104 protein-coding genes and 2 tRNA genes (1 of these 106 running past the window's edge) are annotated in these 114,170 nt (G+C 67.0%); 31 read left to right on the top strand and 75 right to left on the bottom strand.

Annotated features, from left to right (window positions below; all coding sequences use genetic code 11):
* The 3 genes from LRP66_RS08755 to LRP66_RS08765 form a co-directional block, all read left to right on the top strand.
* A partial coding sequence (locus LRP66_RS08755) for a hypothetical protein (RefSeq protein WP_230482116.1) occupies positions 1-337 on the top strand: 337 nt, incomplete at its 5' end.
* A 559-nt stretch (positions 338-896) separates the two neighbouring features.
* Positions 897-2,576 carry a GH39 family glycosyl hydrolase gene (locus LRP66_RS08760; protein WP_230482117.1) on the top strand — a complete coding sequence of 560 codons (1,680 nt, stop codon included), beginning with the start codon at positions 897-899 and terminating at the stop codon, positions 2,574-2,576.
* 139 nt (positions 2,577-2,715) lie between these two features.
* A complete protein-coding gene (locus LRP66_RS08765; RefSeq protein ID WP_230482118.1) occupies positions 2,716-3,900 on the top strand; it encodes an alpha/beta hydrolase in 1,185 nt (394 codons plus the stop codon).
* 42 nt (positions 3,901-3,942) lie between these two features.
* Here LRP66_RS08765 and LRP66_RS08770 read toward each other — a convergent pair whose 3' ends face one another.
* Positions 3,943-4,914, bottom strand: coding sequence for an SMP-30/gluconolactonase/LRE family protein (locus LRP66_RS08770; protein ID WP_230482119.1), 972 nt, complete (start codon positions 4,912-4,914; stop codon positions 3,943-3,945).
* Between the two features lie 213 nt (positions 4,915-5,127).
* Between LRP66_RS08770 and LRP66_RS08775 the strand changes: the two genes are divergently transcribed.
* Positions 5,128-6,498 carry a glycoside hydrolase family 27 protein gene (locus LRP66_RS08775; protein WP_230482120.1) on the top strand — a complete coding sequence of 457 codons (1,371 nt, stop codon included), beginning with the start codon at positions 5,128-5,130 and terminating at the stop codon, positions 6,496-6,498.
* 23 nt (positions 6,499-6,521) lie between these two features.
* Here the strand turns inward: LRP66_RS08775 and LRP66_RS08780 are convergent, their stop codons facing one another.
* The gene (locus LRP66_RS08780; RefSeq protein ID WP_230482121.1) at positions 6,522-7,655 is read right to left on the bottom strand and encodes a cellulase family glycosylhydrolase; all 1,134 of its coding nucleotides are present in this window, start codon (positions 7,653-7,655) and stop codon (positions 6,522-6,524) included.
* 148 nt (positions 7,656-7,803) lie between these two features.
* On the opposite strand from LRP66_RS08780, the gene LRP66_RS08785 reads away from it, so the two are divergent.
* From LRP66_RS08785 to LRP66_RS08810, 6 genes are all read left to right on the top strand, one after another.
* Positions 7,804-8,766, top strand: coding sequence for a family 43 glycosylhydrolase (locus LRP66_RS08785; RefSeq protein ID WP_230482122.1), 963 nt, complete (start codon positions 7,804-7,806; stop codon positions 8,764-8,766).
* 188 nt (positions 8,767-8,954) lie between these two features.
* Positions 8,955-17,888 (top strand): BapA/Bap/LapF family large adhesin, encoded by an 8,934-nt coding sequence (locus LRP66_RS08790; protein WP_230482123.1) that lies wholly within the window; start codon positions 8,955-8,957, stop codon positions 17,886-17,888.
* A 177-nt stretch (positions 17,889-18,065) separates the two neighbouring features.
* On the top strand, positions 18,066-19,331 hold the full coding sequence (locus LRP66_RS08795; protein WP_230482124.1) for a TolC family protein: 1,266 nt from the start codon (positions 18,066-18,068) through the stop codon (positions 19,329-19,331).
* Positions 19,328-21,466 (top strand): type I secretion system permease/ATPase, encoded by a 2,139-nt coding sequence (locus LRP66_RS08800; protein WP_230482125.1) that lies wholly within the window; start codon positions 19,328-19,330, stop codon positions 21,464-21,466. The genes LRP66_RS08795 and LRP66_RS08800 overlap by 4 nt, the downstream gene beginning before the upstream one ends.
* A complete protein-coding gene (locus LRP66_RS08805) occupies positions 21,463-22,650 on the top strand; it encodes an HlyD family efflux transporter periplasmic adaptor subunit (RefSeq protein WP_230482126.1) in 1,188 nt (395 codons plus the stop codon). Before LRP66_RS08800 ends, LRP66_RS08805 begins: the two co-directional genes overlap by 4 nt.
* A 79-nt stretch (positions 22,651-22,729) precedes the next feature.
* Complete coding sequence (locus LRP66_RS08810) at positions 22,730-23,167, top strand: winged helix DNA-binding protein (RefSeq protein WP_230482127.1); 438 nt, start codon at positions 22,730-22,732, stop codon at positions 23,165-23,167.
* Between the two features lie 7 nt (positions 23,168-23,174).
* On the opposite strand, the gene LRP66_RS08815 is transcribed toward LRP66_RS08810, so the two are convergent.
* Positions 23,175-25,373: a TonB-dependent receptor gene (locus tag LRP66_RS08815; RefSeq protein ID WP_230482232.1), complete on the bottom strand. Its 2,199-nt coding sequence runs from the start codon at positions 25,371-25,373 to the stop codon at positions 23,175-23,177.
* A 102-nt stretch (positions 25,374-25,475) separates the two neighbouring features.
* Between LRP66_RS08815 and LRP66_RS08820 the strand changes: the two genes are divergently transcribed.
* Complete coding sequence (locus tag LRP66_RS08820; protein ID WP_230482128.1) at positions 25,476-27,968, top strand: sulfite reductase flavoprotein subunit alpha; 2,493 nt, start codon at positions 25,476-25,478, stop codon at positions 27,966-27,968.
* On the opposite strand, the gene LRP66_RS08825 is transcribed toward LRP66_RS08820, so the two are convergent.
* Together LRP66_RS08825 and LRP66_RS08830 are read right to left on the bottom strand one after the other, a co-directional pair.
* Positions 27,962-28,786 carry an IclR family transcriptional regulator gene (locus LRP66_RS08825; protein WP_230482129.1) on the bottom strand — a complete coding sequence of 275 codons (825 nt, stop codon included), beginning with the start codon at positions 28,784-28,786 and terminating at the stop codon, positions 27,962-27,964. The two genes, LRP66_RS08820 and LRP66_RS08825, sit on opposite strands and share 7 nt — an antisense overlap.
* Before the next feature lie 73 nt (positions 28,787-28,859).
* On the bottom strand, positions 28,860-29,876 hold the full coding sequence (locus LRP66_RS08830) for a zinc-binding alcohol dehydrogenase family protein (protein ID WP_230482130.1): 1,017 nt from the start codon (positions 29,874-29,876) through the stop codon (positions 28,860-28,862).
* A gap of 151 nt (positions 29,877-30,027) precedes the next feature.
* Between LRP66_RS08830 and LRP66_RS08835 the strand changes: the two genes are divergently transcribed.
* Together LRP66_RS08835 and LRP66_RS08840 are read left to right on the top strand one after the other, a co-directional pair.
* On the top strand, positions 30,028-30,366 hold the full coding sequence (locus LRP66_RS08835; RefSeq protein ID WP_230482131.1) for an L-rhamnose mutarotase: 339 nt from the start codon (positions 30,028-30,030) through the stop codon (positions 30,364-30,366).
* Positions 30,363-31,499, top strand: a complete 1,137-nt coding sequence (locus LRP66_RS08840) for a mannitol dehydrogenase family protein (protein ID WP_230482132.1) — start codon at positions 30,363-30,365, stop codon at positions 31,497-31,499. Before LRP66_RS08835 ends, LRP66_RS08840 begins: the two co-directional genes overlap by 4 nt.
* 143 nt (positions 31,500-31,642) lie before the next feature.
* Here the strand turns inward: LRP66_RS08840 and LRP66_RS08845 are convergent, their stop codons facing one another.
* The 11 genes from LRP66_RS08845 to epsC form a co-directional block, all read right to left on the bottom strand.
* A complete protein-coding gene (locus LRP66_RS08845; RefSeq protein ID WP_230482133.1) occupies positions 31,643-32,854 on the bottom strand; it encodes a UxaA family hydrolase in 1,212 nt (403 codons plus the stop codon).
* Between the two features lie 8 nt (positions 32,855-32,862).
* On the bottom strand, positions 32,863-33,162 hold the full coding sequence (locus LRP66_RS08850; RefSeq protein WP_230482134.1) for a UxaA family hydrolase: 300 nt from the start codon (positions 33,160-33,162) through the stop codon (positions 32,863-32,865).
* Positions 33,159-34,229, bottom strand: coding sequence for an aldo/keto reductase (locus LRP66_RS08855; RefSeq protein ID WP_230482135.1), 1,071 nt, complete (start codon positions 34,227-34,229; stop codon positions 33,159-33,161). The genes LRP66_RS08850 and LRP66_RS08855 overlap by 4 nt, the downstream gene beginning before the upstream one ends.
* Complete coding sequence (locus LRP66_RS08860; RefSeq protein ID WP_230482136.1) at positions 34,226-35,113, bottom strand: amidohydrolase family protein; 888 nt, start codon at positions 35,111-35,113, stop codon at positions 34,226-34,228. The genes LRP66_RS08855 and LRP66_RS08860 overlap by 4 nt, the downstream gene beginning before the upstream one ends.
* On the bottom strand, positions 35,110-35,841 hold the full coding sequence (locus LRP66_RS08865) for an SDR family oxidoreductase (protein ID WP_230482137.1): 732 nt from the start codon (positions 35,839-35,841) through the stop codon (positions 35,110-35,112). The genes LRP66_RS08860 and LRP66_RS08865 overlap by 4 nt, the downstream gene beginning before the upstream one ends.
* On the bottom strand, positions 35,841-37,148 hold the full coding sequence (gene fucP, locus LRP66_RS08870; RefSeq protein ID WP_230482138.1) for an L-fucose:H+ symporter permease: 1,308 nt from the start codon (positions 37,146-37,148) through the stop codon (positions 35,841-35,843). The genes LRP66_RS08865 and fucP overlap by 1 nt, the downstream gene beginning before the upstream one ends.
* 131 nt (positions 37,149-37,279) lie before the next feature.
* Positions 37,280-38,062 (bottom strand): kinase, encoded by a 783-nt coding sequence (locus LRP66_RS08875; protein WP_230482139.1) that lies wholly within the window; start codon positions 38,060-38,062, stop codon positions 37,280-37,282.
* Positions 38,052-39,023: a 2-hydroxyacid dehydrogenase gene (locus tag LRP66_RS08880; protein WP_230482140.1), complete on the bottom strand. Its 972-nt coding sequence runs from the start codon at positions 39,021-39,023 to the stop codon at positions 38,052-38,054. The genes LRP66_RS08875 and LRP66_RS08880 overlap by 11 nt, the downstream gene beginning before the upstream one ends.
* 16 nt (positions 39,024-39,039) lie before the next feature.
* Positions 39,040-39,885 carry a fumarylacetoacetate hydrolase family protein gene (locus LRP66_RS08885; protein ID WP_230482141.1) on the bottom strand — a complete coding sequence of 282 codons (846 nt, stop codon included), beginning with the start codon at positions 39,883-39,885 and terminating at the stop codon, positions 39,040-39,042.
* Positions 39,886-40,014: 129 nt separating this feature from the next.
* Positions 40,015-40,755 carry a gamma-glutamyl-gamma-aminobutyrate hydrolase family protein gene (locus LRP66_RS08890; RefSeq protein ID WP_230482142.1) on the bottom strand — a complete coding sequence of 247 codons (741 nt, stop codon included), beginning with the start codon at positions 40,753-40,755 and terminating at the stop codon, positions 40,015-40,017.
* Positions 40,752-41,735, bottom strand: a complete 984-nt coding sequence (gene epsC / locus LRP66_RS08895) for a serine O-acetyltransferase EpsC (RefSeq protein WP_230482143.1) — start codon at positions 41,733-41,735, stop codon at positions 40,752-40,754. Before epsC ends, LRP66_RS08890 begins: the two co-directional genes overlap by 4 nt.
* Positions 41,736-41,944: 209 nt before the next feature.
* Between epsC and LRP66_RS08900 the strand changes: the two genes are divergently transcribed.
* Positions 41,945-42,964 (top strand): class 1 fructose-bisphosphatase, encoded by a 1,020-nt coding sequence (locus LRP66_RS08900; protein ID WP_230482144.1) that lies wholly within the window; start codon positions 41,945-41,947, stop codon positions 42,962-42,964.
* 24 nt (positions 42,965-42,988) lie between these two features.
* Here the strand turns inward: LRP66_RS08900 and LRP66_RS08905 are convergent, their stop codons facing one another.
* The 9 genes from LRP66_RS08905 to LRP66_RS08945 all read right to left on the bottom strand — a co-directional run bounded on the left by LRP66_RS08905 (position 42,989) and on the right by LRP66_RS08945 (position 51,759).
* Complete coding sequence (locus LRP66_RS08905; protein ID WP_230482145.1) at positions 42,989-44,008, bottom strand: LacI family DNA-binding transcriptional regulator; 1,020 nt, start codon at positions 44,006-44,008, stop codon at positions 42,989-42,991.
* Positions 44,009-44,069: 61 nt separating this feature from the next.
* Entirely contained in the window at positions 44,070-45,752 is a 1,683-nt protein-coding gene (locus tag LRP66_RS08910) for a GMC family oxidoreductase (RefSeq protein ID WP_230482146.1), read from the bottom strand.
* Positions 45,753-45,781: 29 nt separating this feature from the next.
* Positions 45,782-46,615 (bottom strand): sugar phosphate isomerase/epimerase family protein, encoded by an 834-nt coding sequence (locus tag LRP66_RS08915; RefSeq protein WP_230482147.1) that lies wholly within the window; start codon positions 46,613-46,615, stop codon positions 45,782-45,784.
* Positions 46,612-47,187 (bottom strand): gluconate 2-dehydrogenase subunit 3 family protein, encoded by a 576-nt coding sequence (locus LRP66_RS08920; protein ID WP_230482148.1) that lies wholly within the window; start codon positions 47,185-47,187, stop codon positions 46,612-46,614. The genes LRP66_RS08915 and LRP66_RS08920 overlap by 4 nt, the downstream gene beginning before the upstream one ends.
* A complete protein-coding gene (locus tag LRP66_RS08925) occupies positions 47,184-47,999 on the bottom strand; it encodes a 3-keto-disaccharide hydrolase (RefSeq protein WP_230482149.1) in 816 nt (271 codons plus the stop codon). Before LRP66_RS08925 ends, LRP66_RS08920 begins: the two co-directional genes overlap by 4 nt.
* 11 nt (positions 48,000-48,010) lie before the next feature.
* On the bottom strand, positions 48,011-48,937 hold the full coding sequence (locus LRP66_RS08930) for a hydroxypyruvate isomerase family protein (RefSeq protein ID WP_230482150.1): 927 nt from the start codon (positions 48,935-48,937) through the stop codon (positions 48,011-48,013).
* On the bottom strand, positions 48,934-50,238 hold the full coding sequence (locus LRP66_RS08935) for an MFS transporter (protein WP_230482151.1): 1,305 nt from the start codon (positions 50,236-50,238) through the stop codon (positions 48,934-48,936). The genes LRP66_RS08930 and LRP66_RS08935 overlap by 4 nt, the downstream gene beginning before the upstream one ends.
* A gap of 73 nt (positions 50,239-50,311) precedes the next feature.
* On the bottom strand, positions 50,312-51,352 hold the full coding sequence (locus LRP66_RS08940; protein WP_230482233.1) for a sugar phosphate isomerase/epimerase family protein: 1,041 nt from the start codon (positions 51,350-51,352) through the stop codon (positions 50,312-50,314).
* 20 nt (positions 51,353-51,372) lie between these two features.
* Positions 51,373-51,759: a c-type cytochrome gene (locus LRP66_RS08945; protein ID WP_230482152.1), complete on the bottom strand. Its 387-nt coding sequence runs from the start codon at positions 51,757-51,759 to the stop codon at positions 51,373-51,375.
* A gap of 120 nt (positions 51,760-51,879) precedes the next feature.
* Between LRP66_RS08945 and LRP66_RS08950 the strand changes: the two genes are divergently transcribed.
* Positions 51,880-53,058 carry a Gfo/Idh/MocA family protein gene (locus LRP66_RS08950; RefSeq protein WP_443026673.1) on the top strand — a complete coding sequence of 393 codons (1,179 nt, stop codon included), beginning with the start codon at positions 51,880-51,882 and terminating at the stop codon, positions 53,056-53,058.
* Positions 53,059-53,317: 259 nt separating this feature from the next.
* Here the strand turns inward: LRP66_RS08950 and LRP66_RS08955 are convergent, their stop codons facing one another.
* Complete coding sequence (locus LRP66_RS08955) at positions 53,318-53,770, bottom strand: DUF4126 family protein (protein WP_230482154.1); 453 nt, start codon at positions 53,768-53,770, stop codon at positions 53,318-53,320.
* A gap of 122 nt (positions 53,771-53,892) precedes the next feature.
* On the opposite strand from LRP66_RS08955, the gene LRP66_RS08960 reads away from it, so the two are divergent.
* From LRP66_RS08960 to LRP66_RS08980, 5 genes are all read left to right on the top strand, one after another.
* Positions 53,893-54,090, top strand: coding sequence for a hypothetical protein (locus LRP66_RS08960; protein ID WP_230482155.1), 198 nt, complete (start codon positions 53,893-53,895; stop codon positions 54,088-54,090).
* A 6-nt stretch (positions 54,091-54,096) separates the two neighbouring features.
* The gene (locus tag LRP66_RS08965) at positions 54,097-55,053 is read left to right on the top strand and encodes an aldo/keto reductase (protein ID WP_230482156.1); all 957 of its coding nucleotides are present in this window, start codon (positions 54,097-54,099) and stop codon (positions 55,051-55,053) included.
* 70 nt (positions 55,054-55,123) lie between these two features.
* On the top strand, positions 55,124-55,534 hold the full coding sequence (locus LRP66_RS08970; protein WP_230482157.1) for a response regulator: 411 nt from the start codon (positions 55,124-55,126) through the stop codon (positions 55,532-55,534).
* Between the two features lie 298 nt (positions 55,535-55,832).
* Positions 55,833-56,792 (top strand): cation diffusion facilitator family transporter, encoded by a 960-nt coding sequence (locus tag LRP66_RS08975; protein ID WP_230482158.1) that lies wholly within the window; start codon positions 55,833-55,835, stop codon positions 56,790-56,792.
* A gap of 7 nt (positions 56,793-56,799) precedes the next feature.
* A complete protein-coding gene (locus LRP66_RS08980; protein WP_230482159.1) occupies positions 56,800-57,459 on the top strand; it encodes a hypothetical protein in 660 nt (219 codons plus the stop codon).
* On the opposite strand, the gene LRP66_RS08985 is transcribed toward LRP66_RS08980, so the two are convergent.
* Positions 57,411-58,025 (bottom strand): DUF4893 domain-containing protein, encoded by a 615-nt coding sequence (locus tag LRP66_RS08985; RefSeq protein WP_230482160.1) that lies wholly within the window; start codon positions 58,023-58,025, stop codon positions 57,411-57,413. The genes LRP66_RS08980 and LRP66_RS08985 overlap by 49 nt on opposite strands.
* On the bottom strand, positions 58,022-58,807 hold the full coding sequence (locus LRP66_RS08990) for a 3-hydroxybutyrate dehydrogenase (protein WP_230482161.1): 786 nt from the start codon (positions 58,805-58,807) through the stop codon (positions 58,022-58,024). The genes LRP66_RS08985 and LRP66_RS08990 overlap by 4 nt, the downstream gene beginning before the upstream one ends.
* A gap of 128 nt (positions 58,808-58,935) precedes the next feature.
* Between LRP66_RS08990 and ypfJ the strand changes: the two genes are divergently transcribed.
* Positions 58,936-59,853: a KPN_02809 family neutral zinc metallopeptidase gene (gene ypfJ / locus LRP66_RS08995; RefSeq protein ID WP_230482162.1), complete on the top strand. Its 918-nt coding sequence runs from the start codon at positions 58,936-58,938 to the stop codon at positions 59,851-59,853.
* Positions 59,854-60,260: 407 nt separating this feature from the next.
* On the opposite strand, the gene LRP66_RS09000 is transcribed toward ypfJ, so the two are convergent.
* A complete protein-coding gene (locus LRP66_RS09000) occupies positions 60,261-61,250 on the bottom strand; it encodes an NADP-dependent oxidoreductase (protein WP_230482163.1) in 990 nt (329 codons plus the stop codon).
* 97 nt (positions 61,251-61,347) lie between these two features.
* Positions 61,348-62,631: a DUF2171 domain-containing protein gene (locus LRP66_RS09005; RefSeq protein WP_230482164.1), complete on the bottom strand. Its 1,284-nt coding sequence runs from the start codon at positions 62,629-62,631 to the stop codon at positions 61,348-61,350.
* 249 nt (positions 62,632-62,880) lie between these two features.
* Between LRP66_RS09005 and LRP66_RS09010 the strand changes: the two genes are divergently transcribed.
* A tRNA-Ala gene (locus tag LRP66_RS09010) sits at positions 62,881-62,956 on the top strand.
* A gap of 90 nt (positions 62,957-63,046) precedes the next feature.
* Complete coding sequence (locus LRP66_RS09015; protein WP_329959258.1) at positions 63,047-64,597, top strand: DUF6538 domain-containing protein; 1,551 nt, start codon at positions 63,047-63,049, stop codon at positions 64,595-64,597.
* A 498-nt stretch (positions 64,598-65,095) separates the two neighbouring features.
* Here LRP66_RS09015 and LRP66_RS09020 read toward each other — a convergent pair whose 3' ends face one another.
* From LRP66_RS09020 to LRP66_RS09040, 5 genes are all read right to left on the bottom strand, one after another.
* Complete coding sequence (locus LRP66_RS09020; protein WP_230482166.1) at positions 65,096-65,923, bottom strand: hypothetical protein; 828 nt, start codon at positions 65,921-65,923, stop codon at positions 65,096-65,098.
* On the bottom strand, positions 65,920-66,375 hold the full coding sequence (locus LRP66_RS09025; RefSeq protein WP_230482167.1) for a hypothetical protein: 456 nt from the start codon (positions 66,373-66,375) through the stop codon (positions 65,920-65,922). Before LRP66_RS09025 ends, LRP66_RS09020 begins: the two co-directional genes overlap by 4 nt.
* A 101-nt stretch (positions 66,376-66,476) precedes the next feature.
* Positions 66,477-66,989 (bottom strand): hypothetical protein, encoded by a 513-nt coding sequence (locus LRP66_RS09030; RefSeq protein ID WP_230482168.1) that lies wholly within the window; start codon positions 66,987-66,989, stop codon positions 66,477-66,479.
* A 27-nt stretch (positions 66,990-67,016) separates the two neighbouring features.
* On the bottom strand, positions 67,017-67,280 hold the full coding sequence (locus LRP66_RS09035; protein ID WP_230482169.1) for a hypothetical protein: 264 nt from the start codon (positions 67,278-67,280) through the stop codon (positions 67,017-67,019).
* Between the two features lie 1,128 nt (positions 67,281-68,408).
* Entirely contained in the window at positions 68,409-68,999 is a 591-nt protein-coding gene (locus LRP66_RS09040) for a recombinase family protein (protein ID WP_230482170.1), read from the bottom strand.
* 350 nt (positions 69,000-69,349) lie between these two features.
* Between LRP66_RS09040 and LRP66_RS09045 the strand changes: the two genes are divergently transcribed.
* The 3 genes from LRP66_RS09045 (at position 69,350) to LRP66_RS09055 (ending at position 72,085) form a co-directional block, all read left to right on the top strand.
* Positions 69,350-70,387, top strand: a complete 1,038-nt coding sequence (locus LRP66_RS09045; RefSeq protein ID WP_230482171.1) for a DUF2971 domain-containing protein — start codon at positions 69,350-69,352, stop codon at positions 70,385-70,387.
* A gap of 208 nt (positions 70,388-70,595) precedes the next feature.
* The gene (locus LRP66_RS09050) at positions 70,596-71,354 is read left to right on the top strand and encodes an NUDIX hydrolase (protein WP_230482172.1); all 759 of its coding nucleotides are present in this window, start codon (positions 70,596-70,598) and stop codon (positions 71,352-71,354) included.
* A complete protein-coding gene (locus tag LRP66_RS09055) occupies positions 71,354-72,085 on the top strand; it encodes an extensin-like domain-containing protein (RefSeq protein ID WP_230482173.1) in 732 nt (243 codons plus the stop codon). The genes LRP66_RS09050 and LRP66_RS09055 overlap by 1 nt, the downstream gene beginning before the upstream one ends.
* Positions 72,086-72,104: 19 nt before the next feature.
* Here the strand turns inward: LRP66_RS09055 and LRP66_RS09060 are convergent, their stop codons facing one another.
* The 4 genes from LRP66_RS09060 to LRP66_RS09075 form a co-directional block, all read right to left on the bottom strand.
* Positions 72,105-72,662: a hypothetical protein gene (locus LRP66_RS09060; protein WP_230482174.1), complete on the bottom strand. Its 558-nt coding sequence runs from the start codon at positions 72,660-72,662 to the stop codon at positions 72,105-72,107.
* Positions 72,663-72,929: 267 nt separating this feature from the next.
* Positions 72,930-73,205 carry a hypothetical protein gene (locus tag LRP66_RS09065; RefSeq protein WP_230482175.1) on the bottom strand — a complete coding sequence of 92 codons (276 nt, stop codon included), beginning with the start codon at positions 73,203-73,205 and terminating at the stop codon, positions 72,930-72,932.
* 65 nt (positions 73,206-73,270) lie between these two features.
* Positions 73,271-74,050, bottom strand: a complete 780-nt coding sequence (locus tag LRP66_RS09070; RefSeq protein WP_230482176.1) for a transglutaminase-like domain-containing protein — start codon at positions 74,048-74,050, stop codon at positions 73,271-73,273.
* Positions 74,051-74,129: 79 nt separating this feature from the next.
* Positions 74,130-74,876: a Bax inhibitor-1/YccA family protein gene (locus LRP66_RS09075; RefSeq protein ID WP_230482177.1), complete on the bottom strand. Its 747-nt coding sequence runs from the start codon at positions 74,874-74,876 to the stop codon at positions 74,130-74,132.
* Positions 74,877-74,999: 123 nt separating this feature from the next.
* Here LRP66_RS09075 and thpR point away from each other — a divergent pair, with 123 nt between their 5' ends.
* The 3 genes from thpR to LRP66_RS09090 are packed head-to-tail and all read left to right on the top strand — an operon-like array spanning position 75,000 to position 76,847.
* Positions 75,000-75,551 carry an RNA 2',3'-cyclic phosphodiesterase gene (gene thpR / locus LRP66_RS09080; RefSeq protein WP_230482178.1) on the top strand — a complete coding sequence of 184 codons (552 nt, stop codon included), beginning with the start codon at positions 75,000-75,002 and terminating at the stop codon, positions 75,549-75,551.
* A gap of 43 nt (positions 75,552-75,594) precedes the next feature.
* Positions 75,595-76,131, top strand: a complete 537-nt coding sequence (locus LRP66_RS09085; RefSeq protein ID WP_230482179.1) for a superoxide dismutase family protein — start codon at positions 75,595-75,597, stop codon at positions 76,129-76,131.
* Positions 76,132-76,184: 53 nt separating this feature from the next.
* Positions 76,185-76,847: an HAD-IA family hydrolase gene (locus LRP66_RS09090; RefSeq protein ID WP_230482180.1), complete on the top strand. Its 663-nt coding sequence runs from the start codon at positions 76,185-76,187 to the stop codon at positions 76,845-76,847.
* A gap of 278 nt (positions 76,848-77,125) precedes the next feature.
* Here the strand turns inward: LRP66_RS09090 and LRP66_RS09095 are convergent, their stop codons facing one another.
* From LRP66_RS09095 to LRP66_RS09200, 22 genes are all read right to left on the bottom strand, one after another.
* Positions 77,126-77,479, bottom strand: coding sequence for a HesB/IscA family protein (locus LRP66_RS09095; RefSeq protein WP_230482181.1), 354 nt, complete (start codon positions 77,477-77,479; stop codon positions 77,126-77,128).
* A 2-nt stretch (positions 77,480-77,481) separates the two neighbouring features.
* On the bottom strand, positions 77,482-77,940 hold the full coding sequence (locus tag LRP66_RS09100) for an SUF system Fe-S cluster assembly protein (RefSeq protein ID WP_230482182.1): 459 nt from the start codon (positions 77,938-77,940) through the stop codon (positions 77,482-77,484).
* Positions 77,937-79,142, bottom strand: coding sequence for an aminotransferase class V-fold PLP-dependent enzyme (locus tag LRP66_RS09105; protein ID WP_230482183.1), 1,206 nt, complete (start codon positions 79,140-79,142; stop codon positions 77,937-77,939). The genes LRP66_RS09100 and LRP66_RS09105 overlap by 4 nt, the downstream gene beginning before the upstream one ends.
* Before the next feature lie 139 nt (positions 79,143-79,281).
* The gene (locus tag LRP66_RS09110; RefSeq protein WP_230482184.1) at positions 79,282-80,361 is read right to left on the bottom strand and encodes a SufB/SufD family protein; all 1,080 of its coding nucleotides are present in this window, start codon (positions 80,359-80,361) and stop codon (positions 79,282-79,284) included.
* A 139-nt stretch (positions 80,362-80,500) separates the two neighbouring features.
* A complete protein-coding gene (gene sufC, locus LRP66_RS09115; protein ID WP_230482185.1) occupies positions 80,501-81,244 on the bottom strand; it encodes a Fe-S cluster assembly ATPase SufC in 744 nt (247 codons plus the stop codon).
* Complete coding sequence (locus tag LRP66_RS09120; protein ID WP_230482186.1) at positions 81,231-81,560, bottom strand: hypothetical protein; 330 nt, start codon at positions 81,558-81,560, stop codon at positions 81,231-81,233. Before LRP66_RS09120 ends, sufC begins: the two co-directional genes overlap by 14 nt.
* Positions 81,557-83,020 carry a Fe-S cluster assembly protein SufB gene (gene sufB / locus LRP66_RS09125; RefSeq protein ID WP_230482187.1) on the bottom strand — a complete coding sequence of 488 codons (1,464 nt, stop codon included), beginning with the start codon at positions 83,018-83,020 and terminating at the stop codon, positions 81,557-81,559. The genes LRP66_RS09120 and sufB overlap by 4 nt, the downstream gene beginning before the upstream one ends.
* Positions 83,020-83,475: an SUF system Fe-S cluster assembly regulator gene (locus LRP66_RS09130; protein ID WP_230482188.1), complete on the bottom strand. Its 456-nt coding sequence runs from the start codon at positions 83,473-83,475 to the stop codon at positions 83,020-83,022. The genes sufB and LRP66_RS09130 overlap by 1 nt, the downstream gene beginning before the upstream one ends.
* A gap of 251 nt (positions 83,476-83,726) precedes the next feature.
* Positions 83,727-84,773: a Glu/Leu/Phe/Val dehydrogenase family protein gene (locus LRP66_RS09135; protein WP_230482189.1), complete on the bottom strand. Its 1,047-nt coding sequence runs from the start codon at positions 84,771-84,773 to the stop codon at positions 83,727-83,729.
* Between the two features lie 131 nt (positions 84,774-84,904).
* Positions 84,905-84,981, bottom strand: a tRNA-His gene (locus LRP66_RS09140).
* A gap of 48 nt (positions 84,982-85,029) precedes the next feature.
* The gene (locus tag LRP66_RS09145) at positions 85,030-85,740 is read right to left on the bottom strand and encodes a type II secretion system protein N (protein ID WP_230482190.1); all 711 of its coding nucleotides are present in this window, start codon (positions 85,738-85,740) and stop codon (positions 85,030-85,032) included.
* An 11-nt stretch (positions 85,741-85,751) separates the two neighbouring features.
* Positions 85,752-86,225, bottom strand: coding sequence for a type II secretion system protein GspM (gspM, locus tag LRP66_RS09150; RefSeq protein ID WP_230482191.1), 474 nt, complete (start codon positions 86,223-86,225; stop codon positions 85,752-85,754).
* A complete protein-coding gene (gspL, locus tag LRP66_RS09155) occupies positions 86,222-87,304 on the bottom strand; it encodes a type II secretion system protein GspL (RefSeq protein WP_230482192.1) in 1,083 nt (360 codons plus the stop codon). The genes gspM and gspL overlap by 4 nt, the downstream gene beginning before the upstream one ends.
* Entirely contained in the window at positions 87,304-88,293 is a 990-nt protein-coding gene (gspK, locus tag LRP66_RS09160) for a type II secretion system minor pseudopilin GspK (RefSeq protein ID WP_230482193.1), read from the bottom strand. Before gspK ends, gspL begins: the two co-directional genes overlap by 1 nt.
* Complete coding sequence (gene gspJ, locus LRP66_RS09165; RefSeq protein ID WP_268992445.1) at positions 88,286-88,963, bottom strand: type II secretion system minor pseudopilin GspJ; 678 nt, start codon at positions 88,961-88,963, stop codon at positions 88,286-88,288. The genes gspK and gspJ overlap by 8 nt, the downstream gene beginning before the upstream one ends.
* Positions 88,964-89,061: 98 nt before the next feature.
* Positions 89,062-89,472 carry a type II secretion system minor pseudopilin GspI gene (gspI, locus tag LRP66_RS09170; RefSeq protein WP_230482195.1) on the bottom strand — a complete coding sequence of 137 codons (411 nt, stop codon included), beginning with the start codon at positions 89,470-89,472 and terminating at the stop codon, positions 89,062-89,064.
* The gene (locus tag LRP66_RS09175) at positions 89,465-90,085 is read right to left on the bottom strand and encodes a GspH/FimT family pseudopilin (protein ID WP_230482196.1); all 621 of its coding nucleotides are present in this window, start codon (positions 90,083-90,085) and stop codon (positions 89,465-89,467) included. The genes gspI and LRP66_RS09175 overlap by 8 nt, the downstream gene beginning before the upstream one ends.
* Positions 90,082-90,537 (bottom strand): type II secretion system major pseudopilin GspG, encoded by a 456-nt coding sequence (gene gspG / locus LRP66_RS09180; protein ID WP_230482234.1) that lies wholly within the window; start codon positions 90,535-90,537, stop codon positions 90,082-90,084. Before gspG ends, LRP66_RS09175 begins: the two co-directional genes overlap by 4 nt.
* A 12-nt stretch (positions 90,538-90,549) precedes the next feature.
* Positions 90,550-91,773, bottom strand: coding sequence for a type II secretion system inner membrane protein GspF (gspF, locus tag LRP66_RS09185; RefSeq protein ID WP_230482197.1), 1,224 nt, complete (start codon positions 91,771-91,773; stop codon positions 90,550-90,552).
* A gap of 381 nt (positions 91,774-92,154) precedes the next feature.
* Positions 92,155-93,630, bottom strand: coding sequence for a type II secretion system ATPase GspE (gene gspE / locus LRP66_RS09190; protein ID WP_443026675.1), 1,476 nt, complete (start codon positions 93,628-93,630; stop codon positions 92,155-92,157).
* A 121-nt stretch (positions 93,631-93,751) separates the two neighbouring features.
* Positions 93,752-95,986 (bottom strand): type II secretion system secretin GspD, encoded by a 2,235-nt coding sequence (gene gspD / locus LRP66_RS09195; RefSeq protein ID WP_230482198.1) that lies wholly within the window; start codon positions 95,984-95,986, stop codon positions 93,752-93,754.
* Positions 95,983-96,837: a type II secretion system protein N gene (locus tag LRP66_RS09200; protein WP_230482199.1), complete on the bottom strand. Its 855-nt coding sequence runs from the start codon at positions 96,835-96,837 to the stop codon at positions 95,983-95,985. The genes gspD and LRP66_RS09200 overlap by 4 nt, the downstream gene beginning before the upstream one ends.
* A 94-nt stretch (positions 96,838-96,931) precedes the next feature.
* Here LRP66_RS09200 and LRP66_RS09205 point away from each other — a divergent pair, with 94 nt between their 5' ends.
* Positions 96,932-97,615 carry a prolyl hydroxylase family protein gene (locus LRP66_RS09205; protein WP_230482200.1) on the top strand — a complete coding sequence of 228 codons (684 nt, stop codon included), beginning with the start codon at positions 96,932-96,934 and terminating at the stop codon, positions 97,613-97,615.
* Positions 97,616-97,756: 141 nt separating this feature from the next.
* On the opposite strand, the gene LRP66_RS09210 is transcribed toward LRP66_RS09205, so the two are convergent.
* From LRP66_RS09210 to LRP66_RS09250, 9 genes are all read right to left on the bottom strand, one after another.
* Complete coding sequence (locus tag LRP66_RS09210) at positions 97,757-100,585, bottom strand: TonB-dependent receptor domain-containing protein (RefSeq protein WP_230482201.1); 2,829 nt, start codon at positions 100,583-100,585, stop codon at positions 97,757-97,759.
* Between the two features lie 111 nt (positions 100,586-100,696).
* Positions 100,697-102,328, bottom strand: a complete 1,632-nt coding sequence (locus LRP66_RS09215; RefSeq protein ID WP_230482202.1) for a hypothetical protein — start codon at positions 102,326-102,328, stop codon at positions 100,697-100,699.
* Positions 102,329-102,703: 375 nt separating this feature from the next.
* Positions 102,704-102,865: a hypothetical protein gene (locus LRP66_RS09220; protein WP_230482203.1), complete on the bottom strand. Its 162-nt coding sequence runs from the start codon at positions 102,863-102,865 to the stop codon at positions 102,704-102,706.
* Positions 102,866-102,968: 103 nt separating this feature from the next.
* Entirely contained in the window at positions 102,969-103,337 is a 369-nt protein-coding gene (locus LRP66_RS09225) for a DUF4440 domain-containing protein (protein WP_230482204.1), read from the bottom strand.
* Between the two features lie 34 nt (positions 103,338-103,371).
* Positions 103,372-103,536, bottom strand: a complete 165-nt coding sequence (locus LRP66_RS09230; protein ID WP_230482205.1) for a hypothetical protein — start codon at positions 103,534-103,536, stop codon at positions 103,372-103,374.
* A gap of 100 nt (positions 103,537-103,636) precedes the next feature.
* Positions 103,637-103,885 carry a hypothetical protein gene (locus LRP66_RS09235; protein ID WP_230482206.1) on the bottom strand — a complete coding sequence of 83 codons (249 nt, stop codon included), beginning with the start codon at positions 103,883-103,885 and terminating at the stop codon, positions 103,637-103,639.
* Positions 103,886-103,927: 42 nt separating this feature from the next.
* Complete coding sequence (locus LRP66_RS09240; RefSeq protein ID WP_230482207.1) at positions 103,928-104,125, bottom strand: hypothetical protein; 198 nt, start codon at positions 104,123-104,125, stop codon at positions 103,928-103,930.
* An 8-nt stretch (positions 104,126-104,133) separates the two neighbouring features.
* On the bottom strand, positions 104,134-104,634 hold the full coding sequence (locus LRP66_RS09245) for a metallophosphoesterase family protein (RefSeq protein WP_230482208.1): 501 nt from the start codon (positions 104,632-104,634) through the stop codon (positions 104,134-104,136).
* Positions 104,631-105,698 (bottom strand): SPL family radical SAM protein, encoded by a 1,068-nt coding sequence (locus LRP66_RS09250; RefSeq protein WP_230482209.1) that lies wholly within the window; start codon positions 105,696-105,698, stop codon positions 104,631-104,633. Before LRP66_RS09250 ends, LRP66_RS09245 begins: the two co-directional genes overlap by 4 nt.
* 151 nt (positions 105,699-105,849) lie before the next feature.
* Between LRP66_RS09250 and LRP66_RS09255 the strand changes: the two genes are divergently transcribed.
* Positions 105,850-106,692, top strand: coding sequence for a type 1 glutamine amidotransferase (locus LRP66_RS09255; protein WP_230482210.1), 843 nt, complete (start codon positions 105,850-105,852; stop codon positions 106,690-106,692).
* Between the two features lie 9 nt (positions 106,693-106,701).
* Here the strand turns inward: LRP66_RS09255 and LRP66_RS09260 are convergent, their stop codons facing one another.
* The 5 genes from LRP66_RS09260 to LRP66_RS09280 all read right to left on the bottom strand — a co-directional run.
* Positions 106,702-108,594, bottom strand: a complete 1,893-nt coding sequence (locus tag LRP66_RS09260; RefSeq protein ID WP_230482211.1) for a BCCT family transporter — start codon at positions 108,592-108,594, stop codon at positions 106,702-106,704.
* 237 nt (positions 108,595-108,831) lie between these two features.
* Positions 108,832-111,126 (bottom strand): GH92 family glycosyl hydrolase, encoded by a 2,295-nt coding sequence (locus tag LRP66_RS09265; RefSeq protein WP_230482236.1) that lies wholly within the window; start codon positions 111,124-111,126, stop codon positions 108,832-108,834.
* Between the two features lie 78 nt (positions 111,127-111,204).
* Positions 111,205-111,981, bottom strand: a complete 777-nt coding sequence (locus LRP66_RS09270; RefSeq protein ID WP_329959252.1) for a TadE/TadG family type IV pilus assembly protein — start codon at positions 111,979-111,981, stop codon at positions 111,205-111,207.
* Complete coding sequence (locus LRP66_RS09275; RefSeq protein WP_230482212.1) at positions 111,978-112,574, bottom strand: TadE/TadG family type IV pilus assembly protein; 597 nt, start codon at positions 112,572-112,574, stop codon at positions 111,978-111,980. The genes LRP66_RS09270 and LRP66_RS09275 overlap by 4 nt, the downstream gene beginning before the upstream one ends.
* Positions 112,571-114,170: the 3' portion of a pilus assembly protein gene (locus LRP66_RS09280; protein WP_329959255.1), read on the bottom strand. 104 nt of this gene lie beyond the right edge of the window; 1,600 of the gene's 1,704 nt are visible here — the last part of the coding sequence; its start codon lies off the right edge, out of view; the stop codon is at positions 112,571-112,573. The genes LRP66_RS09275 and LRP66_RS09280 overlap by 4 nt, the downstream gene beginning before the upstream one ends.

The raw sequence follows: 114,170 nt of genomic DNA on the forward strand, positions 1-114,170 counted from the left end.
AAATTGGGTTTCCCCATCGTCGCCTCCTGTCCTCAAAATTAGGACCCGAGGCGTCCAGAAATCTAGGGGCTACTCAGTCCATCGCCTGTTCCAAGAGGGCGCTTGGCCCGGCGAGATGGACGAGCATGAGTGCCAGTTGATGCGCCGGCGGCTCATCGCAATTCAACTCTGGCTGGAACGAGGCGAACGCAACATCTGGGTCATCTTCAAGAGAGCGGGTTTCGTTGAGCTCGATTTGCTCAGCGACGGCGGCTTGCTCGCGATGAATATGGGCATCTACGACATGATCCAAGACGACGTGGCCAGAATTAACGTCGATGATGGCGATAACATATGAATGAAGCTTTGGAGGAGATACCGCAGCAGATCCTAAATCTGGCGTTGGGCGCGTTGGCTCAGGCTAACACGCATGTGGTGTATCTAGATCCAGGGAACGAGCATTGGGAACATATTTGCGTCCTCAACACCGCGCACGCTGGCGAGCTTTCTCTGAGGGCAATCACTGCCCCAAACCAAGCCGTTTCCATCGGCGCTCCCGCGATATGAACGAGCGGTCGAAGTTGTGAAGCCGAAATTACCCGCGAACGACCGGGGTTGGGTCGTAGCTGTCCAAGCAAAGCGCTCTCTAAATGGGGCGGCTTCTGATGGTATCGAACGCCTCCAAAAGGTGCTACAAGTCCGAGATGAAACCAACCAATGGCAATTGCTAAGCCGTTGATATCACGCGCCGCTCGAACAAGTTGACGCCTCTCGTAGGGGTCACCAGCGGCGTCGATCGGATGCCCTGCCCGCGAACATTCCCCGAAAATCCACTGTCCGCGCACGGATCTGGCGCAGGTTGACCTATCGAACGGTGACGGTCAGCATCTCCCGCAAAACACAGGGAGACATGCCAGATGACCACCCGCGCCGCCATTGCCGCGATGCTTTGCGCCGTCATGGCTCTCCCGTCCCCCGGCGCCGCGCAGACGGCGCGGCCGGTGGCGATCACCGTCGATGCCGGGCGCCCGGCCGGTACGCTGCCGCCGGTGTGGCGCTTCTTCGGCGCCGACGAGCCCAATTATGCGACGATGAAGGACGGTCGCAAATTGCTGCTCGAACTCGGCAAGCTGCGCGAGGGTGCGGTGTATTTCCGGGCGCACAATCTGCTCAACACCGGCGACGGCACGCCCGCGTTCAAATGGGGCAGCACCAACGTCTATACCGAGACCAGTGACGGCAAGTCGGTCTATGACTGGACCGTCGTCGACCGGATCATCGATACGTATCTGGCGAGCGGGGTGCGTCCCTATCTTCAGATCGGTTTCATGCCGGAGGCGATGTCGACCGCCCCGGCCGGTACGCCCTATCAGCATAGCTGGCGCCCCGGCTTCGACTACCGATACATCATCTCGGGCTGGGCCTATCCGCCCAAGAGCTACGACAAATGGCGCGAGCTGGTCTATCGATGGACGCGGCACAATATCGAACGCTATGGCCGCGCCGAAGTCGAACGCTGGTATTTCGAGGTCTGGAACGAGGCGAACGGCGCTTATTGGGAAGCGCGGCCCGAGGAATTCTACAAGCTTCACGACTATGCGGTCGACGGCGTGCGCCGCGCGCTGCCGAGCGCGCGGGTCGGGGGCCCGGATTCCGCCGGTGCGGGCGGCGCGTTCATGGACGGGTTCCTGCACCACGTCACCAGCGGCACCAACTACGCCACCGGCAAGACCGGGACGCCGACCGACTTCCTCGCCTTTCATGCCAAGGGGCAGCCCAGCTTCGTCGATGGCCATGTTCGCATGGGGATCGCCACGCATCTCAGGGAGGTTGATCGCGGCTTCGTGAAGGTGACGTCGGTCGCTGCACTGGCCGCCAAACCGGTCGTGATCGGTGAGAGCGATCCGGAAGGCTGCGCCGCCTGCCCCGGCCCGGAAAACGCCTATCGCAACGGCACGATGTATTCGAGCTACACCGCCGCGAGCTTCGCACGGATATGGGAGCTGGCGGAGCGGCGTCGCGTCAATCTGGAGGGCGTGCTGTCCTGGTCGTTCGAGTTCGAGAATCAGCCCTGGTTCGCGGGCTATCGCCAGTTGGCGACGAACGGCGTGCCGCTGCCCGTGCTCAACGTCTTTCGCCTGTTCGCCAAACTCGGCACCGATCGGCTGACCGCGACCAGCGACGCGCAGGTGCCGCTCGATACCGCGATGAGCCAGGGCGTGCGCGGGGCGGCCGATATCGGGACGATCGCGACCCGGACGGCGGACGGGCGGATCGCGGTGCTGGTCTGGCATTATCATGACGACGACGTGCCCGGCCCCGCCGCCGCGATCACCCTGTCGCTTCGCGGCCTGAAATGGGCCACGCCCCGGACAGCGACGCTGTGGCGGGTCGATGGCGAGCACGCCAACGCCTATGCCGCCTGGAAGGCGATGGGCGCGCCGCAGTCGCCCGACGAGACGCAATATGGCACGCTGGAAAAGGCCGCCGAGATGCGGTCCGAACCCCTGCCCCTGACCGCCACGAACGGCATCGCCACCGCCAAGTTGGCGCTACCACGGCAGGGCGTGGCGCTGATCGTGATGGACGATCGCTGACGATCCTTCCAACCGGCCGCGCCTCCGTTCTTTGAGCCTATGTACGGCAGGGCTTGTGTCATGTCGCCGATCGGCTCACCATGTTATTGATAAGGCAGGACCGACAGGGTCGGCCGATCGCCAAGAGGGAGGATAGTCGATGAGGTTGATGTTCGCCGCGCTCCTGTCAACGATGGTAGCGGTCCCACCCGTGGTCGCGCAGACCAGCGCGCCCGCCACGGGCACACCAGTCGTGGAGGATTTCAAACCCTCCTCGCTAAACCAGCCGGGCCAGCAATATCCCCAGGTCAATTCGCAGGGCTATGCGCGCTTCCGGATCGTCGCGCCCGACGCCAAGGCGGTGAAGGTCAGCCTTGGCCTGGGCGGGCGCGGCGGGACCGTCCTGACCAGGGCGCCGGACGGTGCATGGACCGGCACCTCGGAGGGCCCGCTGGACGAGGGCTTCCATTATTATCATCTCACCGTCGACGGGGGCACGTTCAACGATCCGGGGACGCTCAATTTCTATGGCTCGACGCGCTGGGAAAGCGGGATCGAGATCCCCGCGCAGGACGCCGACTTCTACGCAATGAAGGACGTGCCGCACGGCCGGGTCGAGCAGATCCTGTTCCCGTCCCCCAGCACCGCGACACAGCGCCGCGCCTTCGTCTACACCCCGCCCGGCTACGACCGGAATGCGCGCGAACGCTATCCGGTGCTGTATCTCCAGCATGGCTGGGGCGAGGATGAGACCGCCTGGTCGAACCAGGGCCATGCCAATCTGATCATGGACAATCTGATCGCGGCCGGAAAGACGCGGCCGTTCATCATCGTCATGACCTATGGCATGACCAACGACGTGCGCCCCGGCCAGCCCGGCGGCCTCGCCAGCTTCAACATCGCGCCGTTCCAGACGGTGCTGGTGAACGAACTGATCCCCTATGTCGACGGCCATTTCCGCACCCTGTCCGACCAGCGTCACCGGGCGATGGCGGGATTGTCGATGGGCGGGTTCGAGACGAAGCTGATCGCGCCGAAGAATCTCGACCGCTTCGCCTATATCGGATTGCTCAGCGGCGGCACCGTGTCGCCGGACGATGTCAAGGGCTGGCCGGGCTATCGCGACAAGGTGAAGCTGACCTTCGTGAGCTTTGGCAGCCGGGAGCTGGAGGGCGGTCGCTCGGGTCCGCCGGGGGGTCCGCGAAGCGATCCGCGCGCCAATGCTCAGGCGCTGAAGGACGCGGGGCTGAACAGCGTCTTCTTCGTCTCGCCCGATACCGGGCATGAGTTCCAGACCTGGCGGCGAAGTCTTCAGGCGATGGCGCCGCTGTTGTTCCGCGACTGACGCGGGCGGTGCGGGCACGGCACGATCGCCGCGCCCGCACCGTCAGACGACTCCGGGTGTCTTCAGGGTGATCGCATGGACGCTGTCGGTCGCGCAGAGATACAGCGTCCGTCCGTCGCGACCGCCAAATGCGATATTGGCGCAGGGCTTGGGCGTCGGGATCGTGCCCAGCCTTTCGCCCTGCGGGGACCAGACCCCCGCCCCCTCCGCCACCCCGGCATAGACTCGCCCCGCCCGGTCGACGGCAAGGCCATCGGGAATACCCTTGTCGAGCGAGGCGAAGACGCGCCGCCGGGACAGACGGCGCCCGCCCTGCACGTCGAAGGCCAGGATGGCACGGCCACCATCGGGCTTCAGCGCGCCGCCGGTCTCGCTGACATACAGGATATGGCCATCGGGTGAGAATAGGATGCCATTGGGCTGGTCCATGTCGCCGATGACCATTTCGACCTCGCCCGAGGGGTCGATGCGATAGCCGAAGCGGCCGGGCTGTTCCGGTTCGGCGGGAATGCCTTCGTCGGGAACGGTGATGCCGTAGATCGGGTCGGTGAACCAGACCGCGCCGTCCGGTGCGACGGCCAGGTCATTGGGCGAATTGAGCCGCTTCCCCCGATAGCGGTCGGCGAGGACGGTGATCCGGCCATCGACCTCCTGCCGGACGACGCGGCGGGTCCGTTGCTCGCAGGTCAGCAATCTGCCTTTCGCATCGAAGCAATTGCCATTGGCGTTATTGGACGGCGATCGGAAGACGGCGGCGCCCCTGGCATCGACGCGCAGCATGACGTTCTTCCTGACGTCGCTGCAAATCAGCATGTTGCGCCGCCGATCCCAGGCCGGTCCCTCCATCCAGCGACCACCGCTGTAGAGCGTTGTCAGTCGCGCGGCGGGATCGACGATGGCCGTCATGCCGGGCGTCGCCGATGACGGGCTGGCAAATGCCAGCAGCGACAGGCCGCCCCCCGCCATCATCGCCCGGCGATTGAGGGTGAGGCGATCTTCGATAGGGTCGGACATCGGCATCCCATGAGCAGTTGGCCAACCGGATGATCGACATATTTCCGACAAACACAAGCACGCCTCCCTCCCTTCCGACGCCGCAAACGAATGTCAGACTTATCGTCAGGCAACCCCTGTGCGTGTTTTGCCCCTGTCACCTCGACAGAACGGCTTGCCGCTGCCGCCATCGGCTCTACACTTGTTCGACTATAGACAATCGGGGAGTGGAGCATGGCGGACAAGGTTGCGGGTATCAGCCGCAGGCAGGCTTTGGCCGGGGCGGCCCTGACGGGAACCGCGATGCTGGCCAGCGGCGGCAAGGCGAAGGCGGTGGCCCCTGCGGCCAATATGCTCGCCCCGCGTCCGCCGATGGGGTGGAACAGCTGGAACAGCTTCGCCACCACCATCACCGAGGCGCAGGCGCGCGAGACGGCGGCGATCATGCGCGAAAAGCTGCTGCCCTTCGGCTATGACGTCTTCACCGTCGACATCCAATGGTATGAGCCCAACGCCTCAAGCTATGAATATAGCGCCGCGCCGGTGCCCGCCATGGACGGCTATGGTCGGCTGATCCCCGCACCCAACCGCTTTCCTTCCAGCGCCGACGGATCGGGCTTCACGAAGCTGGCGGCGGACGTGCACGCCATGGGCATGAAGTTCGGTATCCACCTGATGCGCGGCATTCCCCGGCTGGCGGTGAAGAAGAACCTGCCGGTCCTGGGGACGAAGTACCGCGCCGCCGACATCGCCGACACCGGCAGCATCTGTCCCTGGAACCCGGACATGTACGGCGTCGACATGACCAAGTCCGGTGCACAGGCCTATTATGACAGCGTGTTCGCGCTCTATGCGTCGTGGGGCGTCGATTTCGTCAAGATGGACGATATGAGCCGCCCCTATGACGCGCACGCGCCCGAGATTGAGGCGGCACACAAGGCGATCCTCGCCACCGGCCGCCCGATCGTGCTGAGCCTGTCGCCCGGCGAAACCCCGGTCATCCGTGGCCCCCATGTCCGCCGCCATGCGCAGATGTGGCGCATCTCGGACGATTTCTGGGACGAATGGGCGATGCTGGAGGCGCAGTTCACCCGGCTGGAGAACTGGACACCGCATCGTGGTCCCGGCGGCTGGCCCGATGCCGACATGCTTCCGCTCGGCCGCCTTGCGCTCGGCAAGCGCGATACCAAGTTCACGCCCGACGAGCAGCGCACGCTGATGACGCTCTGGTCGATCGCCCGCTCGCCGCTCATCATGGGCGGCGACCTGCGCTATCTCGACGCGCCGACGCTGGCGCTGCTGACCAACCGCGCGGTGATCGCGGTCAACCAGGCCTCGACCGACAACCAGCCGCATTTCGTCGAGGACGGCAGCCGGATCTGGTCCGCCAAACCCGAGGGCGCACCCGGCGACCGCTATCTCGCTCTGTTCAACACCACCGACAAGCCCAAGGAGGTGGCGATCCCGCTACGCCAACTGGGCCTGACGGGCGCGGTCACCGCGACCGATCTGTGGAAGGGCGAAAGCCTGGGACGGATCCAGGATCGCATGGCCCGGACGCTGCCCGCGCACGGTTCGGGAATGTATAGGTTGCGGATGGGCTGATGCCCCCCCCGGCGGGTCTTCCCTCACCGCGTCCCGGGCACCACCCCCTTCGGCGCCGCCGACAGCCTTCGGATCAGATCCGTCTCCGCCTGACGATAGGGGGTGCCGTCACCGCGAAACACCTCGTGGAACCAGATGGTCGGCTCCTCGAGCACATAGGGCTTCTTCCAGCTGTCCCAGGGCAGCCGCGTCTGCGTCTTGCCGTCGACGAAGCCCCAGTTCATCATCGCGACATTGTACCGCTTGGCGATCGGCAGCGATCCGTCGAAGGTCGATCCGTTCCCCCGCGCCATATATTCGGTGCACAGGACCGGCCGCTTATAGGGCAGTAGCTGCCTTACCCGCCGCTCGAAGGTTTCGGGCCAGCTATAGTCGTGGAAGGTGATGACGTCGGACTGCGCCAATTGCAGCTTCTCCATCGCCGAGCCCCGCCCGCCCGGCGTCCAGTCGTCGCCCAGCCACACGCCCGAGGTCAGCGGCTGCGACGGTTCGGCCGCGCGCGCCCAGTCGAACACCTGAGCCAGCATCGCGCGGACCAGCGGTTCCTTGCCCTCCTGCCCCTTATATTGATCGGCGCCGTTGTCGGGCTCGTTCCACAGATCCCAGCCCAGCACGCGCGGATCGTCCTTGAACGCGCCGATCACGCCCTGAACATATGTCCGATATTTCGGCCAGTTGGCGCGGTCCCGCAGCCCAGCCATGCCGGGGCCCTGGACCCAGCCCGAATTGTGCACGCCGGGGATCGGCGGATGCTGCGGCCCCAGCTTCGGATTGGGATCCCAGCAACTGTCGAACAGCACGAACAGCGGGCGAATGCCATGTTTCTGCGCGATCGTCAGGAATTCGTCGATCCGCCGCCTGAAGCCCTCGGGGTCCTGCGCCCAGAGCTGGTCGTGCAGGAACACGCGCATCGTGTTCATCCCTATGCCCTGCGCCAGACCGAGTTCGTAATCGATCCGCTTGGGATCCCAGGTCTCGGCCTGCCACATTTCGAGCTGGTTGATCGCGCTGGCCGGGGTGTAGTTCGCACCGACCAGCCAGGGCTGGCGATCATACCACGTCTTGGCCTGCGCCTCGCTCCAGCGGCCCCGCGCTTCGGCCTGCCCGGCGGCGCATAGCGCGACCAGCGCGGCGGCCAGATACAGATGGCTCCTCATGCTATCCCCTTCCTGTCGACACCCCTGATCCGCGTCCGGGGCTGTTACGGCGGAATGTCCTTGAAAAAGTCGGACTTATCAAGCCATGTCCTGACCGGGACGAGCGGCCGACCGGATACAGAGCACGCCCCCATAGGAGAGGATGAGGATGAAGCTGCTTGCCTGTATCGCCGCCGGTCTGGTGCTGGCCGTCACGGCATCCGTCTCGGCGAAGAACCCGCAGTTCGAGGGTGCCGACCCTCATGCGATGATGATCGGAAACGAGTTGTGGATCTTCCCCACCGGTGGGCCGGGTGGAAGCTGGGCCGCCGACCGGTTCGGGGCCTTCTCCAGCCGCGACCTCAAGACCTGGCGCCCGCGCGGCGAACTGATTCGCCGCGACCAGATACGCTGGATCAAGGATGACGGCGCGCCCGAGCATTTCCTCTGGGCGCCCGGCGTCGCGACGCGCGGCGGCAAATGGTATCTCTATTATTCGGTCGGTCCGCAGAACCCGACACCCAGCCGGATCGGCGTCGCGGTCGCCGACCGTCCGGGCGGCCCCTATCGCGACAGCGGCCGTCCGCTGGTCACCGGTGACAAGGGCTTCGAGGCGATCGATCCCATGGTCTTCCAGGACCCCAAATCGGGTGGCATCTATCTCTATGCGGGGGGCAGCGCGGGCTCGAAGCTGCGCGTCTGGCAGTTGAAGCCCGACATGATCTCCATCGCGCGCGAGGTGCCGGTGGCCAACCCGCCCCAATTCACCGAGGGCGCCTTCATGCATGAGCGCAACGGCACCTATTACCTCTCCTACAGCCATGGCCGGTTCAACGGCCCGGACTATTCGGTCCACTATGCCACCGCCCCCTCGCCCACCGGCCCCTGGCGCTATCGCGGCGCGATCCTGACCAGCGACGATCGTCATCAGGGTCCGGGGCATCACAGCTTCGTCAGGACGCCGGACGGACATTGGCTGATCGTCTATCACCGCTGGGACCGGGCGCCGGGGCCGGGTCCGTTCCAGGGCGAACGCGTCGTCGCGATCGACCGGCTCGACTATGCGCCGGATGGCAGCATCCGCCCGGTCCGGATGACCGACGCCGATGCCCCGACCCTCCAAAGCCGATAAGCCAACGCTTAAACTCTTGTTAACCAATTGAATTAATTCCGAAACCGGAATTTCGGCATCGCGTTAACATTCGTCGTGGTTCGATCCTCGCATACGGGGAGGCCATGAGCCCAAGTGCGCAGACACGTGCGTGGCCCTCCCCGCCCGCCCCCCGACCGGGGGCGGGAAACCTATCGGGAGGAATGAACATGCAGACCGAGATCATTGCCAAGGCGAACCGCGCGACCACGACCAGCAACGCCGACGTCATCAACCTCGACAGCCCCAGCATCGTTCGGTTGAACCTCGACCGCGCGCAGGTGGCATCGATGGAACGGCAGGGCGATGACCTCATCCTTCGGCTGACCGATGGCACCAGCTTGCGCATCGACCATTTCTATCGCCAGCAAGACGGCGTGGTCAGCGACCTCGTCCTGCGTGACGATCAGGGCGGGCAGTGGCTGGCCCATCCGGCCGCGACCGGGGCGGGACGCTTCACCGCGCTCAGCGACCTCGACGAACTGCTTGCGGCGGGTGCGGGCGCCGAGGGTGGCGGTTCCTCCTTCGTGCTGCCCGCCGTGCTGGGCGTGGCGGGTGTCGGCGGTCTGGTCGCGGCGGTTTCGGGCGGCGGCGGCGGTGGCGGCGGCAGCACGCCGACCGCACCGGCCGACACCGTGGCACCCGGCCGCCCGACCGCGAGCTTCTCGCCCACCGGAAACAGCGTCACCGGCACCGGCGAGGCTGGCGCGACGGTCCGCGTGACCGACGCCGCGGGCAATGTCCTGGGCACCGGCACGGTCGGCGCGGACGGCAACTTCACCATCCCCGTCAACCCGCCGCAGACCAACGGCCAGGCCGTCACCGTCACCCAGGCGGACCCGGCCGGCAATGTCTCGCCCGGTCTCGGCGTCAGTGCGCCCGATACCACGCCCCCAGCCGCGCCGACCGCGACCCTGGGCGGACAGGGCACCACCGTCACCGGCACCGGCGAGGCTGGCGCGACGGTGACGGTGCGCAACGGCGCGGGCCAGGTGCTGGGCACCGCCGTTGTCGGTGCGCAGGGCGGCTATACGCTGACCCTGACGACGCCGCAGACCAATGGCGGCACGCTGACCGTGACGCAGGCGGATGCGGCAGGCAATGTCTCGCCCGCCACCACCCTGGCGGTCCCGGACACCAGCGCGCCGCCCGCCCCGACCGCGACGATCGACGAGCTGGGCCAGACGATCACCGGCAGCGGCGAACCGGGCGCGACGGTGATCGTGCGAGGCCCCGATGGCGAGGTACTGGGCACCGCCACGGTCGATCCGCAGGGCGGCTATACGATCACGCTCGACGAGCCGCGAGTGGATGGCGGCACCCTGACCGTCAGCCAGAGCGATCCGACCGGCAACCTGTCGCCCTCGACGCCGCTGCCCATCGTCGATACCACTCCGCCCGCCGCCCCGACCGCGACGATCGATGGCCAGGGCACCGTCGTGACCGGCACCGGCGAAGCGGGCGCGACCGTCACCGTGCGTGACGGCGCGGGCCAACCGATCGGCCAGGCGACCGTGGACGCGCAGGGCAACTACACCATTTCGCTGACCACGCCGCAGGCCAATGGCGGCACCCTGACGGTCACGCAAAGCGATCCGAGCGGCAACGTATCGCCCGCCGCTAGCGTGAACGCGCCCGACATCACCGCGCCCGACCTGCCCACCGGAACCGTCAGCGCCGATGGCACGACGCTGACCGGCAGCGGCGAGCCCGGCGCGACCGTCGCCGTCACCAACGCCGCCGGCCAGCCCATCGGCACCGCGATCGTCGCCGCCGATGGCAGCTTCACCGTCGCGCTTCCCGCCGGTACGGCCGATGGTCAGCCGGTATCGGTGGTGCAGACCGATGCGGCGGGCAACGCCTCGGGCGCTGCCGCGATCGCCACGCCCGACCTCGTCGCCCCCGCCATTCCGACCGGAACCGTCAGCGGCGACGGCACCAGCATCAGCGGCACCGGTGAGCCCGGCGCCACGCTGCAGGTGCGCGACGCCGCCGGAACGGTGATCGCCAGCGTGCTGGTCGCGCCCGACGGGAGCTATCAGGTCACGCTCGCCACGCCGCAGGCCAATGGCGAAACGCTGTCCATCGACCAGACCGACGCTGCCGGAAACATATCGCAGCCCGCGACGGTCAACGCGCCCGATATCACGCCACCCGCACCGCCGGTTGCGATCCTGTCGGCGGACGGCACTGCGGTCTATGGCAATGGCGAGCCGGGGGCGACGGTGCGGGTCACCGACGCGAACGGCACCGTGCTGGGGACCGCCGTCGTAGCCGCCGATACCAGCTTCACCCTGACGCTGACCCCGCCGCAGACCAACGGCCAGACGCTGGGCGCGGTGCAGACCGACGCGGCGGGCAACGCTTCGCTGCCCAGCACGGTGGGCGCACCCGACGTGACCGCGCCGGATGCGCCGGTCGCGACCATCTCGCCCGACGGAACGACGGTTAGCGGCACCGGCGAACCCTTTGCCACGGTGACCGTCCGAGAGGCCGATGGCACGATCCTGGGCCAGGCGGTCGTCGATGCAGCGGGTAATTTCAGCACGACGCTGTCGCCTGCCCAGGCCAATGGCGAAACGCTGTCGGTGGGTCAGAGCGACCGGGGTGGCAATGCATCGCCCTCCGCTACGCTGACCGCGCCCGACATCACCGCCCCCACCGGGCTGACCGCCGCGATCAGCGGTGACGGCGTGTTCGTGACGGGCACCGGCGAGGCGGGGGCCGGCGTCACCATCCGTGACGCGAACGGCGCGGTAATCGGCATCGCCACCGTCGGTGCGAACGGCATCTACACCGCGACGCTGACCACGCCGCAAACCAATGGCGAGACGCTGTCGGCGACGCAGGCCGACGCGGCGGGCAACGTCTCCGCCCCCACGCCGGTATTCGCCCCCGACATCACCGCGCCGTTGGCGCCGACCGGATCGGTCGTCGATAACGGCGCGACTTTGTCGGGAACGGGTGAGGCCGGTGCGACCGTCACCGTGCGCGCCGCCGACGGCACCGTCATCGGCAACGGGATCGTGGGTGCCGATGGCAGCTTCGCCGTGCCGCTGACCCCCGCCCAGGCCAATGGCCAGTTGCTGCAACTCGTGCAGAGTGACGCAGCGGGCAATATCTCGCCCGTCGTCCCGGTGACCGCCCCCGACACGACGGCACCGATCGGCCTGACCGCCGCGATCAGCGCGGATGGCGGCATCGTCACCGGCCAGGGCGAGGCGGGCGCGACCGTTACCGTCCGCGATCCGGCGGGCGCGACGATCGGCACCACCACGGTCGGCACCGACGGCACCTACGCCGTGGCGCTCACCCCGGCGCAGCGCAATGGCGAGACCCTGGCCGTGACCCAGGCCGATGCGACGGGCAACACGTCGCCCCCCGCGACGACCATCGCGCCCGACCTGACCGCGCCACCCGCACCGCTGGGCAGCCTGGCGGCGGACGGCGCCTCGGTCACCGGCACCGGCGAGGCGGGCGCGACCGTCACGGTCCGTGCCGCCGATGGCACCCTGCTGGGCAGCGCCATCGTGGCGACCGATGGCAGCTTCACCGTGCCGCTCTCGGCACCGCAGGTGAACGGTCAGACCCTGTCGGTGGTACAGGCCGATGCCGCGAACAACGTCTCGCCCTCGCTGACGCTGACCGCGCTCGACACGACAGCGCCGGTCGGGCTGACCGCGACGCTGGATGCAGGCGGTTCGATCGTCAGCGGCCAGGCGGAGGCGGGCGCCACCGTCACCGTCCGCGATCCCGCCGGACAGGTGATCGGCACCGGCACCGCCTCGGCCACCGGCGCCTATGCCCTCGCGCTGACCGCGCCGCAGCTCAACGGCCAGGTGCTTCAGGTGACGCAGGCCGATGCGACCGGCAACGTCTCCGCGCCCGTTCCCGTCACCGCACCGGACACCACCGCACCCGATGCGCCGGTCCTGACGCTCGACGCGACGGGCGCCGATGCAAGCGGCACCGGTGAGGTCGGAGCGACCGTGATCGTGCGGGACGCGAACGGCGGCGTGATCGGCACGACGGTCGTCGCGGCGGACGGCAACTACACCGTTCCGCTCAACCCGGCACAGGCCAATGGCGGCACGGTGAGCGCGACGCTGACCGACACGTCGGGCAATGTCTCGCTCCCCACCGGCGTGACCGCGCCCGACGTCACAGCGCCGACGGCGCCCGTGGCGGCGCTCGACGCGACCGGCACGATCGTCACCGGCAGCGGCGAGGCGGGGGCACTCGTCACCGTCCGCAATGCGGACGGCACCATCCTGGGCACCGCCACCGTCGGCCCGCAGGGCAATTATGCCGTCACCCTGTCGGCGGCACAGATCAACAGCCAGGTCCTGAGCGTCGTCCAGACGGACCCGGCCGGGAACCCTTCGCCCACGACGGTGCTGACCGCACTCGACCAGACGCCACCCGCCCCGCCGGTCGCGACCGTGTCGGGCGACGGTACGACGGTGTCGGGCACCGGCGAGATCGGCGCGATAGTGACCGTGACCGATCCGGTCGGCCTCGTCCTGGCGACGATACCGGTCGGCGCGGACGGCAGCTTCAGCGTGACGCTCGCGACGGCGCTGACCAACGGCCAGGTTCTGACGGTGACCCAGGCCGACGCGGCGGGCAACGTCTCCGCACCAGCGACGGCGACCGCGCCCGACCTCGTTCCCAACGACACGCCCGACGCCCCCACCGCGATCGTCGCGGGTGACGGCGCGAGCGTTTCGGGCACGGCGCAGGCCGGAACCACGATCACGGTCCGCGACGTCAACGGCAACGTGATCGGCACGGCCACGACGCAAGGGGACGGCAGCTATTCCGCCGGGCTGGCGACGCCGCTTCTCAACGGAGAGACGGTGCGCGTGACCCAGACGGATGCGGAGGGCGATGTCTCGCCGCCCGCGACCGCCTTCGCACCCGACGTGACGCCCCCCGCCCTGCCGGTCGCGGTCATCGATGCCACCGGCACGATCGTGAGCGGCACCGGAGAGATCGGCGCGACGGTGCAGGTCACCAATGCGGGCGGGACGGTGCTGGGCACCGCGACGGTCGGAGCGAACGGCAGCTACGCCGTCGCGCTCAGTCCGCCGCAGGTCAATGGCGAGGCGTTGAGCGTCGTCCAGACCGATGCCGCCAGCAACCCCTCCCCCGCCGCCCCCGTCGTCGCACCCGATCTGACGCCCCCCGCGGCGCCGGTCGGCACGGTCGCGGGCGATGGCGCCAGCGTCACCGGCACGGGCGAGGTCGGCGCCACCGTCACCGTCCGCGATGCGGGCGGCGCGGTGCTGGGCAGCGCGCTCGTCGCGGCGGATGGCAGCTTCACCGTCCCCCTCTCCGTCGCGCAGGCCAATGGCCAGGCGCTGACGCTCACCCAGGCGGACGCGGCGGGCAACGTCTCACCGGTCGCGCAGGCGATCGCACCCGACATCACCGCGCCCACCGGCCTGACCGCCGCGATCAACGGGGCGGGCACGCTCGTCACCGGCGCGGGCGAGGCCGGGGCGATCGTCACCATCCGCGATACGGGCGGCGCGGTACTCGGCACCGCGACCGTGGCCGCCAATGGCAGCTATGCCGCGATCCTGAACCCGCCACAGGTCAACGGGCAACTCCTCCAGGCGACGCAGGCCGATGCGGCGGGCAACGCCTCCGCCCCCGCACCCGTGACCGCGCCGGACCTGACGCCGCCTGCCGCGCCGGTTGGTCTGGTGTCGGGCGACGGCACGACGCTGACCGGCACGGGCGAGGCGGGCGCGACCGTCACCATTCGCGGGGTCGGCGGTGCGGTGATCGGCTCCGCCGTCGTCGCGGGCGATGGCAGCTTCACCGCACCGCTCAGTCCGGCCCAGGCCAATGGCCAGGTCGTGACGCTGACCCAGGCGGACGCGGCGGGCAACATTTCGCCCATCGCACAGGCGACCGCGCCCGACATCACCGCTCCCATCGGCCTGACCGCCGCGATCAACGGCGCGGGCACGGTGATCTCGGGCCAGGGCGAAGCGGGCGCCACCGTCACCATCCGCGACGCGGGCGGCGCGGTACTCGGCACCGCGACCGTGGCCGCCAATGGCAGCTACTCCGCGCTACTCACCACGCCCCAGATCAACGGACAGGCGCTGGCGGTGACGCAGGCGGATGCGGCGGGCAATGCCTCCACCCCCGCCGCCGTCATCGCGCCCGACCGGACGCCGCCACTGGCGCCCATCGGCACGATCGCGGGCGACGGCACGACGCTGACCGGCACCGGCGAGCCCGGTGCGACGGTGACCATCCGGGGTGCTGGCGGCGTGACGCTGGGCACCGCCCTGGTCGCCTCGGACGGCAGCTTCACCGCGACGCTGACCCCGGCCCAGGCCAATGGCCAGGTCGTGACGCTGACCCAGGCCGATCCGGCGGGCAATATCTCGCCGACCGGGCAGGCGACCGCTCCCGACATCACCGCGCCGATCGGCCTGACCGCCGCGATCAACGCGACCGGCGCGATCGTCACCGGACGCGGCGAAGTGGGCGCGACCGTCACGGTCCGCGATGCGGGCGGCGCGGTGATCGGCACCGCCGTCGTCGCGGCGAACGGCGCCTATAGCGTCACGCTGACCACCCCGCAGGCGAACGGCCAGGCACTGACCGTCAGCCAGGCCGACGTGGCGGGCAATGCCTCGCCACCCAGCCCGCTGTTGGCGCCAGACATCACGCCTCCGGCCGCGCCGACGGCGCTGGTCAACGGCACCGGCACCACCGTCACCGGCACGGGCGAGGCGGGCGCGACCGTCCGCATCCTCGATCCGCAGGGCGTGCTGGTCGGCACCGCGCTGGTCGCGGCGGACGGCAGCTACAGCGCGACGCTGACCACCCCGCAGGCGAACGGCCAGACCCTGTCCGTGACCCAGGTCGATCCGGCGGGCAACAATTCGCTCCAGACCCCGGCACTGGCACCCGACATCACGCCCCCGGCACCCCCGGCGGCGGCGATCAACGGCGCGGGCACCATCGTCACCGGCACGGGTGAGGCGGGCGCCATCGTCGAGGTCCGCAACAGCGCAGGCACCGTGCTGGGCAGCGGCACCGTCGGCGCGGGTGGCACCTTCACCGTGCCCCTGTCCACCCCGCAAGTGGCGGGCGAGACGCTGTCCGTCGGTCTGCGCGACGCGGCGGGCAACGCCTCGGGCACCGTCTCGGTCATCGCGCCGTTCGACATCTCCGCCTTCGACAATGTCGCGACGGCGGTGGTCGATCTGGTGCCCGTCCAGACCGACCGGGCGCTGGGCAACGCCAACTACACGGCACTGGTCGCGTTGCCGCTGATCAACCTCAACGCGCAGGTGCTGGCGATCCCCAATGTGCAGTTCACCGTCGCCCCCGGCCATACACTCGACGCGACCTTCACCTATGACGCGACGCTCAACCTCGGTGTCGCAAGCGGCTATTCGGTGGTCGTCCAGCGGTTCGACGGCACCAACTGGGTGGCGGTGAATGGCGGCACCAGCTCGACGCTGCTGGAGGTCGGCCTGCTCAACGGCGACCTCGTCGCCAGCGCCGATCTGGGGCCGGGCCAGTATCGCGCGTTCGTGTCGTTCGACAACGTGCTGGGCATCGGTGTGCTCGGCGGGTTGCGGGTTGCGGGCATCGATTCCGATTTCACCGATATCGGGCAGATCATCCCGGCACTGACCAGCGGCAATGTCATCACCGATCCGGGCCCCGGTGGACAGGTCGACGTGGTCAGCCCGCAGACCCGCGTGGAAAGCGTCACGCTCAACGGCGTGACCACCGCCGTCACGGCCGACGATACGGTCGTTACCGGGCAATGGGGCACGCTGACCATCGATCGCGACGGCAGCTACAGCTACACCCCCAATGCGAACGCGCAGGTCATCGGCAAAACGGACAGCTTCACCTACACGCTGTTCGACGCCAGCGATGGCGAACGCGAGAGCGCGACGCTGTCGATCACGATCGGCAGCCCCGATGTCACGGGATCGCCGATCGCGGTCAACGACACCGCCGTCGCCGGGGCGAGCTTCGTCAATGTCGTGGAGACCCGCGCGCCGGTCGTCGACACCACCTTCGCCACCCCGACGGCGATCGCGCTGACCGGCGCGCGTACCGGGCAGGTCAGCGACAGCTTCACCGTCGCCCCCAACAGCAGTTCCACCGTCACCCTCACCGCCGCGATCGCGCCGGGACTGTCGGTGCTTCCCAGCTATACCATCACCGTCACCAACCAGGCGGGACAGCAGGTCGGCACCGCGACCGGAACCGCGTTGGCGGGGGTCGGCGGGCTGCTCGGCTCGGGGATCAGCGTGACCATGCCCAACCTGCCCTCGGGCACGTACAACTATACCGTATCCAGCACCAACCTTCTGGGCGCGGGCTACACGACCAGCGTCTATGTCGCCGAGACGATCACCCATCTCGACCAGTTCACCCTGACCGGGCTGACGCCGGTCAGCGGCGACCTGCTCGCCAACGACACGCTGGGCAGCCCCTTCCTGGGGATCAAGGTGCTGAGCGGAGGGAGCTTCGTCGAGGTAGGCGACACGCCGCTGACGCTGACCGGCGCGCATGGCCAGCTCACCATCGACGAGATCGGGCGCTATACCTACCAGCCCTCGGCGCTCGGCTATAGCGCGACCGATCCGGTGGATCGCTTCACCTATCAGATCGTGCAGCCGGACGGCCAGGTGGCGACCGCGCAGCTCGATATCGCGATCGACATCACCAACGGCGTCGCGCCGGTCTTCCCGACCGCGACGATCACCACCATGTCGTTCGCGGGCCCCGCAATGCTCGACGCCGATGTCGTACCGATGACGCTCGGCCATGACGCGGCGCCGCATGTCGCAGCCATCGACACCACCACCGACGCCCAGATCACCCTGTCGCTGATGGAGGGTCAGGGCAGCCTGGAAGACGTGCTCTCACGCTACCTCGATGCGCAGGGTACGTCGGCCGAATCGACTGGCTCCGACTCCGGCCTTCATGCCGCGGCGAGCGTCGCCGACGTGCCGGTCATCGCGCCGGAGCCGGTCGATCCGTTCGCCTACCTGACCGTTTCGGTCGATCCCGAGCATGACAGGACGGCACAAATGCACGTCATCTGACCATCATGCGCAGGAGTCCGAAAACGGAGTTGATTTCCGGGCCGAAGGGGTTTCCCTTCGGCCCGATTTTGCTTCCTGTTAAGTATGTTAGCCAGACCGTCTGCCACAGGCGATAAAATGAGGCGGTCGATGAAACGAGTGTGGCGAGAACGCTACCAGAGGCGATCGAGGAGATTGATGACGGCAGTGCTGGCCTGGCTGGGAACGACGGCGGCGGGTGCCGAACCGGCGGTGACCATGGAGAGCGCGATGCATGAGGTGCTGCAATGGCATCCGGCCGTCACCCAGGCCGCAGCGACTGTCGGTGCGCGTGGTGAGGATGTCGACGTCGCCCGCGCGGGCTATCTCCCCCGGATCAGCGCCGGGGTCGGCAGCGGCTATGACAGCCGGTTGGGCAGCATCTGGCGCCCTCGCCCCCAGGTCTCGGCATCGCAGATGCTCTATGATTTCGGCAAGGTCGCGGGCGCGGTCGAGTCCGCACGCGCGGGCACCCGGATCGGGCGTGCCGATATGCTGCTCGCGGTCGACGGGCTGATCCGCGACACCGGTTTCGCGATGATCGAGGTGCAGCGCAACGCCGCGCTGCGCGACATCGCGATCGAACAACTGGCGCGCATCCGCGAGATCAGCGAACTGGTCGAGAAGCGCTTCGGCAAGGGCGCGACGACCCGCTCCGATGCGCTCCAGGCCCAGTCGCGCGTCGCCGCCGCCGAGGCGAGCCTTACCCGGATCGAGGCGGAGCAGCGGCGCTGGACGACCGGCCTGTCCTTCCTGCTGGGCCGCGACACGCCCCCGGCGGTCGATCCGGGTGTGCCAGACTGGCTGATGACGAGCTGCACGCGCGCCACGGCGGTCGAATGGGCCGACGTTCCCGCGATCATGCGCGCGCGCGCCCAGTTCGAACAGGCGACGGCGGACAGCCGCCGCGTCCATGCCGCGCGCCTGCCCACCATCGCCCTGGCGGGCGATGCGGCGGCGGACGTCAGTTCGCCCTTCTCCGACCGGAGCCTCTACAATTTCGGGCTGAACGTCAGCAGCGACGTGTTCGGCGGCAATGCCGTGCGCGCCCGCGTGCGCAGCGCCGAATATGGCGTCCGCGCCGCCGAGGCCGCCGAGCGGCAGGCGCGCAACGAAGTCGCCTCGCAACTGGCCGAGGCGCAGCAGCAGATCGCCGGGCTGTCCCGCCTGCTCGACACGCTGGCCGCGCGACAGGACAACATGGTCGAGACGGGCAAGCTCTATCGCCTGCAATATCTCGACATGGGGACGCGCACCCTGGTCGATCTGCTCAACGCCGAGCAGGAGTTGCAGCAGGCGCGGTTCGACGCGGTCAACACCGTCCACGACCTGCGGCGGCTGGCGATCGAGTGCCTCTATGTCTCGGGCAAGGCGCGCGACGATTTCGGGCTGACCGGCACGGCGATCCGGGGCGTGACGCTGTGATCGCCACGCTGCCCCCGACCGACTCGCTCGCCTGGATCGACATGCTGGGACAGGTCGCGCGGCATTACCGGATGCCCTTCCCCGAACAGCGCGCGCGGCTGACCGCCTTGTGGCAGGGCGGCACCGACGAGGAGACCCGGGTCCGCGCGATCGCGCGCGCCTCGGGCCTGTCGGTGCGCTTCGTGGCACCGGGCGCAATCAAGCTGACGAGCTGGCGGTTGCCCGTCATCGCCTGCCTGACGGATGGCGAGCTGGCGCTGGTCACCGGCATCGATGCCGAGGGACAGGTGCAGTGTACCGTCGCGGGCGAGGATGGCCTGACCGTCGAGCGCCCCGTCGCGATGCTGGTCGAACAGACCCGGCTCTTCGTCGTTCCCCGCCCCGCGCGATCGGCATCCGACGTCCGGGTCGACAGCTATATCCGCCCGTTCGAGGAGCATTGGCTGCGCGGCCTGCTTCTCCAGGACGCGCGCAGCTATGGCCATGTCGCGGTCGCCTCGGTCGTGACCAACTGCCTGGGGCTGGCGGGCGTTCTCTTCTCGATGCAGGTCTATGACCGCGTCGTTCCCGCCCAGTCGATGCCGACGCTCTATATCCTGTTCCTCGGCGTGCTGCTCGCGACGGGGTTCGACTTCGTGCTGCGTCGGCTTCGCGTCGGGATCACCGACATTCTCGGCAAGCGCGCCGATCTGCGGCTGTCGGACCGGGTGTTCGGCCATGCACTCCGCGTCCGCAACCGCTCGCGCCCGACCTCGACCGGGACGTTCATCGCGCAGCTGCGCGACCTCGACCAGGTCCGCGACATGCTGACCTCGACCACTGTCGCGGCGGTGGCGGACCTGCCCTTCTTCTTCCTCTTCCTCGTCATCCTCGCCTTTATCGGCGGCGTGCTGGCGCTGGTGCCCGTCGTTGCGCTCGTCGCGCTGCTGCTGCCCAGCCTGCTCGCCCAGCGTCGCCTTCGCGCCCATGCGACCGAGTCCATGCGCGAAACCTCGCTGCGGAACGCGCTGCTGGTCGAGGCGGTGCAGGGAATAGAGGACATCAAGACGCTCCAGGCCGAGGAGCGCTTCCAGCGCCAGTGGAACCATTGCAACGCGGTGGCGGGGGAGGCGCAGCTACGCCTGCGCGGGCTGACCGCCAGCCTGTCGACCTGGGCGCAGAGCGTTCAGAACGCGGTCTATGCGACCGTCATCTTCGTCGGCGCGCCGATGGTGATCGCGGGGGACATCACGACCGGCGCGCTGGTCGCCACCTCGATGCTCGCCAGCCGGATGATGGCGCCGATGGGACAGGTCTCGCACCTGCTCGGCCGCTATCAGCATGCCAAGGTCGCGGCAAACAGCCTGGACCAGATCATGGCGCTGCCGGTCGACAATCCGGACGCCGAACATCGCATCCCCCTGCCCTCCGCGCGCGGCAGCTTCACGCTGCGCACCGCGGTCTTCTCCTACGCCGATCCGCAATCGCCCCCCGCGCTGACTGTCCCCCGGCTGGAGATCGCGGGCGGCGAGAAGATCGCGGTGCTCGGCCGCAACGGCGCGGGCAAGTCGACGCTGCTCCAGGGCCTGTCGGGTATGCTGCAACCGGTATCGGGCGAAGTGCTGCTCGACGACCTGGCGCTTCACCAGATCGATCCCGCCGATGTCCGGAGAGAGGTCGCGCTGCTCACCCAGAACAGCCGGTTGTTCCACGGCAGCCTGCGCGAGAACCTGACCATGGGCGCGCCGATGGCGGGGAATGACGCGATCCTCGCCGCGCTGGAGATGGTCGGCGCGATCGACTTCGTTCGGCGCCTCCGCGACGGGCTGGAGCATGTCGTGCTCGAAGGCGGAATGGGTCTTTCAGGTGGTCAGCAACAGGCGCTGCTGCTCGCCCGCCTGCTGATCCGCCAGCCGCAGGTGATGCTGCTCGACGAACCGACCGCCGCGATGGACGAAGCCTCCGAACGGCAGTTCATCGCCCGCTTCAAGGACTGGAGCCGCGACCGCACCGTGGTCGTCGCGACGCACAGGATGCGGGTGCTCGACTGGGTCGACCGGGTGATCGTGATCGACAATGGCGTGATCCTGCTCGACCAGCCCAAGGCGCAGGCGCTCGCCACGCTGCAGGGCGCGTCGCGGAGCCACGCGGCATGAGCGCGTCTGCGACCTTCGACGACCGGCCCTTCGCGGACGAGGGCGGTGCGCAGTTGCTGGCGGCGCGACGAATGCTGTGGGTGCTGACCGCATTGTTCGTCGTCGCGCTGGTATGGGCGTGGTTCGCTGATCTGGACGAGGTGGCGACCGGCACGGGCCGCGTCGTGCCGACCAGTCGCGAACAGGTCATGCAGTCGCTCGAGGGCGGTATCCTCGCCAGGATGCTGGTGCGGCAGGACGACATCGTGAAGCCGGGCCAGATCCTCGCACAGCTCGACCCCACACAGGCCGGATCGACGGTCGAGGAAAGCGCGGCCAAGTATCGCGCCGCGCTCGCCGCCCAGGCACGGCTCCAGGCGGAGGTCAACGGCACGCCGCTGTCCTTCCCCGCCGAACTGGACGCCTTCCCCACGCTCAAGGCCGAACAGCAGCGCCTCTATGATGCGCGCCGCCGCAGCCTCGCCAGCTCGCTGGGCCTGATCGACGAATCGCTCGCCCTGATCGGTCGCGAGGTCGGGATCGGGGAATCGCTGATCGAGGTCGGCGCGGCGAGCAATGTCGAGGTGCTCCGGCTGAAGCGCCAGCGTGCCGATCTCGATCTGAAGAAGGCCGATCTACGCTCGCAATATATCGTCGAGGCGCGGCAGGATCTGAGCAAGGTCAGCGAAGAGGTCGAGGCGCTCGCCCCGGTCGTGCGCGGACGCTCCGACACGCTCAGCCGCCTGACCCTTCGTTCGCCGGTGCGCGGCGTGGTCAAGGCCATCGAGGTGTCGACCATCGGCGGCGTCATCCCGCCGGGCGGCAAGATCATGGAGATCGTGCCGCTCGACGAACGGCTGCTGGTCGAGGCGCGGATCTCGCCACGCGACATCGCCTTCATCCGCCCCGGCCAGCGCGCCAGCGTCAAGATCACGGCCTATGACTATGCGATCTTCGGCGGGCTGGAGGGGCGCGTCAGCAGCATTTCGCCCGACACCATCCGCGACGAGGTCAATCCGGACGTCTATTACTACCGCGTCTTCGTGCGGACGACGGCGGACTCGCTGGTCAACAAGGCGGGCAAGCGTTTTCCGATCGTCCCCGGCATGATCGCGACCGCCGATATCCACACCGGCAGCAAGACCGTTCTGCAATATCTGCTCAAGCCGCTCAACCGCGCGCGCGAAGCGATGCGCGAACGATGAGTGCCCCCCTCTCCCATCCGCCCATCCCCTGCCCTCCCATGGGTGCGTGCCGCCCATGGCTTCAGTCGAGGATCTGACCATGACGAAACCTATCGCTGCCCGCGAGTTCGCCATTCATGGACTTGTGCCCATCAACCCGATGCGGACCGCCAGACAGGGCCGAGCGACGCTGGTCGACCTGGCGCGACAAACCCAGGCGATGCGCGCCAATGTCGCGCAGTTCTTTCCGCGCGACATCTTTCGCGACTCCGCCTGGGACATGATGCTCGAACTGTTCATCGCCGAACAGGAAGGCCGTCCGATCTGCGTCAAGGAGCTGATCCTGGTGTCGGGCGAAAGCTCCACCAGCGCGCTACGCCGGATCGACCGGCTGGAGACCGCGGCGCTGTTGCGGCGGCGGACCGATCCGGCCGATCACCGGCGACTGGCCGTCACCCTGACCCCGCGTGGCACCGACGCGATGACCGCGATGCTCCGCCACCTCTATCTGACGATGGGCGAGGCCGACAGCCACTGACCGCGCATCACCAGCGGGCGTCCCAGCCCAGGGTGAAGGTCCGCCCGCGCCCGGCGAAGAAGGCGAGATTGTCGTTCGGCAGCCGGGTGTCGCTGTTATAGTCGATATAGAAGCGGTCGAAGATATTCTGCGCGCTGAGCGACAGTCCGCCGAACGACGTCTGGTAGCGCAGATAGGCGTCCGTCACCGTATAGCCGCCGAAATTATTGCGTGGATCGGGGTTCGCCTTGCCGTGGAAGCTGCGCGACAGATACATCTGGGTCTGGACGCGCGCGGTCAGCGGGCCCGCGGCATAATCGGCGGCCAGGTTCATCCGGTCGGGCGAGATATTGGTGCCGTCCAGATCGGTATCGACGATCCCGTCCGGGTTGCGGGTGTCGCTGTCATATTTCCCGATCAGATGCGCATAGCCGGTCGAGACGCGAAGGCCCCGCACCGGCGTGCGCAGGCCCAGGTTGACCTCCAGCCCCTGTATCTCGACACGCTGGCGCTGCACCTGGAAGATGCCGTTGCCCAGCGCCAGCAGCACCTGGCCGTTGTTGCTGGTCGACCAGAAATAGGTCGTACTCGCATCCAGCGGCCCGCGCTTCACCTCCACCCCGATCTCGCGATTGTTGGAGATGACGGGATCGATCGCCCGGAAGTTGCCGAGGTCGGTGCCGGGCGTATCGACCGCGCGGGTGATCCGCCCGATATCGGCCATCGTGAAACCCTCGGCATAGCTGGCATAGGCGCGGATGCCGGTCAGCGGCTCGACGATCACGCCGCCATTGGTCATGATCCGGTCGAAGCCGGGCTCCCCGCCCCTGACGCTGACCCCGCCGAACGTGGCCGGGTTGCTGCCGTCATAGGTGGTGGAGACGAGCGTGTGATAGTCGGCGATGCGGACCTTCACATTCTCCCACCGCGCGCCACCCGCCAGCCGGACCACGCCGTCGAACAGCTTCAGATTGGCCTGGACGAACGGCGCCAGGCTGCGGAAGTCGGCGGGCGGCACCCAGACGCGGTTGGTCGCGATCAGCCGCTGCTCCGAGCGATCCTCGAGCGCGTCGAAGCCGATCGTCGCCACCAGCGCCTCGAACCCCGGCACCGCGCGTTCGTAGCTGGCCCGCAGCCCAAGCTTGCGCGAGCGGTTCTCCGACTGGTCGAGCAGCGTGCCGACCGGCGCGATCGCCGGATCCTGGAAGGTCGCGATCGGGGTCAACTCGCCGCCGAACGTGTCGTAGGTTCGGTTCAGGAAAAGCTGCGCGACCAGATTGCCGCCCGCCACGTCATGATCGGTATAGGATAGCGACACCGCTTCCGCCTTGTTCGCGGCGGGCTTGCCCGGCGGCGTGCCGCGCACCGCGCTGGTCGGGACGCCAGTCCGGCGATTGCCCGCCAGCGCGACGAAGCGCCCCTCCCCGTTGAGTTCGTAGCGGTTGACGATCAGATCGAACCGCCCGCTGTCGCGAACCTGCGCGCCCAGTCGCGCGAAGAAATCCGTGGCGTGCGAATCCTGCGTCTCGCCCTGGGTCAGGTTGATGCCGATCCGGCGCCCCTGCGCATCGTAGAAGACGCCGCGCCGCTCGTAGGATGCGCCCAAGGTCGCGTCGAAGATTCCCGCCTTGTACTGGACCAGCCCGGCGACCTTGCCGCCCGGCGAGTCGGCCTCCAATCCGTTCGCCACCGTTCCCTGCACCAGCGTGCGTCCCGACAATCCCTCGGTCGTCGGCGGCCCAACCGTCACCTGGTTGACGATCCCGCCGGTGCCACCGATCCCCTGAAGCGCGTTGGAGCCATAGATCACTTCGACCCGGTCGATGAAGAAGCCATCGATCGTGAAGCCGTCGCGGCTGCCGTCGCGCAGCGGCGTCGTCTGCGGGATGCCGTTGATCGCGTAGAGCGGCGAGCGACCGCGCAGCGTCTCCCCCGCGCCCGACAGCTTGCCGCGCGTCGGCGAAAAGCTGGGCGTCAACGCGGCGACCGCGTCGGTGACGCTGCCCGAAATGGCGATCTGCTGGTCGAGTGCCGCCTTGTCGATGATATCGATGGTCAGCGGCAGCGCGTTGGGCGGCAGGATCGTCCGCGCGGCGGTGATGACCACCTCCGCCGCGTCGCCACGCGGGTCGGCGGTGCCGTCATCCTGCGCCAGGGCTGCCGACGATCCCCCGATCATCGCCGCGATCGAAACGCCCAGCGAAAGCACCCGGCGTCCCGCCGCCATCCCCGATTTCCCCGAACGCTTCATTCTACCCCCGAAACCATTGACGTTGTTGCGGCGGTCGCCTAACGCAAGTCATTATCAATAACAAGGGCTGTCGGGCCGGTGATATCGACGCGTAGCGTGCTGTTCCAGATTCACTGGTTCCTCGGGATCACCGCCGGGCTGGTACTGGCCGTCATGGCTGTGACGGGCGCCCTGATCAGCTTCGAGCCCGAGATACTGGCGGCGACCAATCCCGGCATCGTGACGGTCGCGCCGGGACGCGGCGCGCCGCTGGCCGCCCCCGCCCTGATCGCGCGGATCAGCGCCCAGCACCCCGATACGCGCATTTCGCGCCTGGTGGTCGAGAGCGACCCGACAAGGGCGGCGTTCGTCACCTATGCGCTCGGCGACGCGAAGAAGCGGCTGCGGGGCTATGTCGATCCGACCTCCGGCCGGATACTGGGCGAGCCACGCGGGTCAGGTTTTTTCGAGACGGTGGAGAACCTCCATCGCTGGCTTGCGCTCCCTGGCAAGGGCAACGGTTTCGGTCGGCAGATCACCGGCTTCGCCGCGCTGTCGCTGATCTATTTCGCGCTGTCCGGCCTCTATCTGCGCTGGCCGCGCAAGCCGCTCGACTGGCGCAACTGGTTCGTGCTTGACCTACGGATGACCGGACGGAACCTGTACCGCGCGCTGCATGCCGTCATCGGCGGCTGGGTCCTGATCTTCTATCTCATCAGCGCGGGGACGGGGCTTTGGTGGTCCTATGACTGGTATCGCACCGGCGTCCGGCATCTCCTGTCGAGCGAGCAGGCGTCGCACGGGCCGCGCGAAGGCGGCAAGCGCCGTCGCGGGGCAGACGACGACGCGCCCGTCGACCTCGCCGCGACATGGCGTTCCTTCGAACGGGCGACCGCAAACCGCGCCTATGAGCGCGTCACCGCGACCGTCCGCGACGGCAGCGTCCAGTTCCGCGCCAAGCTGCCAGATGGCCGCCATGACCGGGTATCCGACGAACTCAGCATCGACGCCGCCACGGCGCGCGTCACCGCCGACCAGCCCTATGCGCAGCGACCGCTGGGCGACGATATCGTGACGAGCGTCTATGAGATCCATCGTGGCGCCTATTTCGGGCTGGCCGGGCGGATCGTCATGACGCTGACCAGCCTCACCATGCCGCTGTTCACCATCACCGGCTTTCTGCTGTATTTCGCACGGCGGCGACGAAAGGCCGCACTCGGCGCGGTGCCGACCGATATCGCCCCGGTTCCCGCCGGAACGGCGACAACCCTCGTCGCCTATGCCAGCCAGACCGGATCCGCCGAGCGGATCGCGCGATTGACCGCGCAGGCGATGCCCGGTGCCGCCGCGCTGCCCATCGCCGCGCTGACGCCCATGCAACTGGCGCGGGTCGACAGGCTGTTCGTCGTCGCCAGCACTTATGGCGAGGGCGAGCCGCCCGATGCCGCGCGCGGCTTTGCCCGGATCATGGCGCGGGCGCCCGACGATTTCTCGCACCTCTCATACGCCGTGCTGGCCCTGGGCGACCGCGAATATCCCGATTTCTGCGCCTTCGGCCACCGGATCGACCAGTGGCTGCACAGCGGTGGCGCCCAGCGGCTGTTCGACGTGATCGAGCAGGACGGCGAGGATGCCGACGCACAGCGTCTCTGGCAGCAGCAGCTCGCCAGCCTCGGCGCGCGGACCGACCAGCCCGACTGGGCCCCAGCGCCGATGGCCGAGTGGCGGCTGGTCGAGCGACGCCTGCTCAATCCGGGCAGCAGCGGCGGCGAAACCTGGCATATCGCGCTGGAGCCGGTGGAGCCCCCGGCGGACTGGGCGGCGGGCGACATACTGGAAATCCTGCCGCGACAGGATGTTCGCCGGGTCGAGGCGTTCCTGGCGGCCACCGGCTTGACCGATACGCCCGACCTGCGTGGGCGGCTGATGGACAGCATCCTTCCCGTCGGGGCCGGTCCCGGCTTCGACGCCGCAACGCTGCGCCCGCTCGCCCACCGCGAATATTCGATCGCCTCGATCCCCGTCACAGGGCGCGCCGAGTTGATCGTCCGGCTGGCCATGGCGGAGGACGGCCTGCCGGGTCTGGGCTCGGGCTGGCTATGCCAGGGCGCGGCGATCGGCTCGGTCGTGCGGGCGCGTGTCCACCGCAACGCCGCGTTCCACGCGCCCGCCGATCCCGCCACGCCGATGCTGCTGATCGGCAACGGGACCGGGCTGGCGGGTCTGCTCGCGCATCTGCGCGCGCGGGCGGCGAGCGGCGGCGGCCCGGTCTGGCTGTTCTGGGGCGAGCGGCACCCCGATCATGACGATTATCACCGTGCGGAGCGCCAGGCGCTCCTCGACAGCGGAACCCTGTCGGGCATGGCCACCGCCTGGTCGCGGCTCGGCCATGGTCCGCGCTACGTCCAGCATGTGCTGGCGGATTCGGCGGAGACGATCCGCGATGCCGTCGCGGCGGGCGCAGCGATCCATGTCTGTGGCAGCCTGAAGGGCATGGCGGGCGACGTGCATCGCCTGTTGACCGATATCCTGGGCGACGAGGTGCTGGAGGATCTGGCGGCGAGCGGCCGCTACGCGCGCGACATCTACTGAGCCGCCGCGCGATCCTCCGCCCGGTGGCCGAGCTGTTGCGAGATGCGCGCCGTGGTCGCGGCGAGGATGCGGCGCGCCTCCTCGATCGTCACCGATTGCGATCCGTCGATCGTCTCCAGGAACGGGATGGTGAGCGCCGCCATACACTCCCCGCCAAAGCCGAACACGGGGTAGCTGATGTCGGTGACACCGCGCGTGATCGGGCTTTCGCGCAACTCATAGCCCTGCGCGCGAACCCTCTCCAGATCCTCGGCGAGCCGCGTCCGGCCGATCGGCCGCCCCTGCGCCAGCTCGACCCGGTCGATGATCCGGCCGAGCTGGGCCTTGGGCGCGAAGGCGAGCAGCACCTTGCCGGAGCAGCTCGTCACGATATCGATCGACGCCCCCATGCGCAGCGCGAAGCCGCGCGTGCCCGGATTTTCCTCGCGCGCGATGACCAGCCCGGCACCACCCTCGATCACCACCAGATGGCAGGACTGCCCCACCGTCAGCGCCAGCGATTGCATCTCGGGAAGCGCAGCGGCGGTCAGCTGCCGCGCGGGCGTCGCGCGATAGGCGATGTCCAGGAACTTGTACGTCACCCGATACCGATCATCGATCGGCGACTTCTCGAGATAACGCGCCTCTTCCATCACCACGACGATGCGGAACAACTCGCCCAGCGAGCGGCCAAGCGCGGTCGCCATCTCGCTGACCAGCATACCCTGCGGGTGGCTGGCCAGCAACTCGATGATCAGGAACGCCTTGTCCAGCGCCGGCGCGGCATAGCTGCCCTTGCGGATACGTCCCTCGCCGGTCTTGCCGCCCTCAGCCGTCATGCCATTCCCCTCCATCGTCATGGGATTAGGGCGGCATGACGCGCCGGGCAAGCGGCGTCGCGCAGGCGCCGTGTCACGCGATGGTGACGATCGCCTTCAGCACAGAATCCGCCTCCGCGATCAGCTCGGGCAGACGGTTCGGTGCCTCGTCGAGCGTCAGCGTGTGGGTGCGGATCGCGTCGGTCGGGATCGCGCCGTTGCGGATGCTGGCGATGACATGATCGAAATCCACCGACAGCGCGTTGCGGCTGCCGATCAACGTCGTCTCGCGCTTGTGGAATTCGGGATCGGGGAACACCAGATCGTCCTTGCACACGCCGACCAGCGTAAAGCTGCCGCCATGCGCCAGCCAGTTGAGCCCGGCGCGCATCGCATGGATGTTGCCGGTGGCGTCGAAGACATGGTCGAACATCTCGCCATGCGTCATGGCCGACAGCGCCTCGGCCATCGCGTCATCGGCGACGACACCCTCGGCAAAGCCCAGCTTCTCGCGGGCATAGGCCAGGCGCGGCGCCCGCGTGTCGACCAGGACGATCCGCCCCGCGCCCGCGATCCGCGCGAACAAGGCGACGGCGATCCCGATCGGCCCCGCGCCCAGCACGATCACCTCCTCGCCCGCCGCCAGCATGGAGCGTCGCACCGCATGCGCGCCGATCGCGAGGAACTCGATCATCGCCGCCTGATCGAGCGACAGGCCCTCCGCGTCGATCACCGCGCCCTCGGGCACCGACAGCATCTCGCACATCCCGCCATCCGAATGGACGCCCAGCACGCTGATCCGCGCACAGCAATTGGGCTTGCCCCGACGGCAGGCGCGGCACGTACCGCAGGCGATATAGGGATTGATCGTCACCACCTGCCCGATCGCGAAGCGTGAACCCGACGGCGCCTCGACCACCTCGCCCGCCAGCTCGTGTCCGATCAGGCGGGGATATTCGAGGAACGGGTGCTTGCCGCCATAGATATGATAGTCGGTGCCGCAGATTCCGGCCCTGCGCATCCGCAACAGCACCTCGCCCTCGCCTCGCACCGGCGCGGGGCGATCCTCCACCCGGATCTCATTCGGCTGCACGCAGACCAGTGCCTTCATTCCACCCTCTTCCACATTCCTATATGCGACCATGCTCTCACATATGCCATTGTAGCGCTAGCCCGCTACGGCTAGTCTGCTCGAATAATTGCTCCGGACGCATGCTTCGTGCGCTTTGGGCAGCCGAGATGACGAAGAGAGGAAGCCGGATATGGCCCGACGCCTGTGTTTTGCGCTCGATCTGGTCGCGGATGCCGCGCTGATCGCCGAATATGAACATGCCCATGCGGCCGGGCAGGCCTGGCCCGAAGTGACGGCGGCGATCCGGGCCAAGGGGTTCCTGTCGATGGAGATCTGGCGCACCGGCGATCGGCTGTTCATGATCGCGGAGGTGGCGGACGACTGGCCACGCGCGATCCCCGCCGAGCTGGCGGCCACCGACGCGCGGTGGGAGGCGGCGATGGACCGGTTCCAAAAACCGCTGCCCCACGCCGCGCCGGGCGAGAAATGGGTCGCGATGGACCGCATCTATTCGCTGGATGCGCAATGACCGAGGCCACCCCGCCCCGATCCTGCATCCTGCAATTCGGGACCAGCCGCTTCCTCCAGGCGCATGTCGACCTGTTCGCGGCGGAAGCGCGAGCGGCGGGCCAGACGGTTCCGCCGATCGTCATCGTTCAGACCACCCGCGACCCCGAGCGCGCGCGAAGGCTGGCGGGCTTTGCCGATCCCGCCGGGTTTCCGGTCATCATCCGGGGATTGCGCGACGGAGCCCCCTATGAGCGGACCGTCACGGTCGACAGCGTTCGCGAAGGCCTGAGCGCCGCCAGTGATTGGGATCGACTGGTCGGGCTGGCGGAGGCGGAGATGACCCATATCGTCTCCAACACCGGCGACAGCGGATATAGCGTCGCCGACACCGACCGCGTCGCGCCGAAGGATGGAGTGGCGCCGGTGAGTTTCGCGGGCATGATGACCGAGCTGCTGCATCGACGTTGGCGAGCGGGCGGCACGGGCGTCACCATGCTGCCCTGCGAGCTGGTCGCGCGGAACGGCGATACGCTGAAGCGTCTCGTCACCGGCCTGGCGCGCGAGCAGGGGCGCGACGCCGCTTTTCTCGACTGGCTGGAGCGCGCGTGCCTCTGGGCGAATACGCTGGTCGACCGGATCGTCAGCGAGCCGCTCCACCCCGCCGGTGCGGTTGCCGAGCCCTATGCGCTCTGGGCGATCGAGCGGCAGCCGGGGCTGGTCCTGCCCTTCACCCATCCGGATATCGTCGAGACCGACGATCTGGAGCGCTATGAGCGATTGAAGCTCCACATCCTCAATCTCGGCCATAGCTGGCTTGCCGCGCGTTGGCACGGGCGCGGCGGCGCGGACGACCAGACCGTCCGTGCGGCGCTTGCCGATGCGGATACGCGCGCGGCGCTCGACCGGGTGATGGCGGAGGAGGTCATTCCCGGCTTCGCGGCACACGGGCTGGCGGAGGACGCGAGGGGCTATGCCGCGACCACGCTGGAACGCTTCGCCAATCCGTTTCTCGATCACCGGCTGTCGGACATCTTCTCCGGCCATGTGGCGAAGATCGACAAGCGGGTGGGCGCGTTCCTGCGCTGGGTCGACGCGACGGGGCAATCGGTCGCGATGCCGGAATTGCGGGCGCTGGCGAAGGGCGGGGCCTGACGTACCGCCCGCCGCGCGTAGCAATGAAATCGCTTCGCCGTCGACGTCGCACGCGCCGAACGGAGGTCGGGGAGAGCGGTGGAGGCCATTCCACCTGAGCCCTCCCCCCTACCACCCCCGCTCGGGCCGAGCGACGTCGAACCTCACGCCGCGTGCGGCAGACAGGCGGGCCCCTTGGCACCCGCCGCCTTGTAGGTCAGCACGAATTCCTGATGCCCCAGCGCTTCGGACTTGGTCTCCGCGCCCGCCGACACCGCGACGATCAGGTCGACGATTTCCGCCCCCACCTCGTCCAGCGTCGCGTCGCCGTAAAGGATGCGACCGGCATTGACGTCCATGTCGCCTTCCATCCGCGCATACATCTCGGGATTGGCGGCGACCTTGATGACCGGCGAGATGGCCGAGCCGACCACCGAGCCGCGCCCCGTCACGAACAGGTTGATATGCGCGCCGCACGCGATCAACTCGCCGATCTCGGCATTGTCGACGATATTGGGGAAGCCGAACTTCGGATCGCCCGCGGGCACCACGTCGAGCAGATACAGCCCCGGCCCCGGCGCCTGTTCGGCGGGCAGGATCACGCCGGTGATCGGGCGACAGCCCGACTTGGCATAGGCGCCCGCCGACTTTTCCTCCTGGCTCGACAGGCCGCCTTCGGCATTGCCCGGCGCGAAGCTGCCATAGCCCATCGCACGGTAATAGCGTTCGGCCTGCGCGACCGAGGCGATCAGGTCCTGCGCAACCTCCGGCGTCGCGGCGCGCTCGGCCATATGGCCCTCGCAACCGATCATCTCGCCGGTCTCCTCGAAGATGCAGATCGCGCCCGCATCGTACAGCGCGTCGAAGGCGCGGCCGACCGCCGGGTTGCCGGTGATGCCGCTGGTCCCGTCCGACCCGCCGCAGATTGTGCCGATCACCAGCTCGGACATGGTCATCGGCACGCGGACGGCTTGCGCATCCGCCGCCGCACGGACGCGTTCGACGGCGGCGATCCCCGCCTCCATGGCCCCGCGCGTGCCACCCGACTGCTGGATCACCACGGTTTCGACCGGGCGCCCCTGCTCGCGCGCATTGGCGGCCAGCGCCTCGCGGTTGAAGCTCTCGCAGCCCAGCGACAGCAGCACGACGCCGCCGACATTGGGATGCGTCGTCAGTGCCTTCATCATCGCCAGCGCATAGTCATTGGGGTAGCAGCCGGGAAAGCCGATCAACTGCACGCGCGGGTCGTCCATCCGGTCGACGATCCGCCGCGCGACGTGATGCGCACATTCGACGAGATAGACGACGACGATCGCGTCGCGAATGCCCTTGCGGCCATCGGGACGTGCCCAGGCCTGCCAAGTCCGTCCAGTCATGCCCTCGGTCATGCATGATCTCCGTGCGCGTCGCGCAGATGCGCGGGAATATAGTCGCTTTGCATATTGTGCATGTGAACCCAGCCTCCGGCGGGCGCGTCATGCGTCATCGAGCCGATGGGCATGCCGTATTTGATGACCTTGTCGCCGGTCGCCAGCGCGGTGACCGCCAGCTTGTGCCCCAGCGCCACGCGCTCGGTGATCAGCAGGTCATGGCCGTCGACGACGATATGTTCGCCCGGCTCGACGGTGCGGCAGCAGACCGCGACATTGTCGGTCGGGGTCAGACGGATCGCCGCGACGTTCATGCCGCGTCCCCCGGAACGGGAGCATCGGGGCGGACGAGCGCCTCCGCGCGCAGCTCCGCCCAGAAGGCGGACGGGATGGGTTCGGCATAAAGACGCATGGTATCGGCCACTTGTTGCGGATCGGCGATGCCCGGAATGACGCTCGCGACCTGGGGATGCGCGAGGACGAAGGCGAGCGCGGCGGCGGGAAGCGGGACATGGTGACGCGCCGCGACCTTTTCCAGCGCGCGGACCTTGTCCAGCACGGCGGCGGGCGCGGGCGCGTAGTTGTAGCGGGCGGCGGCATCGCTGCCCGTCGCCAGGATGCCGCTGTTATAGGGCCCCCCGACGACGATGGCGGTATCCGCCTTCGCGCAAGCGGGGAACAGTGCGTCGAGGGCCCCCTGCTCCAGCAAGGTATAGCGCCCGGCGAGGAGGATGACGTCGAACCGCGCCACCCCCATCAGCTCCAGGCAGACATCGACCTCGTTCACGCCGAGCCCGAAGCCGGAAATCGCGCCCTCGTCGCGCAGCCGCTCGAGCGCCTTCAGCCCGCCGCCCGCGATCAGTTGCTCGCGATATCTCGCATCCGCCTCGCCATGCGTGACGCGACCGATGTCGTGGATGAACGCCAGATCGACCTTGGCCAGCCCCAGCCGCTGAAGGCTATGCTCATGGCTGCGCAGTATGCCGTCATGCGTGTAGTCGTAGCGCATGTGGAAGGGCATGGCGGTGTGGAAGCCGTCGCGCTCGCGATCGTCGGTGATGCTCGCATCCGGGTCCATCAACCGCCCGACCTTGGTCGAGACGATGACGTCCCCCCGCCCGCGCAGCGCATCGCCCAGCCCGCGCAGCGCATCGCCCAGCCCGCGCAGCGCATCGCCCAGCCGCCGCTCGCTCAGGCCCCGGCCGTAATGCGGTGCGGTGTCGAAATACCGAAAGCCAGCGGCCAGCGCCGCCTCCAGTGTCGCTGCGGCCTGCGCATCGCTCATCGCGGCGTAGAGATTGCCCATCGCCGCCGCCCCGAAGCCCAGTTCGGGGAGCTGGCAACCGGTCCGACCCACCGACCGGCGGGGAATGTCAATCATAGATCCAGGTCCAGTCGATAGATGCGGTTGGCGTTGCGGCCCCACAGGTCGCGCCGCTCATCATCGGAATATTCCCCGAGCAGCGTCTCATAGGCGCCGAGCGTCCGGTCGAGATCGGCGGCAAGCCGGTCGGTCGGAAAGTTGGTCGCGACCATCACCCGCCGTGTGCCGAACCGGTCGATCACTTCGGCGACGATGTCGGCGAAACCGGCGGGGTCGAAGCGTGGCCCGACGAAACCCGCGCCCGACAGCTTGATCGCGGCGTGGGGCATGGCGGCGAAGGCCGCCAGTCCGGCGCGCCACTCCTCCAGCCCGTCCGCCGGGATCGGCAGTGCGAGATGGTTGAGGATGACCGGCACCTCCGGATGTGCCCCCGCAATCTCCGCCAGCCCCGCCAGTTGCGGCGGAAAGCCGTGAAAGTCGTAGCTGAGCCCATAGCGCCCGAGCAGCGCATAGCCCTCGCGCCAGCGCGGATCGCGGGTCAGATCGCGATCATAGGCCCGGCGCGTGGCGTCGCTCGGATGCCAGTTGATGAGATGGCGAATCCCCTTCACGCGCGGGTGCGCCGCCTGCCACGCCAGTTGCGGCTCGACCGCGGGATGATCGAGTTCGACCCGTGCGACGACACCGCTCGGCAATTCGTCCGCATCGGCGACGCGGTTCAACCAGACCGTCTCGTCCGCGCCCTGATCGGGATGCGCGCCCGCATCGACATGTACCGCGCCGACCAAATTCCACGCGGCGAGTTCCGCCCGGTAGTCGGCGATCCGATAATCCCCGGCGATCGCGGCGTTGGCCGCATCGTCCAGCCAGGGATAACGCAGCACGCCGTGATCCCAGAGATGGAAATGCGCATCGACAAAGGGCGGGCGCTGCTGGTTCACGCCATCGTCCAGCCGCCGTCGATGACGTGCATCTGCCCGGTGGTGTAGGCGCTTTCGTCCGAGGCGAGATAGAGCGCCAGCGCGGCGATCTCCTCGGCCCGGCCCAGCCGTCCCATCGGCTGGCGCGCGACAAAGGCCGCACGCGCCGCCTCTGCATCGCCCGTCGCGGCCAGACGCTCGTCCAGGCTCGGCGACTGGACGGTGCCGGGGCAGATCGCGTTGCAGCGAATGCCCTTGCCGACATAGTCGAGCGCGACCGAGCGGGTGATGCCAGCCACCGCGCCCTTGGACGCGCAATAGGCATAGCGATTGCCGACGCCGATCACCGCGCCCGCGACCGACGCCATGTTGACGATCGCGCCGCCACCTGCCGCGATCATCGCGGGGAGGAAGGCCTGCAACATATGCGTGATCGCATGGACGTTCAGGTCGAAGGACAGCCGGTATCCGGCGTCCTGCGTCGCCAGCAGGTCGCCCGCATCGACATAGCCCGCGCAGTTAAACAGCACGTCCACCGCGCCCGTCCGCTCGCCGAAGGCCGCGATCGCCGACGGGTCGAGCAGGTCGAGCACCTGGGTCTCGCAACCCCGGAGCGACGCCAGCGCCTCGGCATTGCGGTCCACGGCGATCACCTGCGCGCCCTCCGCCGCGAAGAGTTCGGCGGCGGCGCGGCCGATACCCTGGCCCGCGCCGGTCACGATCGCACGCTTGGCCTGTAAACGGCCCATCAGTTCATCTCCTTGTGACGCTTCATCAATATGGCAAAGCCCATGACGACCGCGAAACTGACCGTCGGGACCAGCATCGCGGCGGTGATCCCCGCCCGGTCGGACACCAGCCCCATCAGCGCGGTCAGCCCGGCGCCGCCGATGATCGCCATGACGATCAGCGACGCACCCGCCCGGCGCAGCGGCCCCAGCCCCTCGATCCCCAGCGCGAAGATCGTCGGGAACTGGATCGACATGAAGAAGCTGGCGGCGACCAGCGCGATCAGCCCGGGCCATCCGCCGAGGATCGCGGCGACGGCGGTCAGCACGATCGAGACGAACGCGAAGATCGTCAGCAGCTTGACCGGTGCCAGCCTCGCCATCAGCGCGCTGCCCAGAAAGCGTCCTGCCGCGAACAGCACCAGCGAGACGAACAGCGCGTCGGCCCCGCCCCGCTCGCCGAGCCCCGCATTGGCCTGCGCATAGCGGATGGTGTAGCTCCACACGCCGACCTGCGCGCCGACATAGAAGAATTGCGCGACCACCGCGCCAAGCAGGCGTGGGCGACGGAACACGTCGACGAACCGCCCGCTGCCGCCGCCCTCGCCCGCGCGAACCGGGGTGCCGGTCGGAAAGCGCACGAATGCCGTCGCCAGCGCGAAGAGCAGCACGACGATCGCGATCGCGACATAGGGCGGCGCGATCGCCTGCACCTCGGCCTTGTAGAAGGCCGCACGGGCGGCGCTGTCCATCGTCGCCAACGCGGACTCGTCATGCTCGATGCCCGACAGGATGAAGAAGCGCCCGATCAGGATACCGGTGATCGCGCCGAGCGGATTGGCCGCCTGCGCCCAGTTGAGCCGCCGCGTCGCACCCGCCGGATCGCCCAGCTCGCCCATCAGCGGATTCGCCGAGGTCTCGAGGAACGCCAGTCCCGCCGCGATCACGAACAGGCCGAGCAGGAACAGCTGGTACAGGCTGGCCGCCGCCGCCGGATAGAAGAGCAGCGCCCCGGTGCCATAGAGCGTCAGGCCGAGCACGATCGCCGCCTTGTAGCCATAACGCCGCATCACCAGCGACGCGGGCACCGCAAGCAGGAAATAGCCGAGATAGAAGACCTGCTGGACGAAGCTGGTCCCGAAGTCGCTGAGCGTGAAGGCCTTGCGAAACTGCGCGATCAGAATGTCGTTCAGATTGTTGGCCATGCCCCACAGGAAGAACAGGCTGACCGTGATGACGAGCGCGGGCAGGTAGCGACGCGTCGAACCCTCGGGGTCCGACGTGGCTGCGGCCAGCCTGTCGACCGGCAGATCGGCGGGAATGGCCATCGTTACCGTCCTCTCGTTCCGCTGGATGCTCGATCCGCCACCATCGGGGCACTCCTTCTCCATGAAATCTGTATTTTATAGGCGTAATCCTACGTCCGGAGCCGGTCGATTGGCAAGGACAAAGGCGTGGGTCAGGCCGTCCGATCGATGGACGCGAGGCTGCGATCCCCGGCCAGGCGAAGCGCAAGATCGGCCCGATCCGGCATCTCGCGCCAGATATGGTGGGTCAGCCGCTCATAATGGCCGACGAAGCGGGACAATTGCGCCGGGGTCATTGCCCGCGCGCCCAGCGCCCCCTCCTGCTCGGTCCGCCAGCGCAGGACCGTCGGCCAGTCCGGCGGCATCAGCAGGGCCAGCATGTCGAGCGTGTCGAACAACGCGGGATAGTCGTGCGCCAATGCGCTGTTGGCGTATCGACGCCAGATCCCGTTCGGGTCTTCCTCCGCCTCCAGCCGGTTGACCGGCGCGACGAGCGCCGCGTCATCCTCCGCCACCGCGCCGACGCACCAGCCCTCGAAGATCAGCAGGCGACAATCCGGCGGCGATGACGGCCAGCCGGACTCCGGCGCGCGATCGTCCACCGCCTTGTCGAAGCGCGGCAGGGCGACCGACCGGCCGGCGCGCACGGCCGCGATGGTCGCCACGCCCAGATCCACATCGTGCGTGCCGGGCACACCACGTGTCGCGAACAATGGATGGACTTGCCGCGCCAACGCCATGCGCTCGTCACGCGTGCGATAGAGATCGTCGAGCGACAGCACCGCCGAGCCGGGGAAGCGGGCCGCCAGCCGTCCGGCGATGGTCGACTTGCCGCTCCCCTGCGCCCCGCACAGCCCGAGGACCAGCGGGCGATCCCCGCGATGCAGGGTCAGCCGCTGTTCGACCAGCGCGGCGACGGCGTCTTCAGGCGACACGGTCCGACGGCGCCTCGCCCCGGAAAAAGCGGTCGAGATTGGCCGCAACGCGCATCCCCATCGCGGTACGCGCCTCGATCGTCGCGCTGCCCAGATGGGGCAGCAGGACGGTGCGCGGATGCGCGAGCAGGCCGGGATGCACCGCCGGTTCGCGCTCATAGACGTCGAGCGCCGCCGCCGCGATCCGCCCGTCCGCCAGTGCCTCGACCAGTGCCGCCTCGTCGACCACCGAACCGCGCGCGGTGTTTACCAGGATCGCATGGCGCGGCATCGCGGCGAGCAGCGTCGCATCGACCATGTGATGCGTGCCCTCGCCCCCCGGCACGTGAAGCGACAGGACATCCGACCGGCGCGCGAGTTCGAGCATCGAGTCGACCCGCGTCGCCCCGAGCGCCGCCTCGACCTCGGGCGCGGCGGGCGAGCGGCTGGCATAGAGGATGGACATGCCAAGCCCGCGCGCCTTGACGGCGGTCGCCCGCGCGATCCGGCCGAACCCGACCAGCCCCAGCGTCCTGCCCGACAGCCCCTGCCCGATCAGGTGCGAGGGGCGCCAGCCGGTCCAGGCCCCCGCGCGCAACTCGCGTTCGCCCTCGCCCGCACGACGGCTGGCCATCAGCATCAGCAGGATCGCGATCTCCGCCGTCGCCTCGGTCAGCACGTCGGGCGTGTTGGTCACGACCACCCCTGCCGCACGCGCGGCGTCCAGATCGATGTGATCGACCCCCGCGCCGTAATTGGCGATGATCCGCACCGTCCGCCCCGACGCCCCGAGCAGTTCGGCATCGATCCGGTCGCTGATCGTCGGCAACAGCGCGTCATACCGCGTCATCGCCGTGGCGAGCGTCGCCCGATCGGGCGCGCGGTCATCCTCGCTGAGCGTCACATCCCAATGCTGCGCGAGATGCCGCTCGACCGCGTCGGGCAGGCGACGCGTGACATACAGGCTGGGCCGTCCGGTCATGCGTCGCCCCCTCTATTCACGCCGCCGCGACGAAGCGCTGCGTCTGTTCGCCCAGGCCGTCGATGCCCAGACGCACCGTCTGGCCGGGGCGCAGATAGACTTGCGGCTTCTGCCCCATGCCGACGCCCTTGGGCGTGCCGGTCGAGATGATGTCGCCCGGCTCCAGCGTGCAGAACTGGCTGAGGTACGACACGATCTCGGCGACGGTGAAGATCATGTCGCTGGTGTTGCCATCCTGGTAGCGGTGGCCATCGACGTCCAGCCACAGGCGAAGAGCCTGCGGATCGCCCGCCTCGTCGGCGGTGACCAGCCAGGGACCGGTCGGGCCGAAGGTGTCGCAGCCCTTGCCCTTGTCCCAGGTGCCACCGCGCTCGAGCTGATAGGCACGCTCGCTGACATCGTTGATGACGCAGTAGCCGGCAACATGGTCGAGCGCCGACGCCTGGTCGACATAACGCGCGCGGGTGCCGATCACGACGCCCAGTTCGACCTCCCAGTCGGTCTTTTCCGATCCGCGCGGGATCTCGACATCATCATTGGGGCCGACGACCGCACTCGACCACTTGCCGAACACCACCGGCTCGGCGGGGATCGGCAGGTTGCTCTCGGCGGCATGGAGGCGATAGTTCAGGCCGATACAGATGAACTTGCCGGGCCGTGCGACGCACGAGCCCAGCCGCGGCTCCCCCTCGACCAGCGGCAGCGTGGCGGGGTCGAGCGCGGCGATCTCCGCCAGTCCGGCGGGGCTCAGCCTCGCACCGGCCAGATCCCCCATCGCCTCGGGCAGCGCACGGATCCGCCCGTCCGCATCCAGAAGTCCCGCGCGCTCATGTCCCGGTTCACCATAACGCAGCAGCTTCATCGACGGCTCTCCTGTTCCACGGGGCGCGCTGGGCACCTTGTCCCCGCCTTCTTACCAACGCCTTCTTATCGACCGTCGACCTGAGATTCCACTTGCAAATATGATAGTGCGATTTTTGTGCCGTATCGATCAGGCACGTCCCTGCAGCGACTCTCCGAGCAAGGTGAAGAAGCTGCGCGCGACATGGCATTGCGCGCTTTCCCATTCGGGATGCCATTGCACCGCCAAGACATCGGCGCCGCATCCGGGCGCACGAAACGCCTCGATAAGGCCATCCTCGCTGTCGCGCGCCTCGACCACCAGGCCATAGCCCAGCCGATCGACGCCCTGCTGATGCACCGAATTGACCTCCAGCCGCCGGTGACCGCTGCGCCCCGCCAGCACCCCGCCCGCCATCAGCTCGACCGGATGGCGATGGCCGAACAACGCCTCGTAATCCCCGTCCCAGGATCCCCGATGATGGCGCGGCAAGCCGCCGAGGCAGGTCAGCGTACCGCCGAACAGCACGTTGATCTCCTGCATTCCCCGGCAGATGCCATAGACCGGCTTGCCCCGCTCGATCATCCTCCCGGCGAGCGACAGCGCGACGCTGTCCCGCTCGGGATCGCAGAGATGGCGCGCCAGATGACCGTCATCCGCATATTGCGCGGGCTCGACGTGCGAACGCCCGCCAGTCAGCAACAGCCCGTCGAGCATGTCCGCCATCGCGATCGGGTCGACCGCGTCGCGAACGGCGGGGACCATGACCACGCTGGCGCCGCACAGCCGCACCACCGGCTCGATGAAGCGCGTCGCCACCGCCTGGATCGGGCGACCGGCGACCTCGTTGCCGCACATCAGTCCGACGATGGGCTTGCGTGTCCGCGTCATGCCGTCCGCTCCAGCTCCTGTCGCAGCGCGCGCCCCTCCGCCCGCTGCAAGGCCCGCGCCTCCGGCTGGACCAGGACGCTGTCCGGCGCGACGTCGCTCAGCAGCCAGACATTGCCCCCGATCACCGAGCGCGCGCCGATCGTAACCCGGCCGAGCACCGTCGCGCCAGCATAGATGATGACGTCGTCCTCGACGATCGGATGCCGCGCGAAACGGTCGCGCGGCGAACGCGGCGCGGTGCCCAAAGCGGAGCGCGCACCCAGCGTCACATGCTGATAGACCCGCACCCGCTCGCCGACGATCGCGGTCTCGCCGATGACGACGCCGGTGCCGTGATCGACGAAGAAATGCCGCCCGATGGTCGCGGCGGGATGGATGTCGATTCCGGTCCGCTCATTGGCAAGCTCGGAGATGATCCGCGCGACGATCGGCGCTCCCAGCGCGTTCAGCTCATGCGCGATGCGATGATGCAGGCTGGCGATCGCACCGGGATAGCAGAGCAGTATCTCATCGACGCTGCGCGCCGCCGGGTCGGCGAGGAACGCCGCCTCGACATCGCTGTCGATCCGTTCGCGGACCTGCGGCAGCGTCGCACCGAACAGCCGCGCGACCAGCGCCGCCTGTTCGGGCGGAAAGGCCGCATCGGCATCCTTCTGCCAATAGGCGAGTTCCGCCCCGATCTCGCGTTCGAGCGCGGTCAGCGCGGCGAGCAGCTTGGCCGCGACGAAGCGGTCCTCCTGCACCGGCGATCCCCGGAAATGGCCGAGGCGGCGGGGATAGAGCGCGGCGGCGACCAGCGCGACGACGTCCTCGACCCCGGCGCGCGAGGGAAAACGCTCGACATCGCGTCCCGCATCCTGGCGCTGCCGCCAGCCCTGGCGCGCGATGCGCAAGGCGGAGACGATGCCGTCGATCCCGGTCGTCCCGGTCACGGCATCCTCCGCAACACGGGCGGCGGCGGTCAGCTTGCTGGTCGTCATCACGATCCTCCGACCCTCATCATATCCCAGCTTCGCGGTGGGATATAACAGAAATGCTACGTCCCTATAAAGCACGGGTCTGTCTTAACGTGCGGTTGCGGATGATCCGGGGCTTGGGCATGGAGGCGCGTGCCAGCATGGCTCGGCCCGGCGGGAAGGGAGCCCGCAAGGTCGATCGTCCCCATCCTTGTCCCCGGAGCCGTGCGACGATGACCACCCCGCGCCAGACGACGCTGACCCGTTTCCTGATCGAGCAGCAGCGCCGATCGCCCGAAACCTGTCCCCCCGAGCTCCGCCTGCTGATCGAGACGGTGGCGCGTGCCTGCAAGGCGGTGAACCAGGCGATTTCCAAGGGTGCGTTGGGCGATGTGCTGGGCTCGCTGGGCAGCGAGAATGTCCAGGGCGAGGTCCAGAAGAAGCTGGACGTGATCGCCAACGACCTGCTGCTCGACGCCAATGAATGGGGCGGCCATCTGGCGGCGATGGCGTCGGAGGAGATGGAGACGATCCACCGCATCCCCAACCGCTATCCCAAGGGCGAATATCTGCTGCTGTTCGATCCGATCGACGGGTCGAGCAATGTCGATGTCGACCTGTCGGTCGGCACCATCTTCTCGGTGCTGCGCGCGCCAGAGGATTGCGCGGGTCGCGAGGTGACCGAGGCCGACTTTCTCCAGCCCGGCCGCGCGCAGGTGGCGGCGGGCTATGCGATCTACGGGCCGCAGACGCTGTTGGTGCTGACCGTCGGCGAGGGCGTGTACGAGTTCACGCTCGACCGCGAGCTGGGATCGTGGCGGCTGACCGACGGACCGATGCGTATTCCTTCGGGCACGTGCGAATTCGCGATCAACATGGCGCGCCGCCGCCAATGGTCGCCCGGCATCGCCCGCTATATCGAGGAACGGATCCTCGGGGCGGAGGGGCCTTGCGGCGTCGATTACAACATGCGCTGGACCGCCTCGATGGTGGCGGACATCCACCGCATCCTGAAGCGGGGCGGCGTATTCCTTTATCCCGGCGATCACCGCAATGCGGGCAAGGCGAAGCTGCGGCTGCTGTACGAGGCGAATCCGATGAGCTTCCTGATCGAACAGGCGGGCGGCGCGTCGATCGACGGCGCGACCCGGATCATGGACGTGGAGGCGATCGGCCTGCACCAGCGGGTCGGCGTGGTACTGGGTGACGCCGAAGAGGTGGCGATGATCGCGGAATATGGGCGGACGGGGTGACGCGTAAGGGGGCGCTCGCGAAAGCTACCCCCGCCCGACCGACTCCCGCCCGACCAGCTCGAACTCCACCACCAGATCCTCGACCTGTCGCGACCGCAGCGACGCGAGGACCTGCTCCACCGCGCGGAACGCCATGTCGCCGACGGGCTGGCGGATCACGGTCAGCGGCGGCCAGAGCCGTGCCGCGATCGCGGTGTCGTCGAAACCGGTCACCGCCAGATCCTGCGGCAGGCGCAGCCCGCGCCGGTGCGCCTCGCCGATCAGCCCGGCGGCCATGTCGTCGCTGCTGCACAGGATCGCGCTCGGCCGCTCGGGCAGCGACAACATGGCCCGTCCCGCCTCCGCGCCCGTCGCCGGTTCGAAGCCGCCGCGCACGATCAGCGACGGATCGACCGCCAGCCCGCTCGCCGCCATGCCGTCACGAAAGCCCGCCAGCCGCTCATCGGCGACCGAGAAGCTCTGCGGCCCCGCGACGAAGCCGATCCGCCGGTGACCCGCGCGCACGACATGCAGGGTCATCGCCGCCATCGCCGCGCGATTGTCGACCCGTACCGTCGAGATGTCGGGCAGCCCCTGCCCCGTCGCGATCGCCGCCGCCGCGACGCCCAGCTCCGCGAACAGCCCCGACCCGCTGAGCAGTTCGGCGAAGGGCGGGACCAGCAGGACCCCCGCCGCACCGCTCTGCACCAGCGCGCGCACCGCCGCCTCAACCGCCGCGCGGGTCAGGCCTTCCTCGGCCTGGGCGATGAACTGCAACCCGCGCGCATTGGTCGCACGCAGCGCGCCGAGGAGCACCGAGTCGATGAACGGCGTCCGCCTGTCGCTGTAGAGCAGGCCCAGGGTCGTGGCGCGCGCCTTGGCCAGGCGCCGCGCGGCGACATTGGGGACATAGCCGAGCTGGTCGATCGCGGCGAGCACCGCCGCCCGGGTCGGCGGGCTGACCCGACCGACGCCGTTGATGACGTTGGAGACGGTCATCGCCGACACGCCCGCGCGCTCGCCGACCGCGCGGATGGTGACGCCTTCGGGTCGTTTGATGGTCATAGGGGACGGTCCGCTAGCGCAGCCGCCCCCTCTTGGCCATCGGTGATGATCGGACCTTCGATCAGACGGCGCCCGCCTTCAAACCCTTGACCGCATGGTCGGCCGCACGGGCGGTCAGCGCCATGAAGGTCAGCGACGGATTGACGCACGACACCGACGCCATCTGCGCGCCGTCGGTGACATAGAGGTTGGAGGCGTCATGCGCCTGGCTCCACTTGTTGAGGACCGAGGTGCGCGGGTCGGCACCCATGCGCGCGCCGCCCATTTCGTGGATCGCGTCGCCGGGGACATGCTCCTGCTCGCCGCTGGTCACGTTCTTCAGGCCCGCCGCGCGCAGCATCGCCTCGCCCTCGCGCCGGGCATCGGCCATCATCTTCAATTCGTTGTCGCGGAAGGTCACGTCGAACTTCATCAGCGGGACGCCGAACCGGTCGACCTTGCTCGAATGGAGCGACACGCGATTGTCCTCATAGGGCAGGCATTCGCCGAACGCGCCCATGCTGAACTGCCACGGGCCATAGCGGCGCATTCCGTGCTTCATCTCGGCCCCGAAACCGACCGGCTTGGCCGCGTTGCGATAGGCCGAACCCTGATAGCCATAGCCGCGCTTGAACCCGAGGCCTTCGTCGCCCTTCAGATTGCGGAAGCGCGGGACATAGACCCCGCCCGGACGACGGCCATATTCGATCAGGTCGTCCATGCCGGGAATCTCGCCCGACACGCCGACGCGGAAGATATGATCCATGACATAGCGCCCCAGCGTCCCGCTGCTGTCGAAATGGCTGCGTCCCGAGCCGTTGGCGCGCGAATTCATCAGGATCTGCACCGAGGCCATCGCCGAGGCGCAGACGAAGACGAGATTGGCATTCACCGTCTGCGCCTGTCCGGTCTTGGCATCGACGAAGCGGACACCCGTTACCTTCTTCCTGGCGGGGTCATAGTCGATGCCGGTCACCACCGCGTCCGACTGAAGCGTCAGTCGACCGGTCGCGCGCGCCGCCGGAAGCGTCACCGCCTGGGTCGAGAAATAGGCGCCGAACGAACAGCCATTGCCGCACTGGTTGCGGAACTGGCATTTGGTGCGGTTCTGGTCGGGCTTGTCCTCGGTCATGTTGGACAGGCGGGTGTGGATCAGCTTGCGACCCGGAAACTGACCTTCCAGCCGTTCCTTCAGCCACTTCTCCGCGACGTTCATCGGCATGGGCGGCTGGAATTCGCTATCGGGCAGATAGGGCAGGTTCTCGCGCGAGCCCGACACGCCGATATATTTCTCGACATAGGAATACCACGGCGCGACATCGTCGTAGCGGATCGGCCAGTCGGCGGCGACGCCCTCGCGCTTGTTCGCCTCGAAATCGTCCGGGCTCCATCGGAAGGACCAGCGGCCCCAGATCAGCGACTTGCCGCCGACCGCGCCCGGCCTGATCCAGTAGAATTTGCTCCCCTCGTCATAGGCATAGGGGTTCAGTCGGTCGTCATTGTAGAATTTCTGGTTGCTGGGCGCGACATAGCCCTGTTTGGCGATGAAATAATCGCTCTCTACCAGCGGCTTGGGCATGATGTTGCGTGCGGGCACCTCAAAGGCGGGCTTGCCGTCATAGGGATAGCCCTCGCCATGTTCGACCATGACGCCCCGGTCGAGCATCAGGACGCGCAGGCCCTTTTCGGTCAATTCCTTGGCGGCGAAACCGCCGCTGATTCCCGACCCGATCACGATCGCGTCGAAACGGTTCGTCGCCGCCATGGCTATCCTCCTAAAGTCTTATTATCGTGTCAGAAGCGCAAGGCGCGCAGCGTCCGGTAACTGGTCGTGATGTCGGGGAGATAGGGCGCGGGCGCCTGGTCGTTCTCGACATAGAAATGCTTCACGCCCGCCAGCCTGTTGAGCTTGAACAGGGCGGCGAAATCGATCTTGCCGGCACCCACCGCCGTCATGCTGCCATCGGCGCGCGCGTCCTTGACGTGATAGGCATAGATGCGGCCCGCATGACGCCGGATCAGCGCCGCCGCGTCCTGACCCGCATGGATCGCCCAGTAAAGGTCGATCTCCAGCTTCACGAGCGCGGGGTCGGTCGCCTTGAGCATCCGGTCGTACAGGCTGACGCCGCCGGGCTTGTTGGTGAATTCGAAATCGTGGTTGTGATAGGCGAAGCCGAGCCCGGCCTTCCTCAACCCTTCGGCGAAGCGGTTGAAGTTGGGCAGCGCCGCGTTCCACGCCGCCTCGGTGCGATGCTCGTCGGTCATATAGGGCAGGACGACGGTATCGGCGCCAAGCGTCTTGGCCATCGCCACCGACTTGTCGAAATTGTCGCGCAGCGCGTCATAGCCGATATGAACCGACGGTGCCTTCAGGCCGAGGCGGTCCTGCGTCCGACGCAGCATGGCGTGGTCCATCGCGTCATAGCCACCGCCGCCATATTCGATCTCGCGATAGCCGATCCGCGCCACCGCCTCGAGCGTCTTGACCGGATCGGCCGAGAACAGCTCGCGGATCGTATAGAGTTGAAGTCCGATCGGGCCCAGTTGCGCCGCCTGCGCCGCGCCCGGCAGCAGTGCCGCCGCGCCAAGACCCAGCCCGGCGCCCATCAGCGAACGACGATCGATCATGCCGAATATACCTTGTTGACCTGAGAATAGGGGAAGGCGCCGTTATATTCGCCGGGCACGGGCAGATATTCGCGCTCCTGGGTGATGCCGATCTCCGACGTGTAATAGCCGGTGATGACGAGCTGTCGGAACGGCTCGAAGAACGCCTTGCCCTGGGGCAGTACGCCCTCCATCGCCTCGGTCAGCAGCGTGTCCTGCTGCGCGGGCGTGGCCTTGGCGGCGGAGACCCGGTTGACGCTCTGGCTGCGCGCCTCGATCGCGTCGAGCCCGGCGATGATCGGCAGCTTGTCGTCCGGACTGGCCCAGTCGGCGAGCATCTTCTCGATGAACTCGGGCACCTTGGCGGCGATCGCGCCCGGCGTGTCGGTGGTCGGGATCACCCGCTCCGACAGCGCGACCATCGTCGCGCGCTGGACCGGCGTGAAGATGGCGACGCTGGGCGGGCCGTCGGAGATGACGGGGATGGCCCCGCGCGCCTGCTCCACCGCCCCCGCCGCGCGGGCGATGGGCGCGAACAGCGCGGAGCCGAACATGGCGGTGATCCCCGCCAGTGCGTGTCTACGGTCGATCATCGGGCATCCTCCGGCAGGTCCTGCGCGATCGCCTCGGGCGGCAGCGGACGGACCCAGATATTGCGGAACGAAACGGGCGAATCGTGATCCTGAAGCTGGATCGGCGCGGCATCGCCATGCGCCTGGTACTTCTCCACCTGACGCCAGATGGTCGTGCCCAGCATCGCCTGATGGTTCTGGACGACCACCCCGTTCAGCAAGGCGGTGACGTAGGCGGGGCGAAGCAGCTTGCCATCGGGGCCGAAGCGCGGCCGCTCGAAGATGATGTCGTAGCTCTGCCATTCGCCCGGCTTGCGCGCGGCGTTCACCAGCGGCGGTTTCCAGGCATAGACCGCGCCGACCTGGCCATCGGCGTAAGTGGGGTTGTTATAGCCGTCGAGGATCTGCACCTCGTAGCGCTGCATGAACCAGATGCCGCTATTGCCGCGATCCTGCGACGATTTCTGCGGCGGGTTGGGGGAGCGGAACTCGAGATGCATCTGGACGTCGCCGAAGCTCTGCTTCGACACCAGCACGCTCTCCGCCTTGCCGTCGCGCGGCGGCACGGTCATCGCGCCGTCCTTGAGCAGCCAGGCCTTGCCACTGGGCGTCCACGCATCCATCGAGCGCCCGTCGAACAGCACCACCGCATCGGACGGCGCGCCGCCGGGTTGCGCGGACGGGGTCACGACCCGTGGCGCGGGCCGGTCGGGATCGTGGACGTGCCACTTGCCGCCGGGCAGGATCGGGGTGTCGCGAAACCCCAGCCCCGGCTTGTCCTGTGCCATCGCGCCGCTCGCCAGCGCCACGGCGATCAATGGAAATGCCCGCATCGCTCCCCTCCTCATGCTGTCGGATCGATCGCGCGATAGGCGGCGATCAGCCTGTCCTCGCCCGCCCGGCCCTTGACCGAATTGCCATGTTCCATGCCGATCACGCCCGCATAGCCGCGCTCTTTCAGAAAGCGGCAGACATTGGCGTAGTTGATCTCGCCGCTACCCGGCTCGTTGCGGCCCGGATTGTCGCCGAACTGGATATAGCCGATCTCGTCCCAGCACAGCGTCAGCGTCGGGATCAGATTCCCCGACTGGATCTGCTCGTGATAGAGGTCGGCGAGCACCTTGACGCCCGGACTGTTCGCCCCGCGCGCCACCGCATAGCCCTCCGCGATCGACTGCATGAAGACGCCCGGATGGTTGGTCCGCGTGTTGAGCGGCTCCATCACCAGCGCCATTCCGTGCGGCGCGACGATATCGCCCGCGCGGCGCATCACATCGATGATCCGCCCCTGCTGGATCGCGGGATGCAGCTTTTTGTCCATGAAGCCGGTGACGACCGTCATCCGCCTGGCGTCGACGCGCCTGGCGAGCTCGACCGCCTTCGTCACATCGGCAAGGAACGCCTGTCGCTCGGCATCGTCGTCACCGCCGAGAAGCGGGCGCGACTCCGACCATTTGGGCATCGACGCGACGAAGACGCCCATCGTCATGTTCCGCTGGCGAAGCGCCCTGGCGATCGCCTCCTGCTCGGCGATGGGGCGCAGGGCATATTCATTGTCTTCCCATGCCCGGAAGCCCTGGTCAGCGGCAAAGGCGATCTGCTCGACCGAGCTGTCGCCCCGGCTCGCGAAGCTGCCAAGATGTGGCGCGAAGCCCAGGGTGAAGCGTGCGGCGTTGGAGCCTTTGGCGCCCGTCCGCCGCTGCCCCGCCAGCGCCGCGCCGGGCACGGCGGCGGCGAGGCCGCCCATCACCGTGCGACGCGTCACGCTCATGCCACCGTCCCGGCGACCCGCCCGCGCGGACGCCGCCGCTCGGCGAGCCAGATGCCGCCGAAGACGAACAGCAGGATCACCGGAACCAGCGCAAGGCGGGCGAAGGATTGCGACGCCGCCGCATCCTCGATCTGGCGAAGCGCCTGGCCGGTCAGTCGCTTGAACGCCTCGGGACCGCCGGCGAGTTCGACCTTGGCCGCGTCGAACATCGCGCCAAGCTGCGGCAGGACGAAGAAGCTCGCCAGCGCCCCCGCCGAGCCGACCAGCCCCAGCGCCCAGGCCCCGCCGCGCGGATAGCGCTCCGCCACCGAGGCGAGCATCGTCGGCCACATCGCGCAGACGCCCAGCCCCCAGACGGTCGAGGCGAGGATCGCCGCCACCGGCGACTGAGCGCGCGACAGCAGGAACAGGCCGATGCCCGCCATCAGGCTCGACACCCAGAGCAGCCCCGGATTGGACAGCCGCCCGGCGATCCGCCCGGCAAAGTGGCGGAACACGAACATCAGCGCGCTGACATAGACGAGCAGCAGGATGCCGCGCATCCCCACCCGGCTGCTGAGCGCAACGTCCAGCCACTGGCCCGGCGCCAGCTCGGACGCGGCGGTCAGGAACATCGCGCCGAACCAGACGAAGAAGCTCGGGCGCTTGAACACCTCCGCGATCATCCCGCCAAAGCCGACATCGCGGACTTCGCGCGGCACCGGCGGGAATTTGGTGGTCGCCGCCATCACCAGCACGCCCAGCGCCGGGATCAGGACCAGCGCCATGATCGCCTGCCACGACAGCAACTCGGCGAGCAGCACACCCGCCAGCCCGCCGACGATCAACCCGCCGGGATACCAGGCGTGAAGGACGTTCAGCCGGTGCGTCGTCTCCTCCGGATAGAGCCGCGCGGTCAGCGGGTTGATCGACGCTTCGGCAAGGCCCCAGCCGATACCGCTGAGCAGCATCCCGCCCCAGACGATATGATAGACGCCCATGCCGCTGGCGACCTGCCCAGCCCCGATGATCGCGCCGGTGCCGACGAGGAAGCACAGGCCGCAGCCGATCAGCATCTGTCGCGCGCCGATCCGGTCAAGCAGAGCGCTCGCCACGAACAGCGTCGCGGCAAAGCCCAGAAACGCCGAGCCCAGCGCCGAACCGATCAGCTCGCCCGCCTGCACCGGCGCGATCGGATCGATCCACTGCGCCTTCAGGCTGCTCGCCACCGCCGCACGCAACGCCGCGCTGGCGGCGGCCGTGAACAAGGCCAGCACGCTCAGCCAGAATAGCCGCGACCGATTATCCGGAATCGCTTCCATGCCCCTCTCCCGCCATTATGACTTTTTTGTCAGACTTTACCTTCCGGGGCGGATGGTCAAGCCTCTGCAATCGTTAAATTCCCAGCCAGCGCCGGTTCGCGGCGGGATCGCCGCCACCGGCGAAGTCGTCGAACGCCCGCTCGGCGCGCCGGATCATGTGCGCCGCGATGAAGGGTGCGCCCTCGCGCGCGCCGTCCTCCGGATGTTTCAGGCAGCATTCCCATTCGAGTACCGCCCAACCGGCATAGCCATATTGGGTGAGCTTCGAGAAAATGCCGCCAAAGTCGACCTGCCCGTCGCCCAGCGAGCGGAAACGTCCCGGCCGGTCGACCCAGTCGCTATAGCTGCCATAGACGCCCGCCCGCCCGGTCGGGTTGAACTCGGCATCCTTGACGTGGAACATGCGGATGCGGTCGTGGTAGATGTCGATGAACTGGAGATATTCCATCGCCTGCAACACGAAATGGCTGGGGTCGTACAGGATGTTGGCGCGGGCATGGCCGCCGACCGCGTCCAGGAACCGCTCGAACGTCGTACCGTCGTGCAGGTCCTCGCCCGGATGGAGTTCGTAGCACAGGTCGATGCCCTCCTCCTCGAACGCATCGAGGATGGGGCGCCAGCGCTTGCCGAGTTCGGCGAAGCCTTCCGCGACCAGTCCGGCGGGCCGCTGCGGCCAGGGATAGACGAAGGGCCAGAGCAGCGCGCCCGAAAAGGTCGCATGGGCGCTCAGCCCCAGTCGTCGGCTGGCCCTGGCGGCATAGCGCAACTGCTCGACGGCCCAGGCCTGCCGCTCGGCGGGCTTGCCCCGTACCGCGTCCGGCGCGAAGCCGTCGAACGCGGCGTCATAGGCCGGGTGGACCGCGACGAGCTGCCCCTGTAAATGCGTCGACAGTTCGGTGATCGCGACCCCGGCATCGGCACAGCGCCCCGCCAGGTCGTCGCAATAATTCTGGCTTTCGGCCGCCAGCTTCAGGTCGATGCAGCGCGCATCCCATGTCGGGATCTGCACGCCCTCATAACCCGCCTCGGCCATCCAGCGCGCCGCCGAGTCGAGCGTGTCGAACGGCGTGGCGTCGCTCATGAACTGCGCCAGAAAGACGCCCGGTCCGCGCATCGCTGGCACAGCCGCGCCGGTCACTTGGCGGTCTCGGCCTTGAGATAGGCGATCAGCGCGGCGCGCTTGGCGGGGTCGGCGACGCCGATCGGCATGCGCGTGCCCGGCACCTTCTTCATCGGCGCGGCGATGAATTCGTTCAGCGTCTTGTCGTCCCACTTCAGCCCGGAGGCCTTCATCGCCGCCGAATAGTTGAACCCCGGCACCGATCCGGCCGGGCGACCGAATACGCCGTTGAGGTTCGGACCGACGCCGTTACGGCCACCCTTGTTCAGCGTGTGACAGGCGCGGCAGGCGGCGAAGGCCTGCGCCCCGGCGGGGGCCGACTGCGCCGTCGAAGGCGACTGCGCAACCAAGACCAGGGCCATGGCACCCGGCAATGCGGCCAGCCAGATCAGCTGCCTCATTTTCTCTCTCCTGTCATTTTCTTTCCCAGACTCGCTGGTTCGACGTCGAGTTTAACGGTAAACCGGTGGCACGCAAGCACGGAATGCCGCCATTTGAGCGGCAGGCGGAAGGAGAGGATGATGACGGGACGCAGGCTGAAACTGGCGATGGCGGGCGGTGGCGAAGACGCCTTCATCGGTGGCGTACACCGGATGGCGGCGGCGCTTGACGGCGATTGGGACCTGGTCGCCGGCACTTTCAGCAGCGATGCCGAGCGCAATCGGCGGAGTGGCGAAATGCTGGGCCTGGCGCCGGACCGGGTGCACGGCTCGATCGCGGACCTCCTGGCCGACGAGCGTGCGCGGCCCGAGGGAGAGCGGATCGACGCGGTGGCGATCGTCACCCCCAACCATCTCCACGCGCCGATGGCGATCGCCGCGCTCGACGCGGGTTTTCCGGTGTTCAGCGAAAAGCCGATGGCGATGAACCTCGCCGAGGCGCAGGCCATTGCCGAGGCCGCGCGTCGATCGGGACGGCTCTATGCGCTCGCCTTCACCTATAGCGGCTATCCGATGGTCGAGGAGGCGCGCGCGCGCGTGGCGCGGGGCGATTTCGGCGCGATCCGGCTGGTCCATGTCGAATATGTCCAGGGCTGGCTCAGCAGTCCGCTCGACCGAGAGGGCAACAAGCAGGCGGAGTGGCGTACCGATCCGGCGCGGGCGGGCCTGGGCGGCGCGCTCGGCGATATCGGCACCCACGCCTTCCAACTCGCCGAGCATGTCGCGGGCCTGAAGGTCGAAGCATTGTCGGCGGATGTGACCACGCACGTTACGGGGCGGATGCTCGACGACGACGTAAACGTGCTGCTCCGCTTCGCCGAAGGTGCGCGCGGCACGTTGCGCGCGACGCAGGTGGCGGCGGGCGAGGAGAATGGCCTGCGTATTCGCATCCATGGCGAGAAGGGCGGCCTGGAATGGTCACAGATGGAGCCCAACACGCTGACCCTCCGCTGGCTCGACCGCCCCGCCGAGATCGTGCGGGCGGGCGGGCCGGGCCTCGGCCCAACCACCCTGCCCCGCCTGCGCACCCCGGCCGGACATCCGGAGGGCTATATCGAGGCGTTCGGCAACCTCTACCGCGCGGTCGCGGCAACCTTGCGCGACGGCGGACCGGCGGGTGGCGGCGCACTTGGCGAGGCGAGCTGGTTTCCGGGACTGGAGCCGGGGCTGCGCACCATGGCCTTTGTCGAGGCGGTGCTGGCGAGCGCCGGGTCGGAGGAAAAGTGGACGGCGATGCCGGAGGTTTCGGGCGGCGACTAGGATAGACGCTTTGCGCACGCGCTGAGCACGACGAAGCCCGCTTCATCATCCCTCGCCCCTGGAAAGGGGAGAGGGTTAGCGGAGCTTGCCAGCTTGCTGGCTAGCGCAGCTTGGGTGAGGGGTCGAGCGAGCCGGAGGCTCGCACGCTCGCTTTCGCGAGCGTCCACCCCTCACCCAGCTCCGACTAAGGCCTTTGCTCCCGCAAAGACCAAGTCTGCGCAACCCTCTCCCCTCTGCGAGGGGCGAGGGGCTTTTTTTCCTACCCCTTCCGCCCCCGGACGATCCCGACCGCTCCGGCAAGCACGGCGGCGTCTTCGGCGAAGCCGGTCCCGGTCTGGCCATAACGGCCGAGCGCAGCCATGCGGCCTTTCCAGCCCGGATAGGAGGCGATCACCGCCGTCACGCCGCCGATCGCCGCACCCAGCCAGCGACGCTTGGGACTCGCCAATGCCGCGCCCGCGATGGCCGAGGTGGTGAAGCGCGCCGCCAGGCCGATGGGTACGATCCGGTCGGGTGCGGTCTTCTGCTTGTCGCCCGCCATCTCGCCGATCGCCAGCGCCAGCGCCCCCGCCGCGACGATCGGGTTGCCGAGCCAGCGAAGCACGCCCTTGCCCAGCGGCAATTCCCCCCGCGCCGCGGCGATCGATACGGCGGCGAGCGGCGTCAGCGCGCGCTGGCCGCCGACCAGACCCATTTTGAACGATGCGAGCATGACACCACCTCTTCGGATACGGGAAAGCAAGCCGCGACAACGCGTGCGGTGCGCCGATGGGTTCCGCCAGTCCGGTCGCCGAACCGCTTTGTCATTTGCGGACAGTGCGTCATGATGGCGGCATGACCCGCATCGCCATGACCGCCGCGCTCCTGTCGCTCGCCGCCTGTTCCTCCAGCGATCAGCCGGGGGGCCTGAGCGCTGAAGAAAACCGCCAGCTCAACGAAGCCGCCGCGATGCTGGATGCCAATGCCGTCGATCTGAACGCGATGGCCCCCTCGGACGTTGGGGGAGCCGATCCTATCGCAAACGAGAGTTGACACCCCATGACCGACATGCCGCACCGCCGCCTGGGCTCGACCGACCTGATGATCGCGCCGCTGGTGCTGGGCGGCAACGTGTTCGGCTGGACCGCCGACCGCGCGGCGAGCTTCGCGGTGCTCGATGCCTTTGTCGATCAGGGCGGCACGATGATCGATACCGCCGATGTCTATTCCGCCTGGGTCGACGGGCATCGGGGCGGCGAATCCGAAACGATGATCGGCGAATGGCTGAAGGCCAGCGGCAAGCGCGACCGGGTGCTGATCGCGACCAAGGTCGGGATGTTGCCGGGCGAAGGCGGCGAGAAGCTCGCCCCCGCTCGCATCGCCGCTGCGGCGGAGGATTCGCTGCGGCGGCTGGGCACCGATCGCATCGACCTGTATTTCGCGCATCAGGATGACGAGGATCAGCCGCAGGAGGCGGTGATCGAGGCGTTCGCCCGGCTGGTCGAGGCGGGAAAGGTCCGCGTCATCGGCGCCTCCAACTTCCATGCCGCGCGGCTGAAGTCCGCCAACGACGCCGCGCGCGAGGCGGGGCTGCCGCGTTTCCACGTCCTGCAACCCGAATATAACCTGGTCAGCCGCCACAAGTTCGAGGGCGAGTTGCAGGACTATTGCGTCACCGAGAATATCGGCGTCGTCCCCTATTACGGGCTCGCCGCCGGGTTCCTCACCGGCAAATACCGCAGCGATGCCGACCTGTCGCAGAGCGTGCGCGGCGGCCGGATGGGCGAGTTGCTGCATGGCCGGGGCGCCGACGTGCTCGCCGCGCTGGACCAGATCGCGGAGGAGACGGGCGCCACTCAGGCACAGGTCGCGCTCGCCTGGCTGATGGCACAGCCCGGCGTCACCGCACCGATCGCCAGCGCGACCAGTGCCCGGCAGATCGCCGAACTCATGCCCGCCATGACGCTGGCGCTGAGCAAGGATCAGGTGGCACGGCTGGACGAGAGCGGCGCCTGACGCCGGGGCGTCGTAATTAAATTATGTCAATACCGGAACGCGTGCCGCAACCGGGATTTATATCCTACTTATGATGCGCGTTCCCGCCACCATTCTGATCGTCGAAGACCAGCCGCTGCTCCTTCTTCACGTCCAGTTCGCGTTGGAGGATGCGGGCTATGTCGTGATCCAGGCCGCCAGTGCCGACGATGCCCTGGTCGCTTTGGCCCGGCATCCGGAAATACGGGCGGTGTTCACGGACGTGGCGATGCCGGGATCGCTCGACGGCGCGGCACTCGCGACCAGCATCCACCGTTCGCATCCGCATGTCGCCGTGCTCGTGACGTCTGGCGAGCAAAGCTATGTCCCCGACGACCTGCCCGAGGGCGTCCGCTTCGTGTCGAAACCCTATACCGGTCACGACATCATCCGCCTTCTGAGCGAGGAACTCGCGAGCGGCGCGCGGACCGGGGCCGAAGCGCCGGGGACGATCTGCCTCTAGGCCCGACCGGGCCTGTCGTCCCTCCTCCAGGGCGAATCGACATTCAACGATGCCTGTCCTTCCCTCGCCCCTCGTGGAGGGGAGAGGTTGCGCAGACTTGGTCTTTGCGAAGCAAAGGCCTAGTCGGAGCTGGGTGAGGGGTGAAGCGCTCGAAGAGCGCGCGAGCCGAAGGCTCGCTCGGGCCGGATGGTGTTGGTCGTAACGTCATCGAGCGATTCGATACCCCGTCGTTCCGACAACCAGTATCCGATTGATTTCACGAACGGAACAACCGGCCTGGTTGGACGCTTAACCGCCCATGCCCGAAACCGGCCTGACCGCGCGTATCCGCGAGAACCTCGTCCTGTACGGCGCGCTGGCCGCCAATCTGGGGATCGCCGTGGCCAAGTTCGTGGCGGCGGGGATCACCGGCTCGTCCTCGATGCTGACCGAGGGCGTCCACTCGGTGGTAGACAGCGGCAACCAGATCCTTCTGCTCTACGGACAGAAGCGCGCCAAGCGGCCGCCGGACACGATCCACCCGTTCGGCTATGGCCGCGAACTCTATTTCTGGGCGTTCGTCGTCGCGATCCTGATCTTCGCGCTCGGTGCCGGGATCTCGATCTACGAGGGGTGGCTCCATATCCAGACGCCCGAGCCGCTGCGCGATCCGACGGTCAACTATATCGTCCTCGCCATCGCCTTCGCGCTGGAGGGCGCATCCTGGACGATCGCGGTCCGCGAATTCGCGCAGGCCAAGGGCGACAATGGCTGGTGGCAGGCGATCCATGAATCGAAGGATCCCGCAGGCTTCATCGTGCTGTTCGAGGATTCCGCCGCGCTGGCCGGGCTGGTCATCGCCGGGCTTGGCGTCTGGTTGTCTCATGCGCTGGGCGATCCCCGGATCGATGGCGTCGCATCGATCCTGATCGGGATGGTGCTGGGGCTCGTCGCGATATTGCTGGCGCGTGAGGCCAAGGGCCTGCTGATCGGCGAGCGCGCCGATCCGGTGGTGGTGGAGACGATCCGCACCATCGTCGCCGCGCGGCCGTGGATCACGCGGGTCAATCACGTCCGCACCATCCACACCGCCCCCGACAGCGTCTTCGCGGCGATCAGCGCCGATTTCGTCGACGACTTGCCCATGGGCGCGGCGGAGACGATGATCGAGGAACTGGAGGACGATCTGCGCCAGGCCGTACCGAGCCTGTCGTCGATCTACATCCGGCCCGAGAAACACGAAAATGCCGCTCTGTCCACGGCGCCCGACGCGGTATGAACGCGGCATGACGAAGCTGACGCGACTCGCCATCACCCTGTTCCTCTGGCTCGGTTGCGCGCTGCCGGCCCAGGCGGCGGTCACGATCACCTTCTGGAGCCACGAGCTGGGCAACAGCTTCCCCCACAGCTTCTTCAGTCTGCGCGGCACCGTCGACGCCACCGGCGCGCCGGTCGATGCCAATTACGGCTTCACCGCCAAGTCGATTTCGCCCGCGCTGTTGATGGGGACGGTCAAGGGTCGGCTGGACATTTCCAAGCCCTTCTACATCTCGACCAGCGACGCGCAGTTTTCCTATGTGATGACCGACGCGCAATATGGCGAGATCCTGGCGCTGGTCGCGGCGTGGGACGAAAAGACGGGCGATGCCCGTTACAACCTTAACCAGCGCAACTGCGTGCATTTCGTCCAGGAGGCGGCACGGCGGCTGGGGCTGGTCGGGCTCGATCACCCCGAACTGATGAAGAAGCCGCGATCCTTTCTGAAAGCGGTGGCGCAGGCCAATGCCGACCGGGTCACGATCATCGACCAGCCCGGCAAGGCCTATCTCGCCTCGCTCCCCCCACTGCCGAGCGCGCCCACAGCCGCCCCGTCAACGGTCGCCTCGCCAACGGTCGTTCAGCCTCCTGCGGGGAGCAGCTCGAGAATGTCGACGACCGACTCATAAGCCGGAAAGGGGAAGGCGATCCGCCAGCGCTTGGCGTCGATCCGCTCCACAACGCCCGCCATGTTGCGCGCCCGGTCGCGGCCATAGGGGTAGGAGCTTTCCTCGTCCCCCAGGATCATCGTGCCCAGGAAGATGCTGCGCGCATCGGTGTCCGCGAAGATCCGCCCGGTCAGCCGCTGCGACCCGTCGAGCTTGGTCAGGCTGGCGCCGCTATCCGACACGCGGCACCGGAAAAAGGGATAGGCGACATAGGTCAACACCGCGCGCCCCTGCGTCCCCAGCTTGATCGTGCGGCAGCGATATTCGCCGTCGGGAAGCCCGGGCTCGGCGATCGAATGATCCGGATCGGCAAGCGCGCCGAGCGCCGCCACGTCGCTGGCAAAGCCGCCCTGCCGCGCCTGCGCGATCCCCTTGACCCAGGCGCTGCGCCAGCTTCGCAGACGAACCCGATCGTCGGCTGTCGCCGCCAGTCGCCAGTCCGATGCCTGTTCGACGCGCTGCGCGACGGCGGTGCCGACCACGCCCGTCGTCGCCATCAGCGTCAGTAGCGCGACCGCGCGCCTCACTGCGCGGTCCAACCGCCGTCGACCGACAGGTTGGCGCCCGTGATCGAGCGCGCCTCCTCGCGGCACAGGAACACCGCCAGCGCCGCGACCTCCTCGATCGTGACGAACTGCTTGGTCGGCTGCGCCTTCAACAGCACGTCGTCGACCACCTGTTCGCGGGTCAGTCCGCGCGCCTTCATCGTGTCGGGTATCTGGTTCTCGACCAGCGGCGTCCAGACATAGCCGGGCGAGATGCAATTGGCGGTGATGCCGTCGGTCGCCACCTCCAGCGCCACCGTCTTGGTGATGCCGACGACACCGTGCTTGGCCGCGACATACGCCGATTTGTTGGGGCTGGCGACCTGGCTGTGCGCGGAGGCGGTGGTGATGATCCGGCCCCAGCCTTTCGCCCGCATGTGCGGGATCGCCGCGCGCATCATGTGCCAGGCGGACGACAGGTTGATCGCGATGATCGCGTCCCACTTCTCGACCGGGAATTCGGTGATCGGGGCGACATGCTGGATACCGGCATTGTTGATGACGATGTCGACCGATCCGGTTTCCGCCGCCGCACGGTCGATCATCGCCGCGATCTGCTCCGGGCGGGTCATGTCGGCGGGGTCGTAGAGCGCGGTCGCGCCGCTGGTCCGCGCCAGCGCGGCACGCTCCGCCTCGATCGCGTCCGTATCGCCAAAGCCGTTCAAAACGACGCTCGCGCCCTCCGCCGCCAGCGCCTTGGCATAGGCCAGCCCGATCCCCGACGTGGAGCCCGAAATCACCGCCGTCTTGCCCTTCAGGAACATGCAATCCTCCCTTGGTCCGGCGGCACCATGCGGCCAGACTCGCCCCCGTGCAACCGCCGGACGGCTTTGCGGGTTCATTCGCGTGGAAGACCCGGCAGGCGGGCGAGACGACAAAGGGGTGACGGGCGATGCGGCTCGACGATTATGACAACAATATCGATGTCGGCGAGGCGCAAAGCGGCGGTGGGTTCGGCGGTGGCGGCGGGGGCGGCTTGCTGTTCGGCCTGCTCCCGCTCATCGGCAGCCGGTTCGGTTGCGGCGGCATCGTCGTCGTCCTCATCATCCTGGCGGTTCTGGGGCTCAACCCGCTCGGCCTGCTGACCGGCGGCGGGAGCGGCAGCAATGCGCCCGTCACCCGCTCCGCCGATACGAGCGGAGGCGAAAGCGTGCGCCAGGTCTGCGAGGCCACGCCCGAACGGCGCGAAACCTGCCGCGCGTTCAGCAATGCCGACAACACGTGGGAGAAAATCTTCGCGCAAAGCGGCGAACGGTTCAGCCCGCCGGGATTGCGCTTCTTCAAGCCCGATGCGAACAGCGTCAATTCCGGTTGCGGCGTGGCCCAATCGGCCGTTGGCCCCTTCTATTGTCCGTCGGACCGCAAGATCTATCTCGACACGAAGTTCTTCGACGAACTCGCCAACCGCTTCGGCGCGAAGGGCGATTTCGCGCGCTACTATGTCGTCGCGCATGAATTCGGCCATCACATCCAGACCCTGCTCGGCACGTCGGACAAGGTCCGCCAGGCCCAGCAGGCGGCGGGCGAGGCGCAGGGCAATGCGCTGTCGGTCCGGCTGGAATTGCAGGCGGACTGCTATGCGGGTGTCTGGGCCGCCAAGAACCGCGACCGCCTCGAACCCGGCGATGTCGAGGAAGGGATGACCGCCGCCCGCGCGATCGGCGACGATACGCTCCAGCGCGAGGCGACGGGCCGCGTCGTACCCGACAGCTTCACCCACGGCACCTCGGAAGAGCGGATGCGCTGGCTCCGCCGCGGGATCGAAACCGGGGACCCCGCCCAGTGCGATACCTTCTCGGGCGCGATCTGATCGGGATAGCGGGCTGCTGGTTGCCAAACGCGATCCTCTTCCCGGAGGTGGGAAGGGGGGGCGGGAGGGCCCGTCACGCAGGAGGACGCTCGCGGCACCCCCCTCCCCCAACCCCTCCCGCCTGCGGGAGGGGAGTTTCTGGGGATTGCCGCCCGCCAAACGCGCTCCCCCTCCCGCAAGCGGGAGGGGGCCGGGGGGAGGGCAAGCCACGCAGGACGACGCCCGTGGCACGTCCCTCCCCCAGCCCCTCCCGCCTGCGGGAGGGGAGTTTCTGGGGATTGCCGCCCGCCACACGCGCTCCCCCTCCCGCAGGCGGGAGGGGGCCGGGGGGAGGGCCCGCCACGCAGGACGACGTCCGTCGCACGCCCCTCCCACCTACGTAAGGGACGTATCCGGTGGCCAGTCGGTTATAGCTTGACCAGCATCTTGCCCTTGTTCCCCCCGGAGAACAGCGCAAGGAACGCTTCGGGTGTCCGGTCCAGTCCTTCGAACACCGTCTCTTCCCGTTGCAGCTTCCCTTCGCCCAGCATGTCCGCCATGTCGCGGTAGAATTCACCCTGGTCGCGGAAGTCGGACACGATGAATCCCTGGATCCGAACGCGATTGCCGATCAGGCGGGCGAGGTATTTCAGGCTGGTCGGCTTGGAGTCGTTGTAGACGTCGATCATTCCGCAGATCGCGAAGCGCGCATTCTGCCTGGCATGTGCCAGCGCCGCGTCGAGATGGTCGCCGCCGACATTGTCGAAATAGACGTCGATCCCGTCCGGCGCCGCCTCGCCCAGCGCATCGACGACCGGCTTGCCCGCCTTATAGTCGATGACCTTGTCCGCCCCCAGCGAGCGCACCCAATCGCCCTTGTCGGCGCCACCGGCCGAGCCGATGACCGTCATGCCCTTGGCCTTGGCGATCTGGACCACCGTCGAGCCGACCGCACCCGCCGCCGCCGAGACGAACACGGTATCGCCCGGCTTCGCCTCGGCCACCTTGAGCAGGCCATAATAGGCGGTCATGCCCGGCATGCCGAACTGGCCGAGAAATGCCTGCGGATCGACCGACAGATCGGGGAGCGGCTGGACCTGCGATGCGGGCACCACCGCCTCGTCGCGCCAGCCCGCCATGTGGCTGACCAGCGTGCCGACCGCGATGCCGTCCGCCCGGCTTTCGACAACCTCGCCGATCGCGCCGCCCTGCATCGGTTCGCCGAGCTGGAACGGCGGCACATAGCTTTTCACATCGTTCATGCGGCCGCGCATATAGGGGTCGACCGACAACCAGCGGTTCCTCACCCGCACCTGGCCCTCGGCCAGATCGGGGAGCGGCTGATCGATCAGCGCGAAATCCTGCGGCTGCGGCATCCCCTTCGGCCGTGCCGCGAGTGTCCAAGCCTTCATGATCATATCCTTTTCATCGTCTGCGCCGGACATGGGAGAGGGCCCGGGTGAAGTCCACCCAAGCCCTCCAAGAAAAGTCACCAGTCAGTGACGTTTTTCTTTCTCAGTAGCTCCGGCTGGTGTCGGTGCTGCTACCCGTGGTCGTCCCGGTGGTGCCGGTCGAGCCCGTGGTCGTGCCGGTCGTGCCGCCAGTCGTCGAGGTCGAACCGGTCGTCGATCCGGTCGTGCCCTGCCCGCTCTGGCCATAGCTGTTCGACTGGCCATAGCTGTTTGACTGGCCGTAGCTGCTGCTCTGGCCATAGGGGTTGGACTGGCCATAGCGGTTCGAGCCGGTCTCGCTGGTGCGATCGCCGAACATGGCGCGCGCATTTTCTTCGTCACGCCAGTGGCTCTTGGCCTCTTCGGCGGTCTTGGTGAGCGTGATCTTGTCCTCGACCGACTTCAGCCAGCGCGACGGGATCGAGTGGTGCTGACCGCCCGCGTCCTTGTCGTTCTTGGTCAACAGGATACGGTCACCGCGCACCTTGTCGACAGTGCCGACATGCGCGCCGTCCGAACCCAGCACTTCCTGATGCTCGGTCACCTTGGACAGCAGGCCGCGCTGGCCCTGACGCTCGGTGCGCCAGCTGCTGAACTCGTTCTCGAACTTGGTGCGGTTCTCGCTGCGATACTCGTCATAATCGCGGTCGAGCGCCGCGATCTGGCCGGTACGCCAATTGTTATAGTCATGGTCCTGTGCGGCGTAGTAGCGCTCGTCGAAACGCGCATCGGCCTCGCGACGGCGCTCTGCCTCCTCGTCGCCAAACCACGAACGGACCTCATCCCCGGCGCGCGCGAAGAAGCCGCGATCCTCATAGTCATAGCCCTGCGGCTGGCGACCATAATCGCGGCCCGACTGCTGGCGGCCATGTTCGCCGCGGCCCTGGCGGTCGTCACGGCCGTAGCGGTCGCCGGTATAGCCATAGCCGCGCGAGGAATCGCCATAGCCGCGCGACGTATCGCTATAACCCGACGGACGATAACCGTCGCGGCCCTGCTCGCGCTGGCCACCGCGATAGCTGTCGCGGGCATAGGCGCCATATTCGCCCGAGCGGCCCTCGCCATAACGGCCCTCGTAGGAGCGGCTGCCGAAATCCTGGCGCGAACCACGATAGGAGTCATTCTGGTCGTGGCCGTAACGGCCATAGCCCTGGTTGCCGTAATCGCGTGCGCCATAGCCGCGACGGCCATCGTTCCGGTTGTCGTCACGATCGTCGTCATACGCACCAGCGGCTTCGTAATCGCGCGCACTGGAATAGGTATAGTCCCGCCCCGAGCCGTAATCCCGGCCATAGTCGAAGTCGCGATTGCCACGGTTGGCATCGCGCGAATAGCGATCGTAAGCCATCCTAAAACCTCCTGAAAATCGGTCCTGCGGGGGCCGACGCCGCTCGACTGGCGGGCCGTACCTTCCGACGGTTTCAATGAGGCAGAGCAAGACAGGTTCCGTTGCCGGGATGCCGCGCACGACGGAATGCCCGACAGGAAAGGCCGAAAGCGACGCAAAAAATTTTGACGGCGGCGGGCTTTGCGGTGTTGCGTCGCCCCGGATCAGCGGCTAATGGCGTCGCTCCCGACCACGGTCGGGATATGGGGCGGGGCTGTAGCTCAGATGGGAGAGCGCTGCAATCGCACTGCAGAGGTCAGGGGTTCGATTCCCCTCAGCTCCACCACCCCGCACTAGGCATTGAAAAGCCTAGAGAATGGCAGAAATCCAAGGCTTTTTACAAGCGTCTAGTACAAAGGTACGAGGACGGAAGCCTATGTGTTCATACCTCCACCGCGCCCCGAACGGGGTCTATTATTTCCGTATGGGTATCCCTGCGGACTTGCGCCCCTTCATGGCTGGCAAGCGGGAGATTAAGCGATCCTTGGGCCTAAAGGACCGGGAAGCGGCTAAGGCTCTCATTCCCGATATGACAAAAACGGCTCATGCCCTGCTGAGGCAAGCTGAGCGGGATCGTGATACGGCTGCAAAGCCAGTTGCCAAGCCATCGCACCCTAAATCTGCTGCTGCATTGGAGCGGGAACGGAGCCGGTGGGAAGCTGAGCAAGAGCAATCCGACCATCTGGCCGATGCCCTGTTCGCCTCTGACATGGAAATTGAGCGGCTAGGCCCGATCATGGATGCCGTTGCGGCTGGGATCGAGCCGGATGCTCCTGTGTCCGATATTGTCAGGGCCGGGAAGCTGGCCGTAGAGCATGAGCGGGAGAATGCCGGGGCATTGGTCGCTAGCTTGCAAGCCCGCTATGGAAAGAATGACCGCGCATCGGGAGGTCAAATCCAAGCCGTTGAATGCAAGCCCGCTACCGTGTCCGGCCTGTATCTCGACAAGGATATCCTAGATCGCTGGGCCACAGAGCGCGGTGTCGTCCCCAAGGGCAAGGATACGCATCGAGCCGTAGCCGAATGGTTCTATGCCCGGACTGAGCGCAAGCCGGTCGAGCGGATTACCCGGCAGGACGTGCTAGCCTTCAAGGACAAGCTACTTGCTGAGGGGCAATCTCCGACGAATACGAACGCCAAGCTATCCCGGCTGCGGACCTTAATAAGCTGGGCGTACCAGAACGATTTGACCTCATCTAACGTAGCAGCGGGGATTAGCGTCAAGGTTGCCGACAGCGGCAAGGGCAAGCGGCTTCCCTTCGCATTGGACGAGCTACAAGCCATCTTCGCCAGCCCGGTCTATGCCAACGGGGATCGACCTAGAAGCGGCAAGGGAGAGGCGGCTTATTGGCTCCCGCTGCTGGGACTGTTCACCGGGGCGCGGCTAGAGGAAATTGGCCAGCTTCGCGTATCGGACGTGCAGCGACGGGAGTATCCCGATCAGGATGGCAAGATGCTTGCCGGATGGTTCCTGCATATCACGGAGGCGACAGACGATCAGGGGCAGGCCAACCGGATCAAGAATGCTGCCAGCGAAAGGCTAGTGCCATTGCATCCTGAGATAGAGCGGCTGGGCTTCATTGCTTATGTTGAGACGCTAAAGGATCAAAAGGGTAGAGTGTTCCCGGACCTAGTACCGAACGTCTATGGTCGCCTGACAGCCAAGTGGGGCGAATGGTTTGGACCCTATATGCGAACGGTTTGCGGTGTCACTGACAAGCGTAAGGTCTTCCATTCATTCCGTCATACCTTCAAGGACTACAGCCGTCGGGCTAGAATGCCTGAGGGTATCCAACGTCAAATCATGGGACACGCTGGTAAAGACGTAGCGGATGATTATGGCAGCGGCTATGATCTTCACAGCTTAGCAGAGGCAATGGCATCCTATCGGGTGCCGGGGCTTGCTATTTCCAGCCCGATCAAGTAGGGGGCGGATTGCATGGAACGGGCCGATTAGAGAGCGGTCCAGACAGCCATGCCGTTTAGTAGATCATGCGATCAGCTACCAATGCGACGGCTACGGCTAGAGCGGCGATGACCAGAGAATGACCGAACGGTGTAATAGCCAACGGCTATCCTGTCTTATGCGCCTTCGGGTGACGGTGACGCCTTCGGGTTGATCTAAGAGCGCCGACTTAATCGGTAAGGGATAGTCGGACGGCTTGCCAGCCTAGCGATAGGCTGAGGAAAGCGGTGAGGAGCAATGCTCTAGGCCGTGACGGGGACCGGATAAGACCGGGGTACGTCCAGCATTTCACGGTCGAGGGTCAACCTCGCCGCCTGTTCCGTCGCCTCGACAGCAAACCCAAACATACAGATACCCGATTTTGCCCCAGAGCCGCCCGTGTGGAGCGATTTGGAAGCGGTCGGGTATCTGTAGGCCGGGATAGCCTAGAAGCTCTGTGTGAGTCTCCTAGGCAGGATTTCAGGCATTCGGCCCGAGCGGTACGCCAGCCTCACGGCGGGCAGCTTCCCCGGTCGGGGTCACACGGTATCCTGTGCCACTCGCCATGTAGCCAATGTCGCCTACCGGGGTGCCATTGGATCGACGGGCCGCGTCCCCGGTCAATCCTACCCGGATGCCGGTCACGTCCTGCCCGCCCCTGTAGGGATCATAGCCGGTCATGCTCTGCCCCACCTGGGGGCCGGTGGGAGCCTGATTGACGAGGGTATAGCCGGTTGGCCCCTGTACCCACTGCGGGCCGCTTGCCGGGGCCTGAGCGGGCGTAGCGGGAGCCTGTGAGGCGGGAGCGCCAGTGAAGCCGAACGAGCTATTGGCCGTCTGACCCGGTGCCAGCGTAGTTGCGTCGGGAACATCGGGGGTATCGGCAAAGGCTTCTGCCGTGCTGCCTAGCGCATCCTCAATGGTCCAATTGGCTGCATCAGCCTCCGTCACTTCACCTTTGCTGATAGCCAGCGCCTTGGCATCCTCAAGGATCATGGGAGCAAGGCCATCAAGGCAACTGTCATCACCGGTGTTATTGTACTCGGTAAGCGCTTTATCATACAGCGCAACGGTCGCATCATCGCTATTGTGAATAAGATCAACGGCAAGATGCAGCGTATTACCCATAGCAGGGACACGGGCAATGAAGCCATCAATAGCATTCTTGTAGGCGATATTGGCAGGATAGCCCTTAGCCAATTCAGCCGTAGCGGCTTGCTGTACGGTGCGAGGATTGTGACCATGTACGGCGATCAGCGAAAGAGCCGCCTTGACCTTGATGGCCTGACGGGGAGTTAGTGCGGTCATGTGGTTTCCTTGAACATATCGAGAATGTGGGGCTTTGCCGGTTTGGCAGCGGGGATCGGGTCAGCATCGGCTATCGCGGCGATAGGTGGGATGATCCCCTTACGGATCGCTGCGGCGAGGTATTGGAGGGCAAACTTGCAATCCTTGGCCCGGAGGTACGGACGGCCAGCAGCTTCCCAGAGAGCGTGAATGTCACCGGCCATACGGCGGGCTATCTGTTGAGCATCATCAGGGAGGTCGTAGAGTGCAGGCGGCACGGGATTGCCTGCCAGCTTAGGCCAGTTGGCTTCATGCTCTAGCGCCTGCCTTGTCAGCAGCACGGACAAGTTACCGGCTTCAACGGGGATGAATGCAGCGGCCAAGGGGGCATCGGCCTTCATCAGCCATGTAGAGACAGCGGTGTATTCTACATGGGCTTTAACGGCATCGGCATAGGGAGCCGCCAACTTCATCAGATCATCTAGGTTCTGCGGGATAAGCGCGACCTTGGGTACGTAGTCTGGGCGGGAGGGCTTAGGTGCGCCTCCCGTTCCCCAGTCTTGCGGATCAGGCATTAGAACGGGGCAAACCCGTTGCCAACATACCCCCGCTGCTTAGCTCGCAAGTAGGTATTCATAGCCTCGGCAGGCTTACCGGGTGCAAGGGCCATGATGCTGGCAGGAATAGCATTGGGCTTCTCAGTTAGCAGATATTCGTAAGCATCATCGTCAAGAGCGGAGAAGCCATCGCATTCATGCTGCTTAGGCAGACTAGCCTTTGCAGCCATGTCCCAAGTATCTTTCATATACTTGATCGTGAACGAGCTACGAAGGAGATTGTCACCGGGCTTTACCTCAACGCGGATATCAGAGAAGCGGGCAAGCCGTTGAGTACGGGCCTCTACCTGTTCATCAGCAAGGGCAGCAGCAAAGCGATCCTTGGCATCCTTCAATGCTTTGTCGATCTCATTGGCCTTATCGATGGCAGGCTTGCCAAGGATATCGATATAGTTGTTCACCTTGAGCAATTCGGCACTGAGCGTTTCAATCTCAATGGCGATAGCAGCAAGGGTATCTTTGTTGGTCATGGCTTTTCCTTATGTGAATTGAATGAATTAGATTTGCGGAGCGGATGCCCCGAGCCTCAGCTTTTCATTGCGATAGGTATAAATGGTCCCGCTATCTGCATCAGCAGCGGCCATCAGCTTAGCAATAGACGGACGGCCAGCGGGCTTAGTCTTTGCATATTCGGGGAGCGGGATACCTAGGATATCCAAGCAAAGTCGGAAGCCGCCACGGACACGGCTATCTACCTTGTCGATATGAGCAGCAACGCGGGGATCATCGAGACGGTCGAGATTAATAGGCACCGGGTTCATAGGTTATCCTTTGATATGGGTGGAGTAATATTGACAAATGTTACAGACAGACGGCCCGCTTGCACGTAAGCAAACGGGATCAGATAAATTGCAGCTATAGAAGGGGTGCGCCTGCTAGCTACCAACGAGGGCAATGCTATAGCTAGCAGGCTGGCAATTGCTCAGGGCCGATGGGCATCATTGGTTTAGATGAGCAATGCGTATAATGAGAATTGATTACAACTCTCAGATAGGCCCAATAGCAACAGACGGCTCTAAGGCAACAGAAAACCCCTTAGAACCCTACTGGGCCTATCTGAAAACTGTAACGGATCATTCCTCAGATTGCTCAGCGATCAGGCAGTCGTCCACGTCCCCGCTAGGGGGCGGGGCCGCAGCCGCCTCGGCATAGGCTATTTGGAAGCCATGACCAGAACCCAGATATGTCTAAGCCATCACGATACAAAGACTAGGGGTGCCTCGGTATCGGATCACTGAGCAATCAGAAGAATGAATGATCTTGCATGAGATATACGGATGCAAGCCGTAGAGTACCAATGATCTATACTGCTAGTATGATCGTTAGATTTGATAGATGTAGCTGTATCCCGTGGTCCCCCCGGACAGATAGATATCCGGATTGAGTAAATCCGTTCTGTCACTATGGAGGAGCACTACAGCAGCATGATCGTTGAGTTTGATTAGCGCAGCTTGTATTGCCCGTGGTCCGATACCCTGCATCATCTAATCAAAGATGGCACAGCCCGTCGCTCTTAAGCTAAGCCTTGCGGCCTTCAGTATCTTAGCAGTTGCGTATGCCCTGCCGCTGATGCGGCTTACGTTGCTCCGGCTAAACGGACGCTGGCGGTAATGAATGGTATTAATGGTACTAGCCGCACAACCTCATGGTCGCACGTAAGGCGGTGTTAGATCAGGTCTAGGACTAGATCGTGCCTGTTAATTCCTTAGGGATATCTCAACATATAGATACGTGAGGGTTCCCATTGCCTAACGGTCCCGAAATGCCCGTCCGACTTATGGCGCAACTTGGCCAGCCTCATACAGCCCCGTACAGGGCCGCCAAGGCATCCCGGCTAGGTCGATACCCAGAGCCTCCCATATCGACTCCTGTGGCCGTCTCTGGCCAATCTAGCGGGCCTGCAATGCGCCAGCCTTCTCGACCCGTTGAATGGCAGCGCGGGATACCCCGTACTCGGCAGCGAGGGCGCCAAGAGACAGGCCCTGTGACCGCTTCGACCGGATGGCGGCATGTTGCTCAGCGGTAAGGGCCGATGGCCTGCCAAGGGTTTTGCCCTCAGCCTTGGCACGGCTCAGACCGGCTTGCGTCCGCTCTACCAGCAAGTCCCGCTCAAACTCAGCTACGGCAGCGATAACGCCCATTGTCATCTTGCCTGCGGGGCTGGTCAGATCGACGCCACCAAGGGCTAGGCAATGCACCTTCACGCCCTCACTAGCGAGGCTATCGACCGTGGCCCGAACGTCCATGGCATTGCGGCCTAGCCGATCGAGCTTGGTAACGATCAGGATATCCCCGGCTTCCAGCTTATCGACCAGCTTGGCAAAGCCCTTGCGCTCCATAGCAGCAACGGACCCCGACACCGTCTCAGCTACGATACGCTTGGGATCGACCTTGAAGCCTGCCCCTTCAATCTCCCGAGCTTGGTTCTCTGTGGTCTGATCGGCAGTGCTGACACGGCAGTAAGCGAAGGTGCGAGCCATTATGGCCTCCTGTATCGATAACGTGCATCGCTATATCTACTGTATCGATACCTGTGTCAAGCTATGTTCCGATACAATGATCCCCCGTGTATCGTAACCGGTCGATTTAGATACATGTCACCGGCAAGGGCTAGTCATGCCGTGTCGATCTAGCTGGGCTGGATCATCGCAACTGTGACACGTCATGCAGGGATGGAGACTACGCGCAATAATGCAGGTCGCGCTAGGCGTGTCATAATCGTGTGAGGCTGGGCAGGGTGGGTATACGGGGTAAACGGTCGCTCACTCTTGTTTGATTGCCCTCTCGCATATCACTACCGAAAATAGGTCGTAGGCGGTATCAACCCTCTATGGCCATTTGCTTTGTCGTTCTTACCCGAAAGGGCTACGCAGATATCAGGGTCTGTTACGACGGCTCCGTTCTGTATTATGGGGAGACTGGCGAAGCAGGTGAGCCGGGCGCGGAGATCGTATTGGAGGGCATCCAGTTTAATACTGAGCAAGTGCCGCCATTTACTAATAGCGCGTCAGTTATGATCGTCCACAATGATAAGATCGTTGATGGTATTCCGCCTACTCCGGGGCCAATCTACCACTACACAAACATTCTTAGCGCAAAATCGATTGTTGAAAGCGGACAGCTAAGGTTGTCACCATTTGCAAAGGCTAATGACGACCGCGAGCGTCAGTCGTGGTGGTTTGACGTTGCCTGTAAGGACCATACGGCACCCGGATTAATGCCGATCGATTTAAGCTTAGAGCTTAGCAAAGTTTTGAAAGAACCTTGGTCTTTTGCATCTTTCTCTAAGGATACAATGCGTTGGGATGAAGAAGCCAAAGGTAAGCTTGACGCATCAGGTTGGAAACAGCCAAGCATGTGGGCGCATTATTCCCGCAGACATCAAACCTTTGATGGTTCGTCGGGTAGTGGAGCGGTCCTTGTCTTTGATAGAAGAGAATTGCTGCATTCATTGGCGATTAAGTATGATAATCCCATTATCATGGGGGATATCGTTTATTTTTCCGACAGTAATAGTCTTAATGTCAGAAGCGGCTTTGTCGTAAATTACGATGAGTACAATGCAACTGAGCTAAGTCTGTATGCAGGCGCTCACCTTAAAGCGCATTGGCGAAGTCTATTTCTTACAAAGTACGATGGCTGGTCACATGAAGCCGAAACCAGACTGATGATAAATACGCCTCATGGGCAGGAGCGAAGCGCACCGATTATCCCAGCCTTGAAAGAGATTATAATCGGGGAGGGAGCAACTGAGAGCGAGGTCGAAGGAATGCGAACGGCTCTGAGTGGCATGGGCAGTTCGCAGCCGGTGACGATATCGCAAGCGCGCTGGCGGAACGGCCTACCTATCAAGCTGTCCTTGTCTTGAGGGGCTTGCCTCCGCTAGTACAAAGGGCTAATAGAACCGTCCCGACGCTCTTTCAGAAAACCGCGGAAATCCGCCATTCGTGGGGCTGATTAGATATTCCCCTCAGCTCCACCACCCCGATCATCGACCATCACGCCGATGACATTTTCTCCCATCATCGATCCGCCCGCCGCTTGCCCGATCGCCCGCGCCGTGCGTTGACGCGAGGATGATCGCCGATCCCATTCCCGCCGCGACCGCGATCCTGATGCGCGACGGCGCGGATCGGGGCGCGCCTCCCGAAATCCTGATGATCGAGCGCGGGGCTTCGCTGGCCTTTCTTGGCGGCGCGATGGTCTTTCCGGGCGGGCGGGTCGATCCGGGCGACCATGCGATGGTCCCCGCCGACGCGGTCGATGCCGATGAAGTCGCCGCCCGCATCGCCGCCATTCGCGAAACGATCGAAGAGGTCGGACTCGCCGTCGCCTTCCTGCCCCGTCCCGATGACGCCACCATGGCGCAGTTGCGTATTGCGGTGGCGGCGGGGACGCCGTTCGCGGAGGCGCTGGCCTTCCATGGCTTGAAGCTCGACCTGACGGCGCTGACGCCCTTCGCGCGCTGGTGCCCTGAGCATGTGCCCGTGCGCCGCTTCGACGCCCGCTTCTATCTGGCGGGAATGCCGCGCGAGGCATCCACCCCGATCATCGATGGCAACGAGACCGTGGGCGCGGGCTGGAGAACGGCGCAGGCATGGCTGGCAGCGGCGGATGATGGCGCGATCCGCATCATCCTTCCGACGCGCCGGACGCTGGAGCGACTGGCGCAGCATCCCGACCTGGCATCCGCGCAGGCCGATGCCCGCGCCTGGCCGATCCGCCGCATCATTCCCTTTCAGGCGGAGCGCGACGGTGTGCCATCGATCTGTATCCCCGACGATCTGGGCTATCCGATCACCGCAGAGCCGCTCGCCACGGCGCGCCGCGGCTGATGCGCGTCCTGCGCCGATGGACGACCGTTCTGGTCGTGATCGCCGGTACGGCGATGCTGGCGCTGCTGCTCTGGGGTTGGGTGCGACAGCGGCCGCAGGACGTGCCCTGGGCGCCGCTCGACCTGGGGCAGCCTGTCGGGGTGTTCACCGGGCGCAAGCTGACCGCGCTGACCCGGGATCGCGCCCAGTGCCTGATGCTGCTCGACCGCGCGGGGATCCGCTATACCGCCCTGCCCGCTCGTTCCGGCAACGGCGAGTGCGGCTATGACGACGCGGTGCGCTTCGGCACGGGCGGCGCGCGATCGATCGGCTATCGTCCGGCATCGCTTGGCGTGTCATGCCCGGTCGCGGCATCGCTGGCGCTATGGGAGTGGAACGATCTGCAACCCGCCGCCCGCGCGCTGCTGGGCGCGGAGGTGGTCGCGATCGACCATCTGGGCAGTTACAATTGCCGCCGGATCAATGGACGAAGCTCGAGCGACTGGAGCGAACATGCCCGCGCCAATGCGGTCGATATCGCGGGATTCCGCCTCAGCGACGGGCGGCGGATCAGCGTCCTTCGCGACTGGCGCGACAAGGGGCCGGTCGGCCGGTTCCTTCATCAGGTGCGTGACGGGGCGTGCGCACTGTTCGCGACCACCCTCTCCCCCGACTATAACGCCGCGCATGCCGACCATTTCCACCTGGACCAGGCCTATCGCGGCCCGATGGGCTGGCGCGCCTGCCGATGACCGGCGCGCCGCCCGGCGGTCAGTTGGCCAGCGACGTGCCGTTCGTGTCCACCTTTTCCACCCAGTGCGGGAAGAAGGCAGGCTGACGGCTCGACCAGCCCGCAGCGGTGGCGGCCGCCTCGCTGATCGACTGGAGCAGCTTGCGACGCAGCTCGGGGTGGAGATGCGGCAAGGCCGCAGCGGCGCAGAAGACAGACGGCAACCATGGCCGAACCTCGGCACCGACCAGCCGCTCATAGAGGAAGCGGAACGCCGAAAAGCTCGTCAGCCGCCCCTGCCCCAGGTCGAACGCCGCGATCGTCACGAAGGGGGCCATGAAGGGCTCGAGCGATTCCAGCCCGCTGTCGACCGGAATCAGGTGCCGGATCTCGGGAAGATTACGATAGAGCCGCGCCTGGGCCCGGATGCTGGCCGCCTCCACCACGTCGCGGGACCAGCGCGTCATCGCATCCTCGCGGTCCAGGCCGATGTCCAGCGAGCGCCGGATATAGCGCTGCGTCGCCGCCGCGAACCCGGCGAACTCCTTCATCTCGGCCAGCGTCATCGTGCCTTCGGCCGGTCTGTTCCTCGATCCCATATCCTTCACCCCGCCCATCGAAACCACCCGGACATCATGCGCCTGTCTGGTTAACGCAATGCTGAACGGGCCGGGAGCAGACGACCATGAAATGCGCCGCACCGCAACATTGATTGCGACGAACGGTGCATGGCGCCCACAAATTTCCGGAACGACGGGAACACTCGACCGAATAGTTCAAAACGCGGCAAGCCGGTTTCGCCCGGTCGACGCGCGTCTGCCGCAAGTCCGGGCGGCGCGCGTTCGGCGCCCGCCCGGACATGGGGATCAGCGATCCTCTTCGGTATAGCCCGAAGACTCCGCGGGACCGTCGCGGCCCGGCTGGGTGATGGAGGGCGGGTCGCTCGCATCCATCGACTCGTCCAGGCTTTCGTCGAGTTGCGCGTCGACATCCTCGGGGTTCCTGGCGAGGTCGGCGGCGATATCCGGATCCTGCCCGGCGCCCTGTTCGGGCGGGGTCGGGCGGTTGCCCTGTTCGGCCTGTTCGCCGCCCGGCGCCACCGAAACGCTGTCCAGCGCGCGGTCGTCGATGCTGTCGTTCATGTCACTTCCCCATCACGAGTGGACCGGGTCAACGAGCCAGCGAGCGCAACCGTTCCTGCCGCGCCTCAGTCCAGCCGACGCACACGGACCCGCTGGTCGCAAAGCTGTGCCTCGCCGAAGACGGTCATGAAGGCGATATCGGTCGCGTCGCGTCCGACGCAGACCCGAGCGATCTCATCGGCGCGCGCCATGCCGGTCGCGTCGACCAGATGCCAGCTTCCCTCCAGCCACAGTTCCGCCACCGCATGGAAATCGGGTGGATCGACACCCGGCGCATAGGCGGAGACGCAGCGGGCCGGAATCTCCGCCGCACGCGCCAGCGCGACGAGCAGATGGGCATAGTCGCGACAGACCCCGCTACGCAGCCCGAACGTATCGAGCGCGGTCGTGACCCCGCTGGAACTGCCCGAGCGATAGTCGAGCCGGGTCGCGACCCAGTCGATCAACGCCGCCGCCATCGCGCCGCCCGACAGTCCGCCAAAGCGCTTGCGCACGAACCCTTCCAGCCGGTCGGACTCGCAATAGCGGCTGGGCAGCAGATAGGGGATCAGGTCGCCGGTCAACGCCCGCGCCGGGGTCGCCCGCATCCCGTCCAGCCGCAGCACCGGCCGCTCGATCGCCACGACCGCCTCGTACCGGGCGATCAAAGCATGGTCCGCGCGGACCCAGCAACGCTGGCCGATCCCGTCCTCGCCGGGCACGGCGGTCATGCCATGGTCGGACCATATGGTCAGCGACTGGTGCTCCAGCCGCTGGTCGGCCATCGCGGCGACCTCGATCTGGAGCAGGATATCCGCCGGTTCACGCAGGCCATAGTCCAGTGTCACGTCGATCGACAGGCGCATCGCCGATTATCCTCTGCCAGCAAAAAGGGCCCGGCGGACGCTCCGCCAGGCCCCATTGTCTCAACCCGCGGGCCGAGGATTAGTCGCGGCTGGAACCCGTCAGCCGCAAGATGAACATGAACATGTTGATGAAGTCGAGATACAGGCTCAACGCCGACATGATGACGACACGGTCCTGCATCGAGGTGCCACGCACCTCGTAATACATCGACTTGGTCCGCTGCGTGTCATAGGCGGTGAGCCCTGCGAACAGCAGCACGCCGATGAAGCTAATGACCAGGCCCATCGTGCCCGACTGCAGGAAGATGTTGATCACGCTCGCCACGATCAGGCCGACCAGGCCGATGATCAGGAAGGTGCCGAACGCCGACAGGTCGCGCTTGGTGGTGTAGCCATAAAGGCTCAGCGCCGCGAAGCCTGCCGCCGTCGCGAAGAAGGCGCCGGCGATCGAACCGCCGCTATAGACCAGGAAGATGGTCGAGAGCGACAGGCCCATGACGACCGCGAACGCCCAGAAGAGCAGCTGCATCGTCGAGGTCTTCATGCGGGTCACGCCCATGCTGAGCGCGAACACGAAGCCGAGCGGCGCGAACATGATGACGTAGCGAAGCGCGCCGCCGTTCAGGAAGACCTGCGCGGCCATGCTGTCCCGCCCGCCCCATGCGAAGAGCAGCGCGACGATACCCGTCAGCAGCACGCCCGACGTCATGTAGTTGTAGACGGACAGCATGTACGAACGCAGACCCGCATCATAGGCGGTCGAGCCCGTGTTGGCCGTGGTTCCGAACGGCGCGGCGCTCGGCCGTGGATCAGACCAGTTTGCCATGGTGAACTATTGCTCCTTTGCCCGGCCAGATGCCGGTTGGTGGAAATATCGCTCTCTCCGCGACGCTTTTCAAGCGGCAGTGGTTCCCGTCGCGCCTGCAGAATGCGATAGACATGTTTTGTCATGCTCCGCCTGTTCGTCGCCCTGCGCCCGCCGCCCGCCATTCGCGATCTGTTGGCCGATACGATGGACGGCGTGCCGCAGGCGCGATGGCAGGATGACGAACAGCTTCATCTGACGCTGCGCTTCATCGGGGAGGTCGATCGCCCGGTGGCCGAGGACATCGCCGCCGCGCTGGGCCAGGTCCATGCCCCCGCCCCGGTGGTGCGGATCGCGGGCGTCGGCGCATTCGACCATCGCGGGCGCGTCGATACGCTCTGGGCCGGGGTCGCGCCGCAGGAGGCGCTCGCGCATCTGCATCGCAAGGTGGATCAGGCCTGTGTCCGCGCCGGGCTGCCGCCCGAATCGCGCGCCTATCGTCCGCACGTCACACTCGCGCGTCTGCCGCGCTCGGCGGGCGCCGCACCCGAGATCGCGGACTGGCGCGCGGTTCATGCCGGGCTGTCCAGCACGCCGTTCGCCATGACGCATATTCTGCTCTATCAAAGTCACCTGGGGCATGGCGGCGCATCCTATGAACCGGTGATGCGTTGGCCGCTCGATACCGGCGGATGACATGCCGGACCTATTCATCTCGTTCCACCAGGGAGTTTCCGACATGAAATATCTCGCTCTGATGACCGCCGGCATCGTCACGCTGGGGCTTGCCGCCTGCGACCAGACCAAGATGGAAACCGGCTCCCCGGTCCCCGGCGGGCCCAGCGCGACCGCCAGCCTGCGCACCGCGACCGGCACCGATGCGGGCCGCGCGACCGCGACCGAGGTGGCTGGCGGCCTGCGCATCACGCTCGACGCGATGAACGTGCCTGCGGGGATGCACGGCGTGCATATTCACACGGTCGGCCGCTGCGACGCGCCCGACTTCACCACGGCGGGCGGCCACTGGAACCCGACCCAGCGCCAGCATGGCAGCATGAACCCGCAGGGGCCGCATGAGGGCGACATGCCCAACATGACGGTCGGGAATGACGGTCGCGGAACGCTCGGCGTCGTGCTGCCGGGCGCGACGATGGCGGGGCTGCTCGACGCCGACGGCTCGGCGATCATCATCCACGCCGGTGCCGACGACCTGAAGACCGACCCCAGCGGCAACAGCGGCGGCCGCATCGCCTGCGGCGTGTTCCAGGCCAACTGACGCCCCCGCCCCGCCGTCACGCGACGGCGGGGCCTTTCCGTTCCGGAGCATCGATGACCACAGCCCTGCCGAGCCGCGCCTTTGGCGGCTTCCTGTTCGACATGGACGGAACGATCCTGAGTTCGATCGCCTCCGCCGAGCGTGCCTGGAGCCGCTGGGCGGAGCGCCACGGCCTCGATGTCGAAGCGTTCCTGCCGACGATCCACGGTGTCCAGTCGGTCGAGACGATCCGGCGGCTGAACCTGCCCGGTGTCGATCCCGTCGCGGAGGCGCACGCGCTGACCGAGGCGGAAATGCTCGATGTCGACGATGTGGTGCCGATCGGCGGCGCGGCGGCGTTCCTCGCGGCGCTACCGGCGGATCGCTGGGCGATCGTGACCTCGGCACCGAGACGGCTGGCGGAAGTGCGGCTGAAGGCGGCGGGCCTGCCGCTGCCCGGTGTGTTCGTAACGGCCGAGGATGCGGAGCGCAGCAAGCCCGCGCCCGACGGCTTCCTGCTGGGTGCGAAGCGGCTGGGCATCGCGCCGCAGGACTGCCTGGCGTTCGAGGATGCCCCGGCTGGGATCGCGGCGGCGAATGCGGCGGGAATGCCGGTGGTGGTGATTACCGAGACGCATCGCGGAACGATGGATACCCCCCATGCGACCGTGAAAGACTATCGCGATCTGGCCGTGGAATGGGACGGCGCGAATTTGCGGCTGGAGCACCGGGTTTAAGCACTTGCCACCCCGGCTAAGGCCGGGGTCGAGTTGCGTCGCATTCCCGAGGGCGCCGGTTCTCTGCCTCCGACGCGGCGGATCACCGCCATCGCACGCCAGTAGAAACTGGGACCCGGCCTTCGCCGGGGAACGGCAGGGGGAAAAGGTCGCCCTTCCCCTCAACCTCCGTTCAGCCTGAGCGAAGTCGAAGGCCGAGGGATTCCGGACAATGGTTCGGGGCGTGCTCTTTGACTTCGCTCAGCGCGAACGGAATGGAGAAGCGGGCAACCGCCCCCTCAAACCGTAAAGCTCTCCCCGCACCCGCACGCACCCTTGGCGTTGGGATTCTGGAAGACGAACCCAGCGGTGAAGTCGTCCTCAACCCAGTTCATCGTCGATCCGATCAGGTACAGGATCGACCCGCCATCGACGAACAGGGTTCCACCCGGCGTATCGATCTTCTCGTCGAACGCCTTGGCCTCGGTGACGTAGTCCACCGAATAGGCGAGGCCCGAACAGCCCCGGCGCGGGGTCGACAGCTTGACCCCGATCGCCCCTTCCGGCGCGCGCGCCATCAGGTCGGCGATCCGCGCCTCGGCGGAGGGCGTCAGGTTCAGCGCGGCGGGACGGGCCCGCAAAGTGGTCGCCATGGTCACAGCATCCCCAATTCGAGCTTGGCGTCATCCGACATCTTCTGCGGATCCCAGGGCGGATCCCAGACGAGGTTGACGTCCGCCGTCGCGATTCCCGGCACCGCCGAGACGCGCAGTTCAACCTCGCCCGGCATCGACTCGGCGACCGGGCAATGCGGCGTGGTCAGCGTCATGGTCACGACCGCATGGCCGCCCTCGGTCACCTCGACGCCGTAGATCAGTCCCAGGTCGTAGATGTTGACCGGGATTTCGGGGTCGAAGATATCCTTGAGCGCGTCGATGATCCCGTCATAGAGCGCCCCGCCCGGCTGGGTCGGATCGTCGGTGGTCGGCTTTTGCGACAGGAAACCCGACAGATAGTCGCGTTGCCGTTCCACGGGCGCTTCCACCACGTCCTGCACCCGCGCCTTGGGCGGCTGCTCGACGCTCTCGACCTCTTCGACCTTGTAATCGCTCATCCGAAAATCCTCGTGACCCGCCGGACGCCATCCACCAGCGCCGCGACGTCATCGGGTCCGTTATACACGCCGAAACTCGCCCGCGCGGTGGCGGGCAGGCCGAGCGCCTCCATCAGCGGCTGGGCACAATGATGGCCCGCACGGATCGCCACCCGGCTCTCGTCCAATATGGTGCCGATATCGTGGGGATGAACCCCCTCGACCGCGAAACTGACGATTCCCGCCGAGTCCTCGGGGCCGAGCAAGCGAACCGAATTGATCGCCGAAAGCCCGTCCCGCGCCTGCGCGACGAGCGCCGCCTCATGGGCATGGATCGCGTCCAGACCGATCGCCGACACATAGTCGATCGCGGCATGGAGCCCCAGCGCGCCGACGATATGCGGCGTCCCCGCCTCGAACCGGCCGGGCGGCGGGGCATAGGTGGTCTTCGCGAAGCTCACCCGGTCGATCATCGACCCGCCCCCCTGATAGGGGGGCATCGCCTCCAGCAGCTCGGGCCGGGCCCACAGCACGCCGATGCCGGTCGGACCGTAGAGCTTGTGCCCGGAGAAGACGTAGAAGTCGCAATCCAGCGCCTGCACATCGACCGCGATGCGCGGCACCGCCTGGCACCCGTCGAGCAGGATCTTCGCGCCCACGCCATGCGCCAGATCGGCCGCACGGCGCGCGTCGAGTACCGAGCCGAGCACGTTCGACACATGGCCCAGCGCCACGAGCTTGTGTGCGGGCGTCAGCATTTGCGCCATCGCGTCCAGGTCGATGCGGTGGTCCGCCGTCAGCGGCAGCACGTCGATCGCGACGCCCAGCCGTTCGGCGACCATCTGCCACGGCACGATGTTGGAGTGATGCTCCAGCATCGACAACAGGATGCGATCGGCCGCCTTGAGGTTCGTCGCGGCCCAGCATTGCGCGACGAGGTTGATCCCCTCGGTCGCGCCGCGCGTGAAGACGATCTCGTTCGACGAACCCGCGCCGATGAACCGCGCGGTCGCCTCGCGCGCCTTCTCATACGCCACCGTCATGTCGGCCGAGCGCTGATAGACGCCGCGATGCACGGTGGCGTAGCTGGTATCGTATGCGCGAGTGATCGCGTCGATCACGGCTTGCGGCTTCTGCGCGGTCGCGGCGGTGTCGAGATAGGCCCAGCCATCCGGAATCGCCGGAAAATCCGCCACCCGGTTCAGGGGGGAAGCGCCCACCATCAAATCCTCCCCAAGCTGTGCTTGGGGAGGGGGACCATCGCGCCAGCGATGGTGGAGGGGCAAGCCCCTCGCCCCTCCACCACCGCTTCGCGGCGGTCCCCCTCCCCATCAGAGATGGGGAGGAATTGCGTGGCGAAGCTCAAAGCGCCGCCTCCAGCCAGGCGTCGGCGTCCGCCGCAAAGGCCTCGCGCACCACCTCGTTGCCGATGCGGTCGATCGCGTCGGCCACGAAAGCGCGGGTCAGCAGCGCCTGCGCGCGGGGCTTCGGAATGCCCCGGCTCTGCATGTAGAACAGCGCCTTGGCATCCAGCTCGCCCACCGTCGCACCATGCGCGCACTTCACGTCGTCGGCGAAGATTTCCAGCTCGGGCTTCAAGTTCACCGTCGCCGTCCGCTGGAGCAGCAGGCCGCGAAGCGACTGTTCGCCATCGGTCTTCTGCGCATCCCGCGCGACTTCGACCCGCGCCGCAAGGCTCGCCTGGCTGCGATCTGCAGCGACCGCACGCCACAGCTGATGGCTCTGGCCGTTCAGCGCAGCATGGCGAAGCGACACCGCGCATTCCTGCTTCAACGAGTCCCTGGTCAGCAGCGCGCCGCCGAATTCGGCATAGGCGCCGTCGCCGGTCTGGGTGATCCCGCCGTCGATCCGCACGCCCATATTGCCCGCCGCCAGGAAGGTCGCGATCAGGCTCGCGCCCTCGCCCAGCTCGGCTTCCTCGCGCAGCGACACGAAGCCGTCGTCCTGCAACAGCCGCACCGCGCGCATCAGCCGCGCCGATGCCGCCAGCTTCACGCGGGTCAGCCGGTTCGTCCAGCCGCGCCCGACATAGGTCTCATAGACCTGCGCCGCCGCATCCTCGGCCAGCACGATCTCGGCGGGCAGGTGATTGGCCGCACCGCTGGCGACATGGACGATCTGCACGGGGTCAGCGACGGCATCGCGCTCCAGCCGCAGCGACCAGCCGCGCCCGAGCGCCTGCTTGCCCAGCGGATGGTCGCTGGCGTCGATCTGGGTCAGCTGCACCGGGCCGAGGTTGCTGGCGCTTTCGTCCAGCACGCCGTCCACGAACAGCAGTCGCGCGCCGGGCAGGTCGAGGAAACGATCCGCCCCCGCGACCGGGCGGACACGCTCGCTCTCAGCAGCCCGCCGCAAAGCGTCGATATCCGCCCAGCGCCAAGCCTCTTCCCGAGTCGAGGGAAGGTCCAACACGTCCACCATCAAATCCTCCCCATCTTCGATGGGGAGGGGGACCGCCGCGAAGCGGTGGTGGAGGGGCCAGCCGGGCGATGCCCCTCCACCATGCTACGCATGGTCCCCCTCCCCGCGCTGCGCGCAGGGAGGATTTGGCTCGCACCGCTCATGCCTCGACCCCGGCATAGCCTTCGCGCTCCAGCTCGTGTGCGAGTTCGGGGCCGCCCGAGCGCACGATGCGGCCATCGGCCAGCACATGCACCCGGTCGGGCTGCACATAGTCGAGCAGCCGCTGATAGTGCGTGATCAGCAGCACCGCCTTGTCGGGCGCGCGCATGATCCGGTTGATGCCGTCGCCGACGATGCGCAGCGCGTCGATGTCGAGGCCGGAGTCGGTTTCATCGAGAATCGCGAACTTGGGGTTCAGGATGCCCATCTGAACCATCTCGTTGCGCTTCTTCTCGCCGCCCGAGAAGCCGACATTGACCGGACGCTTGAGCATGTCCTGGTTCAGCCCCAGCCCATCGGCCTGCGCGCGGGCGAGCTTCAGGAACTCGGCACCCGACAGCGGCTTTTCGTCGCGCTGCCCGCGCTGCGCGTTCAGGCTTTCGCGCAGGAACTGGACGTTGGACACGCCGGGGATCTCGACCGGATACTGGAAGCCCAGGAACAGCCCGGCGGCGGCGCGCTCGTTCGGCTCCAATTCGAGCAGGTCGACGCCGTCGAACGTCACCGAACCCTCGGTCACTTCATAACCCGGACGCCCGCCCAGCACATAGCCCAGCGTCGACTTGCCCGCGCCGTTGGGCCCCATGATCGCATGGACTTCGCCCGCATTCACCTCGAGCGTCAGGCCCTTGAGGATCGGCTTGCCGTCGATTTCGGCGTGGAGGTTTTCAATTTTCAGCATTGCGGCTTTCTTCCTTGGCGCGCTCGCGGGCCACCGCCGCGACGACACCATCGTTAATGCAGGTCATGAGCCCGATGCGGGCGGAGGAACGCTTGGCCACGCAGGAGCGGGCGGAATCACACGCGGCTTCGTCGATAAAGCGATCGCCACTCGAAACCTTCGCGCGACAGCCGCTCAGCCGCCCCCCGTCGACGTTGAGGTCGAGCTGGAGCTTGCGCAGCTTCGTACCCACCACGCTGATCTCGTCACCCGACGACGCCGGGCTTTGCTGCCCGGCCACCGTCGCCAACGATAAAAGCATGGCAAACAGGATCACCCGACGCTCCCTTCGAGCGAAATCCCGAGCAGCTTCTGTGCTTCGACCGCGAACTCCATCGGAAGCTGCTGCAAGACCTCGCGCGCGAAGCCGTTGACGATCAGCGCGACCGCCGCTTCCTGATCCAGCCCGCGCGACATGGCGTAGAACAGCTGGTCCTCGCTGATCTTGCTGGTCGTCGCCTCATGCTCGATCTGCGCGCTGGGGTTCTTCACCTCGATATAGGGCACGGTATGCGCGCCGCACTGGTCGCCCAGCAACAGGCTGTCGCACTGGGTGAAGTTGCGGACATTCTCGGCGGTCGCGGCCACGCGGACGAGCCCGCGATAGGTGTTGTCCGAGCGTCCGGCCGAAATACCCTTCGACACGATGGTCGACCGCGTGTTCTTGCCGAGGTGGATCATCTTGGTGCCGGTATCGGCCTGCTGGCGGTTGTTCGTCACCGCCACCGAGTAGAACTCACCCACCGACCCGTCGCCCGCCAGCACGCAGGACGGGTATTTCCACGTCACCGCCGAGCCGGTTTCGACCTGCGTCCACGACACCTTGCTGTTCCGGCCCTGGCAGAGCGCGCGCTTTGTGACGAAGTTGTAGATGCCGCCGACGCCATTCTCGTCGCCAGGATACCAGTTCTGGACGGTCGAATATTTGATCTCGGCATCGTCCAGCGCGACCAGCTCGACGACCGCCGCGTGCAGCTGGTTCTCGTCTCGCATCGGCGCGGTGCAGCCTTCGAGATAGGAAACGTAAGATCCCTTGTCCGCGACGATCAGCGTGCGCTCGAACTGGCCGGTATTCTCCGCGTTGATGCGGAAATAGGTCGACAGCTCCATCGGGCAGCGGACGCCCTCGGGAATGTAGACGAAGGTGCCGTCCGAGAAGACCGCCGAGTTGAGCGTCGCGAAATAATTATCCCGCTGCGGCACGACCTTGCCCAGCCATTTGCGGACGAGATCGGGATATTCCTTGATCGCCTCTGAGATCGAGCGGAAGATCACCCCCGCCGCTTCCAGCTCCTTGCGGAAGGTCGTCGCGACCGAGACGCTGTCGAACACCGCGTCGACCGCGACCTTGCGCGCGCCCTCGACACCCGCCAGCACTTCCTGCTCGGCGATCGGGATGCCCAGCTTTTCATAGGTCCGCCGGATCTCGGGATCGAGTTCGTCCAGCGACGCGATCGTCTTCTTCTGCTTCGGCTCCGCGTAATAATACGCGTCCTGATAGTCGATCGGCGGGATGTTCAGCTTGGCCCAGTCCGGCGTCTCCAGCGTCTGCCACAGGCGAAACGCCTTCAGACGCCAGTCGAGCATCCATTCGGGCTCGCCCTTCTTGGCCGAGATATAGCGGACCGTGTCCTCGCTCAGCCCCTTGGGCGCGAAGTCCTGCTCGATCTCGGTGGCGAAGCCCCACTCATATTTCTTGTTGGCGGCGGCGAGCGCCTCTGCATTCTTCGTGGCCATCAGGCGAATACCCCCGGACGCGGGGACGCGTCCATCACTTGCGATTCAACAGGATCGGCGGCGAGCGTCGCGAGCGTCACCCCGGAAAAGGCGGCGCGTACCGCCTGGTTGACGACATGCCAATGCGGCCGGACACGACATTGCATCTCCAGGCCGCAGTCATGCGCGGCGCCATCGACGCACGCGGTCAGCGCGATCGGACCATCCACCGCCTCGACGATGTCCGCCAGGCTGATCGTATCGGCCGACCGGGCGAGGCGGATGCCACCGCCGGTGCCACGCGCACTCTCGATCAGGCCGGCGCCCGCCAGACGACTGACGAGCTTCTGCGCGGTGGGCAGCGGTACGCCCGTCTGCCCCGCCAGCAGGGTCGCGTTGCTCCGCCCGCCCACGCCTTCGCGTGCGGCGGCGGTCATCATCACGACCGCATAATCGGCTAGGCTGGAAAGGCGCATGATCTCCAATCGGATGGAATTGGTCCGATTGGCAAATGGGCGCGAGGTGCCGGTTCGTCAACCGGGTTTCGCCAAGGGATTTTCGATGGGTGTGAGTGAGGGAGGCTTACTCATTCCTTCTTAAGCCCCTCCCGCAGGCGGGAGGGGTTTGGGGAGGGCAAGGGGTCTCACAGAGCCTGTCGCCCGTGGCTTGCCCTCCCCCATCCCCTCCCGTTTACGGGAGGGGCGTGGGACTCAGCGGCGTGGGACCATCACCGCCCGATCAGGCCTTGTGCGATTTCGTCCGCCACGTCGGATGCCGGATGCCCCGTCTCCGCCGAACGCTGCCACACCTGTTCCAGCCGCTCGGGGATCTTGGCGATGCGTGCCATGACCTCAGCCTCGTCGCCCTGGCCCAGATATTCCAGCCCGACATTGATGATGCCGCCCGCGTTGATGACGTAATCGGGGGCGTAGAGGATGCCCGCCTCCGCCACGCGCGCGCCGTCCTCACGCGTCGCGAGCTGGTTGTTGGCGCCACCCGCGACGACCTTGGCCTTCAGCCGCCCGATCGAATCGGCGGTCAGCACCGCGCCGAGCGCATTGGGGCTGACCAGGTCGACATCGGCGAACAGGATCTCGTCGGCGGAGGCGACGCTGGCGCCCAGTTCGGAGGCCAGCGCCTCGGCACGCGCCTGGTTCACGTCGGCGAGCGTGAGGAGCGCGCCGTCCCTGGCGAGCAGACGGGCGAGGCCGCCGCCGACCGAGCCGACACCCTGGATCGCGACGCGCACGCCGTTCATGTCGGTTGCGCCCAGCCCGCGCTTCGCGGCCGCCTTCACGCCCAGATAGACGCCGTGCGCGGTATAAGGCCCGGGATCGCCGCCCGCCGCGCCGCTTTCCACCGGCAGGCCGGAGACATAGCGCGTCTGGGTCGCGATGACCTTCATCCGCTCCTCGGACATGCCGACATCCTCGGCGGTGACGTAACGGCCGCCCAGCGACTCGACCGACCGGCCGAAGGCTTCGAGCTGTGCGGTGGTGATCGTGTCGCCCTGCTTGGCCGCGAGCACCACGCCCTTGCCGCCGCCCAGCGCCAGGCCCGCCATCGCGTTCTTGTAGCTCATGCCGCGCGACAGGCGCAGCGCGTCCGTGATGGCGAGCGCGGGCGTCGCATAATGCCAGAAGCGCGCTCCGCCCGCCGCCGGGCCGAGATGCGTCGAGTGCACGGCGATGACCGCCTGCAAACCCGACGCGGGATCGGTGAACAGATGCACGCCTTCATGCGCGTCGAAATCGGGAAAGCCCCAGTTCGTCATGCTCGTCCTTCGGTCCGACAAAAGCGGAACCGGACCGAGTCTTCCGACCCGGCCACCCAATCGGTGAGGATTTAGGGGGGACACGGGCGCGAAAGGGGCCGGTGCCGTGGCCAGGATATGGCCGGAAAGAATGGGGCGACCGACGGGACTTGAACCCGCAACTTCCGGCATCACAAGCCGGCGCTCTAACCAATTGAACTACGGTCGCCGCGAAGGCTTGCGCCCCTAAACGGGATGACCCGGCTTCGTCAAGCGGTCAAAAGCGCCCCTCGGCCGAAAGTCGGTATCCGCCCCCCGTCGCCGCGACGAAGCCCAACTGCTCCAGCCTGGCCGCCGCGGTCGGGTCGCCGGGAGTGAGGACCAGGTCGGCGGTGTAGCGCCCGTCGGGGCGGATGCGCAGATTGACCGCCTCCGTGCCGCCCTGCCCCGTCATCGGCAGGAGCAGTGCCCCCGCCTCGCAGCGCGCGGTGCCCATCATCATCGGCGGCAATGGCAGGCCGCCCGCCTCTCCGCTCATCGTCGCGCGGACGCGGCCCCCGGCTTCCTCGCAGACGCCGTCGCGGAAGCGGACCGTCACATCCTCGAGCGCGAGGTCGGTCACCGGCAGCGGTGCGAACAGGCCGGCGGCGGGCAGGGTGGCGGTGACGCCCTCTATCCCCATCGCATGACGGCTGATCGTCGCGGTCCCCGCGATCGGACGGCCACCGGCACCGACGCCCTCGAATGCCAGCCGGGCGCGACCGACCAGGAGTGCGAAGGGGGACAGGGACACGCGCAGGTCGCCCAGCGCGACCGCGCCGAACCGCGCCTCGATCAGGCTGCCGCCCCAGATGGTGCCGCCGACCCGGCGCGCGCTCAGCCCCTCGTCCGCCAGCCCGGTCGCGCCGAGCGCCAGCCGCATCGGCAGGAAGACGATCAGCGCCACGACGAGCATTCCGATGAACGATACCGAAGGACGGGTGGTCAATCGCAACCGCATCACGACGCCCGCGTCCGGACGAGCAGCGCGACACCGACGGTGCGATCGCCATTGTCGGTCAGCGTCGCCTGCTCCACCAGCACCCCGCCGCGCTCCAGTCGCGCGAGCCAGGGGGTCAGCGCGGCGGGCCGGGCCGACGCGATCTGCGCACGCACCCGGCCGGGCCCGTCCTCGGTCAGCGACGACAGGGTGAAGCCCGCCTGCTCCGCCGATACGCGGACCGTGTCCGCCAGCGTACCCGCCAGCGCCGGGGGCCGCCGCCGCTTGGACCGAAGCTCGTCGGCCATCGCCTGCGCCTCGCCCAGCCGGATCACCGCATCGGCGTGCCGCTCGCGCGCGCTCGACAGTCCGTCGTCGATCGGGCGCAGGATGCCACCCCAGACGATCGTCACGATCAGCAGCGCGCCCATGATCAGCAGCAACCGCTTCTCGCGGGTCGAGCGCCCGTCGAACCAAAGCTTGAGCGGCGTCATCGTGCCCGCACCGTGAATTCTCCCGTGATCCGGCCGTTGGCGGCGACGAAGGTGCCCGCCTGGACGGTGAAGCCCTCCGCCTCGATCGCCCGCTTCAGGTCGGTGGCCAGCGCCTCGCGATCGACCGCCACGCCGACGCGGATATCGCCGCTCGGCTGGAAATCGAGCGCGGTCAGCTCGGTGCCAGGCACCGCGCGCACCGCCGCGAACACGGCCGCGGCGGTCTGGCTGAACCCCTGGCCCGGTCCCCGGATCGCCGACAGCCGCTCGGTGAGCTGGCGATCGGCATCGACCAGCGTCTCGCCACGCGGAAGCGCGGTGCGTGCGACCTGCTCGATCCGCGCCTCGGTCGCGTCGGCGGCAAAGCTGTATTTGGTCCAGCGCACCAGATCGATCGCCAGCGTGACCGACACGATCGCCAGCCCCAGCCAGCCCAGCCGCCGCACCAACCGCCAGTCGATCGCGAAACGGCGGCGCCGCGCGAAAATCCCCTGTCGCAGATCGAGCGCGGGGGTGGCGATCGCCGCCCCCAGCGCGGTCTCGATCCCGTCGGCGTCCAGATCGGCCAGCGGCTCCTCGCCGGTCACGAGCTCGGTCAGGCCGGGCTCGTCGGCGAAGCCCGAGCTGCGCCCGCGCACCACGCCCTGCCCCGCCAGGTCGCCACGCACATAGCCTTCGTCGGGGCGCGGCAGCAGAAGGGGCGCGGGGACGATGGCGACCGGGTCGATCCCCTTGCCCGCCAGCAGGCTGAGCCAGCCCGCCATCGCGCCGCGATTGACGATGCCGATCGCGCGCGAGCCCGCCGCGTCCTCGCCGACCGCGACGTGCAGTTCGTCCATCGGCGCCGCGCTGACTTCGGCCGCCAGGAGGCGCGCGGCGGCGGCGGCCTGCGCGGTCGAGCGCGCCGGAATCTCCGCCCAGTGCAGCGACACCGCATCCGCGGGCGCGACCGCGATCACGTCGCCATCGCCCTGGGGCAGCCCCTCGCCCGCCGCCGCGACGCGCGCATCCTCGATCCGCATCCAGCGATAGTCGCCGCCCTGGCCCGGCGGCAGGAACAGGAGGTTGGTCGCACTCATCACTCTTCCCCCCAAATCCGCGCCACCAGTTGCGGCATCCCGCGCGTTGCGTCGACCAGCGCGCGTTCGTCCACCCGGACACTGCCCAGCGTCACCGCGATGCGCAGATTGAACCAGTGGCTGGTCGTCGCCACGCCGCCCGCGCCGCTCGCCCCCGGTATCTGCGCCCAGAAAGCGCCCGTGTCCGCATAGCCTTGCGGCGGGCGGCGCAAAAGGGCCTGGGCGATGGCGGACGGGGAAATCGTATCGACCTGCGCCATCGCGACGAGCGGCGCCTGCTCCGGCGCCAGCGTGTTGATGTTGACGCTGGTCGACTTCGCCTCGGGCAGGGCGCAGATCCAGGGGCGCAGCGTCGTGTAGACCTCCGGCGTGACGCCGTTCACCATCCGCATCTCGCTGACATCCGCGATCAGCGTGCCGCCGGTGCGATAGGGCGGGTCGCGGACGAAATAGAGAGTGTCCTCCGCCCCGCCGCCCTGCGGATTCTGGTCGCTGTCGATCCAGTCGGCGGTGCCGGTCGCGACCTGCTCCGCGACCTGGCCCGGAATGCCGATCAGTCGCATCAGCTTGGCGAAATGCGCAATGTCCACGCCGCTCGCCGCATAGAGGCCGGGCTGGCCCGGCACGGGCTGGGCCAGGCTGTTGAGATTGAAGCAATTGCCGCCATCGGTGACGCGCGCCACCGCCGTGCCGCCGCCCGCCGCATCGCCCAGCGGCAGCGCAAAGGGTCGGTCGCTCCATCCGCCCAGCAACGAAACCCTGCCCTGCGACCGCTCCAGCAGATCACCGATCCGGACGATCGCCAACGCCTCGGCGGCATAGGCGAAGCCGCGCGCCTGCTCGATCGCCACCGCATTGCCGCCCAGCCGCGTGGTCAGGCGCAGCTTCTCGAGCGCGGTCGCCGCCAGCACCGCGATCACCGCGACCAGGATCAGCACGGTCAGCAGCGCGGCGCCGCGCTCGCCGGTCGGGCGGGACCGGTCAGGCACCGGGCGTCTGGCTCGGGCCGGGTGTCGGCGACGGGTTGGGGCCGGACGCGTTCCCTTGCATTGGCGCCGTGACATAGCCGGTGCCGACGAGGAACAACTGGCGGAAGATCATGCCGTCGTCGCGGACGATCGTCACCTCTGCGGCCTGCGGCAAGGCGACGCCCGGCTGCCCCTGCCACTGATCGGTCCAGTTTCCCGCATGGCGATAGCGCAGATGCAGTTCGCGGACATGATCCATCAGCGCGGCGGGTTCCATCGGGGTCGTCCCGTCGAGCAACGGCCACGCGATCCGTTCGAGCACGTCGCCGTTCAGCCGATAGGCGACCTTCTGGAGCGAAGGCCGCTGCGCATCGTCGAGATTGCTCCAGCCAGCCCGGACCAGCCGCATGGCATCGGGCCCCGCGACCATCGCGGGGGTCTGTATCCCGCCCTCGTCGCGGGTCGGACGGTCGACCGCCTGCGCGAGGTCGGCGGACAGGATCGCCGTCGTCCGGCTCACCGCCGCCACCGCGTCAAGCTTTTGCCCGGTGACCGACTGCGCGCGCACGCTGAGCGAGAGGATCGCGACGGCGGCGGCGGCGAGCATCGAGAAGATGAGCAGCGCGACCATGACCTCGACCAGGGTGAAGCCATAGGATTGGGCACCACCCCGGCTTAGGCCGGGTTCCAGTCGCCGTGCGGCATGAGGTGCGCTGCGACGTACACCCCTGACCCCAAGATTCGCCGAAACTGGACCCCGGGCTTCGCCGGGATGGTGCAGGGTGCCCATCACGACGCCACCACCCCGGCCGGCGGTGCCGCCATGGGCGGACGGACCATGGTCATGCGCCCCGCGATACTGCCCCCCGCATTGGCCACGGCCACGTCGATCCGCACCACGCGCGCATCGCCGGTGCCACTGACGATCCGCGTCCATTTCCAGCTCCGCCCGCCATTCACCTCGGCGCCCGAGGTGCGACCGAGCGCGGGCGGCTGGGGATCGGTCACCGCCGCGATGGCGACGTTGCGCGCGACCATCTGCGCCACCACGGTCTCGTCGAGGATCGACGCGCCGCGGATCGTCGCGCTCTCCAGCCGGACCAGTGCCATCGCCGCCAGGCTGAACACCGCCAGCGCGACCATGATCTCGATCAGCGTGAAGCCCGATTGCCGGGGAGCAATGGCCCTGGCCCTACCCATCGACGCGCACCGAGCCGTCCGCGCCGATGCGGACGATGCTGCTCGCCCGGTCGCGCGCGAGGCGGAATTCGACCGGGCGGTCGGCCAGTCCCGTCACGTCGAACGTGACGCGGACCCGCCCCGTGGCGTCCGGTATCAGCGCCTGCGTCCCCTGTTCCCACTGCGCGACGCGGAGCGGCTTGGCGGTCATCGGGCTCCACGCACCATCGGCCCGCCGATCGAAGCCATAGCCGCCGCGAGTCACCCAGATGCTGACCGGCGACGCCTCGACCACCGCCACGTCATGCGCGGCGCGAACCCGCGCGGCGAAGCGAAGCGCCTCGTCGGTCACGCGGCCCCGGCGGTCGGGGAGCGACATCACCGCGATCGCGGAGACCAGGCCGATCACGGTGATGACGACCATCAGTTCGACCAGCGTGAAGCCGTTGCCTCCATGCGCCGGTGTTTCGGCATGGCCTTCGACTTCGCTCAGGCTGAACGGAGCTTTGGTCAGGACCGAGATCGTCCCAACATCCGTTCGCGTCGAGCGCCGTCGAAGCGCACGGGCCCAACGCCCGCCCCGCAGGCTCCGCCCGCCGCCGTCCCCGGCATCCAGGCGGGCGCGCGGAGTCACTTATCCCAGTTGCCGATATCGGCGTTGATCCCCTCGCCGCCTTCCTTGCCGTCCGCGCCGTAGGTCCAGACATCGGCCTCGCCATGCTGACCGGGCGCCGCGTACAGATAGGGGCGACCCCAGGGATCGTTGGGCAGCTTCTTCAGATAGCCACCCTTCTGATAGCGTGACGGATCGGCGAGCCCGGCGGGCATCGATACCAGAGCCTGAAGCCCCTGCGACGTCGTCGGGAAGGTCAGGTTCTGGAGCTTGTACATCTCCAGTCCGCCCTCGATCTGCGAGATATCGGCCTTCGCCTTCTGCACCCGCGCGGTGTCGCCCGAGGGGAGGACGTTCAGCGCGACGATCGTCGCCAGCAGGCCGATGATGACGATGACGACCATCAGCTCGACCAGCGTGAAGCCGTTCTCACGACGCTGGCGGCGGATCGGGCGGCGGTTCTGGGTACGCATCAACATGTCCTCTTATTGACCGGCCAGCGTGTTGAGCTGGAGGATCGGCAGCAGGATGGATAGCACGATCGTCGCCACGACGCCGCCCATCACGACGATGATCGCGGGTTCGAGCAGCGAAAGCGCGGTAGCGGTGAAGCGGTCGAACTCGCGCTCCAGATAGTCGGCGGCGCGCTCCAGCATCTCGTCCAGCCGGCCCGCCGCCTCGCCACTGGCGGCCAGATAGGTAAGCAGCGGGGGAAACACCCCCGCCCGCCGCATCGCCGCCGACAGGCTGCCGCCGCCCCGGATCGAATCGACGATCGCATCGGACGCGACCCGCAGGCGACGGTTGTGGATGGTCCCGGCGGTCAGCGTCAGCCCCTCGAGCAGCGGCAACCGGCTCGCCACCATCGTCCCCAGCGTGCGCGCCATCCGCGCCGCGTGCAGATCGCGCAGCAACCGGCCGAGCAAGGGCAGCTTGAGCAGCCAGGTGTCGAAGGACAGCCGGATCGACGGCACCTTCAGGGCGCGCCAGAACCCCAACCCGACCAGCGCCGCCAGCCCCGCCATCAGCCACCACCAGCCGACCAGCAGGTCCGACACCGCGATCACCATCCGCGTCAGGAAGGGAAGCTGCTGCCCCACCGTGTCGAACTGTTCGACCACCTGCGGCACGACGAACATCATCAGGGCGGTGACGACGCCCATCGCCACCACCGCCAGGATCGTCGGATAGGCGAGTGCGGTGATCAGCTTGCCGCGAATCTCCGCCTGGCGCTCCAACAGGGCCGCGAGCCGTTCGAGGATCGTCGGCAACGTCCCCGAACTCTCCCCCGCCGCGACCATCGCGCGGTAGAGTGGCGGGAAACTCCTGGGCTCGCGCGCCATGGCATCGGCGAGGCGACGGCCTTCGGTGACGCCCTGATGCACCGTCGCGACGATGGCGCGCACCCGCTCCTGCTCGGTCTGGCGGGTGATCGTGCGCAACGACTCTTCCAGCGGGGAGACCCGGTTGAGCGTGGCGAGCTGGCGGGTGAAGAGCGTCAACTGCTTCACCGACATCCGCGCGCGACCGAGTTTCAGCCCGAAGAGCGGACGCCGCTCGGCCGTGTCGCCGCTGCCCGGTCTGACCGACACGACATAAAGCCGCTGCTTCTCGAGCGCGGCACGAGCGGCGTCGCTGGTCTCGGCGGGGATGAACCCGCGTCTTTCCGCGCCCTTGGTATCGATGGCGACATAGTCGAACCCGGCCATGTCAGTCCTTTATCCCATCAAAGCGCACTACCCCGGCGAAGGCCGGGGTCCAGTTGCGATGACGGCCCAGAAACGCGGTGCAGGTTGGAGACCCTATCTCACGCGAGGCCGCTAAGCCGCGAAGAAGAAAGGAATGTTCGCGCAGAGGCGCAGGGGACGCAGAGGTGTCTCGCGCACGGCAGCGCGCAGCCATTCCCATCAGCCGAAATAGGAGGGCCGCTGGCGCGGCGAGGACGCCGTCTCTGCGTCCTCTGCGCCTCTGCGCGAACCCATTTTCTCTTCGCGGCTTCGCGGCTTCGCGTGAACTCGACTTCAAGGTGCAAGGCGACTGGGCCCCCGCCTTCGCGGGGGAACGAGAGCTGAGGCGAGCCTGCACCCCCCTCACCCCGCGTCGGAGTCGCGGCGGGAGACGCGGATGGCTTCCTCCGCCGTCGTCACGCCGTCGAGGACCAGCCCGCGCGCGGTGATCGCCAGCGTCGGCTGGCGGGCGAAGGCGTGCGCCGCGATCGCCTGTTCGTCGCCGCCCTCGTTGACCAGCCGCCGGATCGTATCGTCGACCCGCACCGCCTCATAGACCCCGGTCCGGCCCTTATAGCCGGTGCCGTTGCACTGCGGACAGCCGACCGCTTCGTAGACGATCGCCTTGTTCTCGATACCGAGCAAGGGCGCGACGGTGGTCTTGGCCTTCACCGGGCGCTTGCATGCCGGGCAGAGCCGCCGAACCAGCCGCTGCGCGATGACGGCGCGCAAGGTCGAGGCGAGCAGGAACGGCTCGACCTTCATGTCGCGCATCCGGGTGATCGCGCCGACCGCGTCGTTGGTGTGGACGGTCGACAGCACGAGGTGCCCGGTCAGCGACGCCTGCACCGCGATCTCGGCGGTCTCGCGGTCGCGGATTTCGCCGACCATCACCACGTCCGGGTCCTGGCGCAGGATCGCGCGCAGCCCCGCCGCGAAGGTCAGCCCGACCTTGGCGTTGACCTGGGTCTGGCCCACCCCCTCGACCGCATATTCGACCGGATCCTCGACGGTCAGGATGTTCCGGCTGCCATCGTTTAGAAGGCCAAGCGCGGCATAGAGGCTGGTCGTCTTGCCCGAACCGGTCGGCCCGGTGACGAGGATGATGCCGTTGGGCTCGCTCAGCGCCTCGCGGAGAAGCGCATACATCGCCGGGTTCATGCCCAGCGCGTCGAGGTCGATCCCGGCATTCTCCTTGTCGAGGATACGCAGCACCACGCGTTCCCCGGCCCGGCTGGGCAGGGTCGAGACGCGCACGTCGAGCAGCTTGCCGCCCAGGGTCAGCGCCATGCGCCCGTCCTGCGGCACGCGCCGCTCGGCGATGTCGAGCCGGGCCATGACCTTGATACGGCTGACCACCACCGGCGCGACATGCGGCGGCATCCTGAGCGTCTCGCGCAGCACGCCGTCGATCCGCATCCGCACGACGAGGCCGGTTTCGTACGGCTCGATATGAATGTCCGACACGCCATTGCGCGCGGCGTCGGCGATGATCCCGTTGATCAGCCGGATGGCGGGCGCGTCGTCGGCGGTGTCGAGCAGATCCTCGGCGGTCGGAATGCCGTCGGCCAGCATGTCCAGTTCGTCACCCATGCCCACCGCCGCGATCGCGGTCGCCTGTCCGTCCATCGCATAGGCGTCGGACAGCAGCCGGTCGAAGGCGGGCGCCTCGACCCGGGTGATGGCGAACGGGCGGCCGATATGGCGGCGCAGCTCGATCAACGCGCGCGGGTCGGCGCCTTCTCGAAGGGCGATGGTCAGCGGGTCGGCGGTGTGGACCACCGTGCCGAACTTGCGCGCGAAGCCATAGGGGATGGTCAGGGGGGCGACCAGTTCCAGCGCTTCATCGGGGGTGGGGAGCGGGAGAGCGGGGTGCCCTCCCCCATCCCCCCCCGCCTGCGGGGCGGGCGTGCCCAGCGGCAGGGGGACGGTGTCGCCGGTAGGCAGGGGTTCGCGTGCGTCAGTCACGGCGCTTGATCGGTTCGACCGACTTGGCGACGGGGACGGCGATGCGCGGATCCTCGATATTGCCGGGCATCGGCGCGTGCGGGATCGGCGGCGCGGCATTCATGTAATCGCGGACCAGCTCGTCGATCGACGGCTCGACGCCGGGCTGGGCATAACCCTGGAGCTGGCGGAGATAGCCGTAACGCTGCTCGGTCACGCGGCGGCTGTCCTCGGGCGTGCGCAGGATGGTCGGGCGGATGAAGACCATCAGGTTCGTCTTCGACCGGCTGCGCGCCTTGGACCGGAACAGCGCACCGATGCCGGGGATATCGCCGAGCAGCGGGATCTTCTCGATCGTGCGCCGCTCGTTGTCGTCGAGCAGGCCGCCGATGACGGTGATCTGGCCGTCATCGGGGGTGAAGACATTCTCGAACGCGCGCTTGTTGAGGATCAGTTCGCTGTTGTTGCTCGACACCGGACCCGCGATCGAGCTGACTTCGAGGCGGACATAGAGCTTGAGCGAGCCGCCCGCATTGACCTGCGGCTTCACGTCCAGCTGGATGCCGACATTCTGGCGCTGCACGGTGCGGAAGGCATTGTCGAAATTGTTCGACAGCGCCTGCCCGGTGGTGACCGGGATTTCCTGACCCACAAGGCTGTGCGCCTGCTGGTTGTCCAGCGTGATGATGTGCGGGACTTGCAGCAGGTTCGACGTGGTGTCGCTCTTCACCGCGTTGATGATCGCGCCGAACACCGTGTCGCCGATCTGGCCGCCCCAACCGGCAAAGCCGCCGGTCGTGCCCAGGATCGACTGCACCGCCGACTGGGTAAGCTGGCTATAGGCTTGGTTGGGAACGTTGGTCGTCGTGCGGGTGCCGTCGGGCGCGACCACCGTCGTCGTCGTGCCGCCGATCGTGTTCGCGCCCACCGCGCCCGCGATCTGGAGGATGTTCGGCGCGGTATTGCCATAGGTGGATGCGGCGAACGCCCCGCCCGACAGGCTCCCGAGCAGGAACTGCGCGCCAAGCCGCCGGGCGGTCTGGTCGGAGACTTCGGCGACGATCGCCTCGATCAGCACCTGCTCGCGGCGCACGTCGAGCTGGCGGATGACCTCGCCGATCTGGCGCTGGATATCGGCGGGCCCCGCGATGACGATCGCGTTGGCGCCCGTGAAGCGGGTGACGACAGCCGCCGTCCGTCCCCCCTGCGTGCTGATCGCGGGCTGCTGGCCATTCTGTCCGCCCGCACCCGGCGCGTTCGACGCCTGGGGCTGTGCGACCGGCTGGATCCGCTGCGCGATCGAGGTGCCCGCGGGCGAGCCCGTCTGGCTGTTGGTCTGGGTGAAGCTACCGCGCGACAGGGTGGTTTCCTGCACGGGATCGGGGGTCTGGCCGACCAGTTGCTGAAGCACCGGCAAAAGCTGTTCGGCATCGGCGTTCTGGAGGAAGACGACGCGGATCTCGGTGCCGCTCTTGGCCTTGTTGTCCAGATCCTGCGCGATCTGCGCGAAGCGCGCGACGCTCGACGGGTCGCCGCGCAGCGCGATCGAGTTGGAACTGTCGATCGCCACCACCGATACGCCGGTCGCCCCCTGTGCGGGGCCGCCCTGCCCCGACCCGGCGCCGCCGCCCGCCAGCGTCTGAAGCGCGGTCGCGATCTCGCGCGCGCCGGCATTGCGAAGCGCGATGACGCGGGTCGAGGCATTGTCCGAATCGATCCGCCGGACGACTTCGCGGATGCGGCGGATATTGTCGGCGAAATCGACGACCACCAGGCTGTTGCCCGCGCGGTTGGCGGTGACCGAGCCTTGCGCGCTGACCAGCGGACGCACCGTCTCCAGCGCGCTGGCGGCGTCGATCGCGCGCAACCGGATGATCTCGGTGACATAGGCGTTGCGGTTCGCACCCGCCGATCCGATCCGGCTGGGCTGCGACGCGGCATTGTCGATCGGCTGGACGCGGAACGCCCCCCCGGAGGTCGGCACCGCGACCAGGCCGTTGGATCGCAGGGTCGACAGGAATATCTCGAAATATTCCGAACGTGACAGCGGCCGGTCGGTCACCACCGTCACCTTGCCGTTGACCCGGCTGTCGATGATGAAGGTTCGCCCGGTCACCTTGGCGGCGTCGGCGATGAACGCGCGGATATCCGCATCGCGAACGTTGAGCGTGGTCTGGGCCTGCGCCCCCGCGGCGAGCGCGATGGCCAGAACCGGCGCCAGGACTGAACCGAGGACGAACTTCTTCATGGCCGTGGTGCCGCAATCTGAAGGGAGAGCGGCAGCGTCTGATCGCCCCGCTCGACCGTGATGGAAAGAGAACCGCCCTGTGCGAAATCCGCCGCCAGCCGGTCAAGGTCGCCCGGACCGGAAACCGGCCTGCCGCCCAGCGCGGTGACGACATCGCCCTCACGCAGCCCCGCCGCGCGGAAGGCCGCGCCCGAGCCGGTCGGGCGGACGACCAGCCCCGATACGCGCCCGCCGTCGAGCCGGGGGATGAAGCCGATATCGCTGCGCAACTGCGCGACGGCGACCCCGCCCTGTGGCGGCACCGGACCCGATAGCGGCACGGGCGGCGTGCCCGGTGCCGCGCCGGGGCTCGCGGGCGTGGCGCCGCCCGGCGGCGCATCCGACTGATCGAGATACAGGTCCTCGGTCGCGCCGCCGCGGTCGATGGTGATATGGTCGAACGCGACCGCCTTGAGGGTCACGCCGGGCTGGATCTCCTCGCCGACCGAAACCGAGCGCTGTACCCCGTCGGGCCCCGCCAGGATCGCCGATCCGCGTCCCATCGCCTCGTCGATCCGGGTGCCGTAGAGCGTGAGCTGCAAACTGGTGACGGCGGCGGGCGCGGTCTGCCCGCCCTGCAGGCGGAAGAAGGGATCGAAGCCGTCGAGGATCTCCCCCGCCGACCCGGCGATCACCGGCGCGGCGGGCCGCCATTCGCCCAGCGGCGAGATGGGTGTGACGAGCACCCATAGCAGCCGCGCGCCCTGAACGGCGAGCACCGCCATCAGCGCCAGCTCGGCCACCGAATAGACATTCACGACGGGCAGACGCCGCAACAATCGGCGCCCGCGCGCGTCGAGCCTCAACCGCATGAAATCAGACCCCATCCGCATTTTCAGCATCTAGGCATGGCATGTTACAGCGCAGCGTCAAAGCCTAGAAACATGTTCGTCATATGGGTTTCACATGGACATCGCGATGGACACCGCCTTCCCCGCCCCGCCCGAACTCGGCAATGGCCTCGATGCCGCATCGGTAATCGCCCGCCTGACCGCGACGCCGGGGGTGCAAAGGCTGCCCAGTCCCAAGCTGACGCTGTTCGTGAAGCGCGACGTGCTGCCACCCGAACTCTGCGTGGCCCTGATCGCGCGAATCGATTCGGTGCGCCGCCCCTCGACCATCGCGGACGCCAATGGAGACGCCGCCTATCGCACCAGCGAGACCGGCGACCTGCCCGCGGACGACCCGGCCGTGATCGAAACCGAACACCGGATCGCGATGCTGACCGGCCTGTCCGCCGACTATGGCGAGCCGATCCAGGGCCAACGCTATGCAGTCGGCCAGGAGTTCAAGCAGCATACCGATTATTTCGAGCCCAAGGGGCTGGACTATCACCGCTATTGCGCGGTGTCGGGCAACCGGACCTGGACGGTGATGCTCTACCTGAACACGCCGGACGCGGGCGGCGCGACGCGGTTCAAGGTGGTCGACAAGCTGATCCAGCCCGAACCCGGCAAGCTGGTCGCCTGGAGCAATCGCCGCGCGGACGGCTCGACCAACCCGGCGACGCTGCACCAGGCGATGAAGGTGCGGGCGGGGGTCAAGTACGTCATCACGAAATGGTATCGGGAATTACCCTGGCGGGGGTGATGGCGGGCCGAGCACGCGCTGCTGGTGCCCAAGCCCGTTCGCTCTGAGCGACCTCTAAGCGCACGTCCCGCACGCGCCCGAACGGAAAGAGGCCGCCGCCCGGCTCCCCGGACGACGGCCTTTACCCGAAGCCGGGACGGATCAGAACGTCGTGCTGATCCCCAGGGAGAACACCCGGCCCAGATTATAGCGATTCAGATACACGAACCGGCCATTCCCGAAATCCTGCCGCTCGTTGTAGCGGGTACGGGTCAGGTTGCGGGCCTCGGCCTTCAGCTCGAACTTGCCGCCCGCCAGTTCGAAACCCTGGCGCGCGACGAGGTCGAGGCGGATACCCGGCACCTCGACGATGTCCGGCTGGAACCCGGTGCCCGACAGGTTGGACGGACCGCGATTGGTCACGCGGTTGCTGGCATAGTTGAACAGCAGCGTCACCTGCGACAGCGCGGCGGTGTCCTCGAGGCCGAGCTGAAGGTTGACCAGATGGTCCGACTGGCCGGTCAGCGGCGCACCGTCGCGGAACAGCAGTCGCGCCGGGCCGAAGCCCGAGGCGCAGCCCGCCAGGCCGGGCGAGCCCTGCGCCGCCGCCGGGTTGGGCACGCACGACGCATCGGCTTTGATCTGCGACTTGGTGTAGGTGTAGTTGGCGATCGCGACCAGACGGCGGGTCGCGAAGAAGTCGCCGCCCAGGCCCGCCAAGGGCACATATTTCTGCAACTCGACTTCCGCGCCATAGAGCGTCGCCGAGGGCAGATAGGTGAAGCCCGTCTGCAACCGGTCGTCCGCGCCGGTGTAGAAGCCGACCTGCTCGATCGGATTCTCGATACGCTTGTAGAAGCCCGCCAGCGTGAAGCGCTGGTCGCGCGCATAGAACCATTCGTAGCGCGCCTCCAGGTTCCACAACTTGCTGTCTCGCAGGTTCGGGTTACCGAAGAACAGGCGGTCCGAATCCGGATCACGGAACTGCTGCGGCGCGAGTTCGCGGAATTGCGGGCGCGAGATGGTCTTGGCCCCGCTCGCACGCAGTTGCATGTCGGCGGCGAAATTCCAGGTCAGCGTGCCTGCGGGCAGGAAATAGTCGTTCTTCAGCCGGGTCGTGGCGCTCTGGACCGGGGTGACCGTCTCGACCGCCGTCTCGTAGCGGACGCCGGCCACCGCGCGCAGCCCGGTAGCGACCTCCGCCTCGGCCTGGACATATCCCGCATGGACGTCGAGCTTGGCGTCATAGGCGTAGGCACCCGCCTGCGTCGAGAATTGCAGCTCGAGCGTACAGGCCCCCTGCCCGCGTAGCGGACAGGCGTTGTTGATGACGTCCGGGCTCAGCAGATAGTCCGGGCGATAGAGGTTGTACGGGAAGCCCGGCGCGGTGCCCGCCCCGTCGCTGGTCTGGTAGTTGAACTGGATACGGCTCGAATAGCGGTCCGTACCCTGGTAGAAATAGCCGGTGCTGAGCGTGATCGGTCGCTCGCCATCGATCCTGTAGGAAAGGTCCGCCTGACCGGTCCACAGATTCTCGTTGAGTTCCGAGAAGATGATCGAGGCGAAGGGCGTGAAGCGCTGCGTCACCTGATAGGCGCCGTTGCACTGGAAGCCGCCCGCGCCGTTGGCGCCGTCATAGCTGATCGGCAAGCCATTGCTCGTCCGTGCCGAGCAGAGATAGTCGAACTGGCGCTCATAGGGCGCATTCCGCTTCGAATTGGCGAAGGCGCCGCGCGCATCGAATTTCAGCGCATCGGTCAGCTTGAACTCGCCGACCAGCTGGCTTTCGATCAGCTGACGCTCGAACCAGTTGGTGTTCTGCTGGAAGCGCAGGCCACTGGGATTGTTGTACAGTTCGGCGGCCGAGCCACGGCCCTGCTTCAACGTGTCGTGGATATAGACGTTGGTCCAGCGCACCGTATTGTCGCCGAACTCGTACCCCAGACCGACCAGCGCGTTGGCGACGATGCGATTGTCGGTGAGGAGCGTGCGGAAGTCGTTGCGGAGCGTGCCGTCCTCCGACACCGAATCCTGCTGGATCGCCGAGCGGGTGCGGAAGGTGTTGGACAGGCTGAGCGACGAGATCACGCCGAGACGGTCGCTGCCGATGTCGAACACCGAGCCGGCCGACAGCTCGCCCGACCAGTTGGCGGGGAGCTGGTTGTTGCGCTGGAGCAAGGTGGTCGAGGCGTTGGAGAGGCGCACCACTTCGGACGCGGGTACGATGCCCGAGCCCTTGCCCGCCTGAACGTCGCGGACGAACTGCGGCACGCCGCGCGTGCCGTCGTCGAAGCCGATCCAGTCGGCATCGCCGCCGCGATAGGTATAGCCCAGCTCGCTGGTCGTCGCATCGTCGGCGGCGATGGTCGCGCCGCCCGAGATGAAGTTCCTGGTCGGGATCGCCTTGGTCGTCAGATTGATGACGCCGCCGCCGAACTCGCCCGGATAATTGACCGAATAGGTCTTCTGGACAAGCGCCGAGCCGACGATGGTGGTCGGGAAGATGTCGAGCGGGACCGAGCGGCGCAGCGGCTCGGGGCTGGGCAGCGGCGAGCCGTTGAGCAGCGACGAGGAATAGCGGTCGCCGAGACCCCGGACATAGACGAAGCCGCCGCCAACGACCGACAGGCCGGTGACACGGGTCAGCGCGCCCGCAATGTCGCCCTCACCCGTGCGCGCGATATCGGCGGCGGACAGGACCGACACGATCTGCGGCGTGGCGCGGATCGTGTTGGGAATGTTGCGGCCGACGACGACGATCTCGTTGCTGGCCGAGGCATCGACGCCGGGCGCGGAGATTTCGACCGGCTCGTCCTGCGACTGGCCGTCCTGGCCGGTCGGAGTCTGGCTTTGCGGGGTGGCCTGCCCATCGGGACTGGTGGCGGTGGTGCTGGTCGGCGCAGGCGCCCCCGCCGTCTGCGCGAGCAGAGCGGGCGCGACGAGCTGCGAGGTCAGCAGAAGGAGGGAGGCATAAGCGAGGCGTCGCTGCATGGCCGGGTCTTCCCGTATCAGTTTTCATGGAGGAAAGCCGGGGCGGCGATCGTCGCCACCCCGGCCTGCCGAGAGCGCCCGGACAGGTGCGGGCGCATGGTCAGCGGGGCCTTAGCGGCCGTTGCAGCTGAAATAGACCGAGGTGAAGACCGGCGGCCCGACGTCCTGAAGCGAGGTGTCGGCGCCCCGGATCGTGGTCCGGCCCGTGCCCGAGCCTTCGCCAGCGATCAGGTTGACGCAGGCGACGCCGCTCTGCGTCGACTTCACGATGCCGTTGATGAAGGTCATGTCGGCACCACCGCGCAGGCGGATCGCTGCCGGGGCGGCCGCCGTCTGGACGAAGGTGAAGTTGGCGTAGCGACCGAAGGTGCGCGGCAGCAGGTCCTCGGCGTTGTTCGAGTCGATCTCGGTCGAGAAGCTGTCCGCCGTCGCACCCAGCGTCCGCTGCGCCGCGATCAGGAACTGCATGAAGCCGCGATAGCCGTTGTCGATATCGAAACCGTCATCGTCGGCGCCGGTGATCGCGATATATTTCAGGTTCGACGTACCGCCGAAGATCTCGATGCCGTCATCGGCCGAGTTGTGGCTCTGGATATGATCCAGCACCGTGCCCGACCCGGTGCCACCGAGCGTCAGGCCCTGAAGCTCGTTACCGTCCGAGATCGCGATGCCCGAGTAACGGATCTGGACATAGGACATCTGGCCCGAGGAGTCGGTCTGGTTCGCACCACCGTAGAAGCGGCCGGTGACGCCCTCGATCGCCTGCTGGCAAGTGGTCGAGGTGCCGCCCGCATTGTTCGGGCCGGTGCCCGAGGCGCAGACGGCGGTCGGCGCGCGGCCGAGCAGGATGATGCCGCCCCACTGACCCTGGGTCGCGTCGGACACGCCGTTGCTCGCCAGGTTCTGTTGCGAAGTGAAGACGATCGGCGCATCGCGGGTGCCGATCGCCGAAATCTTCGAGCCACGATTGACCAGCAGCAGGTCGTTGGTCGCCTCGGTCGAGTCGGCGGCGATCACGACGCCCGCCGCGATGGTCAGCGTCGCGCCGGTGCCACCGGTCGAGCCCTGGTCGGTGCCGACTTCGGTCTGGCCGCGCAGGCGGTACACGACGCCGGCAATCTTGGGCAGCGTCAGGTCGCTGGTGATGGCCTGCGGCAGGCGGCAGTAGCGCAAGGTCGGCGACGACGAGCTGTTGGTGCCGTCATCGGTGGTGCCCGTCGGGCAGACCGAGGTGGCGGCGGCATAGGTGCCGATCGCCGGAACCGCCGTACAGCGCGCACCCGACCCGCCGAATTCGGCCGAGGTCGAGCTGCAGGTCCAGCCCTGGAAGGCGGTGTCCGACGGACCGTTGAGCGCGCCGACATAATTGGTCGAGGTGAAGAAGCCGTTGATGATCGACGGGTCGGCGGCGGTCACCAGCGACGTGCTGCTGGTCGGATAGATGCCGTTGAGCGCGGCGCCGGTGCCGTTGACGTTGTTGTTCGATCCAGCATTGACGATCGCCAGCTGCTCGTCGGCGGTGATCGACACGCCGTTGACCGCGGTGACGGCGGCGAACTGCGCGGCGGTGATGTTGGCGGTCGGCGTCGGGGTGGGCGACGGGGTCGGCGTCGGCTGCGGCTGGACGATCACGACACTGCCCGCGCCGGGCGACGCGACGCTGTCGGCACCCCCGCACGCGCTGAGCGCCGCACAGGCCGAGGTCGTCATGAGAAGGAGGCCGAAGCGCTTGAAGCTGCCCATCGCCGAAAAACTCCCGATCTTATCGTTGCTAAGCCGGGCGAACGCCGCCCGATGACCGACTCAAGACAAGTCCCCCTGTCGATCCCGGACCGGGCGTTAGGCGCGTCACATGACGCCAAGATGCATTTTACAAGAATCTTTTGTGACAAGTCGGAGGCGTTTCGATGACACGCCCTGCGCGTGGCGCGCGATGGCCGAATTTATTCCGCCCGCCACCGACGATATGGCAGCTTTTTGGAAAGACGGTCGTTTTCCACGAATGAGGTCGAGCTTCCGCACGCCCTCGGCGCCCCGCCCGTCATCGTGTCACTACGGATCGGGCGGGGCGTCCATTGCCAGCTCGCGAAGCCGGTCAATCGCCGGATGGACGGTCGTTCAGGTCAGCGACGACTTGCGCTTGGGCGCGTCCTGGCCTTCGGTGCTTGCCTGTCCCCTGTCGAGCGTATCGCTGGGGCGGCGCGCATCACCCTGCTTCTGATGTTCGGTGGACAGGTTGGGCTGGCGCGTTTCGGTGGTCGGCTTGATGGGGTCGGTCATGGCGTCTCTCCTGCGCCATCCAATGCCTGGACGAGCGGCGACGTTCCCGCCTTCGCGGGGCGCGGGATCGGAAGCGGCATGCGCCCGACCCCGCAGCCTGGTGTCAGTCCCTCGCCATCGACTTGGCGAGCACGGGCGTCTGCTGATGCTGCACGACGCGCCAGACCTCATGTTCCAGACGACGGATGACCGAGGTGCAATGCGCCTCATAACGTTCGTCGCCCCGGCTCGCCGCGACGTGATAGCCGATCACGATCAGCCCTTCCTGCGGGCGCGATACCTGACGCTCGGTCAGTTCGGCGCGCTCCCAGACGGGCGTATCGGCGACCGCGTCGATCGCCGCGCCGCCCGCGAGGACGAAGGGCGGACGCGGCAGGACCATCACGACCTCGGGATCGACCTTCTCGCGATAATTGTCGGGCCCCTCGGTCCAGAGGCTTTCCTCGAAGCTCCAAAGGCGTGCGTCTTCCATCTGATCTGCTCCCGTGGTGATTGGCGGCGTGACGTCAGGCGAAGTCGCCCAGATCGGCGGCCTCGTCCTCCGCGCGTTTGGCGATGCGCGCCTCGGCGGGTGGCGCATCGTCCGGACGCGGTGCCGTCGGCTGGGCCTTCACGTCCTCCTTCGCCTTATCGGCGTTCGGCGGGGTATCGGGACGGGCGGGATCGGACATGCGGGCTCCACTGGCTGGCGTCAGCCATGCTCAGAACGCCCCGCGCCACGGTCGGAGCCGTGGACCAGCGCAGAAATTATCGGGCCGCCGCGCGGGCGGGTCAGCCCCTGGCGGTGACCGGAACCGAGGCGCGCGCCCTCGGCGTCGTCGCGCCATCGTCCGCGGCACGACGGCCGGGCGCTTCGTGCCGCGTCGCATGAAGATGCCGCAGGATCAGCGCGAGGTCGTCCTCGACCAGATCGGACGCGGCGTCGATCGTCACCCCCTCGGGCAATGTCTCGACCCACGCCGCCAGGCGGTTGCAGGCGGCGCCCAGGGTGGGATCGGCGCTGTCGTCAAAAGCGGCCATCGGTTCAGCCTCTCGGTTCGGTCATATGCGACATGTCGGAGCCTATAGCGCGATCCCGCGCCGCGCCATCTCGGCAAAGGCCATGTCGCCCAGCGGCGTGCGCGGTTCGTCGCTGAAGATATCGGCAAGGTCGAGCAGGTCGTCGTTGCTCAAGTCGGTGATCGACGCCTCGATCCGGGCCATCGTCTTCGCGGACGAGGCCTGATGGTCGGCGATGCGCTTCAGTCGGGTTTTGAGCATGGCCCTGTCTATGACATCTTTGTCGGCTTTGTCAGGAGTTGATCGAGCGTCACTGGCCCAAAATCATGCACGTCGACGCCGATGTCGAATTGCCGAAGCATCGGCTTCAACCGGCCGTGACTGTGACCATGAAGGTTGATCGCGCGCCGATGCTGTCCGTTCCAGCTTCGAAAGGGGTAATGGCACAGGACCAGCCTGTGTCCGTCGACCTCCAGCTCGGCATAGTCGCCGCTACTGGCCCATCCGTCCGCCAGCATCGTGGCGTCGGGATCATTATTGCCCCGGAGCAGATGCTTGGTTCCGTTCAGCCGGGCCAGAAGCATGGGCACGTCGGCGGCGCGGCGCGCGACATCGCCGAGATGCCAGACCTCGTCCCCGGGCCCCACCACGGCATTCCACCGCTCGACGAGCAGCGCGTCCATCTCGGCGACGCTGGCGAAGGGACGTTTCCAGATGTTGATCGTGCGATGATCGCCGAAATGCGTGTCGGCGGTAAAGAACAGCGTCATGTCCAATAGAGGATGCGTGCGGACGGCAACGCCGTCGCGATCCCCGCCTCGAAGAAATCCCGCAGGTCGCGCATCGTGGCCGCGTCATAGACCTGCTTTTCGGTCCCGAACTTGGTCCGCTTGGTAACGCGGTGCGTGCCGCTCATGTCGAGCGACGAGCCCGGATACCAGCTGTCGAGCACCGCCCTGGACCCAGCGGTGAAGCGGTGGGTGATGAGTTCGACCGTCAGGTCGAGCCCCGGCACGCCCTCCAGCACGGCACCGGCATCGGCCAGCAACTCGCCATAGGCCTGCCGCCAGCCTTCCGCCGCGATGATCGGCGCGATGGTCAACCCGATCGGATAGCCCGCCTCCGCCATCCGCCCCAGCGCCGACAGGCGATCCGCGACCGGCGACGTTCCCCCTTCGAACCGCGCGAACAGGCGAGGATTGATCGAGGCGCGCATCCGCGTCCGTCGCTGGTGATCGATGCCGATCAGCGGGGCGACATCGGCGAACTTGGTGGTGAAGCGGAGTTGCACCGGCGCCTCCCAAGTGCCGAACCGGGCGATGGCGGCCGACAGCGATCCGGTGAGCGGCTCCAGCGCCAGCGGATCGGTATAGCAGGACGCCTCGAACGTGGTTCCCTCCTGCGCGCGATCGCGGCTGCGCGAGGTGATCGTGCCCCGCCCCAGATAGTCGGGCAGGCCGTCGAGTATCTCGTCGAGATTGGCATAGGCGCGCGTGATCGGCGGCCCTTTCAGCGAGCCTGCCAGATAGCAGTAGCTGCAATGCGCCGGGCATCCTTCCGCCAGGTCGACCCGCCAGTCGGCGCTGGGCGCGATGGGCTGCAACCGCCGCTTGGACGGCGGTGCCACCACCACCGCGAGCGTCGACTTGGCGGCGGCATAGGCGCGACGCGGGTCCTCGGGCAGATCGAGCGCCAGCCGGTCGCCGGGCAGCAGGACGATCTCCACGCCCCGCGCCTCGGCCCGATCGACGATGCCGCGCCCGTGCGCGAAGGCCATCGCCGACCGGGTCACCAGCAATCGCCTCGGCCGCCATGCCGCCCGGTCGTCATTCATGGATCGTGCTGCATCCGCCATCGCGACCCGAACGAACCGCCCGGCGCATCGGTCCGTCACGAGGCGCACGACCGCCGCACAAATCAATTTGGCGATATGAGGCACTTAACCCGATCGGCACGTTATGGAGGCCCCCCAGCGAAAGCAAAGCGTGCCGCATTACCTGATAGCCCAGAGCGAACTTCCCGACGAGCGCGAGGCGCGAAGGGCGCGAGCCGGAAAAAGCTCCGGCGAAACCTATGCCGCCACGCTGCGACAGATGCAGCCCGGTATCGCCGTCGACATCGTCTCCCCCGCCGATGACGACGACAGGATGCCGGTCGAGCGGCTCGCGGGCTATGATGCGGTGTTCCTCACCGGCTCGCCGATGCATGTCTATGACGACACGCCCGAGGTCCGGCGGCAACTCGCCTTCATGCGCGACGTGTTCGCGGCGGGGGTGCCCTCCTTCGGTTCGTGCGCGGGGCTTCAGATCGCGGTAGCCGCCGCCGGGGGGCAGGTACGCAAGATGCCCGAGCGCATGGAGGCGATGATCGCCCGCCGGATCAGCGCGACGGACGATGGACGCGCCCATCCCCTGCTCGCGGGCCGCCCGCCGAGCTGGGACGCGCCCGCGATTCACGGCGACGAGGTGCTGGCGCTTCCACCCGGCGCGACGCTGCTCGCCAGCAATGCCGTCACGCGCGTGCAGGCGGCGGAGATCCGCTTCGATCGCGGCGTCTTCTGGGGGGTGCAGTATCACCCCGAACTGGCGCTGCGCGAAATCGCGCTGGCGATCGCCGCCCAGGCCGGGGATCTGGTCGAGGCCGGTCTCGCCGAGCATGAGGACGAGGTGCAGGCCCGCGTCGCCGTCCTCGACGCGCTGCACGACTCACCCGACAGCCGCGCGCTGCGCTGGCGGCTCGGTGTCGACGGCGAATTCGCGGAGGAACGCTTGAGGCGACGCGAAATCGCCAATTTTCTGGCGCACCTCCCCGATCTTCGGAACCGCTAGAACGCCCGATCAGCGACGCTTCCACCGCTCCAACTGGTTGAGCACGTCGTTGGCGATCTGCTCGGCCGAATAGCCGGTCAGGTCGCGGCTGCCCGCGACGCCGTCGGTGCTGGCGGCGAGCGTCCAGGCGATGCTGCGCCGCCCCTCCGACGCGTCCATCGCGGTATACGCCGCCAGCGGGCGCGAGCGGGCCACGACGCGGTAGACCATCACCTGGTCCGGCGCCTGGGTGATGGTCAGGGTCGCGGCTTCGTCACCCTGTTCGACCCGGCTCTCCGCCCAGCCCTGCTCGACCATCGCCTCGCATACCGTGCGAAAGGCGGGGACGGCGTTGTCGTTCATCTGGCGCAGGATCTCCGCCTTGCTGGCGGGGACGAACAGGCGCTTCAACCGCTCGCCGATCGCCGCGCCGTCCTCGGCCAGCGCCACGCCCGCCAGATCGGCGTTGGTCTGGCGAACCAGCCCGAAGGCCAGGAGCAGCATGATGAAGCAGAAGGGCAAGGCGGCGAGCAGCGTCGCCGCCTGCAACGCCCCCAGCCCGCCCGCGACCAGCAGCAGCGCGGCGGTAACCCCCAGCAGGACGCACCAGTACATGCGCTGCCAGCGCGGCGTATCCTCGCGTCCGCCCGAGGCCAGTGTGTCGATGACCAGCGCCCCCGAATCCGCCGAGGTCACGAAGAACACGCCGACCAGCAGGATCGCCAGCGCCGAGGTGATGCTGGTGCCGGGGAGATATTCGAAGAATTTGAACAGCGCGGTCGACAGGTTCGCCTGCACCGCGCGCGCGATCCCGCCAGCCGCGCTGCCCAGGTCGAGCGAGATCGCGGTGTTGCCGAAGACCGTCATCCACAGGAAGGTGAACGCGGTCGGCACGAACAGCACGCCGATCACGAATTCGCGGATCGTGCGTCCGCGTGAGATCCGCGCGATGAACATGCCGACGAACGGCGACCACGCGATCCACCACGCCCAGTAGAACAGCGTCCAATCCGCCATCCAGGCGCGGGGCTCATAGGCGTAGAGCGTGAAGGTGCGCTTGACGAAATGATCGAGATACAGGCCGAAATTCTGAACCAGCGCGCGCAGCAGGAACAGGGTCGGTCCGACCGCCATGACGAACAGCATCAGAAGGACGGCTAGGACCAGGTTCAGCTCGGACAGCCGCCGGATGCCGCGATCCGCGCCGCTCAACACGGACAGGGTCGCCGCCCCCATGACCAATGCGATCAGCGCGATCTTGACCGTGTTGGTGTCGGGGACCGCATATTCGTAGGAAAGCCCCGCCGTGATCTGCGACACACCGAAACCCAGCGAGGTGGCGACGCCGAACACGGTGCCGCAGATCGCGAAGATATCGATCGCGTCGCCGATCGGTCCGTTGATCCGCTTGCCCAGGATCGGCGACAGCCCCGACCGCATCGTCAGGGGCAGCCCCTTGCGATAGGTGAAATAGGCCAGGCTGATCCCGACCAGCGCATAAATGGCCCAGGCATGGACGCCATAATGGTGGAAGGTGATCGCCATCGCCTCCCGCGCGGCGAGGATGGTGCCCGGCTTCACGTCGGGCGGCGCGATATAATGCTGGATCGGCTCGGCGACCGCGAAATACATCAGGCCGATGCCCATGCCCGCCGCGAACAGCATCGCCAGCCAGGAGACATAGGGAAAGTCGGGTTCGGCGTCGTCGGGTCCGAGCTTCAGCTTGCCCGCCGGCCCGAAGCCCAGCACGAGCACGACGACCAGGAAGACGGCGACCGACGCAATATAGAACCAGCCGAACGTATCGATCGTCCAGCTCTGCGCGGCCTTGAAGGCGTGGTCCGCCGTACCGGGCATCAGCAGCGTGGTGACCAGCATCGCGGCGACGATCGCACTCGCCCCCCAAAAGACCCGGCGGTTCATTCGTGATTCCAGCATGATGGGGTCTTAACACCGATCAGCGCGAAAAGCCCCATCGGTGGGTCGAGCGCTTCCTTGCGTCAGGGGGAGGGCCAAGACCGACCGACATTCAACCATGCCTGTCCTTCCCTCGCCCCTCTCTGAGGGGAGAGGGGAGAATAAGCTGAATGTCGATCCGGCCTAGCCCCTCCCCCGACCCCTCCCGCCTGCGGGAGGGGAGAAGAAGGGAGGTGGTCCCCCTCACCGGCTCATCGAATAGGGCCGGTCCTTCGCCGCGACCGCCCAGGTCCGGTTCGGCTTCGCGGTCATTCGGAACTCCAGCGTTCCGCCCGCCAGTATCTCCTCATGCCGGATGAACCCGCGCGTCAGCTTCGCTCCGTTGAGCAGCACCGATCCGACATAGCGATCGGCATCGCCAAGCCCATCCGCCGTCATCGTGAACCGCTTGCCGTTGGGCAGGTTCAGTACGGCGCGGGAAACGAAGGGGCGGCCGATGACATATTGGTTGGTCCCCGGCGTGACGGGATAGAAGCCCAGCGCCGTGAAGGCGAGCCAGGCCGACATCTGCCCCAGATCGTCATTGCCCGACAGCCCGTCGGGGCCCGGCTTGTACTGGCTCTCGACGATCTGCTTCAACCGTTCCTGCGTTCGCCATGGCTGCCCCGCATAGCTGTAGAGATAGGCGACATGGTGGCTCGGCTCGTTGCCATGGATATATTGCCCGATCAGCCCGGCAATATCCTCGGCATGGCTATAGTCGAGCTTCGAATTGTCATAGTCGAACATCCGGTCGAGCTTGGCGACCACCGCCTTGTCGCCGCCCATCGTGCGGAACAGCCCGGCCTGATCCTGCGGCACGAACCAGCTATATTGCCAGGCATTGCCCTCGGTATAATCCGAACCATAGTTGATCGCGGTCGGATCGAACGGCACGCGCCAACTGCCATCGGCCTTGCGCGCGCGCAGGAAGCCGGTCTTCGCGTCGAAACTGTTGTGCCAGTTCCCCGCGCGCCTCTCGAAATCGGCGGTGATGTCGCGCCGTCCCATGGCGGCCGCCATGCGGGCGATCGCCCAGTCGTCATAGGCATATTCGACCGTCTTCGACGCCGCCTCCGGCTCGCGGTCGATCGGGACATAGCCACGCTTCATATATTCACCCAGGCCGCCATAGGGCGCGTAGCGCGCGCTCGCGACCATGGCGTCGAGCGCGGCATCGGCGTCGAAGCCGCGGATTCCCTTCATATAGGCGTCGGCGATGACCGGGACGGCATGATAGCCGATCATCGTCCACGTCTCGCGCCCGTGGAACTGCCACACCGGCAGGATGCCGTCGGGGCTGTCGGCGCGGCTGGCGATCAGCGACTGGACGATCTCGGCATTGACCTTTTCGGGCTGGATCAGGGTCAGCAGCGGATGCTCGGCGCGGAACGTATCCCAGAGCGAGAAGGTCGAGCGGAAGGTGAAGCCCTGTGCGCGGTGGACCTGATCGTCGGGCCCGCGATAGCGGCCATCGCTGTCGCTCCAGACGCTGGGCGCGAGCAGGCTGTGGTACAGCGCGGTGGCGACCATGCGGCGCATCGGCGCGGCCCCCTCCATCTCGACCGCGCCCAACGCCCGGGTCCAGGCGGCGCGGGTCCGGTCGCGGACCGCGTCGAAGCCGCCGGGCTCGCTGTCGAGATTGGCGATCGCCCCCGCCTCGTCCACGCCGGAGATCGCGACCTTGACCTCCAGCGGTCGGTCGAGCGTCCCGAAATCGAGCCGCGCCTCCAACGCCCGGCCCAGTCGCTCGGCCACCGCATCGCTGCCCCGCCCCGGCCCCTGAAAACCCTTATAGGCTATCTCGGTCTCACGATTGACCAGCGCATGGGTGACGAGCGGCGCGGAAAAACGCATGGCGAAGAAGAATTTGCGCCCCGGTGCCCAGCCACGCGTCTCGCGAAATCCGGTCAGCGTCCCGTCGGGGCGCAGCCGCAGTCCGCTCCACAGGATCTTGCCCGGATAGTTGTAAAGCGACGAACGGAGATCGACGACGAGGTGCGCCGACTTTCCGGCGGGGAAGGCATAGCGATGAACGCCGACCCGCGTCCCGGCGGTCAGTTCGGCGCGGACACCCGGCCGGTCGAGCGTCACCGCATAATAGCCGGGCCGCACCTCCTCGGTCGCGTGGCGGAAGGGCGAGCGATAGCCGGGCGCGGCGGGCGTGCCCGGATCCATCGGCACCTCGTCGCCCGATACGGGCATGACCAGCAGATCGCCCAGGTCGGAATGTCCCGCGCCGGAGAAATGGGTATGGCTGAACCCCTGGATCGTCGGGTCGTCATAGCGATAGCCAGCCGCATGTCCGTAACAGGTGCGCAATTCGCAACCCGTATCGGTGTCGGGAGACAGTTGCACCATGCCGAAGGGCGCGACCGCACCGGGGAAGGTATGCCCCTCGCCCCCCGTGCCGATCAGGGGATCGACGTCGTCGATCGTGGCCCGCTGCGCCGACGCGTCCGCGGACAATATCGCGAGCCCCAGCATGATCGCCCGCATCGCCATCCGCACGCTCCCCTTTCGCTACCCGCGCACCTTCCCCGATATGCGCCGCGTTGCCAAGGGCTTCGCCGCGGCTCAGACCATGGGGACTGCCGCGCTATACATCTGACAATCGGCGCGGCGCGGTCCCGTCAGATTGCCGTCGTTGCGAAGCGAATAGGCCGTTCGCTCACGCACGTTGAACGCGACGGAACGCCTGATCCGCAGGCTGCCGAGCGCCGAGGTGACCAGGCTGACCGGCGCGACGGGCTGGTAATCATAGACGACCTCGACCACCATCACGGCCGTGCCCCCCGCCGCCGCGATCTGGTTTCCAGGCTTGCCGACCCCGTCGATGACCGACGCACCCTCGACCGCGCCATGGTCTTCATTCGCGCTGTCGTTAAGGTCGGTGACCGCGCCGCCGCGAGCGTTCAGCGGTACGCCGAGCGATGACGGCGTCGCCATCGCGCCGGCACAACGCTGCCACCGGATCCACTGGCGATATCCGCTGGGATTGCTGGCGGATACCGTGCCCTTGCCACCGGTCCCGGTGGTCGTGGTCCGCTGTTCGAGGTCGGACAGGATGATCCGCCCATTGGCCGCCAGCGAGAGTGGTTCGCCCATCTTCATCGCCCCGATCATGATTTCGGTGATATCGGCCTCGTCGATCGAGGTGCGAACCCGACCGGCATTGTCGGCAACCGCCATCGCGATCTGCGACACCCGCAGATTGGCCATGACATAGTTGCCGATCTCCACCCCACCCAGGCCGAGCAGCAGGACGACGGGCGCCGCGAGCGCGAACTCGATCATGGCGATGCCGCGCCGGTCGCGCGTCACGCGCACGTGCTGCTTCACGAGACGCATCATCGGCATAACGTCACGGGCTCGGGCTGCGAGGCATAGGGCTGGTTCTTCAACATCGTCGTCGCGGTCAGCTTCGTCACCGCGTTCCCGCCCATCAACCGGCTCATCGGCACGATCTCGGGATAGGTCACCGTCGCGGTATAGAGCACGACATCGTCCGAGCCGCCGGTGCCCGCGCGTGCGCTATCGGCATCCCACACGCCATTGCCGTTGATATCCAGGAAACAGTCTCCGGCATTGTAGACGCCGAGTGGCGGCTTGTCGGTGGTGATCGGCTCGGGCTTGGCGACCTGCTGAAAATTGCCGTAGCTGGTGGGCACGACGACGACATCGGCATTCCGCGCGATCGCCTTGACGCTTTCGCCGACCATCGCGGTCAACTGCGCGGCGGTCGTGCCCGTGCCGATCGTGACCCGCCGGGCGGCGCGATCGAGCGCGTCCTGCAACTGCGTGGCGACATATTGGCGGTAGCCCAGGTCGAACAGGCCGCACATCACCGCGATCGCTGGCAGTGCGATGAGGGCGAACTCGACGACCGACGCGCCACGACGGTTTCGGGCGATCCTGCCAAGCGCCTGGCCGCAACGCGCCTTCACTGGGTCAGCCTCAACGCGCCGATATTCTTCCCGATTTCGACGAAGCGCGCCATCAACGCCGCCTGGTTGGACGAGGTGGACGCCTGGCTGGTCGTGCTGGCGCAATTGGTCAGCGACGTGTCGAGCTTGGTCGCGAAGCCGATCACCCAGATGGAATAGCCCATCGACTTGGCCTGCGAGCAAAGCAGGCTGAACCGCTGTTTGTGGCGCGCGAGTTGGTCGGTCTGGTTGGAATATACGCCGCCGGGTGTGACCCGAGCATCGAGCTGTTCGACGCCGTAGGAGGAATAGAGCGAGCCATAGCCCGTCTGAAACTGATCGTCGGTCATGAAGATGATGTATTTCTTGACCGGCATCATGTTGTAGGTGTCCGGATTGTTGTTCCCGAAAATGCCGCCGGACGACGCCCAGCGCGCGCCCCACATCATCCCGTTGTCATGATAGGTGCCGCCATCGGGATTGAGCGTGTTGAGATATTTCCGCAGGTCGTCCCTGCTCCATCCCTGCATCGACGCGGCCGGTGATGGGCAGGCATATTGCGGCTTATAGGGGTCGTTTTCGTAGATCCCGCTCTGGTAGCTGGTATACTCGACGTCCGGCCAATAGGGTTTCCACCTGGTTTCCGTGCTGTTCGGTATCAGATCGATATCCAGATCGGTGGCACCGAGCGGAATGGCCATATCGCCGGAACCCATTCGTACCGTCGACCGCTCCTCGACGCACCCTTCCCAGGTGACCCTGTTGGGTTTTTTGGCGGTCGGCGTCACGCCATAGTAATTGGCGGTTCCGACCAGATCGGACACATCGACACTATTCCCCGACACATATTGCGACGTGTCGAACGTGCGAAGGCCATAACGGAAAAAGGTGCACATGCCGCTTCGGGAATCGAAACTGCCCGACCGATACCCACACGTTGACGAATTGGTGCTTTCGGTCACGACCTGTCGGGATTGATAGGTCCACGGGCCCGACAGCATATAGTTGGGATTGGCGGCGCGGATGGCACCGCCGATATTGACGGCGCTGGCATAGGGAACCACGCAGTAGCGAAGCCGCATGCCGGAGGCCGCCAACTGGCTCTGCACCGGCGCCAGCTGGTCGTACAAGGCGAGCACGGCAGAGCGCAGCGCCTCGATCTTGGTCTGCGTATCCGCCGACGTCGCCTTGTCCCGCATCGAACCGGTCGTATCCAGCACGAAGACGATGTCCGTGTTCACGAAATCCTGCGAGGCATTGCAGCTCACGCTGACCGGCAGCTCGACAAAGCCGAATATCCGCATCAGCGACGTCGGAACCGTCGTGGCGGCGTTGATGACGACCGTCGTCTTCGACGTTGTCGTGCTGGAGATCGACGGCGCGAACGGCTTCGACCCGAACATGCCCTGCTGGAAGTTGAAGTTGAAGAACTTGGTCGCCTCGGCCCGGACGCCGTCATCGACGGTGCCGGTGGTCATGGCGCGACGCCCCGCCAGCACGCCCGCGTCGCAGGCGATCTGCATCTGCTTGCGCGTCACATATCCCATGCCGAGATCGACGGCGGATCCGACAAGCGCAATGAGGGGGATGAGGAAAAACGCCCACAGAAGCATGACA

This window comes from Sphingomonas sp. Leaf21 (assembly GCF_916858675.1).
GTDB lineage: Bacteria > Pseudomonadota > Alphaproteobacteria > Sphingomonadales > Sphingomonadaceae > Sphingomonas.

Excerpts from the sequence above, each read along its gene's own strand:
- LRP66_RS09205 (WP_230482200.1), top strand. The coding sequence starts at position 96,932 with ATGGACATCGCGATGGACACCGCCTTCCCCGCCCCGCCCGAACTCGGC.
- gspD (WP_230482198.1), bottom strand. The coding sequence starts at position 95,986 with ATGAAGAAGTTCGTCCTCGGTTCAGTCCTGGCGCCGGTTCTGGCCATC.
- LRP66_RS08935 (WP_230482151.1), bottom strand. The coding sequence starts at position 50,238 with ATGGAAGCGATTCCGGATAATCGGTCGCGGCTATTCTGGCTGAGCGTG.
- LRP66_RS08760 (WP_230482117.1), top strand. The coding sequence starts at position 897 with ATGACCACCCGCGCCGCCATTGCCGCGATGCTTTGCGCCGTCATGGCT.
- LRP66_RS08990 (WP_230482161.1), bottom strand. The coding sequence starts at position 58,807 with ATGTTCCTGAAGGGCAAGACGGCGGTGATTTCGGGCTCCACGTCGGGG.
- LRP66_RS08880 (WP_230482140.1), bottom strand. The coding sequence starts at position 39,023 with ATGACCGGACGGCCCAGCCTGTATGTCACGCGTCGCCTGCCCGACGCG.
- LRP66_RS09030 (WP_230482168.1), bottom strand. The coding sequence starts at position 66,989 with ATGACCAACAAAGATACCCTTGCTGCTATCGCCATTGAGATTGAAACG.
- LRP66_RS08805 (WP_230482126.1), top strand. The coding sequence starts at position 21,463 with ATGAGCGCGTCTGCGACCTTCGACGACCGGCCCTTCGCGGACGAGGGC.
- LRP66_RS09065 (WP_230482175.1), bottom strand. The coding sequence starts at position 73,205 with ATGAACGACAGCATCGACGACCGCGCGCTGGACAGCGTTTCGGTGGCG.
- LRP66_RS09225 (WP_230482204.1), bottom strand. The coding sequence starts at position 103,337 with ATGGAAGACGCACGCCTTTGGAGCTTCGAGGAAAGCCTCTGGACCGAG.
- ypfJ (WP_230482162.1), top strand. The coding sequence starts at position 58,936 with ATGCGGCTCGACGATTATGACAACAATATCGATGTCGGCGAGGCGCAA.
- gspF (WP_230482197.1), bottom strand. The coding sequence starts at position 91,773 with ATGGCCGGGTTCGACTATGTCGCCATCGATACCAAGGGCGCGGAAAGA.
- LRP66_RS08900 (WP_230482144.1), top strand. The coding sequence starts at position 41,945 with ATGACCACCCCGCGCCAGACGACGCTGACCCGTTTCCTGATCGAGCAG.
- LRP66_RS09085 (WP_230482179.1), top strand. The coding sequence starts at position 75,595 with ATGAAATATCTCGCTCTGATGACCGCCGGCATCGTCACGCTGGGGCTT.
- LRP66_RS08855 (WP_230482135.1), bottom strand. The coding sequence starts at position 34,229 with ATGATTGACATTCCCCGCCGGTCGGTGGGTCGGACCGGTTGCCAGCTC.
- LRP66_RS09230 (WP_230482205.1), bottom strand. The coding sequence starts at position 103,536 with ATGTCCGATCCCGCCCGTCCCGATACCCCGCCGAACGCCGATAAGGCG.
- LRP66_RS09040 (WP_230482170.1), bottom strand. The coding sequence starts at position 68,999 with ATGGCTCGCACCTTCGCTTACTGCCGTGTCAGCACTGCCGATCAGACC.
- LRP66_RS09250 (WP_230482209.1), bottom strand. The coding sequence starts at position 105,698 with ATGAATGACGACCGGGCGGCATGGCGGCCGAGGCGATTGCTGGTGACC.
- LRP66_RS08970 (WP_230482157.1), top strand. The coding sequence starts at position 55,124 with ATGATGCGCGTTCCCGCCACCATTCTGATCGTCGAAGACCAGCCGCTG.
- LRP66_RS09270 (WP_329959252.1), bottom strand. The coding sequence starts at position 111,981 with ATGATGCGTCTCGTGAAGCAGCACGTGCGCGTGACGCGCGACCGGCGC.
- LRP66_RS08765 (WP_230482118.1), top strand. The coding sequence starts at position 2,716 with ATGAGGTTGATGTTCGCCGCGCTCCTGTCAACGATGGTAGCGGTCCCA.
- LRP66_RS08940 (WP_230482233.1), bottom strand. The coding sequence starts at position 51,352 with ATGCGCGGACCGGGCGTCTTTCTGGCGCAGTTCATGAGCGACGCCACG.
- LRP66_RS09090 (WP_230482180.1), top strand. The coding sequence starts at position 76,185 with ATGACCACAGCCCTGCCGAGCCGCGCCTTTGGCGGCTTCCTGTTCGAC.
- LRP66_RS08785 (WP_230482122.1), top strand. The coding sequence starts at position 7,804 with ATGAAGCTGCTTGCCTGTATCGCCGCCGGTCTGGTGCTGGCCGTCACG.
- LRP66_RS09200 (WP_230482199.1), bottom strand. The coding sequence starts at position 96,837 with ATGCGGTTGAGGCTCGACGCGCGCGGGCGCCGATTGTTGCGGCGTCTG.
- LRP66_RS08840 (WP_230482132.1), top strand. The coding sequence starts at position 30,363 with ATGACCGAGGCCACCCCGCCCCGATCCTGCATCCTGCAATTCGGGACC.
- LRP66_RS09215 (WP_230482202.1), bottom strand. The coding sequence starts at position 102,328 with ATGGGCAGCTTCAAGCGCTTCGGCCTCCTTCTCATGACGACCTCGGCC.
- LRP66_RS08945 (WP_230482152.1), bottom strand. The coding sequence starts at position 51,759 with ATGAGGCAGCTGATCTGGCTGGCCGCATTGCCGGGTGCCATGGCCCTG.
- LRP66_RS08850 (WP_230482134.1), bottom strand. The coding sequence starts at position 33,162 with ATGAACGTCGCGGCGATCCGTCTGACCCCGACCGACAATGTCGCGGTC.
- LRP66_RS08885 (WP_230482141.1), bottom strand. The coding sequence starts at position 39,885 with ATGAAGCTGCTGCGTTATGGTGAACCGGGACATGAGCGCGCGGGACTT.
- gspM (WP_230482191.1), bottom strand. The coding sequence starts at position 86,225 with ATGACGCCGCTCAAGCTTTGGTTCGACGGGCGCTCGACCCGCGAGAAG.
- LRP66_RS09245 (WP_230482208.1), bottom strand. The coding sequence starts at position 104,634 with ATGACGCTGTTCTTTACCGCCGACACGCATTTCGGCGATCATCGCACG.
- LRP66_RS09220 (WP_230482203.1), bottom strand. The coding sequence starts at position 102,865 with ATGACCGACCCCATCAAGCCGACCACCGAAACGCGCCAGCCCAACCTG.
- LRP66_RS09100 (WP_230482182.1), bottom strand. The coding sequence starts at position 77,940 with ATGAGCGATTACAAGGTCGAAGAGGTCGAGAGCGTCGAGCAGCCGCCC.
- LRP66_RS09020 (WP_230482166.1), bottom strand. The coding sequence starts at position 65,923 with ATGACCGCACTAACTCCCCGTCAGGCCATCAAGGTCAAGGCGGCTCTT.
- LRP66_RS09110 (WP_230482184.1), bottom strand. The coding sequence starts at position 80,361 with ATGGTGGACGTGTTGGACCTTCCCTCGACTCGGGAAGAGGCTTGGCGC.
- LRP66_RS08980 (WP_230482159.1), top strand. The coding sequence starts at position 56,800 with ATGACGAAGCTGACGCGACTCGCCATCACCCTGTTCCTCTGGCTCGGT.
- LRP66_RS08915 (WP_230482147.1), bottom strand. The coding sequence starts at position 46,615 with ATGATCGATCGTCGTTCGCTGATGGGCGCCGGGCTGGGTCTTGGCGCG.
- LRP66_RS08890 (WP_230482142.1), bottom strand. The coding sequence starts at position 40,755 with ATGACGCGGACACGCAAGCCCATCGTCGGACTGATGTGCGGCAACGAG.
- sufB (WP_230482187.1), bottom strand. The coding sequence starts at position 83,020 with ATGGCCACGAAGAATGCAGAGGCGCTCGCCGCCGCCAACAAGAAATAT.
- LRP66_RS08825 (WP_230482129.1), bottom strand. The coding sequence starts at position 28,786 with ATGACGGCTGAGGGCGGCAAGACCGGCGAGGGACGTATCCGCAAGGGC.
- LRP66_RS08845 (WP_230482133.1), bottom strand. The coding sequence starts at position 32,854 with ATGACTGGACGGACTTGGCAGGCCTGGGCACGTCCCGATGGCCGCAAG.
- LRP66_RS08780 (WP_230482121.1), bottom strand. The coding sequence starts at position 7,655 with ATGAGGAGCCATCTGTATCTGGCCGCCGCGCTGGTCGCGCTATGCGCC.
- LRP66_RS09260 (WP_230482211.1), bottom strand. The coding sequence starts at position 108,594 with ATGAACCGCCGGGTCTTTTGGGGGGCGAGTGCGATCGTCGCCGCGATG.
- LRP66_RS08950 (WP_443026673.1), top strand. The coding sequence starts at position 51,880 with ATGACGGGACGCAGGCTGAAACTGGCGATGGCGGGCGGTGGCGAAGAC.
- LRP66_RS09210 (WP_230482201.1), bottom strand. The coding sequence starts at position 100,585 with ATGCAGCGACGCCTCGCTTATGCCTCCCTCCTTCTGCTGACCTCGCAG.
- LRP66_RS09050 (WP_230482172.1), top strand. The coding sequence starts at position 70,596 with ATGATCGCCGATCCCATTCCCGCCGCGACCGCGATCCTGATGCGCGAC.
- LRP66_RS09075 (WP_230482177.1), bottom strand. The coding sequence starts at position 74,876 with ATGGCAAACTGGTCTGATCCACGGCCGAGCGCCGCGCCGTTCGGAACC.
- LRP66_RS08770 (WP_230482119.1), bottom strand. The coding sequence starts at position 4,914 with ATGTCCGACCCTATCGAAGATCGCCTCACCCTCAATCGCCGGGCGATG.
- LRP66_RS09045 (WP_230482171.1), top strand. The coding sequence starts at position 69,350 with ATGGCCATTTGCTTTGTCGTTCTTACCCGAAAGGGCTACGCAGATATC.
- LRP66_RS09095 (WP_230482181.1), bottom strand. The coding sequence starts at position 77,479 with ATGGCGACCACTTTGCGGGCCCGTCCCGCCGCGCTGAACCTGACGCCC.
- LRP66_RS09130 (WP_230482188.1), bottom strand. The coding sequence starts at position 83,475 with ATGCGCCTTTCCAGCCTAGCCGATTATGCGGTCGTGATGATGACCGCC.
- LRP66_RS08775 (WP_230482120.1), top strand. The coding sequence starts at position 5,128 with ATGGCGGACAAGGTTGCGGGTATCAGCCGCAGGCAGGCTTTGGCCGGG.
- LRP66_RS08975 (WP_230482158.1), top strand. The coding sequence starts at position 55,833 with ATGCCCGAAACCGGCCTGACCGCGCGTATCCGCGAGAACCTCGTCCTG.
- gspG (WP_230482234.1), bottom strand. The coding sequence starts at position 90,537 with ATGCGTACCCAGAACCGCCGCCCGATCCGCCGCCAGCGTCGTGAGAAC.
- LRP66_RS09105 (WP_230482183.1), bottom strand. The coding sequence starts at position 79,142 with ATGGTGGGCGCTTCCCCCCTGAACCGGGTGGCGGATTTTCCGGCGATT.
- LRP66_RS09235 (WP_230482206.1), bottom strand. The coding sequence starts at position 103,885 with ATGGCCGCTTTTGACGACAGCGCCGATCCCACCCTGGGCGCCGCCTGC.
- LRP66_RS09265 (WP_230482236.1), bottom strand. The coding sequence starts at position 111,126 with ATGCGGGCGATCATGCTGGGGCTCGCGATATTGTCCGCGGACGCGTCG.
- LRP66_RS08815 (WP_230482232.1), bottom strand. The coding sequence starts at position 25,373 with ATGGCGGCGGGACGCCGGGTGCTTTCGCTGGGCGTTTCGATCGCGGCG.
- LRP66_RS09240 (WP_230482207.1), bottom strand. The coding sequence starts at position 104,125 with ATGCTCAAAACCCGACTGAAGCGCATCGCCGACCATCAGGCCTCGTCC.
- LRP66_RS09135 (WP_230482189.1), bottom strand. The coding sequence starts at position 84,773 with ATGACGAACTGGGGCTTTCCCGATTTCGACGCGCATGAAGGCGTGCAT.
- LRP66_RS08830 (WP_230482130.1), bottom strand. The coding sequence starts at position 29,876 with ATGAAGGCACTGGTCTGCGTGCAGCCGAATGAGATCCGGGTGGAGGAT.
- LRP66_RS09035 (WP_230482169.1), bottom strand. The coding sequence starts at position 67,280 with ATGAACCCGGTGCCTATTAATCTCGACCGTCTCGATGATCCCCGCGTT.
- LRP66_RS08795 (WP_230482124.1), top strand. The coding sequence starts at position 18,066 with ATGACGGCAGTGCTGGCCTGGCTGGGAACGACGGCGGCGGGTGCCGAA.
- LRP66_RS09015 (WP_329959258.1), top strand. The coding sequence starts at position 63,047 with ATGTGTTCATACCTCCACCGCGCCCCGAACGGGGTCTATTATTTCCGT.
- LRP66_RS08810 (WP_230482127.1), top strand. The coding sequence starts at position 22,730 with ATGACGAAACCTATCGCTGCCCGCGAGTTCGCCATTCATGGACTTGTG.
- epsC (WP_230482143.1), bottom strand. The coding sequence starts at position 41,735 with ATGACGACCAGCAAGCTGACCGCCGCCGCCCGTGTTGCGGAGGATGCC.
- sufC (WP_230482185.1), bottom strand. The coding sequence starts at position 81,244 with ATGCTGAAAATTGAAAACCTCCACGCCGAAATCGACGGCAAGCCGATC.
- fucP (WP_230482138.1), bottom strand. The coding sequence starts at position 37,148 with ATGGCCATTCCCGCCGATCTGCCGGTCGACAGGCTGGCCGCAGCCACG.
- LRP66_RS08865 (WP_230482137.1), bottom strand. The coding sequence starts at position 35,841 with ATGGGCCGTTTACAGGCCAAGCGTGCGATCGTGACCGGCGCGGGCCAG.
- LRP66_RS08930 (WP_230482150.1), bottom strand. The coding sequence starts at position 48,937 with ATGAGCGTGACGCGTCGCACGGTGATGGGCGGCCTCGCCGCCGCCGTG.
- LRP66_RS09000 (WP_230482163.1), bottom strand. The coding sequence starts at position 61,250 with ATGATCATGAAGGCTTGGACACTCGCGGCACGGCCGAAGGGGATGCCG.
- gspL (WP_230482192.1), bottom strand. The coding sequence starts at position 87,304 with ATGAGTGCGACCAACCTCCTGTTCCTGCCGCCGGGCCAGGGCGGCGAC.
- LRP66_RS08835 (WP_230482131.1), top strand. The coding sequence starts at position 30,028 with ATGGCCCGACGCCTGTGTTTTGCGCTCGATCTGGTCGCGGATGCCGCG.
- LRP66_RS09005 (WP_230482164.1), bottom strand. The coding sequence starts at position 62,631 with ATGGCTTACGATCGCTATTCGCGCGATGCCAACCGTGGCAATCGCGAC.
- LRP66_RS09060 (WP_230482174.1), bottom strand. The coding sequence starts at position 72,662 with ATGGGATCGAGGAACAGACCGGCCGAAGGCACGATGACGCTGGCCGAG.
- LRP66_RS09025 (WP_230482167.1), bottom strand. The coding sequence starts at position 66,375 with ATGAAGTTGGCGGCTCCCTATGCCGATGCCGTTAAAGCCCATGTAGAA.
- LRP66_RS08910 (WP_230482146.1), bottom strand. The coding sequence starts at position 45,752 with ATGGCGGCGACGAACCGTTTCGACGCGATCGTGATCGGGTCGGGAATC.
- LRP66_RS09055 (WP_230482173.1), top strand. The coding sequence starts at position 71,354 with ATGCGCGTCCTGCGCCGATGGACGACCGTTCTGGTCGTGATCGCCGGT.
- thpR (WP_230482178.1), top strand. The coding sequence starts at position 75,000 with ATGCTCCGCCTGTTCGTCGCCCTGCGCCCGCCGCCCGCCATTCGCGAT.
- LRP66_RS08790 (WP_230482123.1), top strand. The coding sequence starts at position 8,955 with ATGCAGACCGAGATCATTGCCAAGGCGAACCGCGCGACCACGACCAGC.
- LRP66_RS08905 (WP_230482145.1), bottom strand. The coding sequence starts at position 44,008 with ATGACCATCAAACGACCCGAAGGCGTCACCATCCGCGCGGTCGGCGAG.
- LRP66_RS08925 (WP_230482149.1), bottom strand. The coding sequence starts at position 47,999 with ATGCGGGCATTTCCATTGATCGCCGTGGCGCTGGCGAGCGGCGCGATG.
- LRP66_RS09070 (WP_230482176.1), bottom strand. The coding sequence starts at position 74,050 with ATGCGCCTGTCGATCGACGTGACACTGGACTATGGCCTGCGTGAACCG.
- LRP66_RS08965 (WP_230482156.1), top strand. The coding sequence starts at position 54,097 with ATGACCGACATGCCGCACCGCCGCCTGGGCTCGACCGACCTGATGATC.
- gspI (WP_230482195.1), bottom strand. The coding sequence starts at position 89,472 with ATGGGTAGGGCCAGGGCCATTGCTCCCCGGCAATCGGGCTTCACGCTG.
- LRP66_RS08955 (WP_230482154.1), bottom strand. The coding sequence starts at position 53,770 with ATGCTCGCATCGTTCAAAATGGGTCTGGTCGGCGGCCAGCGCGCGCTG.
- LRP66_RS08920 (WP_230482148.1), bottom strand. The coding sequence starts at position 47,187 with ATGATCGACCGTAGACACGCACTGGCGGGGATCACCGCCATGTTCGGC.
- LRP66_RS08960 (WP_230482155.1), top strand. The coding sequence starts at position 53,893 with ATGACCCGCATCGCCATGACCGCCGCGCTCCTGTCGCTCGCCGCCTGT.